Annotated in this window: 108 protein-coding genes and 2 pseudogenes (2 of these 110 only partly in view); 69 read left to right on the top strand and 41 right to left on the bottom strand. The window is 68.2% G+C overall.

All coding sequences use genetic code 11. The features are described 5' to 3' along the window. Window positions 1-367: the 3' portion of a metallophosphoesterase gene (locus VAR608DRAFT_RS00790; protein WP_088952332.1), read on the top strand. It extends 458 nt beyond the left edge of the window; the window shows 367 of its 825 coding nt (coding positions 459-825); the start codon falls outside the window, past its left edge; the stop codon is at window positions 365-367. Between the two features lie 7 nt (window positions 368-374). On the opposite strand, the gene norR is transcribed toward VAR608DRAFT_RS00790, so the two are convergent. Continuing rightward, window positions 375-1,973, bottom strand: coding sequence for a nitric oxide reductase transcriptional regulator NorR (gene norR / locus VAR608DRAFT_RS00785; RefSeq protein WP_088952331.1), 1,599 nt, complete (start codon window positions 1,971-1,973; stop codon window positions 375-377). Between the two features lie 159 nt (window positions 1,974-2,132). Between norR and hmpA the strand changes: the two genes are divergently transcribed. After that, window positions 2,133-3,320, top strand: coding sequence for an NO-inducible flavohemoprotein (hmpA, locus tag VAR608DRAFT_RS00780; protein WP_088952330.1), 1,188 nt, complete (start codon window positions 2,133-2,135; stop codon window positions 3,318-3,320). Between the two features lie 21 nt (window positions 3,321-3,341). Here hmpA and VAR608DRAFT_RS00775 read toward each other — a convergent pair whose 3' ends face one another. Beyond that, window positions 3,342-4,883, bottom strand: coding sequence for an alkaline phosphatase D family protein (locus tag VAR608DRAFT_RS00775; RefSeq protein ID WP_088952329.1), 1,542 nt, complete (start codon window positions 4,881-4,883; stop codon window positions 3,342-3,344). Window positions 4,884-4,921: 38 nt separating this feature from the next. Between VAR608DRAFT_RS00775 and VAR608DRAFT_RS00770 the strand changes: the two genes are divergently transcribed. The 4 genes from VAR608DRAFT_RS00770 to VAR608DRAFT_RS00755 all read left to right on the top strand — a co-directional run bounded on the left by VAR608DRAFT_RS00770 (window position 4,922) and on the right by VAR608DRAFT_RS00755 (window position 8,158). Next, window positions 4,922-6,151, top strand: coding sequence for a nucleoside recognition domain-containing protein (locus tag VAR608DRAFT_RS00770; protein ID WP_088958534.1), 1,230 nt, complete (start codon window positions 4,922-4,924; stop codon window positions 6,149-6,151). A gap of 126 nt (window positions 6,152-6,277) precedes the next feature. Continuing rightward, window positions 6,278-6,721, top strand: a complete 444-nt coding sequence (locus VAR608DRAFT_RS00765) for a flavin reductase family protein (protein ID WP_231973096.1) — start codon at window positions 6,278-6,280, stop codon at window positions 6,719-6,721. Between the two features lie 8 nt (window positions 6,722-6,729). Beyond that, entirely contained in the window at window positions 6,730-7,224 is a 495-nt protein-coding gene (locus VAR608DRAFT_RS00760) for a BON domain-containing protein (RefSeq protein ID WP_231973094.1), read from the top strand. Window positions 7,225-7,267: 43 nt separating this feature from the next. Then, window positions 7,268-8,158 (top strand): DMT family transporter, encoded by an 891-nt coding sequence (locus VAR608DRAFT_RS00755; protein WP_088952327.1) that lies wholly within the window; start codon window positions 7,268-7,270, stop codon window positions 8,156-8,158. Between the two features lie 24 nt (window positions 8,159-8,182). Here VAR608DRAFT_RS00755 and VAR608DRAFT_RS00750 read toward each other — a convergent pair whose 3' ends face one another. Continuing rightward, on the bottom strand, window positions 8,183-9,211 hold the full coding sequence (locus VAR608DRAFT_RS00750; protein WP_088952326.1) for a LacI family DNA-binding transcriptional regulator: 1,029 nt from the start codon (window positions 9,209-9,211) through the stop codon (window positions 8,183-8,185). Between the two features lie 135 nt (window positions 9,212-9,346). On the opposite strand from VAR608DRAFT_RS00750, the gene VAR608DRAFT_RS00745 reads away from it, so the two are divergent. The 5 genes from VAR608DRAFT_RS00745 to VAR608DRAFT_RS00725 all read left to right on the top strand — a co-directional run bounded on the left by VAR608DRAFT_RS00745 (window position 9,347) and on the right by VAR608DRAFT_RS00725 (window position 13,408). Then, window positions 9,347-10,213 carry a dioxygenase family protein gene (locus VAR608DRAFT_RS00745; RefSeq protein ID WP_088952325.1) on the top strand — a complete coding sequence of 289 codons (867 nt, stop codon included), beginning with the start codon at window positions 9,347-9,349 and terminating at the stop codon, window positions 10,211-10,213. A gap of 24 nt (window positions 10,214-10,237) precedes the next feature. After that, complete coding sequence (locus VAR608DRAFT_RS00740; RefSeq protein WP_088952324.1) at window positions 10,238-11,002, top strand: SDR family NAD(P)-dependent oxidoreductase; 765 nt, start codon at window positions 10,238-10,240, stop codon at window positions 11,000-11,002. Window positions 11,003-11,081: 79 nt separating this feature from the next. Then, window positions 11,082-11,969, top strand: coding sequence for a 3-keto-5-aminohexanoate cleavage protein (locus VAR608DRAFT_RS00735; protein ID WP_088952323.1), 888 nt, complete (start codon window positions 11,082-11,084; stop codon window positions 11,967-11,969). Window positions 11,970-12,042: 73 nt separating this feature from the next. Then, window positions 12,043-13,032 carry a quinone oxidoreductase family protein gene (locus tag VAR608DRAFT_RS00730; RefSeq protein WP_088958532.1) on the top strand — a complete coding sequence of 330 codons (990 nt, stop codon included), beginning with the start codon at window positions 12,043-12,045 and terminating at the stop codon, window positions 13,030-13,032. Window positions 13,033-13,051: 19 nt separating this feature from the next. Continuing rightward, a complete protein-coding gene (locus VAR608DRAFT_RS00725) occupies window positions 13,052-13,408 on the top strand; it encodes a cupin domain-containing protein (protein WP_088952322.1) in 357 nt (118 codons plus the stop codon). A gap of 105 nt (window positions 13,409-13,513) precedes the next feature. Here VAR608DRAFT_RS00725 and ltrA read toward each other — a convergent pair whose 3' ends face one another. Next, entirely contained in the window at window positions 13,514-15,022 is a 1,509-nt protein-coding gene (gene ltrA / locus VAR608DRAFT_RS00720; RefSeq protein ID WP_231973092.1) for a group II intron reverse transcriptase/maturase, read from the bottom strand. 403 nt (window positions 15,023-15,425) lie between these two features. Here ltrA and VAR608DRAFT_RS00715 point away from each other — a divergent pair, with 403 nt between their 5' ends. From VAR608DRAFT_RS00715 to VAR608DRAFT_RS00700, 4 genes are all read left to right on the top strand, one after another. Then, on the top strand, window positions 15,426-16,406 hold the full coding sequence (locus VAR608DRAFT_RS00715; protein WP_088952321.1) for a tripartite tricarboxylate transporter substrate binding protein: 981 nt from the start codon (window positions 15,426-15,428) through the stop codon (window positions 16,404-16,406). Between the two features lie 31 nt (window positions 16,407-16,437). Next, window positions 16,438-16,902 carry a CopD family protein gene (locus VAR608DRAFT_RS00710; protein ID WP_088952320.1) on the top strand — a complete coding sequence of 155 codons (465 nt, stop codon included), beginning with the start codon at window positions 16,438-16,440 and terminating at the stop codon, window positions 16,900-16,902. Between the two features lie 20 nt (window positions 16,903-16,922). Next, a complete protein-coding gene (locus tag VAR608DRAFT_RS00705; RefSeq protein WP_088952319.1) occupies window positions 16,923-17,516 on the top strand; it encodes a molybdopterin-dependent oxidoreductase in 594 nt (197 codons plus the stop codon). 100 nt (window positions 17,517-17,616) lie between these two features. Further along, on the top strand, window positions 17,617-17,850 hold the full coding sequence (locus VAR608DRAFT_RS00700; protein WP_088952318.1) for a DUF1127 domain-containing protein: 234 nt from the start codon (window positions 17,617-17,619) through the stop codon (window positions 17,848-17,850). 106 nt (window positions 17,851-17,956) lie between these two features. On the opposite strand, the gene VAR608DRAFT_RS00695 is transcribed toward VAR608DRAFT_RS00700, so the two are convergent. From VAR608DRAFT_RS00695 to VAR608DRAFT_RS00685, 4 genes and pseudogenes are all read right to left on the bottom strand, one after another. After that, window positions 17,957-18,271, bottom strand: coding sequence for a helix-turn-helix domain-containing protein (locus tag VAR608DRAFT_RS00695; RefSeq protein ID WP_088952317.1), 315 nt, complete (start codon window positions 18,269-18,271; stop codon window positions 17,957-17,959). Continuing rightward, a complete protein-coding gene (locus VAR608DRAFT_RS00690; protein WP_088952316.1) occupies window positions 18,249-18,605 on the bottom strand; it encodes a type II toxin-antitoxin system RelE/ParE family toxin in 357 nt (118 codons plus the stop codon). Before VAR608DRAFT_RS00690 ends, VAR608DRAFT_RS00695 begins: the two co-directional genes overlap by 23 nt. 50 nt (window positions 18,606-18,655) lie before the next feature. After that, window positions 18,656-18,793, bottom strand: a pseudogene (locus VAR608DRAFT_RS38415) (IS630 family transposase); the annotation flags it as partial. Further along, a complete protein-coding gene (locus VAR608DRAFT_RS00685) occupies window positions 18,762-19,661 on the bottom strand; it encodes a LysR family transcriptional regulator (RefSeq protein ID WP_088952315.1) in 900 nt (299 codons plus the stop codon). The gene VAR608DRAFT_RS00685 and the pseudogene VAR608DRAFT_RS38415, both read right to left, overlap by 32 nt. 88 nt (window positions 19,662-19,749) lie before the next feature. Here VAR608DRAFT_RS00685 and VAR608DRAFT_RS00680 point away from each other — a divergent pair, with 88 nt between their 5' ends. Further along, a complete protein-coding gene (locus VAR608DRAFT_RS00680) occupies window positions 19,750-19,983 on the top strand; it encodes a DUF1127 domain-containing protein (RefSeq protein ID WP_088952314.1) in 234 nt (77 codons plus the stop codon). On the opposite strand, the gene treF is transcribed toward VAR608DRAFT_RS00680, so the two are convergent. Genes treF through VAR608DRAFT_RS00665 form a run of 3 tightly spaced genes read right to left on the bottom strand, consistent with a single transcriptional unit; the run spans window position 19,901 to window position 24,017 of the window. Beyond that, window positions 19,901-21,571: an alpha,alpha-trehalase TreF gene (gene treF, locus VAR608DRAFT_RS00675; protein ID WP_088952313.1), complete on the bottom strand. Its 1,671-nt coding sequence runs from the start codon at window positions 21,569-21,571 to the stop codon at window positions 19,901-19,903. The genes VAR608DRAFT_RS00680 and treF overlap by 83 nt on opposite strands. Then, on the bottom strand, window positions 21,568-22,815 hold the full coding sequence (locus tag VAR608DRAFT_RS37720) for a CaiB/BaiF CoA transferase family protein (RefSeq protein WP_088952312.1): 1,248 nt from the start codon (window positions 22,813-22,815) through the stop codon (window positions 21,568-21,570). Before VAR608DRAFT_RS37720 ends, treF begins: the two co-directional genes overlap by 4 nt. After that, window positions 22,815-24,017 (bottom strand): acyl-CoA dehydrogenase, encoded by a 1,203-nt coding sequence (locus tag VAR608DRAFT_RS00665; RefSeq protein WP_088952311.1) that lies wholly within the window; start codon window positions 24,015-24,017, stop codon window positions 22,815-22,817. Before VAR608DRAFT_RS00665 ends, VAR608DRAFT_RS37720 begins: the two co-directional genes overlap by 1 nt. 186 nt (window positions 24,018-24,203) lie before the next feature. On the opposite strand from VAR608DRAFT_RS00665, the gene VAR608DRAFT_RS00660 reads away from it, so the two are divergent. Then, entirely contained in the window at window positions 24,204-25,166 is a 963-nt protein-coding gene (locus VAR608DRAFT_RS00660; RefSeq protein ID WP_088952310.1) for a LysR substrate-binding domain-containing protein, read from the top strand. Here VAR608DRAFT_RS00660 and VAR608DRAFT_RS00655 read toward each other — a convergent pair. Then, entirely contained in the window at window positions 25,060-25,788 is a 729-nt protein-coding gene (locus VAR608DRAFT_RS00655; RefSeq protein ID WP_088952309.1) for a TetR/AcrR family transcriptional regulator, read from the bottom strand. The two genes, VAR608DRAFT_RS00660 and VAR608DRAFT_RS00655, sit on opposite strands and share 107 nt — an antisense overlap. Window positions 25,789-25,893: 105 nt before the next feature. On the opposite strand from VAR608DRAFT_RS00655, the gene VAR608DRAFT_RS00650 reads away from it, so the two are divergent. Genes VAR608DRAFT_RS00650 through VAR608DRAFT_RS00630 form a run of 5 tightly spaced genes read left to right on the top strand, consistent with a single transcriptional unit; the run spans window position 25,894 to window position 32,583 of the window. After that, window positions 25,894-26,949, top strand: coding sequence for an HlyD family efflux transporter periplasmic adaptor subunit (locus VAR608DRAFT_RS00650; RefSeq protein ID WP_088952308.1), 1,056 nt, complete (start codon window positions 25,894-25,896; stop codon window positions 26,947-26,949). Then, window positions 26,949-28,742, top strand: coding sequence for an ATP-binding cassette domain-containing protein (locus tag VAR608DRAFT_RS00645; protein ID WP_088952307.1), 1,794 nt, complete (start codon window positions 26,949-26,951; stop codon window positions 28,740-28,742). The genes VAR608DRAFT_RS00650 and VAR608DRAFT_RS00645 overlap by 1 nt, the downstream gene beginning before the upstream one ends. Beyond that, entirely contained in the window at window positions 28,739-29,905 is a 1,167-nt protein-coding gene (locus VAR608DRAFT_RS00640; protein ID WP_088952306.1) for an ABC transporter permease, read from the top strand. Before VAR608DRAFT_RS00645 ends, VAR608DRAFT_RS00640 begins: the two co-directional genes overlap by 4 nt. 9 nt (window positions 29,906-29,914) lie before the next feature. Then, window positions 29,915-31,045 (top strand): ABC transporter permease, encoded by a 1,131-nt coding sequence (locus tag VAR608DRAFT_RS00635; RefSeq protein ID WP_088952305.1) that lies wholly within the window; start codon window positions 29,915-29,917, stop codon window positions 31,043-31,045. A 23-nt stretch (window positions 31,046-31,068) separates the two neighbouring features. Next, on the top strand, window positions 31,069-32,583 hold the full coding sequence (locus tag VAR608DRAFT_RS00630) for an efflux transporter outer membrane subunit (protein WP_088952304.1): 1,515 nt from the start codon (window positions 31,069-31,071) through the stop codon (window positions 32,581-32,583). 29 nt (window positions 32,584-32,612) lie between these two features. Here VAR608DRAFT_RS00630 and VAR608DRAFT_RS00625 read toward each other — a convergent pair whose 3' ends face one another. From VAR608DRAFT_RS00625 to gabT, 7 genes are read right to left on the bottom strand one after another with little or no spacing between them, the layout of a single operon-like run. Beyond that, window positions 32,613-34,091, bottom strand: coding sequence for an NAD-dependent succinate-semialdehyde dehydrogenase (locus VAR608DRAFT_RS00625; protein ID WP_088952303.1), 1,479 nt, complete (start codon window positions 34,089-34,091; stop codon window positions 32,613-32,615). Window positions 34,092-34,129: 38 nt separating this feature from the next. Continuing rightward, window positions 34,130-35,083, bottom strand: coding sequence for an agmatinase (gene speB, locus VAR608DRAFT_RS00620; RefSeq protein ID WP_088952302.1), 954 nt, complete (start codon window positions 35,081-35,083; stop codon window positions 34,130-34,132). Between the two features lie 21 nt (window positions 35,084-35,104). Next, window positions 35,105-35,923: an ABC transporter permease gene (locus VAR608DRAFT_RS00615; protein WP_088952301.1), complete on the bottom strand. Its 819-nt coding sequence runs from the start codon at window positions 35,921-35,923 to the stop codon at window positions 35,105-35,107. A 17-nt stretch (window positions 35,924-35,940) separates the two neighbouring features. Continuing rightward, window positions 35,941-37,197 (bottom strand): ABC transporter permease, encoded by a 1,257-nt coding sequence (locus tag VAR608DRAFT_RS00610; protein WP_088952300.1) that lies wholly within the window; start codon window positions 37,195-37,197, stop codon window positions 35,941-35,943. Between the two features lie 14 nt (window positions 37,198-37,211). Beyond that, window positions 37,212-38,240, bottom strand: coding sequence for a polyamine ABC transporter substrate-binding protein (locus VAR608DRAFT_RS00605; RefSeq protein ID WP_088952299.1), 1,029 nt, complete (start codon window positions 38,238-38,240; stop codon window positions 37,212-37,214). Window positions 38,241-38,289: 49 nt separating this feature from the next. Further along, window positions 38,290-39,384, bottom strand: a complete 1,095-nt coding sequence (locus tag VAR608DRAFT_RS00600) for an ABC transporter ATP-binding protein (protein ID WP_088952298.1) — start codon at window positions 39,382-39,384, stop codon at window positions 38,290-38,292. Between the two features lie 23 nt (window positions 39,385-39,407). Continuing rightward, entirely contained in the window at window positions 39,408-40,700 is a 1,293-nt protein-coding gene (gene gabT / locus VAR608DRAFT_RS00595) for a 4-aminobutyrate--2-oxoglutarate transaminase (RefSeq protein ID WP_088952297.1), read from the bottom strand. 162 nt (window positions 40,701-40,862) lie between these two features. Here gabT and VAR608DRAFT_RS00590 point away from each other — a divergent pair, with 162 nt between their 5' ends. The 3 genes from VAR608DRAFT_RS00590 (at window position 40,863) to VAR608DRAFT_RS00580 (ending at window position 43,442) form a co-directional block, all read left to right on the top strand. Next, window positions 40,863-42,281: an aminotransferase-like domain-containing protein gene (locus VAR608DRAFT_RS00590; protein ID WP_088952296.1), complete on the top strand. Its 1,419-nt coding sequence runs from the start codon at window positions 40,863-40,865 to the stop codon at window positions 42,279-42,281. A 188-nt stretch (window positions 42,282-42,469) separates the two neighbouring features. Then, the gene (locus VAR608DRAFT_RS00585) at window positions 42,470-42,769 is read left to right on the top strand and encodes a hypothetical protein (RefSeq protein WP_088952295.1); all 300 of its coding nucleotides are present in this window, start codon (window positions 42,470-42,472) and stop codon (window positions 42,767-42,769) included. Window positions 42,770-42,860: 91 nt separating this feature from the next. After that, on the top strand, window positions 42,861-43,442 hold the full coding sequence (locus VAR608DRAFT_RS00580; RefSeq protein ID WP_088952294.1) for a hypothetical protein: 582 nt from the start codon (window positions 42,861-42,863) through the stop codon (window positions 43,440-43,442). Window positions 43,443-43,454: 12 nt separating this feature from the next. Here VAR608DRAFT_RS00580 and VAR608DRAFT_RS00575 read toward each other — a convergent pair whose 3' ends face one another. After that, window positions 43,455-43,838, bottom strand: a complete 384-nt coding sequence (locus tag VAR608DRAFT_RS00575) for a hypothetical protein (RefSeq protein ID WP_088952293.1) — start codon at window positions 43,836-43,838, stop codon at window positions 43,455-43,457. A 124-nt stretch (window positions 43,839-43,962) separates the two neighbouring features. Between VAR608DRAFT_RS00575 and VAR608DRAFT_RS00570 the strand changes: the two genes are divergently transcribed. The 3 genes from VAR608DRAFT_RS00570 (at window position 43,963) to VAR608DRAFT_RS00560 (ending at window position 46,021) form a co-directional block, all read left to right on the top strand. Next, a complete protein-coding gene (locus tag VAR608DRAFT_RS00570; protein ID WP_157730533.1) occupies window positions 43,963-44,862 on the top strand; it encodes a hypothetical protein in 900 nt (299 codons plus the stop codon). 47 nt (window positions 44,863-44,909) lie between these two features. Then, window positions 44,910-45,224: a hypothetical protein gene (locus tag VAR608DRAFT_RS00565; RefSeq protein WP_088952291.1), complete on the top strand. Its 315-nt coding sequence runs from the start codon at window positions 44,910-44,912 to the stop codon at window positions 45,222-45,224. A gap of 191 nt (window positions 45,225-45,415) precedes the next feature. Next, complete coding sequence (locus tag VAR608DRAFT_RS00560) at window positions 45,416-46,021, top strand: hypothetical protein (RefSeq protein WP_157730532.1); 606 nt, start codon at window positions 45,416-45,418, stop codon at window positions 46,019-46,021. Between the two features lie 127 nt (window positions 46,022-46,148). Here VAR608DRAFT_RS00560 and VAR608DRAFT_RS00555 read toward each other — a convergent pair whose 3' ends face one another. Beyond that, window positions 46,149-46,787 carry a hypothetical protein gene (locus tag VAR608DRAFT_RS00555; protein WP_088952289.1) on the bottom strand — a complete coding sequence of 213 codons (639 nt, stop codon included), beginning with the start codon at window positions 46,785-46,787 and terminating at the stop codon, window positions 46,149-46,151. Window positions 46,788-46,945: 158 nt separating this feature from the next. On the opposite strand from VAR608DRAFT_RS00555, the gene VAR608DRAFT_RS00550 reads away from it, so the two are divergent. Next, window positions 46,946-47,254: a hypothetical protein gene (locus VAR608DRAFT_RS00550; protein ID WP_088952288.1), complete on the top strand. Its 309-nt coding sequence runs from the start codon at window positions 46,946-46,948 to the stop codon at window positions 47,252-47,254. Here the strand turns inward: VAR608DRAFT_RS00550 and VAR608DRAFT_RS00545 are convergent. Both VAR608DRAFT_RS00545 and VAR608DRAFT_RS00540 read right to left on the bottom strand, forming a co-directional pair. Then, entirely contained in the window at window positions 47,251-48,816 is a 1,566-nt protein-coding gene (locus VAR608DRAFT_RS00545) for an MFS transporter (RefSeq protein WP_088952287.1), read from the bottom strand. The genes VAR608DRAFT_RS00550 and VAR608DRAFT_RS00545 overlap by 4 nt on opposite strands. Continuing rightward, window positions 48,813-49,319, bottom strand: coding sequence for a MerR family transcriptional regulator (locus tag VAR608DRAFT_RS00540; RefSeq protein WP_088952286.1), 507 nt, complete (start codon window positions 49,317-49,319; stop codon window positions 48,813-48,815). Before VAR608DRAFT_RS00540 ends, VAR608DRAFT_RS00545 begins: the two co-directional genes overlap by 4 nt. 114 nt (window positions 49,320-49,433) lie before the next feature. On the opposite strand from VAR608DRAFT_RS00540, the gene VAR608DRAFT_RS00535 reads away from it, so the two are divergent. Beyond that, window positions 49,434-49,835 carry a phage holin family protein gene (locus VAR608DRAFT_RS00535; protein WP_088952285.1) on the top strand — a complete coding sequence of 134 codons (402 nt, stop codon included), beginning with the start codon at window positions 49,434-49,436 and terminating at the stop codon, window positions 49,833-49,835. Between the two features lie 11 nt (window positions 49,836-49,846). Here the strand turns inward: VAR608DRAFT_RS00535 and VAR608DRAFT_RS00530 are convergent, their stop codons facing one another. The 3 genes and pseudogenes from VAR608DRAFT_RS00530 to VAR608DRAFT_RS00525 form a co-directional block, all read right to left on the bottom strand. Further along, window positions 49,847-50,812, bottom strand: a complete 966-nt coding sequence (locus tag VAR608DRAFT_RS00530) for a D-2-hydroxyacid dehydrogenase (protein ID WP_088952284.1) — start codon at window positions 50,810-50,812, stop codon at window positions 49,847-49,849. 12 nt (window positions 50,813-50,824) lie between these two features. Beyond that, window positions 50,825-50,992 (bottom strand): annotated as a pseudogene (locus VAR608DRAFT_RS36590) (transketolase-like TK C-terminal-containing protein); the annotation flags it as partial. A gap of 74 nt (window positions 50,993-51,066) precedes the next feature. Further along, window positions 51,067-52,806 carry an IS1634 family transposase gene (locus VAR608DRAFT_RS00525; RefSeq protein ID WP_088952283.1) on the bottom strand — a complete coding sequence of 580 codons (1,740 nt, stop codon included), beginning with the start codon at window positions 52,804-52,806 and terminating at the stop codon, window positions 51,067-51,069. Between the two features lie 151 nt (window positions 52,807-52,957). Between VAR608DRAFT_RS00525 and VAR608DRAFT_RS00520 the strand changes: the two genes are divergently transcribed. Next, window positions 52,958-53,845 carry a LysR substrate-binding domain-containing protein gene (locus VAR608DRAFT_RS00520; protein WP_088952282.1) on the top strand — a complete coding sequence of 296 codons (888 nt, stop codon included), beginning with the start codon at window positions 52,958-52,960 and terminating at the stop codon, window positions 53,843-53,845. A 55-nt stretch (window positions 53,846-53,900) separates the two neighbouring features. Here the strand turns inward: VAR608DRAFT_RS00520 and VAR608DRAFT_RS00515 are convergent, their stop codons facing one another. After that, window positions 53,901-54,335, bottom strand: a complete 435-nt coding sequence (locus VAR608DRAFT_RS00515; protein ID WP_088952281.1) for a YbaY family lipoprotein — start codon at window positions 54,333-54,335, stop codon at window positions 53,901-53,903. Beyond that, window positions 54,332-56,356, bottom strand: a complete 2,025-nt coding sequence (locus VAR608DRAFT_RS00510; RefSeq protein ID WP_088958531.1) for an acetoacetate--CoA ligase — start codon at window positions 56,354-56,356, stop codon at window positions 54,332-54,334. Before VAR608DRAFT_RS00510 ends, VAR608DRAFT_RS00515 begins: the two co-directional genes overlap by 4 nt. Window positions 56,357-56,553: 197 nt before the next feature. Here VAR608DRAFT_RS00510 and VAR608DRAFT_RS00505 point away from each other — a divergent pair, with 197 nt between their 5' ends. Genes VAR608DRAFT_RS00505 through VAR608DRAFT_RS38200 form a run of 3 tightly spaced genes read left to right on the top strand, consistent with a single transcriptional unit; the run spans window position 56,554 to window position 58,432 of the window. After that, the gene (locus tag VAR608DRAFT_RS00505) at window positions 56,554-57,213 is read left to right on the top strand and encodes a peroxiredoxin (RefSeq protein WP_088952280.1); all 660 of its coding nucleotides are present in this window, start codon (window positions 56,554-56,556) and stop codon (window positions 57,211-57,213) included. After that, complete coding sequence (locus VAR608DRAFT_RS00500) at window positions 57,213-58,253, top strand: MBL fold metallo-hydrolase (protein ID WP_088952279.1); 1,041 nt, start codon at window positions 57,213-57,215, stop codon at window positions 58,251-58,253. Before VAR608DRAFT_RS00505 ends, VAR608DRAFT_RS00500 begins: the two co-directional genes overlap by 1 nt. Window positions 58,254-58,309: 56 nt before the next feature. Further along, entirely contained in the window at window positions 58,310-58,432 is a 123-nt protein-coding gene (locus tag VAR608DRAFT_RS38200; RefSeq protein WP_269458519.1) for a hypothetical protein, read from the top strand. Between the two features lie 35 nt (window positions 58,433-58,467). On the opposite strand, the gene VAR608DRAFT_RS00495 is transcribed toward VAR608DRAFT_RS38200, so the two are convergent. Then, complete coding sequence (locus VAR608DRAFT_RS00495) at window positions 58,468-58,881, bottom strand: DUF1801 domain-containing protein (protein ID WP_088952278.1); 414 nt, start codon at window positions 58,879-58,881, stop codon at window positions 58,468-58,470. Between the two features lie 106 nt (window positions 58,882-58,987). On the opposite strand from VAR608DRAFT_RS00495, the gene VAR608DRAFT_RS00490 reads away from it, so the two are divergent. Together VAR608DRAFT_RS00490 and VAR608DRAFT_RS00485 are read left to right on the top strand one after the other, a co-directional pair. After that, on the top strand, window positions 58,988-59,803 hold the full coding sequence (locus VAR608DRAFT_RS00490; RefSeq protein WP_088952277.1) for a class I SAM-dependent methyltransferase: 816 nt from the start codon (window positions 58,988-58,990) through the stop codon (window positions 59,801-59,803). Between the two features lie 24 nt (window positions 59,804-59,827). Beyond that, entirely contained in the window at window positions 59,828-60,259 is a 432-nt protein-coding gene (locus tag VAR608DRAFT_RS00485) for a MarR family winged helix-turn-helix transcriptional regulator (RefSeq protein ID WP_088952276.1), read from the top strand. A 7-nt stretch (window positions 60,260-60,266) separates the two neighbouring features. Here VAR608DRAFT_RS00485 and boxA read toward each other — a convergent pair whose 3' ends face one another. The 4 genes from boxA to VAR608DRAFT_RS00465 form a co-directional block, all read right to left on the bottom strand. Further along, complete coding sequence (boxA, locus tag VAR608DRAFT_RS00480) at window positions 60,267-61,547, bottom strand: benzoyl-CoA 2,3-epoxidase subunit BoxA (protein WP_088952275.1); 1,281 nt, start codon at window positions 61,545-61,547, stop codon at window positions 60,267-60,269. A 129-nt stretch (window positions 61,548-61,676) separates the two neighbouring features. After that, entirely contained in the window at window positions 61,677-63,104 is a 1,428-nt protein-coding gene (boxB, locus tag VAR608DRAFT_RS00475) for a benzoyl-CoA 2,3-epoxidase subunit BoxB (RefSeq protein WP_088952274.1), read from the bottom strand. A gap of 34 nt (window positions 63,105-63,138) precedes the next feature. Next, on the bottom strand, window positions 63,139-64,809 hold the full coding sequence (boxC, locus tag VAR608DRAFT_RS00470; RefSeq protein ID WP_088958530.1) for a 2,3-epoxybenzoyl-CoA dihydrolase: 1,671 nt from the start codon (window positions 64,807-64,809) through the stop codon (window positions 63,139-63,141). 148 nt (window positions 64,810-64,957) lie between these two features. Continuing rightward, a complete protein-coding gene (locus VAR608DRAFT_RS00465; RefSeq protein WP_088952273.1) occupies window positions 64,958-65,890 on the bottom strand; it encodes a helix-turn-helix transcriptional regulator in 933 nt (310 codons plus the stop codon). Between the two features lie 143 nt (window positions 65,891-66,033). On the opposite strand from VAR608DRAFT_RS00465, the gene VAR608DRAFT_RS00460 reads away from it, so the two are divergent. The 9 genes from VAR608DRAFT_RS00460 to VAR608DRAFT_RS00420 all read left to right on the top strand — a co-directional run bounded on the left by VAR608DRAFT_RS00460 (window position 66,034) and on the right by VAR608DRAFT_RS00420 (window position 75,202). Continuing rightward, window positions 66,034-66,498, top strand: a complete 465-nt coding sequence (locus VAR608DRAFT_RS00460; protein ID WP_088952272.1) for a 4-hydroxylaminobenzoate lyase — start codon at window positions 66,034-66,036, stop codon at window positions 66,496-66,498. 4 nt (window positions 66,499-66,502) lie between these two features. Then, complete coding sequence (locus tag VAR608DRAFT_RS00455; RefSeq protein WP_088952271.1) at window positions 66,503-68,062, top strand: 3,4-dehydroadipyl-CoA semialdehyde dehydrogenase; 1,560 nt, start codon at window positions 66,503-66,505, stop codon at window positions 68,060-68,062. Between the two features lie 40 nt (window positions 68,063-68,102). Further along, window positions 68,103-69,650 carry a benzoate-CoA ligase family protein gene (locus VAR608DRAFT_RS00450; protein ID WP_088952270.1) on the top strand — a complete coding sequence of 516 codons (1,548 nt, stop codon included), beginning with the start codon at window positions 68,103-68,105 and terminating at the stop codon, window positions 69,648-69,650. Beyond that, window positions 69,647-70,477: an alpha/beta fold hydrolase gene (locus tag VAR608DRAFT_RS00445; RefSeq protein ID WP_088952269.1), complete on the top strand. Its 831-nt coding sequence runs from the start codon at window positions 69,647-69,649 to the stop codon at window positions 70,475-70,477. The genes VAR608DRAFT_RS00450 and VAR608DRAFT_RS00445 overlap by 4 nt, the downstream gene beginning before the upstream one ends. A 97-nt stretch (window positions 70,478-70,574) precedes the next feature. After that, the gene (locus tag VAR608DRAFT_RS00440; protein ID WP_088952268.1) at window positions 70,575-71,741 is read left to right on the top strand and encodes an ABC transporter substrate-binding protein; all 1,167 of its coding nucleotides are present in this window, start codon (window positions 70,575-70,577) and stop codon (window positions 71,739-71,741) included. 24 nt (window positions 71,742-71,765) lie between these two features. Beyond that, window positions 71,766-72,638: a branched-chain amino acid ABC transporter permease gene (locus VAR608DRAFT_RS00435; RefSeq protein WP_088952267.1), complete on the top strand. Its 873-nt coding sequence runs from the start codon at window positions 71,766-71,768 to the stop codon at window positions 72,636-72,638. Between the two features lie 2 nt (window positions 72,639-72,640). Then, a complete protein-coding gene (locus VAR608DRAFT_RS00430) occupies window positions 72,641-73,591 on the top strand; it encodes a branched-chain amino acid ABC transporter permease (RefSeq protein WP_088952266.1) in 951 nt (316 codons plus the stop codon). After that, on the top strand, window positions 73,588-74,349 hold the full coding sequence (locus VAR608DRAFT_RS00425; RefSeq protein WP_088952265.1) for an ABC transporter ATP-binding protein: 762 nt from the start codon (window positions 73,588-73,590) through the stop codon (window positions 74,347-74,349). The genes VAR608DRAFT_RS00430 and VAR608DRAFT_RS00425 overlap by 4 nt, the downstream gene beginning before the upstream one ends. A gap of 151 nt (window positions 74,350-74,500) precedes the next feature. Continuing rightward, a complete protein-coding gene (locus tag VAR608DRAFT_RS00420) occupies window positions 74,501-75,202 on the top strand; it encodes an ABC transporter ATP-binding protein (RefSeq protein ID WP_088952264.1) in 702 nt (233 codons plus the stop codon). Between the two features lie 4 nt (window positions 75,203-75,206). Here the strand turns inward: VAR608DRAFT_RS00420 and VAR608DRAFT_RS00415 are convergent, their stop codons facing one another. The 3 genes from VAR608DRAFT_RS00415 to VAR608DRAFT_RS00405 are packed head-to-tail and all read right to left on the bottom strand — an operon-like array spanning window position 75,207 to window position 77,512. Then, complete coding sequence (locus VAR608DRAFT_RS00415) at window positions 75,207-75,542, bottom strand: hypothetical protein (RefSeq protein ID WP_088952263.1); 336 nt, start codon at window positions 75,540-75,542, stop codon at window positions 75,207-75,209. 12 nt (window positions 75,543-75,554) lie between these two features. After that, a complete protein-coding gene (locus VAR608DRAFT_RS00410) occupies window positions 75,555-77,087 on the bottom strand; it encodes a tripartite tricarboxylate transporter permease (protein ID WP_088958529.1) in 1,533 nt (510 codons plus the stop codon). Between the two features lie 5 nt (window positions 77,088-77,092). Next, window positions 77,093-77,512: a tripartite tricarboxylate transporter TctB family protein gene (locus VAR608DRAFT_RS00405; protein ID WP_331713015.1), complete on the bottom strand. Its 420-nt coding sequence runs from the start codon at window positions 77,510-77,512 to the stop codon at window positions 77,093-77,095. Between the two features lie 227 nt (window positions 77,513-77,739). Between VAR608DRAFT_RS00405 and VAR608DRAFT_RS00400 the strand changes: the two genes are divergently transcribed. Together VAR608DRAFT_RS00400 and VAR608DRAFT_RS00395 are read left to right on the top strand one after the other, a co-directional pair. Then, complete coding sequence (locus VAR608DRAFT_RS00400; protein ID WP_088952261.1) at window positions 77,740-79,554, top strand: hypothetical protein; 1,815 nt, start codon at window positions 77,740-77,742, stop codon at window positions 79,552-79,554. Window positions 79,555-79,567: 13 nt separating this feature from the next. Then, window positions 79,568-79,930 carry a hypothetical protein gene (locus VAR608DRAFT_RS00395; RefSeq protein WP_088952260.1) on the top strand — a complete coding sequence of 121 codons (363 nt, stop codon included), beginning with the start codon at window positions 79,568-79,570 and terminating at the stop codon, window positions 79,928-79,930. Between the two features lie 38 nt (window positions 79,931-79,968). On the opposite strand, the gene VAR608DRAFT_RS00390 is transcribed toward VAR608DRAFT_RS00395, so the two are convergent. Next, window positions 79,969-80,397 (bottom strand): hypothetical protein, encoded by a 429-nt coding sequence (locus VAR608DRAFT_RS00390; RefSeq protein WP_157730530.1) that lies wholly within the window; start codon window positions 80,395-80,397, stop codon window positions 79,969-79,971. 147 nt (window positions 80,398-80,544) lie between these two features. Between VAR608DRAFT_RS00390 and VAR608DRAFT_RS00385 the strand changes: the two genes are divergently transcribed. Genes VAR608DRAFT_RS00385 through VAR608DRAFT_RS00375 form a run of 3 tightly spaced genes read left to right on the top strand, consistent with a single transcriptional unit; the run spans window position 80,545 to window position 83,208 of the window. Beyond that, window positions 80,545-81,474 carry a DUF6502 family protein gene (locus VAR608DRAFT_RS00385; protein WP_231973090.1) on the top strand — a complete coding sequence of 310 codons (930 nt, stop codon included), beginning with the start codon at window positions 80,545-80,547 and terminating at the stop codon, window positions 81,472-81,474. After that, window positions 81,471-82,811 (top strand): DUF5666 domain-containing protein, encoded by a 1,341-nt coding sequence (locus tag VAR608DRAFT_RS00380; RefSeq protein ID WP_088952258.1) that lies wholly within the window; start codon window positions 81,471-81,473, stop codon window positions 82,809-82,811. Before VAR608DRAFT_RS00385 ends, VAR608DRAFT_RS00380 begins: the two co-directional genes overlap by 4 nt. 28 nt (window positions 82,812-82,839) lie before the next feature. Next, the gene (locus VAR608DRAFT_RS00375) at window positions 82,840-83,208 is read left to right on the top strand and encodes an SseB family protein (RefSeq protein ID WP_088952257.1); all 369 of its coding nucleotides are present in this window, start codon (window positions 82,840-82,842) and stop codon (window positions 83,206-83,208) included. 14 nt (window positions 83,209-83,222) lie between these two features. Here VAR608DRAFT_RS00375 and VAR608DRAFT_RS00370 read toward each other — a convergent pair whose 3' ends face one another. Beyond that, window positions 83,223-83,945 carry a Crp/Fnr family transcriptional regulator gene (locus tag VAR608DRAFT_RS00370; protein ID WP_088952256.1) on the bottom strand — a complete coding sequence of 241 codons (723 nt, stop codon included), beginning with the start codon at window positions 83,943-83,945 and terminating at the stop codon, window positions 83,223-83,225. Between the two features lie 106 nt (window positions 83,946-84,051). On the opposite strand from VAR608DRAFT_RS00370, the gene VAR608DRAFT_RS00365 reads away from it, so the two are divergent. From VAR608DRAFT_RS00365 to VAR608DRAFT_RS00350, 4 genes are all read left to right on the top strand, one after another. After that, on the top strand, window positions 84,052-84,972 hold the full coding sequence (locus VAR608DRAFT_RS00365) for a 3-keto-5-aminohexanoate cleavage protein (protein WP_088952255.1): 921 nt from the start codon (window positions 84,052-84,054) through the stop codon (window positions 84,970-84,972). A gap of 16 nt (window positions 84,973-84,988) precedes the next feature. After that, the gene (locus VAR608DRAFT_RS00360; RefSeq protein WP_088952254.1) at window positions 84,989-85,942 is read left to right on the top strand and encodes a 3-hydroxyacyl-CoA dehydrogenase NAD-binding domain-containing protein; all 954 of its coding nucleotides are present in this window, start codon (window positions 84,989-84,991) and stop codon (window positions 85,940-85,942) included. 31 nt (window positions 85,943-85,973) lie between these two features. Beyond that, the gene (locus VAR608DRAFT_RS00355; protein WP_088952253.1) at window positions 85,974-87,785 is read left to right on the top strand and encodes a feruloyl-CoA synthase; all 1,812 of its coding nucleotides are present in this window, start codon (window positions 85,974-85,976) and stop codon (window positions 87,783-87,785) included. 73 nt (window positions 87,786-87,858) lie between these two features. Then, complete coding sequence (locus tag VAR608DRAFT_RS00350) at window positions 87,859-88,323, top strand: surface-adhesin E family protein (protein ID WP_197700445.1); 465 nt, start codon at window positions 87,859-87,861, stop codon at window positions 88,321-88,323. A 13-nt stretch (window positions 88,324-88,336) separates the two neighbouring features. Here VAR608DRAFT_RS00350 and VAR608DRAFT_RS00345 read toward each other — a convergent pair whose 3' ends face one another. Continuing rightward, the gene (locus VAR608DRAFT_RS00345) at window positions 88,337-88,882 is read right to left on the bottom strand and encodes a DUF4136 domain-containing protein (RefSeq protein ID WP_088952252.1); all 546 of its coding nucleotides are present in this window, start codon (window positions 88,880-88,882) and stop codon (window positions 88,337-88,339) included. 134 nt (window positions 88,883-89,016) lie between these two features. On the opposite strand from VAR608DRAFT_RS00345, the gene VAR608DRAFT_RS00340 reads away from it, so the two are divergent. The 3 genes from VAR608DRAFT_RS00340 (at window position 89,017) to VAR608DRAFT_RS00330 (ending at window position 92,205) form a co-directional block, all read left to right on the top strand. Beyond that, on the top strand, window positions 89,017-89,472 hold the full coding sequence (locus VAR608DRAFT_RS00340) for an FHA domain-containing protein (protein WP_088952251.1): 456 nt from the start codon (window positions 89,017-89,019) through the stop codon (window positions 89,470-89,472). 166 nt (window positions 89,473-89,638) lie between these two features. Continuing rightward, the gene (locus VAR608DRAFT_RS00335; protein ID WP_088958527.1) at window positions 89,639-90,361 is read left to right on the top strand and encodes an OmpW/AlkL family protein; all 723 of its coding nucleotides are present in this window, start codon (window positions 89,639-89,641) and stop codon (window positions 90,359-90,361) included. Between the two features lie 158 nt (window positions 90,362-90,519). Next, window positions 90,520-92,205, top strand: a complete 1,686-nt coding sequence (locus VAR608DRAFT_RS00330) for a methyl-accepting chemotaxis protein (protein WP_088952250.1) — start codon at window positions 90,520-90,522, stop codon at window positions 92,203-92,205. On the opposite strand, the gene VAR608DRAFT_RS00325 is transcribed toward VAR608DRAFT_RS00330, so the two are convergent. Both VAR608DRAFT_RS00325 and VAR608DRAFT_RS00320 read right to left on the bottom strand, forming a co-directional pair. Continuing rightward, window positions 92,202-92,594, bottom strand: a complete 393-nt coding sequence (locus VAR608DRAFT_RS00325) for a hypothetical protein (RefSeq protein ID WP_088952249.1) — start codon at window positions 92,592-92,594, stop codon at window positions 92,202-92,204. The genes VAR608DRAFT_RS00330 and VAR608DRAFT_RS00325 overlap by 4 nt on opposite strands. Window positions 92,595-92,729: 135 nt before the next feature. Beyond that, window positions 92,730-94,064: an AsmA-like C-terminal region-containing protein gene (locus VAR608DRAFT_RS00320; protein WP_088952248.1), complete on the bottom strand. Its 1,335-nt coding sequence runs from the start codon at window positions 94,062-94,064 to the stop codon at window positions 92,730-92,732. A 166-nt stretch (window positions 94,065-94,230) separates the two neighbouring features. Between VAR608DRAFT_RS00320 and VAR608DRAFT_RS00315 the strand changes: the two genes are divergently transcribed. The 12 genes from VAR608DRAFT_RS00315 to narI all read left to right on the top strand — a co-directional run. After that, window positions 94,231-94,659 (top strand): hotdog fold thioesterase, encoded by a 429-nt coding sequence (locus VAR608DRAFT_RS00315; protein ID WP_088952247.1) that lies wholly within the window; start codon window positions 94,231-94,233, stop codon window positions 94,657-94,659. Between the two features lie 74 nt (window positions 94,660-94,733). Further along, window positions 94,734-96,098 carry a solute carrier family 23 protein gene (locus tag VAR608DRAFT_RS00310; RefSeq protein WP_088952246.1) on the top strand — a complete coding sequence of 455 codons (1,365 nt, stop codon included), beginning with the start codon at window positions 94,734-94,736 and terminating at the stop codon, window positions 96,096-96,098. A gap of 109 nt (window positions 96,099-96,207) precedes the next feature. After that, window positions 96,208-96,966 carry a septum site-determining protein MinC gene (gene minC / locus VAR608DRAFT_RS00305; protein WP_088952245.1) on the top strand — a complete coding sequence of 253 codons (759 nt, stop codon included), beginning with the start codon at window positions 96,208-96,210 and terminating at the stop codon, window positions 96,964-96,966. A gap of 49 nt (window positions 96,967-97,015) precedes the next feature. Beyond that, a complete protein-coding gene (minD, locus tag VAR608DRAFT_RS00300) occupies window positions 97,016-97,831 on the top strand; it encodes a septum site-determining protein MinD (RefSeq protein WP_088952244.1) in 816 nt (271 codons plus the stop codon). 4 nt (window positions 97,832-97,835) lie between these two features. Beyond that, the gene (minE, locus tag VAR608DRAFT_RS00295) at window positions 97,836-98,111 is read left to right on the top strand and encodes a cell division topological specificity factor MinE (protein ID WP_088952243.1); all 276 of its coding nucleotides are present in this window, start codon (window positions 97,836-97,838) and stop codon (window positions 98,109-98,111) included. A gap of 89 nt (window positions 98,112-98,200) precedes the next feature. Then, window positions 98,201-98,647 (top strand): bacteriohemerythrin, encoded by a 447-nt coding sequence (locus VAR608DRAFT_RS00290; protein WP_088952242.1) that lies wholly within the window; start codon window positions 98,201-98,203, stop codon window positions 98,645-98,647. Between the two features lie 259 nt (window positions 98,648-98,906). Beyond that, window positions 98,907-100,175 (top strand): MFS transporter, encoded by a 1,269-nt coding sequence (locus tag VAR608DRAFT_RS00285; protein ID WP_088952241.1) that lies wholly within the window; start codon window positions 98,907-98,909, stop codon window positions 100,173-100,175. After that, on the top strand, window positions 100,172-101,581 hold the full coding sequence (locus tag VAR608DRAFT_RS00280) for a NarK family nitrate/nitrite MFS transporter (RefSeq protein WP_088952240.1): 1,410 nt from the start codon (window positions 100,172-100,174) through the stop codon (window positions 101,579-101,581). Before VAR608DRAFT_RS00285 ends, VAR608DRAFT_RS00280 begins: the two co-directional genes overlap by 4 nt. 16 nt (window positions 101,582-101,597) lie before the next feature. Next, window positions 101,598-105,389, top strand: a complete 3,792-nt coding sequence (locus VAR608DRAFT_RS00275; protein ID WP_088952239.1) for a nitrate reductase subunit alpha — start codon at window positions 101,598-101,600, stop codon at window positions 105,387-105,389. Between the two features lie 115 nt (window positions 105,390-105,504). After that, complete coding sequence (gene narH, locus VAR608DRAFT_RS00270; RefSeq protein WP_088952238.1) at window positions 105,505-107,028, top strand: nitrate reductase subunit beta; 1,524 nt, start codon at window positions 105,505-105,507, stop codon at window positions 107,026-107,028. Between the two features lie 3 nt (window positions 107,029-107,031). Then, on the top strand, window positions 107,032-107,748 hold the full coding sequence (narJ, locus tag VAR608DRAFT_RS00265; protein WP_197700444.1) for a nitrate reductase molybdenum cofactor assembly chaperone: 717 nt from the start codon (window positions 107,032-107,034) through the stop codon (window positions 107,746-107,748). Then, window positions 107,745-108,170, top strand: partial view of a respiratory nitrate reductase subunit gamma gene (gene narI, locus VAR608DRAFT_RS00260; protein ID WP_088952237.1) — the 5' portion only. Its footprint extends 300 nt past the window's final position; 426 of the gene's 726 nt are visible here — the first part of the coding sequence; its start codon is at window positions 107,745-107,747; the stop codon falls past the right edge of the window. The genes narJ and narI overlap by 4 nt, the downstream gene beginning before the upstream one ends.

Raw genomic sequence — 108,170 nt, 5'->3', positions numbered from 1 at the left:
CGGCAAGATCTTCCTCGCCGAACCGCTAAGAGAGCACTCACTGACGTGCCAGGCCTGGCTGCGCGAGGCGCTGGCACAGGACTTCGACGGCACGACGGTCGCCATCACCCATTTCGCGCCGACGCTCGCAAGCGCCGATCCGCGCTTTGGCCTGACGCCGGGCACCGCCGGCTTCTGCAACAACCTCGATGAATTGCTGCCGCGCGCGGACCTCTGGCTGCACGGGCATCTGCACTGCCAGTTCGACTATGTGAAGGATGGCTGCCGCGTGGTCGCGAACCCGCTCGGCTACAGGTCGAAGGGCGAGCAGGAGAACTTCCGGCCGGACCTCGTCATCGAGGTGCCGCCCGCGCGCGCGAAAGGCTGAGGCTTCCTCACCCGCCCTTGTCGGGCGACAGGTCCAGCCGCCTGGCGAGGCGCGCGAGGTTGCCCCGGTCCATGCCGAGCGACCGGGCCGCGGCCGCCAGGTTGTGGTCGTGGCGGGCCAGGGCCGAGGCGATGAGCTTGCGCTTGAATTCGTCGACCGCATCGCTCATGCGCCCCATGGCCTGCGCCTCGGGCGGCTCGGGCGGCTCCGGCGACTTGGGCGACCCGCCCCCCCGCGCTTCGACGACCGCGGCCTGCTGCCGGACCTGCGGCAGGTCGAGATCCTCCGCCACCAGGCTCAGGATGCGCGGGCGACGCGGCTGCCGCCCCAGCGCCTTCAGCACGCTGCGGCCCAGCAGATGCTCCAGCTCGCGCACGTTGCCCGGCCAGTCGTAGCCGAGCAGCGCGGCCTGCGCAGTCGCTTCCAGCCGCAGGCCGCCGAGACCGAGGCGCGACCGGTTCTCCTCGAGGAAGAAGCCCGCCAGCAGCAGCACGTCGCGCCCGCGCTCGCGCAGCGGCGGCACCTGGAGCGGGTAGGCGCTGAGCCGGTGGTAGAAATCCGCGCGCAACCGCCCGGCGCGCACCTCTTCGGCGAGGTTGCGGTTCGTGGCCGCGATCAGCCGCACGTCCACCCGGTGCTCGCGATCCGAGCCCAGGCGCTGCAATTGCCCGCTCTGCAGCACCCGCAGCAGCTTGGCCTGCACCGGCAAGGCGAGCTCGCCGACCTCGTCGAGAAACAGCGTGCCGCCGTCGGCCAGCTCGAACTTGCCGGGCCGCTCTCCCACCGCGCCGGTGAAGGCGCCGCGCACATGGCCGAAGAGCTCGCTCTCGACCAGCGTGTCGGGCAGCGCCGCGCAGTTGAGGCTGACCATCGGCCGTCCGGCGCGCTTCGAAGCCGCGTGCAGCGCCTCGGCAACCAGTTCCTTGCCGACGCCGGTCTCGCCCTGGATCAGCACCGTCAGGTCGCTGCCGGCGACCAGGCCGATCTCGTTCTGCAGCTGCCGCATCGGCACGCTGCGGCCGAGCAGCGTGCGCGTGCGCGGCGCCGCCGCGAGGCGATAGCCTTCCGCACGAAGGCTCTCCTGGGCGACGCGGGATTCGAGGCGCTCGATATGCCCCGCCACGCTGACGGTCGCCGCCGCCAGACTGGCGAAGGACTGCAGGGCATCCAGCTCCACGGGCGAAAAACGCTCCGGCGACAGCGCATCGAGCGTCAGCAGCCCCCAGGGCACCTCGCCCTGACGGATCACGCAGCCCATGCAGTCGTGCACCGGCAGATGGCCCGCGTGGCCTTCCACCAGTCCGTCGTAGGGATCGGGCAAGGGACTGTCGGCCGGAAAGCGCAGCGGACCCGGCGCCTCGAGCAGCGCCGCGAAGCGCGGATGCTCGTCCACGCGGAAGCGCCGACCGAGCGTGTCGGCGCTCAAGCCGTCGACCGCGAGCGGCACCAGCCAGCCCTCGTCCAGGCGCAGCAGCGCCGCGGCGTCGCAGGGCATGAGGATACGCAGCGCCTCCAGCAGCCGGCGATAGCGCTCGGTGCCGGGCAGCTCGCGTGCGATGTCGGCGACCAGCGGGATGATGGCCTGGAGCAGCGGCTGGGAATTCATGTCAATCGGACACGCAGGATGTCAAAACGACAGCATCTTAGCGATGTCAAAAAGACATCATCGATGCGCAAGTCATTGATTCGCATGGCGCGCCCGGCTGGAACGGCACTTGCAATCTGACGTGCTTTCGCATCTCCCACTCCAAGGATTCTGGTCCCCATGCTCACGACCCAACAGAAAGCCATCATCACCGCCACGGTGCCCCTGCTCGAGACCGGCGGCGAAGCCCTGACGACCCATTTCTACAAGATCATGCTGGGCGAATACCCGGAGGTGCGCCCGCTCTTCAACCAGGCGCACCAGAGCAGCGGCGATCAGCCGCGCGCGCTGGCCAACGGCGTGCTCATGTACGCGCGCAACATCGACCGGCTCGAAGCACTGGGCGACCTCGCGGGGCAGATCGTCAACAAGCACGTCGCGCTGCAAGTGCTGCCGGAGCACTACCCGATCGTCGGCACCTGCCTGCTGCGCGCGATCCGCGAAGTGCTCGGCGCCGAGATCGCGACCGACGAGGTCATCGCCGCCTGGGCCGCCGCCTACCAGCAACTGGCGGACATCCTGATCGGCGCGGAGCAGGCCGCCTACGACACCAATGCGAGCGCACCGGGCGGCTGGCGCGGCGCACGCGACTTCAAGGTCGTCCGCCGCGAAGCCGAAAGCGACGAGATCACCTCGTTCTACCTCGCCCCGGTCGACGGCCGGCCGGTGGTGGACTTCCAGCCCGGCCAGTACATCGGCCTGCGCCTCGTGGTGAACGGCCAGGAGGTGCGCCGCAACTACTCGCTGTCGGCCGCGCCGAACGGCAAGACCTACCGCATCAGCGTGAAGCGCGAGGCGGGCGGCGTGGTGTCGAACCATCTGCACGACCACGTGCAGGAAGGCGCCGTGATCGAGCTGTTCCCGCCGGCCGGCGCGTTCACCCTCACGCAAAGCGACCGCCCGCTGGTGCTGATCAGCGGCGGCGTCGGCATCACGCCGACGCTCGCGATGCTCGAAGAGGCGCTGAAGACCTCGCGCCCGGTGCACTTCATCCACTGCGCGCGCACGCGCGGCGTGCATGCCTTCCGCCGCACCATCGATGCGCTGGCGCACAAGCACCCGCAGCTCAAGCGCTTCTACTGCTACGAGGAAGCCCCGAGCGACAAGGCCGAGGCGCCGCACGCCGTGGGCCGCATCGACGCCGAGAAGCTCGCCGAGTGGCTGCCGGGCGACAAGCGCTCGGTCGAGGCCTACTTCCTCGGGCCGAAGCCTTTCATGCAGCAGGTCAAGCGCGCGCTGCGCGCGATCGGCGTGCCGGACCAGCAGGCACGCTACGAGTTCTTCGGCCCGGCTTCGGCGCTGGAGTAAGCCCCGCGCGCAGCAGGCCGTTCACGCGGCCTGCACGCCCGCGCGGCCGGCCTCCACGACGTAGGCGGCCTGCGTCGTGAAGCTCGCGCGCTCCTGCACCGGATGCTGGGTGGCGCGCAACTCGCAGTGCATGCGCCCCGGCGTGAGCTCGAAGAGCGCATGCCCGCGCTCGTCGCCGCGCGCATGCTTCACGTCGGGGTTGTCGCGGCGCATGCGGTCCATCGAGGCCCGGCTCGCGCCCCGTGAGGTGACCGAGCCGCCGACGAATTCGCTCGCGACCACCGGCGAGCTTCGATCGTTGGCCCGCACCCGCAGGTCCGCCGCGACATGCCGGTGCACGTCGCCGCCGAGCACCACGAGATCGCGCGCCCCGGCGCTCGCCGCGCCTTGCAGAAAGCGGCGCCGCGCCTCGGGGTAGCCGTCCCAGCCGTCGGTCCAGACCTTGCGGCCCTCGGGCGTATCGAAGCCGGCCGCGCTCATCTGCGTCGATTGGCCGATGAGCTTCCATTGCCGTGTCGAAGCGGCGAGGCCCTGGCCGATCCAGCGCTCCTGATCCGCGCCGAGCATCGTGCGCTTCGGATCGTTAAGCTCCGCGCATTCCACCAGCGTCCGGCCGTTGTCGCGCTCCGGATCGGGGCAGGCATGGTGACTGCGGAACTGCCGGCAATCGAGCGTCCACAGCTCGGCGAGGCGGCCCCAGGCAAAGCGGTCGTGGATGCGCATCGCGGCGCCCTCAGGCGGCAAGGCGAGCGGCATGTGTTCGAAGTAGGCCTGGTAGGCCGCCGCGCGGCGGCGCAGGAAGCGCACGGGATCGGTGTAGGCCGGATCGCGGTCGTCCGCGTAGTCGTTGACGACCTCGTGGTCGTCCCAGGTCAGGATCCAGGGATGCGCGGCGTGCGCGGCCTGCAGGTCGGCATCGCCCTTGTAGAGCGCATGGCGGTCGCGGTAGTCCTCCAACGAGTGCGGGGTCCGCGTGCCGTGCTGGCGGATCGCGTAACTCGGGTTGCTGCCTTCGTAGATGTAGTCGCCGACGAACAGCATGAAATCGAGATCGCGCCCGGCGATCTCGCGGTGCGCGCCGAAGTAGCCCTGTTCGTAGTGCTGGCACGAGGCCAGCGCGAACCGCAGGCGCCGCACGTTGGCGTCCGCGGCCGGCGCGGTGCGCGTGTGGCCGACCGCGCTCACCGCGTTGCCGCAGCTGAAGCGATACCAGTAGTCGCGCTCAGGCGCCAGGCCCTGCGCGACCACGTGCACGCTGTGCGCGCGCGATGCGTCGGTCACGGTCTCGCCGCGCGCGACCGGGCGGCGCAGTTCCGCGTCGGCGAAGATCTCGTGCTGCACCGTGAGCGCGGCATTGCCGAGTGCATCGTCCGCTTGCGAAGGCACGAGCCGCGTCCACAGCACCACGCTCTGCGGCCGCGGCTGCCCGCTCGCCACGCCGAGCACGAACGGGTTCGACGTCCAGCGCGGCGCGCCCTGCGCTCGCGCGCGCAGCGGCGCGGCCATGCCTGCGAGCGCCAGCCAGATCGCGGCGCCATGAAGCGCCCTTCGCGTGATGTTCATGGCCGCGATTGTCGGGCCCGCGCCCCTATGATCGGCGCGTGCTCAACGGCTTGTGGCTCGGATTTTTCCTGACGGCGGCGCTGGCCGCGCTCGGCCGCTGGCTGGTCGGCGGCGACGCCACCGTCTTCGCGACACTCGTCGAGAGCCTGTTCGCCATGGCCCGGCTGTCGGTCGAGGTGATGGTGCTGCTCTTCGGCACGCTCACGCTGTGGCTGGGCTTCCTGCGCATCGCCGAAGCGGCCGGCATCGTCGACCTGCTCGCGCGGCTGCTCGGTCCGCTCTTTCGCCGGCTGATGCCCGAAGTGCCGGCGGGCCATCCGGCGCTCGGGCTCATCACGCTGAACTTCGCGGCGAATGCGCTCGGCCTCGACAACGCGGCGACGCCGATCGGCCTCAAGGCGATGCGTGAGCTGCAGACGCTGAACCCGAGCACGACGACCGCGAGCAATGCGCAGATCCTGTTCCTGGTGCTCAACGCCTCGTCGCTCACGCTGCTGCCGGTCACGATCTTCATGTACCGCGCGCAGCAGGGTGCGGCCGACCCGACGCTGGTCTTCCTGCCGATCCTGCTGGCGACCAGCGCGTCGACATTGGTGGGCCTCGTCTCGGTTGCCTTCATGCAGCGGCTCAGGCTGTGGGACCCGGTGGTGCTTGCCTACCTTCTTCCGGGCGCGCTGCTGCTCGGCGGCTTCATGGCGATGCTCGCCACGCTGTCATCGGCCGCGCTCGCTTCGCTCTCGTCGCTGCTCGGCAACCTCACGCTGTTCGGGCTGATCGTCGTCTTCCTCTTGGCCGGCGCGCTGCGGCGCGTGAAGGTGTACGAGTGCTTCATCGAGGGTGCGAAGGAAGGCTTCGACGTCGCGAAGAACCTGCTGCCCTACCTGGTCGCGATGCTGTGCGCGATCGGCGCGCTGCGCGCATCGGGCGCGCTCGACATGGCGCTTGAAGGCATCCGCTGGGGGGTCGCACGCACCGGGTGGGACACGCGCTTCGTCGATTCGCTGCCGACCGCGCTGGTCAAACCCTTCTCGGGCAGCGCCGCGCGCGCGATGCTGCTCGAGACCATGAAGACGCATGGCGTCGACAGCTTCGCCGGGCGCGTCGCCGCGATCATCCAGGGCAGCACCGAGACCACCTTCTACGTGCTCGCGGTGTACTTCGGCGCTGTCGGCATCCAGCGCGCGCGGCACGCGGTGGGCTGCGCGCTGCTGGCCGAGCTCGCGGGCGTGATCGCTGCGATCGCTGTCGGCTACTGGTTCTTCGGCTGAGCGTTCCCGGCGCGTTTGTTCTGGATCAGCCAGAATAGCCCTCCACTCTCCCGCTGCTCCGTGACCGCTCCCGCCCAGGCGAAACCGCCGACCTTTTCGACCGACGAATTCCGCGCATCGCTTGGCATGTTCGCCACCGGTGTGACCATCGTCACCGCGCGTTCCGCCAGCGGCGCGCTCATCGGGCTCACCGCGAACTCGTTCAACTCGGTGTCGCTCGATCCGCCGCTGGTGCTGTGGAGCCTGGCGCGCAGCGCGGCCTCGATGGCCGCGTTCAGCGCGGGGTCGCACTACGCGATCAACATCCTCTCGGCCAGCCAGAAGGAGCTGGCGGAGCGCTTCGCCTCGAAGAACGTGGACCGCTGGGCGCAGGTCGCCTACACCGAGGGCGTCGGCGGCGCGCCGGTGCTGGAGGGCGCGGCCGCCTGCTTCGAGTGCTTCAACCGCAGCCGCTACGACGAAGGCGACCACGTGATCTTCGTCGGCGAGGTCGAGCGCTGCACCCACACCCCCGGCGCTTCGCCATTGCTGTTCCACGGCGGACGCTTCTACACCGAGCATCCGCTTTGAAGCCCCGCGTGCGCGCCCGATGCCTGATCGCGGCGATGGCTGCGAGCGCGAGCTTTCAGGGCGCATACGGCGCGGACGAGGCGCGTACCAACTTCTTCGACGACCCCTTCTTCCAGATGTCGTCCGGCCTCGCGGGTTGCCCGGCGCCGCTCGGGCCGCTCTACACGCAGGCCGAGGTCCGATCGCAAATGCATGCCCGCCTCGAACGCGGCACGAGTTGCTGGCTCGAAGGACGCTGCAAGGACAGCAATGCCTACCGTTACGACAAGACCATCGCGCCGCAGGTGCGCAAGGCGCTCGAGGGCGTGCCGGGACTGCGGCGCGGCAGCGTCTGGGTGATGGTGCAGCGCCGCTGGATCTACCTGCAGGGCTGCGTGCCGGACAAGCCCATGCGCGAGCGGCTCGAGAACGCCGCGCGCGCGGTGCCCGATGTGGAGAACGTGGTCAACGACCTCATGGTCGGCACGCAGGACAAGCCCGGTTATCCGCTCGCCGGCCCCTGAGCCTCGCCAGCCCTCACAACGAACAACAAGAGACAAGCACCGAATGATCGACCGCAAGGACCACCTCGACGCCCGCGCCACCGCCCTCCTCCTCGCCTGCTGCGCCTTCTGGGGATTGCAGCAGATCCTCATAAAGACCACCGTTGCCGAAGTGCCGCCGCTGTGGCAGGCCGCCATCCGCATGAGCGGCGCGGTCGTGCTGCTGTGGCTGTGGTGCCGCTGGCGCGGTGTTCCGCTGTTCGAGCGCGACGGCACCTTGATGGGCGGCCTGCTCGCGGGTGCGCTGTTCGCGGGCGAATTCACCTGCATCTACCTCGGGCTGCAGCGCACCAGCGCGTCGCGGCTCACAGTGTTTCTCTACAGCTCGCCCTTCGTGGTCGCGCTGCTGCTGCCGCGCTTCGTGCGCGCGGAGCGGCTGCGCGGCATCCAGTGGATCGGCCTCGCGATCGCCTTCTGCGGCGTGGTGCTGGCCTTCAGCGAAAGCTTCGGCCGCAGCGCATCGGGCCAGCTCCACGGCGATGCGCTCGCGCTCCTGGCCGGCATGCTCTGGGGCCTGACGACGCTCGCGATCCGCACCACGCGGCTGGCGACGGCCAGCGCCGAGAAGGCGCTCTTCTATCAGATCGCGGTCACCGCGGCGGTCCTGCCGGTGCTGTCGCTCGCGCTGGGCGAAGCGTGGGGCTTCGCGTATTCCGGCTATGCATGGTTCTCGATCGCGCTGCAGACCGCGATCGGCGCCTTCGCGAGCTACCTCGCCTGGATGTGGATGCTGCGGCACTACCCGGCCACGCGCGTCTCCTCGTTCACCTTTCTCACGCCGCTGTTCGCGCTGGTGTTCGGCGTGCTGCTGCTCGCGGAGCCGCTGACGCTGCAACTGGTGCTCGCGCTGGCCGGCGTGGCGATGGGCATCGTGCTTGTCAACCGGCGCGCGTGAGCCGCAGAAAAAGCGGCAGCGCGATCAGCTTCCGGAAGCCTTTCGCGTCGATTCACGCACGATGAGCTCGGGCCGCAGCACCACCGTCGAGGCCGACAGCGCCTTGCCGTCGATCTCGTCGAACAGCATTTCCGCGGCACGCCAGCCGAGCTCGCGGTGCGGCAGGCGGATGGTGGTGAGCGGCGGATCCACCATGTCGACCAGCGGCATGTCGTTGTGGCCGGTGATCGAGATATCGCGCGGCACCTTGATGCGAAGCTCGCGCAGCACGTCGTAGGCGCCGAGCGCGACGAGGTCGTTGCAGCACACCACCGCTTCGGGCCGTTCGTTCTCGGCGAGCAGCCTGCGCATCGCCGCGCGGCCGGCTTCGCGCGTGTAGCCCTCGCATTCGGCGACGCAGGCCATCTCCAGCCCGCGGTCGCGCAGCGCCTGCTCCACGCCCTGCCTTCGGGCGACGCCGGTCGGCACGCCCTGCGGACCGGCGAGATGCGCGATGCGGCGATGGCCGGTAGCGACGAGGTGGTCGACCGCGAGCTTCATCGCGAGCCGGTCGTCGCTCACCACCGCGGGCAGGCGGCCGCTCTCGTCGGCGCGGTTCACGAGCACCGCATGCATGCCGGCCCGGACGATGAAATCCACCAGCGGATCGTCGCGCGTGGCGATGGCCATCACGAGCCCGTCCACGCGCTGCGCGAGCATGCGCTCGACGATCGGCTGCGCCAGCACATGGTCCGCGACGTTGGCGACGAAGACGAAGAAACCGCGCGCCGCCGCACTGGCCTCGATGCCCTCCAGGATCGGCGGGAACACCGGGTTGGTGATGTCGGGCAGCAGCACGCCGATGGTCTGCGTGCGCCCGGTGCGCAGCGCCGACGCCGCGCGGTTGGGCCGGTAGCCGAGCCGCTGCGCCGCTTCCTCCACCACCCGCAGCACCTCGGCGCTGATGAGGCCGCGCTTGTCGGGATTGAGCGCGCGCGACACCGTCGACACATGGACGCCCGCCGCCTGGGCGACATCGCGGATGGTGACGGCGGAGGACTGGTTCGGGTTCATCGATGCAAACGTTTGGTAGCGCAGAGACCCCCATATGACCCTCATTTCAAAGGGGTCGATGGAATTCCCGAATTTTACCCGTCCGTCATTCGGTCGAATAATCTGCAAACGTTTGCAGCCACCTTCAGGCCCTCCATGAACATCGTCACCACCCCCGATTCCGTGCTCGAAATGGCGACCCGGGCCATGGCCCGCACGCCCGATCCGCGCCTCTGCACCGTCATGCAATCGCTCACGCGCCACCTGCATGCCTTCGTGCAGGAAGTGAAGCTGACCGAGGAGGAGTTCGAGCGCGCGCTCGGCTTCATCGTCGCGATCGGACAGGCCAGCGGCGAGAAGAAGAACGAGGTCGTGCTCGCCGCCGACCTGCTCGGCGTCTCGACCTTGGTCGCGCTGCTCAACAACCAGGACCCGCAGGGCGAATCGCCCGCTGCGCTGCTCGGGCCGTTCTGGCGCGCGAACGCGCCGGTGTGCGATGCGGGCGAGAGCATCGCGCGCTCGGAAACGCCCGGCACGCCGCTGGAGGTGACGGGCACGGTGCGCAACGGCGCGGGCCAGCCGATCGCGGGCGCGACGGTCGATGTGTGGCAGGCCTCGCCGGTCGGGCTCTACGAGAACCAGGACGAGTCGCAGGACGACATGAACCTGCGCGGCCGCTTCAAGACCGACGATGAAGGCCGCTTCCGCCTCCGGACCGTGCGGCCGGCCGGCTATCCGGTGCCCACCGACGGCCCCTGCGGCGAGCTGCTGCGCGCGCAGCAGCGGCATCCCAACCGGCCCGCGCACCTGCACTTCATGGTGAGCAAGCCGGGGCACAAGGTGCTGATCACGCAGGTCTTCGCGGACGACGACGAGAACCTCGAAAGCGATCCGGTGTTCGGCGTCACGCGCCGGCTGATCGGCCGCTTCGAGCCGCACGAGAGCACGGGCCAGGCGACGCTGCGGCACGACTTCGTGCTGGAACCCGGCGAGATGAAGTTCCCCCATCCTCCGATCCCCTGATCACATTCCCAACCAGAACTTTTCATGAGCTTCGAACCCACATCCCGACTCGACGGCAAGGTCGCGGTCATCACCGGCGGCCTCGGCGCGATCGGCTATGCGACGGCACGCCGGCTCGCGGCGCTCGGCGCGACCTGCGTGCTGCTGCACCGCCGCGGCGATGACGGCGCCGCGCGCGCCGCCGCCTTGCCGGGCGGCAGCGCGCAGCGCCACTTCGCGATCCGCGCCGACATCGTCGACACATCGAGCCTGCGCAAGGCGGCCTCCCTGGTGCAGTCCAGCTACGGGCGCTGCGACATCCTCGTGAACAGCGCCGGCCACACGCAGCCGGTGGCCGCCGCCGACCTCGAAGCATTGACCGACGAGCTCATCGACGACCTGATGCGCGCCAACTTCCGCGGCGTGTTCGCGACCATCCGCGAGTTCGCGCCGCTGCTCAAGCAGAGCGGCGACGCCCTGGTGGCCAACGTGTCGTCCATCGCGGGCTTTACCGGCGTGGGCAGCAATCTCGCCTACGTCGCGGCGAAGGCCGGCCTCGACGTGGTGGGCGATGCGCTCGCCAAGGTGCTCGCGCCCGCGGTGCGCGTGGTGTCGGTGTCGCCCGGCGCGGTCGAGTCGACCTTCGTGCCCGGACGCGGCGAGGACTTCAAGGCCAAGGTGGCCGCCACCACGCCGCTCGGCCGCATCGGATCGCCCGAAGACGTGGCGTGTGCGATCGAGGCGCTGGCGACCACGATGCGCTTCGTGACCGGCACGCGCATCGTCGTGGACGGGGGGCGGCACCTATGAGCGCCGCATGGCCGCCCAAAGGCGCGAAGGCCCCCTCGGGGGGCAGCGCAGCACGCGAAGCGGCAAGCGTGGGGGCCCGATGAACACGAAGACGCTGATCACCTGCGCGGTCACGGGCAACCTCGTGAAGCCCGAGCAGACACCGCACCTGCCGATCACGCCCACACAAATCGCCGACGAATGCCTCGCGGCCGCCGAAGCCGGTGCGGGCCAGGTGCACATCCATGTGCGCGACCCGAAGACCGGGCGGCCCTCGATGGAAGTCGATCTCTACCGCGAGGTGGTCGACCGCATCCGCCGCGGCAACCGCGACCTGATCATCAACCTCACGACCGGGCCGGGCGGCCGCTTCATCCCGAGCGAGGACGACCCGAAGGTCGCCGCGCCCGGCAGCACGCTGCTGCCGCCGGAAAAGCGCGTGGAGCACATCGCGCTCATCCGGCCCGACGTCTGCTCGCTCGACCTCAACACGATGAATTCGGGCCCCGACGTGGTCATCAACACGCCGAAGAACGTGCGCCGCATGGCGAAGGTGATGCGCGAAGCCGGCGTGAAGCCCGAACTGGAGATCTTCGATTCGGGCGACATCCACATGGCGCTCGACCTCATCGCCGACGGCACGCTCGACGGCCCCGGCATGTGGACCTTCGTCCTCGGCGTGAAGTACGGCTTCATGCCCACGCCGCAGACCGTGCTGTATGCGCGCGACATGCTGCCGCGCGGCGCCTTCTGGAGCGCCTTCGGCATCGGCCGCATGGAGTTCCCGATCGTCGCCCAGGCCTGGCTGCTGGGCGGCCATGTGCGCGTGGGCATGGAAGACAACATCTATCTCGAAAAGGGCGTGCTCGCGCAAAGCAATGCGCAGCTCGTCGCGAAGGCGCGCGACATCATCCAGAGCCTGGGCGGCGAAATCGCCACGGCACGCGAGGCGCGCACGATGCTTGGACTCGGGGAGGCACGCACATGAGCCCCCGTCCGGCCGTTCCGAAGGGGGCTCGCACCGCAGTGCGAAGCACGGAGGCTTTCCAATGAGCGCGGTGATGGTTGAAAACGATCGGGCGCTCGCGCTGCGCGTGCGCCAGAAGGCCGCGAATCTCGACGAGCTGCGGCTCGAAGCCGCGCCGCAATCGCAGCCGGCGGCGAAGCCGGGCTTCGCGGTGGTCCAGGTGTGCGCCGCCGCAGTGAACCCCAGCGACGTGAAAGCGACGCTGGGCATCATGCCGCAGGCCGTGTGGCCTCGCACGCCGGGCCGCGACTTCGCGGGCATCGTGGTCGATGGCCCGGGCGAGTGGGTCGGACGCGAGGTCTACGGTTCGGGCGGCGACGTGGGCATCACGCGCGACGGCTCGCATGCACGCTTCCTCGTGCTGCCGGTGGACGCGCTGCGCGACAAGCCGCGCGGCATCTCGATGGACGAGGCCGGCGCGGTCGGCGTGCCGTTCGTGACCGCCTACGAAGGCTTCCGCCGCAGCGGCATGCCGCGTGCCGGGCAGACGGTGCTGGTGCTCGGCGCGAACGGCAAGGTCGGCCAGGCGGCGGTGCAGCTCGCCGCCCAGGGCGGCGCGCGCGTGATCGCGGTGCAGCGGCGCCCGGGGCCGTTCGAAGGCTTCGCCTGCGCGCCGGTCGACCTGATCGATGCGCGCGAGGGCGAAGTCGCCGCCCGCGTGCGCGAGCTCACCCACGGGCGCGGGGTGGACATTGCCTACAACACCGTCGGCAGCGCCTACTTCGACGCCGCCAACAAGTCGATGGCCAAGGGCGCGACGCAGATCTTCATCTCCACGCACGAGCGCGCGGTGTCCTTCGACATCTTCGCGTTCTACCGCGGCACGCACACCTACGTGGGGATCGATTCGCTCGCGATGGACTGCATCGCATCCACCGTGCAGCTCGACGCGATGCGCGAGGGCTTCGAGCGCGGCACGCTCAAGCCCTTCCCGGTGGCGCGCGCGTTCGCGCTCGACGAGGCGATCGACGCCTACCGGCTGGTGCTTTCCGGCAGCACCGACCGCGTCGTGCTGCGCCCCTGATCCGCACGGAGGACCAGCCATGCACGTGACCCGCTTCGACGATGCGCCCGCCTACGAGGCGCCCAACCACTTCGACATGCGCTGCCTGCGCCTGCAGGGCAAGGAGGCCGGCCCCTCGACGCAGATGTGGATGGGCATGAGCCAGCTCATGCCCGGCGGCCACACCACGCTCGACGGCTCGCCGATCGAGAAGCTCTATCTCGTGCTCGAAGGCCGGCTGACCGTGGTCGGCGAAATCGACGGGCACCGCCAGGAGCAGGAACTCGGCCCTTACGACAGCTGCCGCTTCGCGCCCGGCGAGAAGCGGCAACTCGTCAACCGCACCAACCGGCCCGCGCTGGTGGCGTTGGTGATGGCCAACGCGTCGCCGGACTGAGCGGCGCGCCGTCGATTCGTCGCCTTTCGAAACCACAACGATTCCAACGTCAGAGTAGGAATGCCAGTCACCCAGCACCCCCTCCACAGATCCGTACGTGCGGCACTACCGCATACGGCTCCTGCCTTGGGTCATGACGATCAGACGCTGGTTCGGGTAAGGGTGGCAGATGTGGGGATCAGGAAGCCAATGCGCGATCAATCGATACATTCGACGCCAGGTCAGGCCACGGCTCTGACTGCGGCGGCACAGCGTGCGATGCCACAGCCTAGCGACCTGGAAGCGGAATGTCCTCAGCCGCGCGCCGTTGTCAGGCACGCCAAAGTACCGGCCATGCCCAACCACCACCGCCTGCAGGTACTGGCCCTGCTCGGGGATCGGGTGGTGCATGCGCCGTCTGAGTTCGATCTTGACCGCCTGCAGTTTGGCTCGCAGGCGTTTGGCACTGGTCAGCCGCAAGACCATGAAGTGACCCTTCCTCGTCTTCCCGCAGCAATGCGTGAAGCCCAGGAAGTCGAAGGTCTGCGGTTTGCCTTGTCCCTTGCGGCGTCGGTTCTCCTGGGCGAAGCGCCCGAACTCGATCAGCCGCGTCTTCTCGGGGTGCAGCTTCAGCCCGAACTGGCCCAGCCGCTCGGCCACCGCGCGCTGGAAGCGCTCGGCGTCGTCACGGAACTGGAACCCGGCCACCCAATCGTCGGCATAGCGCACGACGATCACGTCGCCTCGGGCGTAGCGCCCCCTCCACTGCTTCACCCACAGGTCGAACGCATAGTGCAGGTAGATGTTGGCCAGCAGCGGACTGACGCTGCCGCCTTGCACCGTACCCAATTCACTTTGCATGAGCCTGCCGTCCTCCAGCACGCCCGCGTGCAGCCATTTCTTGATCAGCCGCACCACGCGCGCGTCAGCCACGCGATGTTCGATGAACTTCACCAGCCAGTCCCTCTCGATCGTGTCGAAGAACTTGCTGATGTCCGCATCGAGTATCCAGTTCACCTTCCTTGCGCTCACACCCACCGCCACGGCGTCCAGCGCGTTGTGCGCGCTGCGCCTGGGCCTGAAGCCGTAGCTGAACCCGAGGAAGTCCTGCTCGTAGATGGCGTTCAACACCTCGACCGTGGCGCGCTGGACGAGTTTGTCCTCCAGCGCCGGCACGCCCAGGGGGCGCTTGCTGCCGTCGGCCTTGTCGATGTACACCCTCTTCACAGGCTGGGGCCGGTAGCCCCCTCGGGCCAACCGCTCGGACAGCTCCAGGAGGTTGCCCTCCAGGTCCTGCCCGTACGACTGCCAGGTCTGGCCGTCCACCCCGGCGGCCGCATCGCGCTTGAGCGCGAGGTAGGCCGCCCGCAGGCGTTCGACCGCGTAGATGTGGTGCAGCAGTCCCGTGAACCTCGCACCACGACGGCCCTTTGCCGTCTGTCGTATGCCATCGAGCGCAGTTCCCATGTCATAGACCCGCACCGATCTGCGGGACATGCGCGCCGCGATGGCATTTCCCTTGGCTCGCCGCCTTCCCTCCACCGCCTCCGCCGCCGCAGGGATTTCACCCGCGGCCTTGTTCGGCAGCTTCTGCGGTACTACGCAGCGATCCGACTTCCCGCCTCTGTTGCTCATCGTCGTACGCCCTTGGGCTTCACGATGCGCTCTGCGCCGAGCGCTTCCCAGCGCTGCGCAGAAGATCGCGGGATCTCCCGGTTCCCATGCAAAGTGTTTCCGCGCGTGCGCGGGGTCTCTGACCGCGCGGGGTCCGGCGCTGCCTCGCCAATGCGGCAGCCCCGGTGTGGCCTTCGGCATGTCTCCACGGCCTCGGCACCCCGGACCACCCGTGGCTCTCGCCTCGGGGCATGTATTACGCGGCTCAATACCCGGCCCGCGCGTACCCCTGTCAACGCTTCGCCCAACACCCTCACGAATGTGCACGCATGACTCGGGGCCGCCGTAGCTGGCTAAGCCTTCAACGTATGACTCTTTCATTCACAACACTTTGCCGGTTTTGACCGGCGCACGGAGACAAGACATGACGACATCCCTCCCCGGCCGGCGCAGCCTGATCGCGGCCTCGCTCGCCCTGCTCGCGCTCGGCGGCGCCCATGCCGAGGGCGACTGGCCGCGCGGGCAGACGATCCGGCTGATCGTGCCCTTCACCGCAGGCAGCGGCACCGACATCGTGGCCCGGCTCGTGGCCGAGAAGCTCGGACCCGCGCTCGGCACCAGCGTGATCATCGACAACAAGCCCGGCGCGGGCGGCACGCTCGGCGCGACGCAGGTGGCGAAGGCGCCGGCGGACGGCTACACGCTGCTGATCCACTCCGCCGGGCACCTGGTCAATCCGGCGATCTATCCGAACCTGCCCTACGACACGCTCAAGGACTTCGCCGGCATCACGCCGCTCGCGAGCCTGCCGAACGTGCTGGTGACTTCGCCCGGTCGCTTCGCCGACGAGAAGGACCTCGTCGCCCAGGTCAAGGCCAGGCCGGGCGGCTTCAACTACGCGTCGGCCGGCAACGGCTCGGCCACGCACATGAATGCGGAGGTGTTCCGGCTCGCGGCGGGGCTGCAGGCGCAGCACGTGCCCTTCCGCGGCACGCCCGAGGCGATGACCGAAGTGATGGGCGGGCGCATCGACTGGTTCTTCGCGCCGATGGTCTCGGCGCTGCCGCTCGTCAAGGACGGCCGGCTCAAGGCGCTCGCGGTCGGCACCGGCAAGCGCTCCGCGGTGATGCCGGAGATCCCGACCACCGTCGAGGCCGGCGTGCCGGGTTCCGAGTACCTGTTCTGGGTCGGCCTCTTTGCGCCCGCGAAGACACCCAGGCCCGTGGTCGACCGCGTGCAGGCCGAAGTCAGCAAGATCATGGAATCGCCCGACCTGAAGGCCCGCCTCGACAAGCTCGGCGCCGAGCCTTTCACCATGCCTTCGGCGCAGTTCGACAAGTTCCTCGCCGACGAGACGGCGAAGGCGCAACAGGTGGTCAAGGCCGCGGGCATCAAGGTGGATTGACCGCCCGCGGGGCGGCGTTCTACGCTCGGCCATGCCCGCGCCCTACGCCGTCCTCCTCTTCGTCCACATCCTCGCCGCCGCCTTCTGGGTCGGCGGCATGGCGCTGATGCACCTCGCGGTGCGGCCGGCCGCGGTGGCCACGCTCGAGCCGCCGCAGCGATTGCCGTTCCTCGCCGCAACGCTCGAGCGTTTCTTCGTCGGCGTATCGACCTCGATCGTGCTGCTGCTCGCCACCGGGTTCGGCATGGTCTGGCTGGCCGGCAGCTTTGCGAACGTTCGGTGGAACGTGCACGCGATGCTCGCGCTCGGGCTCGTGATGATGGCGATCTACCTGCACATCCGTTTCGCGCCCTTTCCGCGATTGCGAGATGCGGTCGTTGCTCGCGCATGGCCCGTGGCGGCGTCCAATCTCGACACCATCCGCAAGCTGGTCGGGCTGAACCTGCTGCTCGGCGTGATCGTGTTCGCGCTCGCGGTGATCGGCCGCGCGATCTGAGGCCGCGCCACAATGGCGCGATGAACAAACGCGACTTCCTCGGCAAGGCGGCACTGGCCGGCCTGCTCCCTGCCGCCACCTCCGCTTCCGCACTCGCTGCGTCTTCGGCCTTGAAAGGCCCCGGCCTGCTCACCATCAGCGGCGCCGTCGGCAGGTCCAACCGCGGTGCGGTCGATCCGGCCCTCGACCAGATGTTCGTCAAGCACGGCATCCAGTTCGAGAAGGCCCATGTGTTCGACGCCGAAGCATTGCGCCGGCTGCCGGTGGTGCAGATCCGGCCGACGCTCGAATACGACGCGAAGCAGCACACGCTTGCCGGCCCGCTGCTGACCACGGTGCTCGAAGCGGCCGGCGTGACCGGCGGCAAGGAGACCCAGCTCTTCCTGCACGCGGTCGACGGCTACGTGGTGCCGCTCAACCTCGCCGATGCGCGCGGCTTCCGCATGATCGTCGCGACCGAGATCGACGGCACGCCGCTGGCGCTCGGCGGACTCGGCCCGCAGTGGGCGGTGTACGAAGCCGACACCCTGGCCGCGTTCAAGGACAAGCCGCTCAAGGAGCGCTTCGCGCTCTGCCCCTGGGGGCTGTATAGCATCGACGTGCGCAAGGGCTGAAGCGGCACCGATTTCGATCCCGCATCGCGCATTCAGATCAGTCTGATTGGCCAGGCGCGCCTTGGCTCGCACGATGGCTCCTCCTCCAGGGAGCCCTTTGATGCACTCACGCACAAGCACGCTGCTCGCTCGTCTTCTGAAGTGGCTTCGCGAACTGCACTCCGTGCGACAGGACCATCGCCTGCCGCGCGCGCTCAGCGACCACGAGTTGCGTGATCTGGGTCTGAACCGCACCGAGATTCCCGGATTGCTCAGCGATACGGAGGCGCCGTGGAGCGTGCCGTACAGCCGCGCGCAGCGCGGTGCGAATGCGCGGCCAGCGAGGCGACGGTAACGCCGTTGGTCTGGGCAAGTTGGGCGCGCCTCGGCGCTGCTGATCGTGTACGAGGCCGGGCCCTGTGCCTCCGCGCAGGTGCGCGAGCTGCGAGCTGGCGCGGCGGCTACACGGCCGCCAGTCGGTCAACGGTGTCAGGGTATCGGTCAACAAGGCGGATGAGGGCGGCAGCTTGCGCGTTCGGCTTGGCTCGGCCTTGCTCCCAATTTTCCAGAGTGCGGGGATTGGTCCGCAGAACCCGTGCGAACACGGGGCGCGACAGGTGCAGGCGCTCCCGCAGCTCGACAATCTTGACCGGCGTGACGCTGGGAGCTGGTTGCGCCTCGACGGTGTGCGTGCGCAAGGTGCGCTTGCCCGCGCGTTCGTCGGCCAGGGCCTCAAAGCCGCCGGTGATTTCTTCAAACAGATTTCGCTTTGCCATTTCGGGCCTCCAATTCCTTGGTGAGCATCTTCTTCAACGCAGCCTTTTGCTTGTCGTTGAGATCGGACATTTCATCCTTGTTGTAGAGAGTGAAAAGCCAAAATTGCGAACCGCCATCCCACCAAAAGTGGATGACGCGTAGGCCGCCGCGTTTGCCTTTGCCGCGCGCTGGATCGGCGAATCGCAGCTTTCGCAGGCCGCCTGTTCCCTTGATGATGTCGCCCGCTTCCGGGTTCTTCATCATTTCGTTTTGTAGCGCGCTGAACTCCTCTTCGCTCAGGTACTCATCGCGGTACTGAGCGAAGACGGGCAATTCGACGAAGACGGCTTTCACGCCGAGAAGTATACGCAACTTGCGTACATTTGCAAGCCGACTCGACAGGAGTATGCCGCGAACCAGAAAGCGCCTTTTGCGCTGACGGCGGACGCAGCGCTGATGCTTTGACGCTGCCCGGGTCGATCAATGACGGAGGTCTGTCCCTTCTTGGCTCTAGCTCGTCTGGCGCTGCCCGAAGGCCGAAAGAACCTTCAGCACCGTCGCGGTCGCGCCATCGAGCGCCGGCTTCGGCCGGTGCGCGATGCCGAGGTGGCGCGTGAGCTTCGGGCTGAGCGGCAGCACCTGCAGCCGATCGTTGAACTCCGCGCCCACCGGCTGGTGCACCGGCAGCACCGCCGCGCCATAGCCCGCGGCGACCAGGCTGCGCATCGCCGCATCGAAGTTGAGTTCGATGCGCGGGCGCGGCGATTCGCCCGCTTGCGCGAACCACTCCATGGCGAGGCGGTACATGTGCGTGGTGGCGTCGTTGAAGATCAGCGGCCGCTCGGCCAGCCAGCGCGGCGTGACGCGCCTGGGCGCTTCCCACTTCTTCGGGACGAAGGCCATCACCGGCTGGCTGCGCCATCGCGTGACCACCAGGTCGCGCACCGGCGGCTGCGGGACCGCGACGAGGCCCACGTCCAGCGTGCCCAGCGCGAGGCGCGACATGGTCTCGGTCGAACCGAGGATGCTGACTTCGATGTCGATGCCCGGATGGTCCTGTTCCAGTGCCTCGAGCACTTGCGGCAGAAGTTCGACCACCACGCCGGTCGAGGTACCCAGCCGGACGCGCCCCACGCGACCTTCGGCCTGGCGGCGCACCACGTCGATCGCATCGTCGGCATCGCGCAGCAGCCTGCGCGCCCGCTCGACCAGCGCGGCGCCGGCGGCGGTGGGCGTGATGCGGCGCGCGCCGCGCACCAGCAGCCGGGCATCCAGGCGCGATTCGAGTTCGCTCACGTGCAAGCTGACCGTGGGCTGCGCGAGATGCAGCGCCTTGGCGGCGGCGGAGAAGGTGCCGAGGTCGGCAATGGACACCAGCGTGCGAAGCTGGTCGAGGTTGAGGTGTCTCATCAGGAAAGCTGATCGATGCTCGCAGAATTCTCAACTTCCACAATAGCACGCCGGCTTGCAAGATGGCGCTCCATCCGAGGAGCCTTTCATGCAACCGCCCAAGCCCGCTTTCTTCACCATCGTCCTGGCGACGATCCGCAACGCGCGCCGCGCGCGGCACGACCATCGCCTGCTGCGCGCGATGAGCGAGCACGAGCTGCGCGACCTGGGCGTGGGCCGCAGCGAGATCCCGGCGCTCTTCAGCGATGCAGCGGCGCAGTCGAGTGCGCCGTGCAGCTGCACGCGGTGTGCTGCGGATGCTCGGCCAGCAAGGCCGCGGTGACGCCGTTGGTCCAGCCGAAGCCGTCCTGCAGCGGGTATTCGCCGCCGTGGCCGCCGCGGGTGTCATCGTGTTCCACGCGGCGCAGCGCGTACTTCTCGACCAGCTTGCCTTCGCGCTCGTAGAGCGCGGCCACGGTCGCGAGCCAGCGATGCGAGATGGTCCGCGAAAGGTCGTGGCAGCCATGGTCGGCGAATCCGCGCACCGCCATCCATTGCAGCGCGGCCCAGCCGTTGGGCCGGTCCCACTGCTGGTCGCTCCCGCACTCGGTGGTCGAGAGCCCGCCTGGCGCCAGCATCCGGTTCGCCACGGTTGCCGCGAGCGCCTGCGCATGCGCCGGCTCCGCCGCACCGACGAACAATGGCGTCACGCAGGCCGCCGTGAGGCAATCGCGCCGTTGGCCGAAGCGCCAGTCGTAGTCGAAATAGGCGCCGTGCGCGTCATCCCAGAAGAGCGCCGTCATGGCCGCCTTGCGCGCCTGGGCCCTTTCGGTGAAGTCCGCGGCGGTGGCCGTGTCGCCCGACTGCTTCGACAGCGCGGCGATCTTCGTTTCGAGCTTGTAGATGAGGGCGTTGAGGTCCACCGGCAGAATGTCCGTGGTGCAGATGCTCGCCAGCGACGGCGCGGTGCCGGCCCGCACGTGCTCCCGGCTGCGCTGCTCGGTGCGGATCGGCGGCGAGCGCAGCCAGCGGGTGCTGAAGTCCCAGCCCGATTCGCAAGCCGCGCGGATGTCGCGATAGACCTCGGCGGGATCACGCCCGCAGGACTGCGCAGTCGTCACGTCCTCGATCCATGACTCCTCGCGCGGCGTGTCGCGCTCGTCCCAGTAGCGGTTCAGCAGCGCGCCGCCCGGCAGCCGCACCACGCGGCGGCTGGCCTGCCCGGCGGCCAGGCCGTCGGCACCGGCCATCCAGAACGCATGTTCCTTGCGAAGCTGCGGCAGGCAGCCGGCCTCGTCGAGCACGCCGCGCTGCCCTGCCAGCTCGACCATGAGCGCGAAGACCGGCGGCTGGGAACGGCTCAGGTAGTAGCTGCGATTGCCGTTCGGCACATGGCCGTAGGTGTCGATGAGGTAGGCGAAGTTCTCCACCTGGTCGCGGATCAGCGGGGCCTGGTGCGCCGCGATCAGGCCCAGCATGCTGAAGTACGAATCCCAGTAGTAGATCTCGCGGAAGCGCCCGCCCGGCACGAGGTAAGCGCGCGGCAGTTGCAGCAGCGACGAGCGCGGCGGATGCGACGCCGGGTGCCGCGTGAGCACCTGCCAGAGATCATCGATGTGCGCGGCGATCGGCTGGCCGGGCACCGACACGTAGTCGCTACGGGGCTGCTCGATCACGTCGAAATGCCGGCGCACGAAGGCTGCGAGATCGAAGCCGGCCTGACCCGATTGCGCGCGATAGGCGGCGAGGATGTCCGCGGGCTCCGCGCGCGGCGCGCAGTCGACGAAGGTCTTGCTGTCGCCGAAGACGTGGTTGGTCTGGACCGCGGTGAAGAGCTCCTCGTAGCGGTCCGCCGGCGTGAGCGTGTCGGGTGCGGGCGCGGCGGCGGCGCGCGTGGAGCGCTGCGCGCCGGCCGTGCCCGCTTGCGTCACACCACGCCCGCGTCGCGCAAGGCGGCGCGCCGTTGCGGGTCGATGCCGAGCTCGGCCAGCACTTCGTCGGTGTGCTGCCCGAGCGCCGGCGGCGCGTTGCGCAGCACCGGCGGCGTGGACTGGAGCCGCAGGGGGCTCGCCACGCCGGTGATGCTCTCGATGCCGTCGCCCGCGTTGCGCGGCAAGGTCACGGCGAGGCCGCGTGCCTTGACCTGCTCGTCGTCGAAGGCCTGGCCGATGTCGTTGATCGGGCCGCAGGGCACGGCCTTGTCCTCGAGCAGCGCGATCCAGTCGGCGGTGGTGCGGGTGCGCGTGATTTCCTCCATCTGCGGGATCAGCACTTCGCGGTGCCGCACCCGCAGCGGGTTGGTCGCGAAGCGCGGATCGGCCGCCCACTCGGGATGGCCCGCCGCCTCGCAGAAGCGCGCGAATTGGCCGTTGTTGCCGATGGCCAGCAGCATCGAACCGTCCTTCGTGTGGAAGTCCTGGTAGGGCGCGAGGCTCGGGTGCGTGTTGCCCTGCCGCCGGGGCGCGACGCCGGTGTTGAGGAAGGCGCTCGCCTGGTTCGCGAGGATCGCCATGCCGACGTCGAGCAGCGCCATGTCGATGTGCTGGCCTTCGCCCGTGCGATGGCGCACTTCGAGGGCGGCGAGGATCGCGGTGCTCGCGTACACGCCGGTGAAGAGGTCGGTCAGCGCCACGCCCACGCGCAGCGGCCCGCCGCCGGGCACGTCGTCGGGGCGGCCGGTGATGCTCATCATGCCGGTGGTGGCCTGGATCATCAGGTCGTAGCCGGCGCGGTTTGCGTGCGGGCCGTCGTGGCCGAAACCGGTCACGCTGCAGTAGATGAGGCGCGGGTTGAGCTCGCGCAGGCTCTCGTGGTCGAGCCCGTACTGCTTGAGCCCGCCGGTCTTGAAGTTCTCGACCACGATGTCGCTCTCTGCCGCCATCTGCCTGAGCAGCGCCTGCCCGTCGGGGGTGGCCATGTCGATGGTGACCGAACGCTTGTTGCGGTTGCAGGCGGTGAAGTAGACCGCCTGGTTCGTGTCGTTCCCCTCGGCGTCCTTCAGGAAGGGCGGGCCCCAGGTGCGCGTGTCGTCGCCCACGCCGGGGCGCTCGATCTTGACCACGTCGGCGCCCAGGTCCGCGAGGATCTGGGTGCACCACGGCCCCGCGAGCACGCGGGACAGATCGAGAACCTTGATGCCCGCGAGGGCGCCCTGCGTTGCGGCCTGTGCGCTCATCAGTTGGCGAAGGCAGCGATGCCCGTTTGTGCGCGGCCGAGGATCAGCGCGTGGATGTCGTGCGTGCCCTCGTAGGTGTTGACCACCTCGAGGTTGACCAGATGGCGCGCCACGCCGAACTCGTCGCTGATGCCGTTGCCGCCCATCATGTCGCGGGCCAGGCGCGCGATGTCCAGCGCCTTGCCGCACGAGTTGCGCTTGAGCAGCGAAGTGACTTCGACCGAGGCGGTGCCTTCGTCCTTCATGCGGCCGAGGCGCAGGCACCCTTGCAGGCCCAGCGTGATCTCGGTCTGCATGTCGGCGAGCTTCTTCTGGATGAGCTGGTTGGCCGCCAGCGGGCGGCCGAACTGCTTGCGCTCCATCGTGTAGGTGCGGGCACGGTGCCAGCAGTCTTCCGCCGCGCCGAGCGCGCCCCACGAGATGCCGTAGCGCGCGCTGTTGAGGCAGGTGAACGGGCCCTTGAGGCCGCGCACTTCGGGGAAGGCGTTCTCTTCGGGGCAGAACACGTTGTCCATGACGATCTCGCCGGTGATCGAGGCGCGCAGGCCGACCTTGCCGTGGATCGCCGGCGCGCTCAGGCCCTTCATGCCCTTTTCGAGCACGAAGCCGCGGATCGGGCCGACGGTGCCGCCTTCGGTGACTTCCTTGGCCCAGACCACGAACACGTCGGCGATCGGGCTGTTGCTGATCCACATCTTGTTGCCGGTGAGCGCGTAGCCGCCCGGCACCTTCTTCGCGCGGGTGACCATGCTGCCGGGGTCGGAGCCGTGGTCGGGCTCGGTGAGGCCGAAGCAGCCGATCCATTCGCCGGTGGCGAGCTTGGGCAGGTACTTCTGCTTCTGCGCCTCGGTGCCGAATTCGTTGATCGGCACCATCACCAGCGAGCTCTGCACGCTGGCCATCGAACGGAAGCCCGAATCGACGCGCTCGACCTCGCGCGCGATGAGGCCATAGCAGACGTAGTTGAGGCCGGGGCCGCCGTATTGCTCGGGAATCGTCGGGCCCAGGAGGCCGAGGGCGCCCATCTCGCGGAAGACGGCCGGGTCGGTCTCACCCTTGCGGAAACCTTCGAGCACGCGCGGCGCGAGGCGCTCCTGGCAGTAGGCATTGGCGGCGTCGCGCACCATGCGCTCTTCGTCGGTGAGCTGCTGATCGAGCAGGAGGGCGTCGTCCCATTGGAAAGGGGCGTTCTTGATGGCCATTTGAGAGTCTCCGGGGGGAAAGTGAGTGCAGAAGGACTGAATCGGCTGTCATCGTAAGCGCGCCGCGGGGCGAGCGCAAACGATGATTCGACACCCAGTTATGCGTTCTGCGCACGTCAGAGCACAATGCGACCGAGGCGTTCCATTGGCCCAGCCCGCCGTTCAACTATGTAGCCTTCGCATACCATGCGCCGCAAGATCCCTTCCACCCAGTCGCTCGTCTGCTTCGAGGCCGCCGCGCGCCACGAGAGCTACACGCGCGCGGCGCAGGAACTCGCGCTCACGCAGAGCGCGGTGTCGCGCCAGATCACCGCGCTGGAGGACTTCCTCGGCATCGCCCTCTTCCGCCGCACCCGGCACGGTGTCGCGCTGACGCCGGCCGGCGCCGACTATGCGCGCCAGATCGCGCGCCAGCTCGACACCATGGAGCGCGATACGCTCGACGCGATGGCGCGGCAGGGCCAGGGCGGCTCGCTGCAGCTCGCGGCGGTGCCCACCTTCGCGACGCGCTGGCTCATTCCGCGCCTGCCGGATTTCGCGGCGAAGCATCCGGACATCACGGTGCACATCGAGACGCGCACGCGGCCCTTCCTCTTCAACGACACGCCATTCGATGCCGCGATCTACGCCGGCACCGCCGCGCAGACCGCCAACTGGGCCGGCACGAAATCGACCGTGCTCATCGAGGAAGACGTGATCCCGGTGTGCAGCCCGGCGCTGCTGGCCGGCCGCAAGGCGCTCTCGCCGGCCGCGATCGCGCGCATGCCGCTCTTGCAGCAGAGCACCCGGCCCGAGGGCTGGCGGCAGTGGTTCGACGCCCAGGGCGTCGATGCGCCGCGCGCCCACAGCGGGCCGCGCTACGAGCTGTTCTCGATGATCGCCATCGCCGCCGCGCACGGGCTCGGGGTGGCGCTGATGCCGACGCTGGCCATCCGGAACGAGATCGCGCGCGGCGAGCTCGTCATCGCCTGCGACCGCCCCCTGCGCGGCGAACGCAGCTACTACCTCGTGACGCCCGCCGTCGACGACGAGCGCCCGGCGCTCACGCTTTTTCGCGTCTGGCTGCTCGCGCAGGCGAGCGCGCCGGTTTCGCAGCCGGCTTCTGCGCGCTCGCCATCGCGGCCAGTCCCGCCATCACGTAGCGCATGAGTTCCTCGGCGAGGCCCTCGCTGTCCTTGCCGAGCGCCGGCAGCAGCCTGGCCGGGACTTCCCTCGGGATGATCATGATCGCGAGGCATGGCAGCAGCGCGAAGACCACGCCGCGCTGGGCGCTCGGGTGCTCGGGCGGCAGCCCCATCACCTCGCTCACCAGAGCGCGCATGAACTGGGACTTGGGCCGCACCGCCTTCTCGATCAGTGCAGGCATCGCGGCGGAGGGATTCATGATCTCGCGCAGCACGACACGAAAGCCCCAGGGCGGATTCGCGTTCGTAGCGAAGCGCACGAAGTGCGTCAACACCGTGCGCAGCCGGGTCTCGGGATCCTCGGTGCCCTGGACCAGCGCCACCAGCTCCTCGAGGCCGATCAACTGCTGGTGCGCCGCGATCAGCACCGCTTCGTAGAGACCGTCGCGGCTGCCGAAGTGATAGTTGACCGACGCGAGCGGCACGCCCGCGCGTTCGCAGATCTCCTTGCTCGTGGCCTCGGCCAGGCCGCGTTCGGCGAAGACCTGCCCGGCCGTCTCGATGAGGTGCAGGCGCGTCGCATCGCCATCCGGCCGTTGCGCCCGGCGGGCAGGCGTGGGAGATTTCCTTCTTGCTGTGACTGCCATCGGTCATCCTTGGACACAAATTCTTAATTTGAATTTGAATTCAAATTCGATATCATCAGTCTACTTCATCGACATCGCCGCGTCATCCGTGCAGAGAGAGAGACCATGAACAAGAAGCCGATCATCCTCGGGGCCATCGTTCTCGTGGCAGCAGCCGCGCTCGCGGCATGGTTCTTCAACCGCCAGCCCGCCAACCCGCACGAGCTGGTGCTCTACGGCAATGTCGATCTGCGCCAGGTGTCGCTCGCCTTCAACGGCGCGGAGCGCATCGGCAGGCTCAACGTGCAGGAAGGCGATCGCGTCAGCGCCGGCCAGGTGCTCGGCGAGCTCGACACGCGCACGCTGGAACTGCAGATCGCCCAGTCCGAGGCGCAGATCGCGGTGCAGGAGCAGGTGCTGCAGAAGCTCAAGACCGGCAGCCGCCCAGAAGAGATCGCGCAGTCGCGTGCGCAGGTTGCGGCGGCGCAGGCCGATGCCGAGCTCGCACGGCAGCAGCTCGAGCGGCTTCAATCGATCCGCCAGACCACCGCCGGGCGCGCGGTGAGCCAGCAGGACCTCGATGCCGCGCAGGCGCGCCACAAGATGGCGCTGGCGCAACTGGAGAACGCGCGCAAGGCGCAGCAGCTCGTCGTCACCGGCCCGCGCAAGGAAGACATCGCGCAGGCCCAGGCGCAGCTCGACGTGGCGGTCGCATCGCTCGCGGTTCTCAAGCACCAGTTGGACCAGGCGCAGCTGCGGGCGCCGATCAACGCGGTGGTGCGCGCACGGCTGATGGAGCCCGGCGACATGGCCTCGCCGCAGCGGCCGGTGTTCACGCTCGCGATCACCGATCCCAAATGGGTGCGCGCCTACGTGACCGAAGCGGACCTCGGGCGCGTGAGGCCCGGCATGGCGGCCACGCTGCACACCGACAGCCATCCGAGCCAGCCGCTCACCGGCCGGGTCGGCTACATCTCGTCGGTCGCGGAATTCACCCCCAAGACCGTGCAGACCGAGGAATTGCGCAGCAGCCTGGTCTACGAGATCCGCGTGCTCGCCGACGACCCCGAGGACCGGCTGCGGCTCGGCATGCCGGTGACGGTGCGCATCGCGCTCGATGGCAACGCCGCAGGCGCCGCCAGCAACACCCCCAACGCGGCGATCGCCGGGAGCAAGCCCTGATGTCCGCCGCCGCGCCGGCGCTCGCGGGCCGCGGCCTGCACAAGCGCTTCCAGATCAAGGGCGTCGCCGAGCCGACCCGCGCGCTCGACGACGTGACGCTCGAAGTGCCGGCCGGCAGGCTCACCGCGCTGGTCGGGCCCGACGGCGCGGGCAAGACCACGCTGCTGCGCCTCACCGCCGGCTTGATGAGCGCGGACGAAGGCTCGCTCAGCGTGCTCGGCATCGATGTCGCGAAAGACCCGCAATCGGTGCAGGACCGCATCAGCTACATGCCGCAGCGCTTCGGTCTCTACGAAGACCTGAGCGTGCAGGAAAACCTCGACCTCTATGCCGACCTGCACGGCGTGGGCAAGTCGGCGCGCCGCGATCGCTACGCGCGGCTGATGGAGATGACCGACCTCGGGCGCTTCACCGACCGCCCCGCGGGCAAGCTCTCCGGCGGCATGAAGCAGAAGCTCGGCCTCGCCTGCACGCTGGTGCGCTCGCCGGCGTTGCTGCTGCTCGACGAGCCCACGGTCGGCGTCGATCCGCTCTCGCGGCGCGAGCTGTGGGAGATCGTGCAGCAGCTCGTCGATGAGGAACATCTCTCGGTGATCGTGAGCACCGCCTACCTCGACGAGGCCGAGCGCTGCGCGCAGGTGTTCGTGCTGCAGGGCGGCAAGCTCATCGCACAGGGTGCGCCGGCCGAGATCCGCGACAACGCGAGGGACCTCTGCTTCATCGCCACGCCGCCGAAGGGCACGGCCCCGCGCACCTTGCAGGCGAAGCTGCTCGATGCGCCGGCTTCGATCATCGATGCGGTGCCGCAGGGCGGCGAGGTGCGCTTCGTCCGCCGGCCCGATGCGAATGCGGATGCGGTCGATGCCTTGCTCGAAGGCGCGCCGGTCGAATCCGTTCCGGCGCGCCTCGAGGACGGTTTCATGGTGCTGCTGCGCGCGCAGCGGGCCAAGGCAAAGGCCGCGGCGCCGCAAGCTGCGGCCACGACACCCGGCACGCCCAACGGCGACGCGAAGCACGACGTCGTCATCGAGGTCAAGGACCTGGTGCGCAAGTTCGGCGACTTCACCGCCGTCGCGAGCACCAGCTTCGATGTGCGGCGCGGCGAGATCTTCGGCCTGCTCGGGCCCAACGGTGCGGGCAAGACGACCACCTTCCGCATGCTCTGCGGACTGCTGCCCGCGAGCAGCGGCTTCCTGCAGGTGGCCGGCGTGAACCTGCGCACCGCGCGCGCCCACGCGCGCAGCAAGATCGGCTACGTCTCGCAGAAGTTCGCGCTGTACGGCAACCTCACCGTCGCGGAGAACCTGAACTTCTTCGGCGGCGCCTACGGCCTGCGCGGCGACCGGCTGCACGAGCGCATGCAAACGGTGCTGCATCAGTTCGACCTCGTCGGCCAGGAACACGCCACCAGCGGCCAGCTCCCCGGCGGCTTCAAGCAGCGTCTCGCGATGGCGACCGGCCTGCTGCACGAGCCGGAGATCCTGTTCCTCGACGAGCCCACCAGCGGCACCGATCCGCTCGCGCGGCGCGAGTTCTGGCGGCGCATCACCGCGCTCGCCGAAGCGGGCGTGACCGTCATCATCACCACGCACTTCATGGAAGAGGCCGAGTACTGCGACCGCATCGTGATCCAGGACGCAGGCAAGCTCCTCGCCATCGGCACGCCGCACCAGGTGCGCGTGCAGGCCGGCAGCGCAGCGGACAGCCGGCTCAGCATGGAACAGGCCTTCATCGACATCGTGATGCAGGCGCGCGAAGCCAATCACGCGCCGGCGCCGGGAGCGACCGCATGACCGATCCCGTGCCGCAAGGGCAAGCCGCCAGGTACCGCCGCTTCTGGCAACGGCTGGTCGCGCTCACGCGCAAGGAAACGCGCCAGCTCGTCCGCGACCCGAGCAGCATCGCGATCGGCATCCTGCTGCCGATCATCCTGATCCTGATCTTCGGCTACGGCCTTTCGCTCGACGTGAAGAACGCGCCGATGGCGGTGGTGCTCGAGGACACCTCGCCCACCGCGGTGCAGGCCGTCTCGGGCCTGCAGCTCACGCCGTACATCTCGCCGGTGATGCTGGCTTCGATGCGCGACGCCGAAGCGCTGATGCACCAGCGCAAGGTGGACGGCATCGTGCGCGTGCCGGGCGATTTCTCGCGCCGGCTCGCGGCGGGCGACGCGAGCATCCAGGTGATCGTGCACGGCGCGGATGCGAACAAGGCCAACATCGTGCTGCGCTACGCGACCGGCGCGCTCGCGCAGAACGCGCAGCGCATCGTCGACCGCGCGGGCGGTGCGCCGCAGGGCACCGGCATCGGCGCGATCACCATCGAGCAGCGGCTGTGGTTCAACAGCGCCAACACCAGCACCTGGTACCTGGTGCCGGGACTGATCGTGCTCATCATGACCTTGGTCGGCGCCTTCCTCACCGCGCTGGTGATGGCGCGCGAATGGGAGCGCGGCACGCTCGAATCGCTGTTCGTGACGCCGGTGCGGCCGGTGGAGATCCTGCTTGCCAAGGTCATCCCCTACTTCGGCATCGGCATGATCGGGCTGCTGTTGTGCCTGCTGGCCGCGCGCTTCCTCTTCGAAGTGCCGATGTACGGATCGCTCGCCGTCATGGTGGTGGCCGCCATGCTCTACCTGCTGGTCGCGGTGGGCGTCGGCCTGCTCATCTCCTCCGCGACACGCAACCAGTTCCTCGCGAGCCAGGTCGCGCTGATATCGAGCTTCCTGCCCTCGCTGATGCTGTCGGGCTTTCTCTTCGACCTGCGCAACGTGCCGACGGTCGTGCGCATCGTCGGGCATGCGCTGCCCGCGACCTACTTCATGGAACTCATCCGCACGCTGTTCCTCGCGGGCAATGTGTGGTCGCTGATCGTGCGCAACTGCCTCATCCTGCTCGTGTACGCGGTGGTGCTCCTCGGCATCGCGCGCTTCGTCACGCGCAAGAAGCTGGACTGAAGGAAAGCCATGAACGGTTCATTCATCGACTTCCTGCGGCGCGTCGCCCACCTGTGCCGCAAGGAGCTGCTCGCGATCCTCAAGGACCCGTCGAGCCGCGTGATCCTCCTCGTGCCGGCGCTGATGCAGAGCCTGCTCTTCGGCTACGCCGCCACCTACGACCTGACGCATGTCGACTACGCGCTGCTCGACCAGAGCCGCAGCGGCGCATCCAGCGCGCTCATCGCCAGGCTCGACGGCACCGGCGTCTTCAAGCGCCACGCCACGCTCAGCTCGCCCGAGCAGATCGGGCCGCTGGTCAGCCGGCAGGACGCGCTCGTGGTCATCCAGATCGGGCCCGAGTTCGAACGCCAGCTCAACGCGGGCGAGGACGCGCCCATCCAGGTCGTGATCGACGCGCGCAACTCCAACACCGCGGGCTCGGCTTCAGGCTTCGTCGCCTCGGTGGTCAACACGTTCAACGACGAATGGCGGCGGCAGCACGGCGGCCTGCAGGCGCCGGTGCGCATCGAGTCGCGCGCCTGGTTCAACCCCAACCTGGAGACGCGCTGGAACTTCATGCCCGGCATGATCGCCGCGCTCAGCATGATCCAGACGCTGCTGCTCACCGCGCTCTCGGTGGCGCGCGAGCGCGAGCAAGGCACCTTCGACCAGTTGCTGGTCACGCCGCTCTCGCCCACCGAGATCATGATCGGCAAGGCGCTGCCGCCGGTCTTCATCGGGCTGGTGCAGTCCACCATCGTGCTGCTCATCACGCTGCTGTGGTTCAGGGTGCCGATGGCCGGCTCGCTCGTCACGCTCTACGTCGGGCTCTCGGCCTTCACCATCGCGAGCGTGGGCATCGGCCTGTCGATCTCGGCGGTGTCGGCCAACATGCAGCAGGCGATGCTCTACACCTTCGTTATCATCATGCCGATGATGCTGCTGTCGGGCCTCACCACGCCGGTGAGCAACATGCCCGAAGTGCTGCAGATCGCCACGCTCGCGAACCCGCTGCGCTTTGCGATCGACCTCGTGCAGCGCGTGTACCTCGAAGGCGTCGGGCTGCTGACCGTCTGGCACAACCTCATTCCGCTTTTCATCATCGCGGCCATCACGCTGCCGCTGGCCGCCTGGCTGTTCCGCCATCGGCTGGTCTGAACCCGCACATCGAAGGGCACGACATGAAGACCTCCGCACGCTTGCACACCACCGCCATCGCCGCTGTTGCCGCGCTCATCGCGGCCGCGATGCTCACCGGCTGCGCGGTCGGCCCCCATTTCAAGCCGCAGACCAGCGAAGCCCCGGCCGACTTCGCGGCATGGCACGGCGGATCGCCCGAACTCGCCGACGCCGAGCGCACCGCACCTGCCGCGAGCGCCGCGCCGCAGGACTGGAGCATGTTCAACGACCCGGTGCTCGATGCGCTGCAAGCCCGTGCGCTGGAGGCCAACCACGACCTGCGGACCGCCGCGCTGCACTTCGCGCAAAGCCGCGCGCAACGCGGCATCGTCGAATCGCAGAAGGGCATCCAGGTCAACGCCAGCGCGGGCGTCTCGCGGCTGCGGCTGAGCGAGAGTGGCGAGACCTCGCGCCTGATCGGCGCCATCAATCCGGCCAACAGCGCCCAGCTGCTCCAGATCCTGAGCGAGCCGCACAACTTCTACCAGGCCGGTTTCGACGCCTCGTGGGAGCTCGACCTGTGGGGCCGCGTGAGCCGTTCCATCGAATCCGCCGACGCCGGCATGGCCGCATCGCAAGCCATGCTCGCGCAGGTGCAGCTCAGCGTGCAGGCCGAGGTTGCGCGCCACTACTTCGAGCTGCGCTCGGTGCAACGCCAGATCAGGCTCGCGCGCGAGGACATCGCGGCGGCCGAGGAAACGCTGGGCCTCGTCAAGGCCCGCGCCGATGGCGGACTCACCACCGACCTCGACGTCGAGCGCCAGAACGCGCAAGCTGCCGACCTGCGCGCGCGCCTGCCGCAACTGCTCGCGCAGGAAGCGCAGGCCTCCAACCAGATCACCCTGCTGCTCGGCGAACGGCCCGGCGCACTGCAATCGCAACTCGCGCCGCTGCAAGGCAACGCGGCGGCAGTGGCGACGCTGCCCGACCTCTCGCTCGGCGTGCCGTCGGACATGGCGCTGCGCCGGCCCGACATCCAGATGGCGCAAGCCCAGCTGCATGCCGCCACCGCCAACGTCGGCGTCGCCGTGGCCGACCTCTACCCGCGCGTCACCATCGGCGCGAAGTTCGGCCTCGAAGCCGTCAACGGCGACAGCTTCAGCGACTGGGGCAGCCGCACCTGGTCGATCGGGCCGAGCCTGCAACTGCCCATCTTCGACAACGGCCGCCGGCGCGCCACCGTGGAACTGCGCGAACTGCAGCAGCAGGAAGCTGCCGTGGCCTACCAGCAGACCGTGCTGAAGGCATGGCACGAGATCGACGATGCGCTGAGCGCCTACACCGCCGAGCGCCGCCGCAATGCGCAACTGGCCGTGAGGGAACGCAGCAGCCGCGACGCGCTGCAACTCGCGCGCGTGCGCTACGAGCATGGGTTGACGGACTTTCTGGTGCAGCTCGACGCGGAGCGCACGTGGCTGCAGGCGCAGAGGGATTACACGGAGAGTTCGAGTCGCCTGGCGTTGGGGTTGGTGGCGGTTTCGAAGGCCTTGGGCGGGGCGAGGGATGTGGGCGGCTGAGACCGGATCGCATCTCTATCGCTTCTCTTTCACTTCTGGATATCGCCCAGGCAAAGGTATTTGATCTCCACGTAGTCGTCCATGCCGTAGTGCGAGCCCTCGCGCCCCAGGCCCGACTGCTTCACGCCGCCGAAAGGCACATGCTCGGTGGCGATCACGCCGGCGTTGATGCCGACCATGCCGTATTCCAGCGCCTCGGCAACGCGGAAGACACGGCCCATGTCGCGGGTGTAGAAGTAGCTCGCCAGGCCGAACTCCGTGTTGTTCGCTGCGTCGATGGCCTCCTGCTCGGTCTTGAAGCGAAAGACCGGTGCGAACGGCCCGAAGGTTTCCTCCCGCGCGCACAGCATGTCGGGCGTGGCCTCGGCGATCACCGTGGGCTCGAAGAACTGGCGCTCGATCCTGCGGCCGCCGGCCAGCACCTTGCCGCCCTTGGCAACGGCATCGTCGACGTGGCGCTGCACCTTGTCGATCGCCGCATCCTCGATCAGCGGGCCCTGCACCACGCCGTCCTCGAAGCCGTTGCCGACCTTGAGCGCGCTGACCTTCGCCGCGAACTTGCGGACAAAGCTGTCGTAGATGCCGTCCTGCACATAGAGCCGGTTCGCGCACACGCAGGTCTGGCCGGCGTTGCGGTACTTGCTGGCCATGGCGCCTTCGACGGCCGAATCCACATCCGCATCGTCGAACACCAGGAAAGGCGCGTTGCCGCCGAGCTCGAGCGACAGCTTCTTGACCGTCGGCGCGCACTGGCTCATCAGGATGCGGCCGACCTCGGTGGAACCGGTGAAGCTCAGGTGGCGCACGACGTCGCTCTCGCACAGTTCCTTGCCGATCGCGATGCTGTTCCGGCTGTCGGCCGTGACGACGTTGAGCACACCCGCCGGAATGCCCGCGCGGACTGCAAGCTCGGCCGCGGCCAGCGCGGTCAGCGGCGTGAGTTCGGCCGGCTTGATGACCACCGTGCAGCCGGCGGCGAGTGCCGGCGCCACCTTGCGCGTGATCATGGCCAACGGAAAGTTCCACGGCGTGATCGCCGCGCACACGCCGATGGCCTGCTTCATCACCAGCAGGCGGCGGTTGTTGTCGAACTGGGGCAGCACCTCGCCGTTGACGCGCTTGGCTTCTTCCGCGAACCACTCGATGAAGCTCGCGCCATAGGCGACCTCGCCCTTGGCCTCGGCGAAGGGCTTGCCCTGCTCGGCGGTCATCAGGCGGCCCAGGTCCTCGGTGTTGGCGATCAGCAGGTCGAACCACTTGCGCAGCACGATGCTGCGCTCCTTGCCGGTCTTGCCGCGCCAGGCAGCGAGCGCCCTGTCGGCGGCGGCAATGGCGGCAGCGGCGTCCGCGCGCGTGAGGTTGGCCACGTCGGCCAGCTTCCGGCCGGTGGCCGGGTCGTTCACATCGAAGCGACTGCTGCCGCCAACCCATTCGCCATCGATGAGGGCATCGGTCCTGAAAAGGGCGGGATCGTTGAGAAGCGCGAGGGGAGATGTCTTCGTGTCCATGTGTTTGTTTTCCTTGTCTTGAAGCCGCGGCCGGGTCGTCAATCGCGCCGCGGCACGCCGGGCATCACGCACAGCAGCTCGAAGGCGAGGTTGGCCGCAAGCAGCGCGGTGGTGCCACAGGGGTCGTAGGGCGGAGAGACCTCCACCACGTCGGCCCCCACGAGGTCCAGGCCCCAGGCGCCGCGAATCAGCTCCAGCGTCTGCGGCACGGTCAGGCCGGCGATCTCCGGGGTCCCGGTCCCGGGCGCGAACGCCGGGTCGATGCCGTCGATGTCGAGCGTGAAATAGACCGGACCACCGCCGACGCGTTCGCGCAGCTCCGCCGCCAGCGGCGCGAGCGAGCGGCCCCAGCATTCCTCGACCTGCACGACGCGAAAGCCCTGATCGCGACACCAGTCGAAATCCTCGGCCGTGTAGCCGGTGCCGCGCAGGCCGATCTGCGCCACGCGCAGAGGATCGATCAGGCCCTCCTCGAGCGCGCGGCGAAATGTCGTGCCATGCGCGATCTTCTCGCCGAACATCGTGTCGTTGACGTCGGCATGCGCGTCGATGTGAATCAGGCCGATCCGGCCATGCCGCCTGTGCAGCGCACGCAGGATCGGCAGCGTGATCGTGTGATCGCCGCCGAGCGTGATCGGCTTGCATTGCGCAGCCACGATCGCATCGAAGGCGCTTTCGATCCGAAGGACGGAATCGGCAAGGTTGTAGGGATTGATGGCCACGTCGCCGAGATCGGCCACTCGCAGCGCGTCGAAGGGGGCCGCCCGCGTCGCCATGTTGTAGGGCCGCAGCAGCACCGATTCGCAGCGGATCTGGCGCGGGCCGAAGCGGGTTCCGGAGCGATTCGAGGTGCCCTGGTCGAGCGGCACGCCCACGAAGCCCACGTCCAGCGAGGCTGGATCGGCCACCGTCGGCAGCCGCATCATCGTCGCGATGCCGCCGAAGCGGGGCATTTCGTTGCCGCCCAGGGGCTGATGGGTGTTACTGGTCATGGCCGGGTGCCTGTCTGCAGCTCAGCGCCGCCTGCCGCGCAGCCATTCGAGCGCAAGCAGCAGGCTGGTGGTGAAGATGATCAGAAGCGTCGCGACGGCCGCGATGGTGGGCGAGATGTTCTCGCGGATGCCGGTGAACATCTGGCGCGGCAGCGTGACCTGGCCCGGTCCGGCGAGGAACAGCGTGACCACCACCTCGTCGAACGAGGTGGCGAACGCGAACAGCGCACCCGAGATGACGCCCGGCGCAATCACCGGCAGCGTGACGCGCATGAAGGTCCGAAACGGTGTCTCGCCCAGGCTCAGCGATGCGCGCACCAGGTTGTGATTGAAGCCGGCCAGGGTAGCGAGCACGGTCGTCAGCACGAAGGGTGCCCCCAGTGCGGCATGCACCACGATCAGCCCGATGTAGGTGTCGGCCAGCCCGATGGGCGCGAAGTAGAGATAGGTGGCCACGCCCACCACCACGATCGGCACCACCATCGGCGAGATCAGCACGCTCATGAGCAGGCCCTTGAAGGCGAAGCTCGTGCGCGACAGGCCCACCGCCGCCAGCGTGCCGAGGACGGTGGCGATGACCGTGGCGGCAGGCGCCACGATGAAGCTGTTGCGCGCCGCGCGCCCCCATTCCGGCGATTCGACGAGGTTGCGATACCAGCGCAGCGACCAGCCCGGGATCGGGTAGGTCAGAAAGGAGCTGTCGGAGAAGGACAGCGGAATCACCACCAGGATCGGCGCCAGCAGGAAGGCCAGCACCGCGACGCAGCCTGCGCGCACCAGCCACCAGCCGAGCTTGTCGGCAAAAGTGGCGTAGGCCGGAAATTGGGGGAGCTTCAACATGCAGGTCTTTCGTGCTTTCAGCCAAGGCTCAGTTCGGCCTTGCCGATGCGGCGGTACACGGCATAGAGCAGCAGCGTGGCGGTCAGCAGCACGGCACCGAGCGCGCAGGCCATGCCCCAGTTGATCTCCACGTTGGTGTAGCGCGCGATGTAGTAGCTCAGCATCTGGTCGTCGGCGCCGCCGAGCAGCGCCGGCGTCACGTAGTAGCCGATCGCCAGGATGAAGACCAGCAGCGCGCCGGCGCCGATGCCCGGATAGGTCTGCGGCACGTAGACGCGGAAGAAGGCCGCCAGCGGCGGGCTGCCCAGCGAGACGGCCGCGCGCAGATAGGTGGGCGGCACGCTCTTCATGACGCTGTAGAGCGGCAGGATCATGAAGGGCAGCAGGATGTGCACCATCGCGATGATCACGCCGGTGCGGTTGAACAGCAGTGCCAGCGGCTGGTCGATCAGGCCGATGCCCATGAGCCCGCGGTTGACCAGGCCCTCGGACTGCAGCAGCACGATCCACGCCGCCACGCGCACCAGGATGGAAGTCCAGAAAGGCACCAGCACCAGGATCATCAGCACGTTGGCCTTGCGCGCCGGCAAGGTCGACAGCCACCAGGCCAGCGGATAGGCCAGCAACAGGCAGAAGACGGTGACCACGGCACTGATTTCGAAGGTGCGCAGCAGGATGCCGGCGAAGGCGCGCTGATCGGCGGGCATGCGCTCCACCTCGCCCGCGACGTCGCGCCGCAGGTCGACCGAGGCGAGCAGGTAGTCGGGTGTCCAGCGCGAGCCGTTCTTGGCGATCGCCTGCCAGTACGGCGCCTCGCCCCAGCGCGGGTCGATCTCCAGCATGCGCGCCTTGATTTCTTCCGGCGTGCCCGCGACCGGCAGCGCGCGGAACGTGCCCATCACGAGCGAGCGGGCGCCCGCGATCTCGGTATTGAGGCGGCGCGCCAGGGCGCCGGCGTCGGAACTATCGGGCAACTGGCCGAGGTCGGCCACGAAGGCTGCATAGGCTGCCGGCGCGGGCGCCTCCTTGCGGCTCCATCCGTCGAGCGCGCGCACGGTGCGCGGCAGCGCGTTGGCCACCTCCGGGTTCTCGACCGCGCGCTGCAGCAGCGCCACGATCGGCACCAGCAGCGTCAAGAGCAGGAATACCAGAAGCGGCACCGTGAGCGCGAAGGCTCGCCACTTGCGGCGCGCCTCGGCCCGCGCAAGCGCGCGTCGCAGCGCGCCGGGGGAAGGCTGCGCCGGCACTTGGGGATCGAGCGTTGCCGCGTGCATGGCCTCTGGTCCGCTTACTGGGTGGCCCAGGCGGCGAAGCGCTTTTCGAGCGCCTCACCCTGGTCGGCCCAGAAGGCAACACTGAATTGCAGCGCCTCCTTGGCATTGCCCGCCGAGGTCGGCAGGTCGGCCAGCACCTTGCTGTCGAGCGACTCCAGCGCCTTGGTGTTGGTGGGACCGTAGGCGATGCTCTGGGCATAGACCGCCTGGTTCGCCGGCTGCATCGCGAACTGGATGAACTTCAGCGAGGCCTCCTTGTTCGGCGCGCCCTTCGGGATCACCCAGTAGTCGAGGTCGTAGATGCCGCCGGGCCAGAAGATCTTGAGGTTGCGGCCTTCGCGGTTGGCCGCGTCGATGCGGCCGTTGTACACGGTGCTCAGCACCACGTCGCCGGCCACCAGGAACTGCGGCGGCTGCGCGCCGGCCTCCCACCACTGGATGTTGGGCTTGAGTTCGGTCAGCTTCTTGAAGGCGCGGTCGGCACCTTCCTTGGTGGCCAGCACCTTGTAGACATCGGCCGGCTTCACGCCGTCGGCCATGAGCGCGAACTCGAGGTTGTAGCGCGCGCCCTTGCGCATGCCGCGCTTGCCCGGGATCTTCTTGACGTCCCAGAAATCGGCCCAGCTGGCGGGCGCGGTCTTGAGCTTGTCGCCGTTGTAGGCCATCACGGTCGACCACACGAACAGGCCGATGCCGCAATCGGTCACCGCAGCCGGCAGGAAGTCGGCCTTGTTGCCGATCTTCGAGTAGTCGAGCTTCTCGAACAGGCCCTCGTCGCAGCCGCGCACCGCGTCGGGCGATTCGACCTCGACCACGTCCCAGGTGACCTTCTTGGTTTCGACCATGGCCTTGATCTTGGCCTGCTCGCCGTTGTATTCGACCGGGATGATCTTGGTGCCGGTCTTCTCGTACGGGTCGTAGTAGGCCTTCTTTTGCGCATTGGCGTTGGCGCCACCGAAGTTGACCACGGTGAGCTGCTGCTGGGCGAATGCCGGCAGCGCGAGGCTGGCGGCGACGGTGCAGGCGAGGAGTGTCTTTTTCATGGCAGTTGCAGTCCTGGTTGGTGAACGGGAGCGGGGAAACGTGTCGGCTTCAGAGCGCATAGATGCGCGCATGCGCCGTTGGAAATTCGAGCAGCACTGCTTCGCCGGCCTGCGGCGTCGGGCTGCCGTCGAGGCTGGCCAGCGGCAGCTTCACGGTCGCCTCGGCCTGGCCGCCGCCGAGACCGCAGAGCAGCCGCATGTGGTCGCCGAAATAGATCACGCGCGCCACCTCGGCGGCCAGCATGTTGGGCCCCGGCGCACCGGACCGGCGATGCAGCACCACGCGCTCGGGGCGGATGCAGGCCTCGACGGCCGCGCCCGCGGAAGCACCGTTGACGTTGAGCCCGGCCAGCACGCGGCCGTCGGGCAGCGCCATCTCGGCCTGCTCGCCGCCGCGGCTCAGCTGGCCCTTGAGCACGGTGTTGTCGCCGACGAAGCCGGCCACGAAACGGTTGGCGGGCGCTTCGTACAGGCGCTCCACCTCATCGAGTTGCTGGATGAAGCCTTCGTTGAATACCGCCACGCGGTCGCTCATGGTCAGGGCCTCGCCCTGGTCGTGCGTGACGTAGACGAAGGTCACGCCGAGCTGGCGGTGCAGGTCCTTGAGCTCGATCTGCATGTGCTCGCGCAGCTGCTTGTCGAGCGCGCCGAGCGGCTCGTCCATCAGCACCAGCTGGGGCTCGAACACCAGCGCGCGTGCCAATGCCACGCGCTGCTGCTGGCCGCCCGAGAGCTGGCCGGGCAGCCGGTCGGTCATGCCGCGCAGCTGCACCATGTCGAGCGCGCGCTGCACGCGGCGCTGCTGCTCGTCCTTCGACACCTTGCGCACGGTGAGCGGATAGGCGACGTTCTGGCCCACGCTCATGTGCGGGAACAGCGCGTAGTTCTGGAACACCATGCCGAAATGCCGCTTGTGCGGCGGCGTGCCGTTGATCTGCCTGCCGTCGAGCAGGATCTCGCCGGAGGTCGGCGACTCGAAGCCGGCCAGCATCATGAGCGTGGTGGTCTTGCCCGAGCCCGAAGGCCCGAGCAGGCTCAGGAACTCGCCTCGATGAATGTCGAGGTCGAGCTGGCGCACCACCAGGTGCTCGCCGTCGTAGGTTTTCTGGACGCGCCGGAAGCGCACCAGCGGTTCTGCTGTCATAGGGGCGTTCAAGAAAGGGCCATTCAGCTGAGCGCGGCGAAGCTTTCCGCGAGAAGTGCCAGGCCTTCGTCGACAAGCAAATCGGATGCCGTCAATGGCACCAGCACGCGAATTACATTGCCATAGGTGCCGCATGACAGCAGGATTAACCCGCGTCGCGCCGCCTCCGCGACCACCTGGCGGGTCAGCGCGGCATCGGGCCGGGCCGTGTCGCCCTCTTCGAACAGTTCGATCGCCATCATGGCGCCGAGGCCCCGCACATCGCCGATGGCGGGCACATCGGCCGCGATGCGGGCCAGGCCTGCGGTGAGCCGCTCGCCCAGCGCCCGGCTGCGCGCCAGCAGCTGCTGGTCGTCGAACACCTTCAACACCGCGAGTGCCGCGGCGCAGCCGATGGGACTGCCGGCATAGGTGCCGCCCAGGCCGCCGGGCGCGGGCGCGTCCATCACCTCGGCGCGGCCCACCACGCCGGAGATCGGGAAGCCGCCCGCCATCGACTTGGCGGTGGTGATCAGGTCGGGCGCCACGGGCCATTGCTCGCTCGCGAACCAGGTGCCGGTGCGGCCGGCGCCGGTCTGCACCTCGTCGGCAATGATCAGGATGCCGTGGCGGTCCGCGATCGCGCGCAGGCCTTCGATGAAATCATTCGGCGCTACATAGAAACCACCCTCGCCCTGCACCGGCTCCAGGATGAAGGCTGCCACGCGCTCGGCCTCGATATCGTTCTTCAACAGCAGCTCGACCGAGTGCAAGGCATCGTCCACGCTCACGCCGTGCAGCGCATTCGGGTACAGCGCATGGAACACCTCGCCGGGGAACGGGCCGAAGCCGAGCTTGTACGGGGCGACCTTGCCGGTCAGGCCCAGCGTCATCACCGTGCGTCCGTGGTAGCCGCCGTTGAAGGCAATGATGCCCGGGCGCCGGGTGTAGGCGCGGGCGATCTTGACGGCGTTCTCGACCGCCTCGGCGCCGGTGCTGAGGAAGATCGACTTCTTCGCGAAGCGGCCCGGCGCCAGCGCGTTGAGGCGCTCGGCCAGTTCCACATAGGGCTCGTAGGCCAGCACCTGGAAGCAGGTGTGCGAGTAGAGGTCGACCTGCGCCTTGACGGCCGCGCTGATCTCCGGCTGGCAATGGCCGGTGTTGAGCACCGCGATGCCGCCTGCGAAGTCGATGTAGCGGCGCCCTTCGACGTCCCAGAGCTCGGCGTTCGCGGCGCGGCTGACGAAGATTTCATGGGCCTGACCGACGCCGCGGGCGACCGCTGCATTGCGGCGGGCCATGAGGACGGCATTGCTGGTTTGGGATTCGCGCTGCATGGGGACAACCTGTGCCTGGAAGTAGGAGTGGCGGCACTTTAGGTCTCGCCGATCGCGGCGGCCATGTACACCGGAAGCGGTGGCCCGGCGGACTGTACTGGTCTTGTATCCTGTACATACTTTCCTCCATATGGTGCAGAACGGTCTGCCGAGGCCCCATCGATGCTCATCCTTCGCCCCGAACTGCCGACCCCCCTGGTAAGCCAGATCGTGGAAGGACTGCGTGGCCTGATCAGCACCCAGAAGCTCAAGGCCGACACCAAGCTCCCGTCGATCCGCGCCTTCGCGGCGGCCCATGGCGTCAGCGTCTTCACCGTGGTCGAGGCCTACGACCGGCTGGTGGCCCAGGGCCTGCTGGTCTCGCGCGCCAATGCGGGCTTCTTCGTCAAGCGGCGCAGCGAAGAAGGCGCGGCCGGTGCGGCCGGTGCGGCCAGTGCGCCGCGCGCGGACCCCCGCTTCGACGCCCGCTGGTACCTGCAGCAGATCTTCGAGAACCGGAACCTGCCGCTCAAGGCCGGCTGCGGCTGGCTGCCGCACGACTGGCTGTTCGAAGACGGCATGCGCCGCAGCCTGCGGCACCTGGCCTCCGAAGGCGCCGACATCGGCGGCTACGGCCTGCCGTTCGGCCACCTGGCGCTGCGCATGGCGACGGCCGAAGCGCTTTCGGAGCAGCAGATCGTGGTCGATGCCACCCAGGTCCTGCTGACCCAGGGCTCCAGCCAGGCGCTGGACCTCATCGCGCGCCGCCTGCTCAAGCCGGGCGACTCGGTGCTGGTGGACGACCCCGGCTATCCGAACCTGATGTTCATGCTGCGCTTCCTGGGTGTGAACCTGATCGGCGTGCCGCGCATCCCGTCGGGCTACGACATGCCCGCGCTGGAGGCGCTGCTCGCGCTGCATCGCCCCAAGGCCTTCTTCACGCAGCCCCGGCTGCAGAGCCCCACCTGCTCCACCGCCACGCTGCCGCAGCTGGTGCAGCTGCTCCAGCTGGCCCAGGCGCACGACTTCACGCTGGTGGAGAACGACATCTACGCCGAGCTGGACGCTTCGATGCGTCCTTCGCTCGCAAGCCTCGCGCAGTTGCGCCAGGTCGTCTACGTGAGCAGCTTCTCGAAAACCATCTCGCCGAACCTGCGCGTCGGCTACGTGGTGGCGCAGCCGGAACTGCTCGAAGAACTCGCGCAGCTCAAGATGATCTCGGGCCTGACCTCGTCCGACATCACCGAGCGGCTGGTTTTCGGCACCGTGACCGACGGCCGCTGGCGAAAGCACCTCAAGGCGCTTCGCGAGCGACTGGCACACGCGCATGGCAGCGTGGCACGACGGCTGAGCGCGCTGGGCTTCGAGCTGTTCCACGAAGCCGCGGCCGGCATGTACCTGTGGGCTCGTCACCCGGACATTGCCGACAGCGCCGAGCTGTCCCGGCGCGCGGCCCTGGAGGGCATCATGCTCGGCCCGGGGCAGCTGTTCCTGGTCAACCCCCATCCCACCGGCTGGCTTCGCTTCAACGTCTCCTTCAGCGACGACGAGCGGCTGTGGCGCTTCCTGGAGCGCAGCATCGCTCATCAAGGCGGTGAATGACGTCGGCAGCAGCCGATCGGCACCGAGCCGCCACCGCCGGGTGTCACACCCGTGAGCCGGGCGCCGACCGGCTCGCCGACTGCCAATCAGGCTTTCCCCAAGACCTCCTGCGCGCGCAAGGCGCAGAGTGCCTCCCGGCACATCCCGTGCCGGAGTCCGCCGCTCCCTTCGGCGGAAGGAGATACCAGATGATTGCCTTCTTCCGCACCGCCGGCATCGCGCCCGGCAAGAACGCGAGCATGCTCGCCTTCTCGAAAGAAATCTGTGCCCACATCAAGGACACCTACGGGTTCGATGTCGAGGTGCTGCTGCCGGTGGGCGGCAATCCCCAGCGCATCGGCTGGACTTCGCGGCACAAGGACCTCGCGACCTATGACGAGCTCAGCCAGCGCCTCTTCGCCGACCAGAAGTTCTGGGAGATCGCCAACAAGTACACCGACTGCTTCGTGCCCGGGTCGGTCCGCGACGAGATCTGGCGCACGCTCTGACCTCCGTCGTACAGCCGTGGGGCGGAGTGACAGCCGCCCATCCCCGCATGAGAATCCTTCGTCGCCCATCGGCATCGAGGAAGGGTCCCTCATGGCTGACGAAGAGAAGTCCAAGTCCTGGTGGCAGACCTTGCCGGGGCTCATCGCCAGCCTGACGGCGGCCACCACGGCTTTCGCGGGACTGCTGGTGGCGCTCAAGCAGGTGGGCTGGATCGGGTCGCCGCAGCCGCCTGCGGCGCCGGCGCCTCAACAGCAGCAGTCATCGTCGACGCCCTCGCCGGCTCCGGCCGCGCCGGTGGCGGCGGCTGCGCCGGCGAGCCATCCGGTGACCTTGCCCGAATTGCGCGAGTACAAGCTCGACACGGCGACGTTCACGCTGCTGTCGGCCACGCTGTCGCCGCAGACGGCAGAGAAGGATGCGCTGCGGATCCAGATCCGGATGATGAACAACAACAGCTACGACGCGAATTTCTGGGATCGCTCGTTCCGCCTGATGCTGGATGGCGTGCCGGTCGCGCCAGAGAGCGATCTCAACGAGCTGGTGCCGGCCCGTTCGGCCAAGGAGGGCGCGGTGCTGTTCGCGCTTCCGCGCGCCACGGCGAACGTGAAACTGGAAATCAGCTACGGCAACGAGCAGACGCTGATTCCGCTGGCGCTCGGTGCGCCGCGATAGTTCGCCAGAGGGCTACAGGCGGCGCCATTCGTCGAGGCAGTGCGCGGCCAGCGCCGTGACCCAGAACGGCTCGGTCGGGTCGAAGGCGATGCCGAACCGGGGCGAGACGAGGAAGCCGGCTCTTTCGAAGCAGCTCTCGTCCTCGGCACGGATGAAGAACGAGAGCGCATCGAAGCCGATCGACCGGCGGCCGATGATGACGACGGCCGCCTGCAGGGTGACCTCTTCGAGCCGGCCGCAGTCCTGGAAGCGGTAGATGACCGATCCGTAGTCGAGCTCGTTCAGGCCGACGCTGTTGCGGCCGGTCTTGAGGGGCGTGCCGTGCAGGCGCTGCACGTCCTCTTTCGAGGCGGTGAACGGCAGGTCGTTGACGCGGGTGAAGGGGTCGAGGTGCATGGCGCAGCAGCGTGTCCGGGCATTCTCGGACAGGCATCGCGAGTCCGCGGCACTGCAGGTTTCTGCGGACGACTCAGCCGTGGGTTTGCTTCCAGAATGGCGGCCGAAGCGAACGGAGACCCCCATGAACGAATCTCCCGTCGGTGCGGCCCCTCTGCCGCAGAACGAGCGTCGCGAATTGCTGCAGCGCATTTGCGCGCTGGTCGCGGCCGGCATGGCATCCGGCGGTGCCACGATCGCGGGCTGCGGCGGAGGGAGCAGCAGCGGCGGGGTTGCGTTCGTCGCCTCCTCGGGGGGGCCCGTGCCTTCGCCAGCGCCCTCTCCGCCTTCATCCGGTTCCCCACCGCCGCCTCCTCCGCCAACGTCGCCCGGTTTGGCGGCGCCGGCACTCGGCGCGCATGGGCTCGGCTTCAACCGCCTGAACACGTCGGCCGCGGCGCTGTCGGTTTCGGGCCTCGCCACGGGCGCGAGCGGAAGCAGCCTGCTGGTCTGCATCGGACGTGGCAATCAGGCGGCTGCAGCGACGCCGACGGACAACGCGGGCAATGTCTTCGTCCAGCTCGATTCGACGCACACCTACACGCTCTATCCCAGCTCGGGGACGGCGCTGTTCGCCTGCGAGAAGGCGCGCGGGCTGGCCAGTCACACGGTCGCGGCGGCAAAGCCGGATCCGCTCGACGAGGTGACGCTGACGGTGGTCGAGGTCACCGGCGGCGGGCGGGTGCGCGACCTGAAGTGGCGCGAGGTGCTGTCCGGGCAGCCGCTGACGAGCGCCAGCGTGACCACCACGGGCGCCGCGCTGCTGGTGGCGTGGTGGTGGGGCGATGCAGGCGTCGATGGGGACAAGACGGCGCTGCCCGACAGCGGGTTCACGGTGATCGATTCGGTGCTGGCGGCCGGTGCGCTGGTGCAATGCGCGGTGGCGGTGAAGCAGGTCGCGGCGGCCGGCACCTACAACCTGACGTGGACCTCGACGCCGCAGCAGGGAGCGCAGCTCTGGCTCGCCGCGGTGCAGGCGGGGTGAGCCGGCAGCCGCTCCGGCTCGACTCCGACTTGCGCTAGCTTCGCCGCATGACCCTGAACTATCTCGACTTCGATTACAGCGAGGACACCGAAGGCATCGGCGTGTTCGATGCCATGGCGACCGTCCGCCCGGAGCGGCTCGCCGCGGTGCATGCGGAAGTGGCGCAGGTGCTCGACTGGGCACATGCGGCCTTCGCCGGCCGGCGCGGCGCGGTGGAGGAAGGCGGCGAGTGGGACTACGACCTGCAGGACGTGCAGGACCTTGAGGAGGCGAATGCGCAGCGGCGCACGGTGACGCTGTCGATCAGCGGCTCGCCGGCGTTCTGCGCGGCCTTCCGCGAAGCCTTCGATCTGCCGGCCTGAGCCGGCTTCACGCCCAGAGGCGTGGCGAGAGCGCATGGCACCGTAGCGGGAAGGTCCGCGCGGCGCGCTCGGGCGCCGAAGTAGCCGCGCACACAGGCGGGAAAACACCGCTCTGTTCGACCGATCGAAACGGGCGCCCCCACCGGAGAATGGACCCTCATGGCAACCATAACCATCAGGCCGCGGTGACGATGGACTTCAACGCGTTGCGCTGCTCGGGGCGGGACGGCACGCCGTGCGCGCCGGGAGAGCCGATCTGCGTCCATTTCGGCGAGCTCCATGCGGCCACGGTGGACCCGGTACCGCTCGGCCTCGGCGGCACGCGCATCCACCTGGAGCACTACACGCCCTCGGCGGACGAGGCATCGCGCCGGCTGCACAAGCTGAACTTCGGCCGCGTATCGCTGCTCGGGGTCTCGGTGCACATCGCGGAGCACTACGCGGACGTGACCACGATCAGCTTCGTGCTGAACCGCGACATCGAGGGCTGCGGCGGCCGCATGCGGCTGGCGGGCTCGCGCACGGCGCTGTTGCAGAGCATCGGCGCGGAGAACATCGTGATCACGCCACGGCCCGAACCCGAGCATGCGGGCCAGTTCGTGGTGGCGGCGACGTGGCAGTACAACCAGGAGAACCTGGCCGCGCTCAATGCCGCGCTGGTGGCGGAATGGGAGATCTTCAGCAGCCGCATGGCGCATGCCGACGCCAGCGCCGGCCGCACGCCGCGCGCCAACGCGTGGCTGCGGCGCTTCCTGCCGCGGCGCGGACGACCGGGCGGCGGGCGCAAGACAGAATGAGCGGGCGGCTCATTGGACTACCCTCGCGCAGCGGCGCTTCGGGATTCGCCTACGGGCGGCCGGGCGGCTCACTGGACTACCCTCGCGCAGCGGCGCTTCGGGATTCGCCTACGGGCGGCCCGGCGGCTCAGGCCGCCTCCAGTTCCCTGAAGCATGCGAGGACGGCGGTGGTGCCGGACGCCTCGATCGCGCCGCAGCGCCAGTCGGGCGCCTCGTGATCCATGTGGGCGCAGATGTCGTCCCACGACTGCGCGAGCGCGGCCCATTCGGCCACGCCGGGTTCGGACACGCGCTCGGCCAGCACCGCGAGCGCCTGCCGCAGCGAAGGCACCTGTTCGATCAACAGACGGCAGCGCCGGAATGCGCCGCCATCGCGCGGAAAGTCGCGCGGCGTGCCGCGGTAGCGGTGCGGACGCACGCCGGTCAGCAGCAGGAAGAGCGCGAGGCAGGCCGGTCCGTGCTCGCCCGCGGCCAGCCAGCGCAGCGCGTCGGGGTCGAGCCGCAGCGCGGCGCGGCCGAGCCGGGCGCGCACGCGCTCTACGGCCGCCGGGGTTTCGCGCCGGCGCAGGCGCGCGAGCGCGCCCGGCAGTCCGATGACGGCGGTCGCCTCCAGCATGCGGGCGGTGTCGGCGTGGAGCACTTCATGGTCGCTTGCCTGCTGCACCAGCGCGAGGAACTCCGGCAGCGGCATGTGGCCGTAGACGACCCTGCACCCTTCGCGCATGAGGATCCGGTAGCTGGCGTCGCTGGCGGCAGTCGTGGTCACTCCGCTCTATCGGCAGGAACGAAGCCGGAAAACAGGGTGTCCGGCGAAGTTCTTCAGCAAGAGATCACGGTTTTCGGTGATGGCGCGGCGCGGCGAGTGTTTGTATCTTTGCGAGTTGCCCTGAAGGGCCCCCAAAGAAGAAGCCACCTGGAAGTGACATGCAGCCCGAAGTCGAGATCAGCAAACGCGGAGAGAAGAACTTTGTCGCCTACGTCGGGATCGGCGACGGAACGCAGCGCTACGCGCGCGAGGGCCTGCAGTCGATCGCCCATTGCCTGCGCGATGCGGCGGCGGCGCTGGGCACCGAGTTCCGCTTCGCGACCGTGAGCTACGAGCGCACCCGGCTCGGCAGCTATCCGGTCGCGGTGATGGCTCATCGCGCGCACGACGTGGAGGAGGAGCTGGTGCTGAAGCTGGCGAAACTGCGCGCTCCGGCCCGGACCGGTTCTGGGGTGAACGCGCCCTAGTCGAGCACCTTCTGCGACGCCGCATAGATCGCCGCGACGATGGCGATCACCGCCATCACCTGGAACCCGTCGAGCGAGGCCATGAAGGTGGCCTGCTGTTCGAGCATGCGCGCGAGCGACGCCAGCGCCATCGCATGCGCCTCGCTCGCCGCATGGCCGGCGGCCTGGAAACCGCGCGTGAGCATGTCGAGCGACTGCATGAAGGCGGCGTTGCCGAGGTTGGCCGATTCGCCAAGGCGCGTCTCGTGCAGCGCGGTGCGGTGCTGCTGCAACGCGATGACGCTCGCGGTCGCGAAGGAGATCGCGAGCTGCCGCAGCAGGTTCTTGAGGCGGTAGCTGTGCGCGAAGTCCTCCCCCTTGAAGGCGCGGAAGGTGACGCCGGCCACCGGCAGCATCACGAAGAGCATCATCAGCCCGCGCAGCAGCAGCGGCCCGACCAGTTGCGCGCGGCCGGCCTGCGGCGACATGCGGGCCAGCCAGAAGCCCGCCACGGCGGCGATGACGAAGCCCGGCACCACGAGCCAGCGCTTGCGCGTCACGCGCGACGAGAACTTCATGTAGACGAACATCATGAGTCCGCCCGCGAGCGACATCAGGCCGGTGAAGTAGCCGGTGTCGCCGACGGTGAACCCGAGCCCACCTTCCATCATGCGCGGCAGCAGGTAGCTGAAGCCGGTGGAGAGGTAGTAGTAGACGACGTAGAGCGCGAGCCCGACCTGGAAGCTCGCCACCCGCAGCCCCTGCAGCCGCACCAGCGGCGCGGGATGCTGCCACTGGTGGTACCCGAACCAGCCGAGCCCCCCGAGCCCCGCGACTGCGAGGCCGATGAGCGCGGGCGAGCCCGAGAAGAGCTCGAAATGGGCGCGCGTGAGCACGACCTGCAACGCTGCCTGCGCCAGCGCGAAGACGATGTAGGCGAGGTAGTGCGGTTCGGTGCGCTCGTGCGGTGCGACGTCGCCGATGTCGGGCAGCGTCCACAACGCCAGCGCGCCCGTGGCGACCGCGAGCGGCGCGGTGCAAAGGAAGAGCGAGCGCCATTCGAAATGCGTGACCAGCCAGGCGCCGATGATCGGCGCCAGCGCGCCGCTGAAGATGATGAGCGCCATGAAGGCCTTGAGCGACTTCGCGCGCCGCTGCAGCGGGATGCCGATCTGCACCAGGATGCGGCACGCGCCGAGCATCGGCCCGACGAAGTAGCCCTGGAGTCCGCGCGCCCGCATGAGCTGCACCGAGGTGTCGCAAAGCGCCGCGAAGATGCCGCCGGCCGCGAAGGCGAACATGCAGACCGCGAGATAGCGCCGGTAGCCGAAGCGCTCCACCCACGCGTGCTGCTGCAGGATGCCGAGCACCGCGCCGAGCGCATACGCGCTGGAGGCCCAGACCAGCTCGTCGGCCGAGGCGCTCACGCCGCCCGCGATGTAGCTCGCGAAGAAGGCGAACAGCGCGTTGTCGAAATAGTCGATGCCCGTGACGACGGCGATGACCCAGGGCGCCAGCGCCACGGCGGCGACACCGCGCCGCGGCAGGGCTGCGATCGGGCTGGCCGCCGGCGCCGCGCTCATGACGGCATGGCCTTGCGCAGCGCGGCCTTGCGCTCGGGCAGTTCGCGCCGGCGCTCTTCGAGGATCGCTTCGAGCGACTCGCCGCCCAGGCGGCGCTCGACGTAGTCGATGTCGCGCCGCAGCTGCGCCTGCATCGCGGCGGCTTCCTTGAGCTCGCGCCGCACTTGCTCGACGCGCCTGTCCAGCGTCTCGAGCTGGGTGGTCAGCGTGGCCTTCAGCGCCTTGAGCGAGCTGTTGGACAGACGCGGCCGCCCGCCCTCCACCGGCGCCTCGAAGGGCTGCTGGAGCATCGCGGTGATGGCCGTGAGCGAGAAGCCGAGCGAGCGCATGCGCAGCACGCGGGCGAGCTTGTCGAGGTCGGCGGCCTCGTAGAGGCGGTAGCGGCCCTCGCTGCGCGCGGGAACGACCAGGCCGAGCTCCTCGTAGTACTTGAGGGTGCGCGGCGTCACGCCGAGCCGGTCGGCAGCTTCGCGGACGGTGATGGAACCCCTGGCATCGGTCATGCCGCCATTCTACCAGAACGTGTACGTGCACGTACATGTTTGGGCGGAACACCGTCTTCCGGCGGCCGCGCCGATATGATCGGCCGGTCATTCCCAACGCCGAGAAGAACCGCCATGCCCGACTACCTCCCCTCGTTCGTCATCACCTGGGCAATCACTGCCCTGTCCCTGTGGGTGGCCAGCTATCTCTTCAAGGGGATCCAGTTCGAGGGCGCGGGATCGATCATCATCGCGGCGCTGCTGCTGGGCTTCGCGAACGCGATCGTGCGGCCGCTCCTGATCCTCCTCACGCTGCCGCTGACCTTGCTGACCTTCGGGCTCTTCCTGCTGGTGATCAACGCGCTGATGATCCTGCTGGTCTCCGCGCTGGTGCGCGGCTTCAAGGTCTCGGGCTTCTGGACCGCGCTGTTCGCGAGCATCTTCATCTCGATCCTGAGCTTCGTGATCAGCGCGACGATCGACGGCGGCTCGCCGGAAACGCGCATCCAGATGCCTTCGGAAGGCAAGTGGCTGTAGGCCTGACCAGGTCAATAGGCGCCGAGGACCACGTTCGTCGGCCTGCCGGCGACGAAGTTCTGGATGTTGTCCATCAACTGATCCGTCAGCGCTTGCTGTGCCTCATCGGACGCCCATGCCACATGCGGCGTGAGTATCACGTTGTGACGCGAAGCTGCGCGCATCAGCGGGTTGTCGGACGCTGGCGGCTCACCGTCGACGACGTCGAATCCGGCGCCGCTGATGAGCCCCGCGTCGAGCGCCCGCACCAGATCGGCTTCGTCGACAAGTCCGCCCCGCGCGGTGTTGACGATCAGCGGGCGGCGCTGCATGGCTTCGAACTCGGGCATCGCGATCATGCCGCGCGTGTCCTTCGTCAGCGGCGAATGCAGCGTGATGACGTCGCAGGTTGCAAGCACCTCTTGCCAAGGCGTGTATAGCGGACCCAGCCCGCTCTTGCCCTTGTGGGCAGCGAAGAGCGGCTTCATGCCGAAGGCGCGGGCCAGTTCGGCGACGCGCTGGCCAAGCACGCCTTCGCCGATGATGCCCAACCTCGCTCCCGCGAGGTCGCGGATCGGGTGGTCGAAGAAGCAGAACTGCCCGGATTCCTGCCAGCGGCCGCGGAGCACCGATTCGCGGTAGGCGACCAGGTTGCGCCGCAGCGCGAGGATCAGCGCAAAGGTGTGCTCGGGCACCGTGTTGACGGCATATTCGCGGATGTTGACGACCACGACGCCGCGCGCCTGGCAGGCGGCCTTGTCGACGCAGTCGGTGCCGGTGGCCGCCACCGCGACGAGGCGCAGTGCAGGCAGGCGTTCCAGCGTGGCCGCGGTGATCGGCACCTTGTTGGTGATGGCGATGCTCGCGCCCTCCAGCCGCAGGGCGACCTGGTCGGGCGCGGTGAACGCATGTTCCACGTACTGGTGCTCGAAGTCCGGTCGGCGCAACCGGATCTGGGGTGCGATGGTCGCGCGGTCCAGGAAGACGATTCTTTCCATGTCGGTGTCTCTTCAGTTTCCAGATTGCAGCAAGCGCATCGCCTCGGCGGCCACCGCCGCGGGCACGATGCCGAAGTGCTCGTACAGCTCGTCGGCGGGCCCGGACGCGCCGAAGCCGGTCATGCCGATGAAGCCACCGCGCTCGCCGAGGTAGCGGTCCCATCCGAAGCGCACGGCGGCTAGGCCGAACTTTGAGCTGCGAATGAGCGCAACCCCTTGATCCTGCTGAGTTTGTTCAGCGAGGCTGGGTGGGCTTACTGGGTACAGGCGGGATTGACGGCGAGCAGCTTGAAGGCCTTGTCCTGCAGCGGCGTGGGCCGCGTGGTGATGACGATCTTGGCGTTCGGATTCAGGCTCGTGTGGGTGATGTTGTAGGCGAGCGTGGCCAGGTCCTGCAGCAGCGTGCGCAGGCTGTGCAGCGGCAATCCGTCGCTGGCGTGCTTCGATGTGTCCTTGTCGCGGGCGTGCTCGGAGCGCACCGCCTTGGCGACCGGAGAAGCCCGCTGGCCTTGGGCCTGCTCGAGGAACTCATCGTCGAACAGCATGGGCTTCAAACGCTCGCGCAGGTGCCATTCGACGTAGTAGGCGAGCATGCACAGGAAGACATGCGCGCGAACACGCTCGGTGTTGTAGTGGAAGACCGGCCGCACATGCAGATCCACCGTCTTCATCGAGCGGAACGCGCGCTCCACCTGGGCCAGGCTCTTGTAGGCGGCCACCGCCGAGGTGGCATCAAGCTGCTGGGCGCTCAAGCTGGTGCGGATCACGTACAGCCCGTCCAGCGCGGTCTCGCTGGCAATCGAATCGACCTTGCGCCGAAACGCGAACGTCGTCTCGGTGATCGTGAGCTCGAAGTGCTTGGCCACGTTGAAGCGGTCGATGAGGCGCCCCACGCGCAACGCGATGGCCTGCTCGCCGCGCAGCGGCTGGCGCGCACGCTGCGTGGCCGCGGCGATCTTGCCCAGATCGGCCTCGGTGGCCGCCAGCAACTCGCCGCGCTTGCGTGAGCGCTCGGCCGCCAGAAGTGGGTTGCGGCACACCACGAGCCGCTCGCCGGGAAAGTGCTCGCTGCTGACTTCGATGAGATTGCGCTCATCGAACAGCGACGGCTGGAAGGGCCCGAGCTCGGCGGCCAGCTGCGCGATCTGCGGCGCGCGCAGACTGCTGATCCAGTCCATGCCCTGCGGCTTGAGCACCTGCTCGATGCGTGCCGAGGTCAGCATCCCGCGATCGCCCACCCAGGTGATGCGTTCGATGCCAAAGCGCTGCTTGAGCTTGGCGACCTGCTCGGCCACCGTGGCCGGGTCGCCCGTGTTGCCGGCGAACACTTCGACGGCGATCGGGCAACCATCGGCGGCGCAGACCAGCCCGAACACGATCTGTGGATCGTCGCGCTTGCCGTCGCGCGAGTGGCCGCGCGCGGCCAGCTCGCAGCAACGCCCCGTCAGCCAGGTCGAGGTGAGGTCGTACAGCACCAACGTGCTGCCGGCCAGATGCTTGCGCGCCAGTCGTCGCTCGATCGCCGGCTGCGCGCCGTGCAGCCAGTCCAGCGCACGGTACAGATCATCGGCGCTGCACTGGCCCACGCCCAGCACGCGGCCCAGCGAGTGGGTGGCGGTGTCGTCGTGCAACATGCGATGCGTCGCGAGCTTGGAGCCGGGCGTGAGCACGCGCGCCACGAGCATGGCCAGCAACAGTGCGCGCAGGTCCTCGGGCGCGCTGGCAAACCAGGCCGGCGCGTCGCATTGGCGCGCGGCCGCCAGCACGGCGGCCACATGGCCGTGGGGCAGGCTGCGCTCGATGCTGAAGACCTCCTGCGCGTCGGGCACGGCCACGCCCCCGCGCAGCAACACCTTCAAGCCCTCTATGACCTCCGCACTCAGGCTCGACAGATTGGCCAGCGTGCGCTTGCGCACCTTGCCGTCTTCGCGATAGGACTCGCGCAACAGGATCGCGGGGGGTGAGTCGCGGTTGGGGACGGCCTCGATGTACATGGCTTCATGTATGGATCACGAATCGAGGAAATTCAAGTACAAAAATATCAATTTACATGGCTACATATTTGCACACAAAAATAGCCGAAACCCGCGCCACGCTTGGGCTCCGGCTACTTCATGTGCTCAAAGTTCGGGCTAGGGTTCCCCCATGGCTTCCATCCCTCCCTTCGTGAACCTCCAGGCCTTCGAGGCCGTGGCCCGCCGCCGCAGCTTTGCGCTGGCCGCCGCCGAGCTGCATCTCACGGCGTCCGCGATCAGCCACCAAGTGGCGCGGCTCGAGGCGCACCTGGGCGTGCGCCTGTTCGAACGCAGCGCGCACGGGGTGCGCCTGAGTGCCGCGGGCGAGCAGTACCTCACGCGCGTCAGCGGCGCGCTGCAGGCCATCGGCGCGGCGAGCGACGACCTGCGCCAGGGCGTGCGCAACAGCCTCTATGTGCACTCCACGCCCAGCTTCGCGAGCTTGTGGCTGCTCCCGCGCCTGGCCGCCTTTGCGCAGGCCTATCCCGACATCTCGCTCAACCTGTCGGCCGCGCACACCCACAGCGACTTCAGGCTCGGGCAGGCGGACATCGACATCCGCTATGGCGTGCCGCAGTGGCCCGACCTCGTGATCGAGCCGCTGTTCGAGGAGAAGATCGTGCCGCTGGCGAGTCCCGCCTTCATTCGCCAGCACCGCCTGAAGCGTCCGGAGCAGTTGCTGGATGTTCCGCTGATCCAGAGCAACGTCAGCGTGGTGCAGTGGTCAGACTGGTTCAAGGCCCACACCAACCAGCGCGCGCCGGAGCGATTCGTCCTTCGCTTCGACCGCGCGATGATGTCGCTCGACGCCGCCGCGCTGGGCCTGGGCGTGGCGCTGGAGAGCTACACCATTGCCGGACGGCACATGGCAGAGGGAAAGCTCAAGCCGATCCTGAGCCTGGACAAGGCGGTCCCCATCAAGGCGCACTTTGTCGTGTACCCGGCACGCCATGGGAAGCGCGCACCGGTCGAGGCGTTCCTGTCATGGCTCCATGGCGAGGCGGCAAGGAATGGCTGAGGGCGAGGGCTGAATGACCGCACATGCACCCGGACACCCACGCCGGGCAACTGCGTCAGCGTTCCACCCGCGTGAGCATCAGGCTCGCGGTGTTGCCTTCGCGGTAGGTGAGCACCGGGTACGCCCGGTCGGTGATGAAGAGCAGCTGCCCGTCCTTGTCGAGGATGCGCGCGGCGACGTTGTAGCGCATGCGCGGATCGATGCGCGCAGGGTCCACGCCGAGCTCGAAGGCGATGGGCACCTGCCTGCCTTCGGCGCGGATGCGCTGTTCGGCGAGCACGGTGGCGGCCGCGTCCATGCGCGAGACGTCGAGCAGCTGCACCACGATCTCGGCGGACGGATCGAGCGCGATGCGCTCGCGGTAGGCGACGGTGCCGCTCACGCGCAGCGGCTCGGGCTTCGGCGGCGGCGGGTTCGCCGTACAGGCCGCGAGCAGCGGCAAAGCGACGACGGCGGCGGCGATGGACTGGAGTGCGGCGCGTCTTTTCATGCGCCCTGATTCTGCACGCGCGTTTTGGCGTATTGCGCCGCGAAGGCGACGTACCAGTCGAGGCAGCCCGGGTTCGCCATCGCCTCGCGGTTGACCACCTTCTCGATCGGCTGGCCGAGCAGCAGCTTCTTGATCGGCAGCTCCTGCTTCTTGCCCGACAGCGTGCGCGGGATCTCGGCGACCTGGATGATCTCGTTGGGCACGAAGCGGGGCGACAGCGAGGTCTTGATCGCGTTCCCGATCTTCGCCCGCATCGCGGCGTCGAGCGCCACGCCTTCGCGCAGCACCACGAAGAGCGGCATGTAGCTCTCGCGGCCGAGGTATTCGAGGTCGACCACCATCGAATCGAGCACTTCGGGCAGCCCTTCGACCGCGCTGTAGATTTCGCTGGTGCCCATGCGCAGGCCCTGGCGGTTGATGGTGGCGTCGCTGCGGCCGTAGATGATGCAGCCGCCGTCCTCGCCGATCCGGATCCAGTCGCCGTGGCGCCAGACGCCGGGGTAGGTGTCGAAGTAGCTCGACAGCAAGCGTGCATTGCCTGCGTCGCCCCAGAAGTACAGCGGCATCGACGGGATGGGCTTGGTGCAGACCAGTTCGCCGACCTCGCCGATCACGGGCTCGCCGTTCTCGTTCCAGGCCTCGACTGCGGCGCCGAGGAAGCGGCATTGCATCTGGCCGGGCACTTCGGGCAGCTCGCGGTTGCCGCCGACGAAGGCGCCGCAGAAGTCGGTGCCGCCCGAAATGTTGTACCACCAGACCGCCGGCGAGCCGGCCGCGAGCACCTGTGCCGTGCCCCAGCGCTGCACCTCTGCAGGCAGCGGCGAGCCGGTGCTGCCGAGCGCGCGCACGCGGGAGAGATCGCCGCAATCCTTGGCGACGAGGCCGGCCTTCATGCAGTTCGCGAAGTAGGCCGCGCCGGCACCGAAGAAGGTCACCTCGTGGCGCGCGACGAAGCGCCACAGCACGCCCCAGTCGGGCTTCTCGCGGCTGCCCGCGGGATTGCCGTCGTAGATGCAGATGGTCGCGCCGAAGGCGAGGCCCGAGAGCTGCGAGTTCCACATGACCCAGCCGGTGGAGCTGTACCAGTGATAGCGCTCGCCGTAGTTGTTGGCGCTGTAGCTCGGGCCGAGGTCGTGGTGCAGGCCGCAGGCGTACATGTTGACGAGGATGCCGCCCTGCCCGTGCACGATGGGCTTGGGCAGGCCGGTGGTGCCGCTCGAATAGACGATCCAGATCGGATGGTCGAAGGGCAGCCAATCGGGCTCGAAGGCGGCGGCTTCGGCATCGGCGCGCGAGACGGCGTCCTGCCATTCGGCGTCGGCCTCGACGCGCGCGGCGGCGAAGGGCGTGCGCACCAGCAGCAGCTTCTGCACGCTGGGCAGCGCGGCGCGCAGGTCCTCGACCACCGCGCCGCGGTCCTGCGGCTTGCCGCCGTAGTGGATGCCATCGACCGCGATCAGCACCTTGGGTTCGATCTGGCGGAAGCGGTCGACCACGGCCGCCGTGCCCATGTCGGGCGCGCACACGCTCCACACCGCGCCGAGGCTCGAGCAGGCGAGGAAGGCGACCAGGGTCTCGGGCACGTTGGGCATGTAGGCCGCGACGCGGTCGCCGCGCTGCACGCCGAGTTCGCGCAGCCTGAGCGCGACGGAGGCCACCTGCCGCCGCAGTTCGGGCCACGAGATCTCGCGCAGCTCGCCGAGTTCGTTGTCGGCGACGACCGCGAGCATGCCGGCCGCGTGCGCCGCATCGGCGTGGCGGAAGACTTCGCGCGCGTAGTTGACCTGCGCGCCCGGGAACCACTCGGTGCCGGGCATGTGCGTGTCGCCGAGGACCCGGCTGTGCGGCGTGGGCGACTGCACGCCGAAGAAGTCCCAGATGCTCTGCCAGAACGCGGGCAGGTCGGTGGTCGACCAGCGCCACAGCGCATCGTACGAATCGAAGGACAGGCCGCGCTGGTCGCGCAGCCAGTCCTGGTAAAGGCGGATCCGGGGGATGAAGGGGGCGGGTGTCGGGGCGATCTTGTTCACTTTTCGAGCCTAGCGCGCGAACGGGCCCTCCTTCAATGCGGGAAAGCGCAAAGGATATGCGCACGGCAGGGGTTGGATGCCTTGCCTGCGTCATCGGAAAGTGGTGTACTTTTGCATTCCTCCGTGCCGCTGCCGACGGCCGGTCGCGGCGGGGTGCCAGCATTCACCATCAACTTGAAGGAGCGGATATGTCACTGCGCATCAACGATGTCGCGCCCGATTTCACGGCCAACACCACCCAGGGTCCGATCAAGTTCCACGACTGGATCGGCGACAAGTGGGCGATCCTGTTCTCGCATCCCAAGGATTTCACCCCGGTCTGCACCACCGAGCTGGGTTACATGGCGAAGATCGAGCCCGAGTTCACCAAGCGCAACGCGAAGCTGATCGGCCTGAGCATCGACCCGACCGACGCGCACGACCGCTGGTCGAAGGACATCGAGGAAACGCAGGGCTACCTGCCCACGTACCCGATGATCGGCGACACCGACCTCGCCGTCGCCAAGCTCTACAACATGCTGCCGGCCGAAGAGCCGGGCACCTCCGAAGGCCGCACGGCCGCCACCAACGCCACGGTGCGCTCGGTCTTCATCATCGGCCCGGACAAGAGGATCAAGCTGATGCTCACCTACCCGATGACCACCGGCCGCAACTTCGACGAGATCATCCGCGTGCTCGACTCGATGCAGCTCACCGCCGCCCACAAGGTCGCGACGCCGGTCAACTGGAAGCAGGGCGAGGACGTGATCATCGCGGGCTCGGTCTCCGACGACGACGCGAAGAAGCTCTTCCCCGACGGCTGGAAGGCGCCGAAGCCCTACCTGCGCGTGGTGAAGCAGCCCGGCTGATGGTCTTCGAGCAGATCGCCACCGGCGGCTGCCAGTCGTACCTCGTCGGGTGCGACCAGACCTGCGTGGCCGCGCTGATCGATCCGGAGCTGAGCCAGATCGACCACTACATCGCGCTCACCGCGCACGACGGGGTCCGCATCCGCTACCTGATCGACACGCACACGCATGCCGATCACTTCTCGGCCACGCGCGAACTCGCGCGCCGGCTGGGCGTGCCGGTGGTGATGCACCGCGCGAGCCCCGCGCCCTTCGTCGACATGCGCATCGGCGACGGCGAGATGGTGGTGCTCGGCAAGCTGCGGCTGCAGGCGCTGCACACGCCGGGGCACACCGCCGATTCGATGTGCCTGCTGGTGGAGGACAAGATCTTCACCGGCGACACCCTGCTCATCGGCGCGACCGGCCGCACCGACCTGCCGAGCGGCGATCCGGAACAGCTCTACGACAGCCTCTTCAACAAGGTGCTCAAGCTCGACCCCGCGCTCAAGGTCTATCCGGCGCACGACTACAAGGGACGCAGCCATTCGACCATCGGCGACGAGATCGCGACCAATCCGCGCCTGCAGAAGCGCGACCGCGCCGAGTTCGTGGAGATGATGCGCAACCTCAACCTCACGATGCCCACGCACATCACCGAGGCGCTGCGCACGAACATGAGCGGCGGCAAGACGGTGGCCAGCCTGCTGGCCGAGGCGACGGCGGCGGTGCCGTTCATGTCGCTCGCCGAGCTGAAATCGCGCGTCGAAGCGCAGGAGGACGACCTCATCGTGCTCGACGTGCGCGAGCGCGATGCCTATGAAGGGGGCCACATCCCCGGCGCCCGGCTGCTGCCGCGCGGGCAGCTCGAACTGCGCGTGAACCAGGACCTGCCGGACCCGACGCGCCGCATCCTCGCCTGCTGCGAGCTGGGCTACATCTCCACCCTGGCGGCCGCGACGCTGCGCTCGATGGGCTTCGCGCGCGCGGTGGCGCTGGACGGCGGTATGAAGGCGTGGCGCGAGTCGGGCTACCCGCTGAAATCCGGCAAGGAACCCTGAGCCGCGCCAGAATCAAGGCGTTCGGGTCTCATCGCCACGACCCCAAGGAGGACGCCATGAACCGAGCCCTCGCGCTGCTTCTCGCCTGCGCGGCACTGGCCTCGTTGGCGGCCTGCGAGCCCAAGCCGCAGGCGCCCAAGGCCGCAGCGGCAGACGTCGCGCAATCCAGCCGCGCATGACGGTTCGCGGGAGAGCCGCCCTGCGGCCTGGCCGCCTATCTGGCCCGCTTCGGCCGGGCCTTCGCAGCGCTGTTGAGCGCGATCGCTGCCTGGATGAGCGCCTTGAACGCGCCCGCGTCCACCGTCTCGCCCTCATGGATGTCGATCGCGCGCCGCACCTTGCCGTCCAGGCTCGAATTGAAGAGCCCGGCCGGGTCGTCCAGCGACGCACCCTTGGCGAAGGTGAGCTTGACGACCGACTTGTAGGTCTCGCCCGTGCAGAGGATTCCGTCGTGCTCCCAGACGGGCGTGCCCATCCACTTCCATTCCTCGACGACGCCCGGGTCCGCCTCCTTGATGAGCTTGCGCATGCGGGCGAGCGTCGCGCCGCGCCAGTCGCCGAGCCCGGCGATTCTTTCGTCGATCAGCTGGGACGGCGGCGGACCCTCGGTCGATTCCGGCTTCGTCATGCGCGACTCCTGTCGATGCAAAGCGGGCTACTTTATCCGGAGGAGCCGCTCGATTGACACTGCCTTTGTGGCCGCGCACCATCGTGCGACCGTACGGAGGTGACCCATGAGCGATGCCTTCCGCGATTTCGAGCACGCCGGCTGGGCGGACCCGGCGGTGTGCGCGAGCTACGACGACCTCCTCTCGGGCTTGACGACGCAATCGATCGCGCCGCTGCTCGACGCCGCGCAGATGGCCACGGGCAGCATCGTGCTCGACGCGGCCTGCGGCGCCGGCTATGCGGCCGGTGCGGCGCTCGCGCGCGGGGCCGAGGTCGTCGGGATCGATTTCTCCGCCGAGCAGGTGCGGCTCGCCGCGCGGCGCTATCCGGCTGCGAGCTTCGTCGAGGCCGACGCCGGCAGCCTGCCGTTCGAAGCCGAGCACTTCGACGCGATCGTGTCGAACTACGGGGTGCTGCACTTTCCCGATCCGCCGCAGTTCTTCCGCGAAGCCTTGCGCGTGCTCAAGCGCGGCGGACGGCTCGCGTTCACGGTGTGGGAGGTGCCGCAGCAGGCGCGGCTCTTCGGCGCGGTGCTGGAGGCGATCGCCTCGCTCGGCTCGCTGGAGGTCGGCCTGCCGGTCGGGCCGGCCATGTTCCAGTTCGCGGACGCAACGACGAGCGAGAAGGCGCTGGCCGAGGCGGGCTTCGCCGATGGCGTGGTGACGCGCCTGCCGCAGAGCTGGCGCGCGGCCTCGGGCGAGCAGATCCTGCTGGCGGTCAAGACCGGCACGGTGCGCACGCGCGGCACGCTGCAGCGGCAGCGCGCCGAGGTGCTCGACGCGATCGACGATGCGATCCTCGACGCGCTGGAGCCCTACAGGACGGAAGGCGGCTACGAAGTGCCGATGCCCGCGGTGCTGGTGGCGGCGCGCAAGCCCTGAGGCCGCGGGCGCTACATTCAGCGCATGCCAGAACCGAGGGTCCGCCTTCTTCACAACCTGCCGCACCTGCTGCGCCGCGCGCACTTCGAGTGCGAGGCCGTGTTCTCGGAGGTCTATGGCGATGCCGTGACGCCGCGCCAGCTCGCGCTGCTGGTGGCGGTGCAGCAGCGGCCCGGCGCTTCGCAGCGGCAGATCGCAGAGGACATCGGGCTCGACCTCAACACCTGCAGCGACCTCGTGGTGCGCACGGTCGGCAAGGGGCTCCTGCACCGCGACCGGTCGCCGCTGGACGCGCGCAGCTTCTGCCTGTGTCTGAGCGACGCAGGCCGCCGGATGCTGCAGGAGAACGCCGCGAAGTCCGCGATCTATGTCGACGCCGTGGCCGCACGGCTGAGCGAGGCCGAGCGCGAGCAGCTCACCGGGCTGCTGCGCAAGCTGCTGGGGTTCGAGGCTTGAGCCGCCGTCAGTAAGTCTCGAGGTGCAGGCGCCCTTCGCGCTTGAGGGCGGCGCCGATGGTGTCCCAGTCGAGGCCGGCTTCGGTCGCGATGTCGCGCAGCGCGAGCACCACGCCCTCTTCCATGCTCTTGAGGCCGCACACGTAGAAGTGGCTCTGGCCGTCCTTCAGCAGTTCGGCGAGGTCGGCCTTGCGCTCGCGCATCGCATCCTGCACGTAGCGCTTGGGCTGCGCCGGCGTGCGCGAGAACGCGAAGTTGATGTCGATGAAGTCCTTGGGCAGCGTCTGCAGCGGGCCGAAGTACGGCAGCTCCTGCTGCGTGCGTGCGCCGAAGAACAGCATCAGCTTGCCGCCTTCGAACTTGCCGCTCTTGCGCAGGCGCCGGCGCCACTCGGTCATGGCGCGCATCGGTGCGCTGCCGGTGCCGGTGCAGATCATCACGATGTGCGACTTCGGGTGGTTCGGCATCAGGAAGGAATTGCCGAAGGGCCCGATGACCTGCACCTTGTCGCCGACCTTGAGGTCGCACACATAGTTGCTGCACACGCCGCGCACCGGCTTGCCCTGGTGGTCCTGCAGCACGCGCTTCACCGTCAGCGAGACGTTGTTGTAGCCGGGCCGCTCGCCGTTGCGCGGGCTGGCGATCGAGTACTGGCGCGCGAAATGCGGCTTGCCGTTGGCATCGACGCCCGGCGGGATGATCGCGATCGACTGGCCTTCGAGCACCGGGAAGGGCATGCCGCCGAAGTCGAGCACGATGTGGTGCGTCTGGTTCTCGTAGCCCGCCTCGGTGCAATTGAAGTTGCCGACGACGGTCGCGGTGGTCGGCGCCTTCGGCGGGTAGAGGTTGGTGTACGCATGCGCGGCCGACCATGGCGGCACGGTGGCGCCGTACTGGGCGGAGTTGAACGCCACTTCGCCCGGTGCGGATGCCGGCTGCGGCACCGCGGGGGCGGCGGCTTGCAGCTGCACTTCATCGGCCGCGCCCAGGCCTTCGGCTTCGAGCTGCTCCGGCGTGAGTTCGGCCGGCAGTTCGTCCCAGGTGAACTGCTCCTCGATCGAATAGGCGCGCGCGGCGGGCATGGTGCGCCAGTTGTCGATCGAGCCGGTCGGGCACGGCGAGATGCAGGCCATGCAGCTGTTGCAGACGTCGGCACGAACCACGTAGTTGCGATCGTCGTGCGTGATCGCGTTGACAGGACAGGTCGCCTCGCAGGTATTGCAACGGATGCAGATTTCGGGGTCGATCAGGTGCTGCCTGATCACCTTCACTTCAACGGCCATGTCCATCGTGATTCTCCTTGCTCGCCCCCAGGCTGCGCGCACTTCGTGTCGCTTCGCCAACCCCCTACCGGGGGCAACACCAGCGGCCCGGCAAAGCCGGTTCCGCGGTGTTCCTGGTGGGCCTTTGTCAATTGTTCAGCCAAACCTTACATATTCGAAATCGACCGGCTGGCGGTTGATGCCCATGACCGGCGGCGCAATCCAGTTCGCGAACTTGCCCGGTTCGACCACGCGGCCCATCAACGATGCCACGAAAGCGAAGTCTTCGGGCGTCGGCAGCCATTCGCCCTTCTTGGCGTTCCATTCGGCCTCGCTCACCACCCGGCCTTCGGGCGACATCTTGATGCCGGCGAGCGCGCCGATCTGGCGGTTGAAGGCCTTGTGCGGCACCGTGAGGCGGGTCGGGATGCCGGCCTTCTCGAGCACCTTGTTCCAGCGGGCGACGCCGGCCATCGAGTCCTTGATGAAGTCGTCGCGCAGCACTTCGTTGAGCGCGTTGAGCATCGGCACTTCCTTCTCGACGAGCTGGCCGTTCTGCACTTCGAGCACCTTGTAGGTCTGGCCCTTGAGCACGTGGTCGTCGGTGCGCTTGCCTTCTTCGTAGCGGCCCTTGAGGCCGGAGCTGTAGAAGATCGCGGCATTGCTCGACTGGTCGGCGCCGAAGAGGTCGATGGTGACGCTGTAGTGGAAGTTCAGGTAGCGCTGGATGGTGCCGAGGTCGATCGCGCCGGCCTCGCGCACCTTCTTCGGATCGTCCGTCTTGAGCTCGTTCATGACCTGCGCGGTGCGCTGCAGCACGCGCGAGACGCCGCTCTCGCCGACGAACATGTGGTGCGCTTCCTCGGTCAGCATGAACTTGGTCGTGCGCGACAGCGGATCGAACGCGCTTTCGGCCAGCGCCGAGAGCTGGAACTTGCCGTCACGGTCCGTGAAGTAGGTGAACATGAAGAACGCCAGCCAGTCGGGCGTCTTCTCGTTGAAGGCGCCGAGGATGCGCGGGTGGTCCTGGTCGCCGGACTGGCGCTGCAGCAGGGCCTCGGCCTCTTCGCGGCCGTCGCGGCCGAAGTACTTGTGCAGCAGGTAGACCATGGCCCACAGGTGGCGGCCTTCCTCGACGTTGACCTGGAACAGGTTGCGCAGGTCATACTGGCTCGGGCAGGTGAGGCCCAGGTGGCGCTGCTGCTCGACCGACGCCGGCTCGGTGTCGCCCTGCGTGACGATGATGCGGCGCAGGTTGGCGCGATGCTCGCCGGGCACGTCCTGCCAGGCCTTCTCGCCCTTGTGGTCGCCGAAGTGGATCTCGCGGCTGGCGTCGCCCGGATTCAGGAAGATGCCCCAGCGGTAGTCGCGCATCTTCACGTGGCCGAACTGGGCCCAGCCGTTCGGATCGACGCTCACCGCGGTGCGCAGGTAGACGTCGAAGTTGGTCGAGCCCTCGGGCCCGACGTCGTCCCACCAGTTGATGAAGTTCGGCTGCCAGCTCTCGAGCGCCCGCTGCAGGGTGCGGTCTTCGCTCAGGTTGACGTTGTTCGGAATCTTCTCGCTGTAGTTGATCGTGCTCATGACTTGTTTCCTTCCGTGTTCGTGGGACGAATGATCAGACGCGGTTCATGTCGAAGCCAGCCTTCTGGCCGGTGCCGTACACCTTGAGGGCGCCCTTCTCGCCGACGGCGTTCGGGCGGTTGAAGATCCAGTTCTGCCAGGCCGAGAGCCGGCCGAAGACTCGCGTGATCATGTTTTCCTTGCTCGCGAAGCGCAGGTTGGCTTCGAGGCCGGTCAAGGCATCGGGCGACATGGCGACGCGCTCTTCGATCGCGATGCGGATCTCGTCGTCCCAGTCGATGTCGTCGGGCGCCATGGTCACGAGGCCGAGCTTGAGCGCCTCGTCGGCGTCGAGTGCCTTGCCGGCGGCGGCGCGGGCGGCTTCCAGCGGCGCGGACTCTTCATAGAAGCGGCGCTGCAGGCGCGACTGGTCGTTCACCAGCGGGAAGAAGCCGAAGTTGAATTCGTTCAGCTGGAGCTTCGGCGCCTTGTCGGCGTCGTCGGGCAGCGCGAGCATGTAGGCGCGGTCGGCCGCGAAGGCCAGCTCGGCCAGCGTGCCGGCGAAGCACGAGCCCGATTCGATCAGCGCGAACAGGCTGCGCGACGACACGTCGAGGCGCGCCAGCGTGCGGCGCAAGAGGCCGATGGTTTCGCGCACCAGCCAGTGGTCCTTGTTGGCGAGCACGGTGGCGTCGCTGGCCAGCACTGCCTTCGCATCGCCTTCGGTCTTGAGCAGCCAGGTGCCGACGTCGAGTTCGTTGGTGCGCATCGAGAGGATGGCGTCGTCGAGCTGGCGCGCCATCGCGAGCGGCCACCACGCGGTGCCCGCGGCCTCGATGCCGGCGATGTCGGTGGGTTGCGCGGTCTTCGGCGCCTTGACGGTGAAGGTCGCGGTGCGACGGGCGCGGTCGATCTCCACGGTCACGTATTCATAACGCAGGCTGTCGGGACCGTCCTCGCGCTCGACGCGGGTGAGCTGCACGCCCTTGCCACCCGCAGGGCGGTGGCTGCCTTCGCCGAGCTTGGCGGCGCGTTCCTGCACCGCGGCGCCGAACTGCGCCGGCTTGGCGATCGCATCGACGAGGCGCCAGTCGACCGCGCGCTGGCCGCGCACGCCTTCGACGCTGGTGCAGAAGATGTCGGCGAGGTCGTGGCGCACGTGGCGCTTGTCGGTCACGCGGGTCAGGCCGCCGGTGCCGGGCAGCACGCCGAGCAGCGGCACTTCGGGAAGCGAGACGGAAGAAGAGCGGTCGTCGACCAGGATGATTTCGTCACAGGCCAGCGCGAGTTCGTAGCCGCCGCCGGCGCAGGCGCCGTTGACCGCGGCGACGAACTTCAGGCCCGAGTGCTTCGACGAATCCTCGATGCCGTTGCGGGTCTCGTTGGTGAACTTGCAGAAGTTCACCTTCCAGGCATGGCTCGACACGCCGAGCATGAAGATGTTGGCGCCCGAGCAGAAGATCCGGTCCTTGCCGCTGGTGACGATGACCGAGCGCACTTCCGGGTGCTCGAAGCGCACGCGGTTCAGCGCGTCATGCAGCTCGATGTCCACGCCCAGGTCGTAGCTGTTGAGCTTGAGCTTGTAGCCGGGGCGGATGCCGCCGTCTTCCGCGATGTCGAGCGACAGGCGGGCGACCGAGCCTTCGACGCTCAGCTTCCAGTGACGGTACTGCGTGGGGTCGGTGCGGTAGTCCACGCGGGCGGGGTGAGCGGCGGTTTCGGCCATGTCGGTCTCCTTGGGTTCGGGGGCATCGAGGAACAATAGTGCATTCGCCTATCGCATGGACATGCATCATGCTGCATGTTTTGAGGCGCGTCAACCCTGGAATGAATTTTTTACAGGAAGTGGGGCGGTGGGGCCAGCCGGAGGCCGGTCAGCCTTCGTGGGGCATGGTTTCGCGCACGGCGCTGCGCAGCAGCTGGAAGCTCTCGGCGAGGCCGTGCCCGCTGGTGTCGACGGTCAGGTCGGCCTTCGAATAGAAGGCGGCGCGGCCGGCGAGGATGCGGCGCAGGTCGTCCATGGCCTCCTTGCTCGCGGCCATCGGCCGGGTGTCGCCCTGCGCGGCGACGCGGCCCATGTGCTCCTCGGGCGCGGCCTGCAGCCAGACGGTGGTGCAGTGCGCGAGCAGCTCGTTGAAGGTGGCCGGGTCGGAGACGATGCCGCCCGGCGTGGCAATCACCACCTCGCTGTAGATCTGGATGGTTTCCTCCAGCGCGCGGCGCTCGTAGCGGCGGTAGGCGTTGGTGCCGTAGAGGTCGTGGATCTCGCGCACGCTGCAGCCGGCGAACTTCTCGATCTCGCGGCTCAGCTCGATGAAAGGCACGTCGAGGTCGTCCGCCAGCATCTGGCCGAGCGTGGACTTGCCCGCGCCGCGCAGCCCCACCAGGGCGACGCGGCGGCGCCGCGCCGGGTCGCCCGCGGCGGTGCCGAGCAGCTCGCCGAGCGCGATGCGGGCGCGGCGCAGATCGGCTTCATTGCGGTGCTCCAGCAGCTCGCGGATCAGCAGCCATTCGGGCGAGCTGGTGGTGACGTCGCCGACCAGCTCGGCCAGCGAGCAGTGCAGCGCGCCCGAGACCTGCTGCAGCACCAGGATCGAGGCGTTGCCGATGCCGTATTCGAGATTGGCCAGATGGCGCTCCGACACGTTGGCCGCCTGCGCCACCGCCTTGCGCGTGAGCCCCCGGCGCGCGCGCAGGTTGCGAACGCGATCGCCGAGCGCCACCAGCAGCGGGTTCTTGGCCTCTTCGACCGGCGGGGACGCTTCGGTGTCGGCGGTCAGGACCGCTTCGTCGGCTCGCTCATTCATGACGTTCTCTCAGGGTTATCACCCATTCATGCACTATATTGCTTGACACCCGGATGGTGGGTGCTTATCTTTCGGACACAGGCAAGATACTGCACGCCGGCAATTGCCGCAAGCCAGTTTGTCAAACGAACCACGAGGCGCCCATGTCCAAGCAAGCCTTTCATCAACTCGTCGCCGATGTGGCGACCCGGATTGCCGGCCGGCCGCTCGATGGCGACCTCGACCGCTGGCTCAACGCCCACCACGGCGCCGGCAGCCCCACTTTTGAAGCGCTGAAGCAGGCCTGCATCGGCGGCGTCGCCGAAGGCTGGCTGTGCGAGCGCGAAGGGGGCGGCATCCGCTACGGGCGCGTCTTCAAGGCCCAGGACGCGCTCAGCCGCTTCTCGGTCGACGTGGTCGACATGCGCGACATCGCCGGGCCGCACCACACGCATCCGGGCGGCGAGATCGATTTGATCATGCCGCTCGAAGGCGACGCGACCTTCGACGGCCGGCCGGCCGGCTGGTGCGTCTATCCGCCGGGCAGCGCGCACTTCCCGACCGTGGCGCAAGGCCGCGCCCTGGTTCTCTACCTGCTGCCCGAGGGGCAAATCCAGTTCACCAAGTAAAGAGATGACCGAGCTTCTTTCCAATTACGTCGCCGGCCGCTGGCAGGCCGGTTGCGGCGCCGGAACGCCGCTCATCGATCCGGTGCTCGGCACCGAGCTGGTCCGCGTCGACGCGACCGGGCTCGATTTGCCCGGGGCCTTCCGCTTTGCGCGTGAGACCGGCGGCGCGGCCCTGCGCGCACTGACCTACCGCGAGCGCGCGGGCCTGCTGGCCGCGATCGTCAAGGTGCTGCAGGCGAGGCGCGACAGCTATTACGAGATCGCCACCGCGAATTCCGGCACCGTGAAGAACGATTCGGCGGTCGACATCGACGGTGCGATCTTCACCCTCGGCCAGTACGCCAAGTGGGGCGATGCGCTCGGCGACGTGCGCGCGCTGCGCGACGGCGACGCGGTGAAGCTCGGCAAGGAGCCGGTCTTCCAGTCGCAGCACCTGCAGGTGCCGACGCGCGGCGTGGCGCTGTTCATCAATGCCTTCAACTTCCCGTCGTGGGGCCTGTGGGAGAAGGCGGCGCCTGCCCTGCTCTCCGGCGTGCCGGTGATCGTCAAGCCCGCCACGGCAACCGCCTGGCTCACGCAGCGCATGGTGCAGGACGTGGTCGAGGCCGGCGTGCTGCCCGCGGGCGCCCTGTCGGTGATCTGCGGCAGCTCCGCCGGACTGATGGACCCGCTCGAAAGCTTCGACGTGGTGTCGTTCACCGGCTCGGCCGACACCGGCGCGGTGATCCGCTCGCATCCCGCGGCCCTGCAGCGCTCGGTGCGCGTGAACATCGAGGCCGACAGCCTGAACTCCGCGCTGCTGCTGCCGGATGCCGCGGCCGGCTCCGACGCCTTCAACCTGCTGGTGCGCGAAGTGGTGCGCGAGATGACGGTCAAGTCGGGCCAGAAATGCACCGCGATCCGCCGCATCCTCGTGCCGGCCTCGCTCTACGACGCCGCGGCCGAAGCGATCGGCGCCAAGCTCGCCGGCGTCACCGTCGGCAATCCGCGCAACGAGACGGTGCGCATGGGCGCGCTGGTGAGCCGCGCACAACTGAATGCGGTGCGCGAAGGGCTCGATGCGCTCAAGACGCAGGCCGGCGTGCTGCATGACGGCAGCGCAAGGGCGCTGGTCGATGCCGATCCCGCGGTCGCAGCGTGCATCGGCCCGGTGCTGCTCGGCGCGCGCGATGCCGATGCGGCGCAGCGCGTGCACGACGTCGAGGTGTTCGGCCCGGTCGCGACGCTGCTGCCCTATCGCGATCTCGATCATGCGATCGCGCTCGCGCATCGCGGCCAGGGTTCGCTCGTCACATCGCTCTACGGCGCCGACGAAGCGGCGCTCGGCGAGGCTGCGGTGCAGCTGGCGGCGAGCCATGGCCGCGTGCACGTCGTCACGCCCGATGTCGCCCAGGCCCATACCGGCCACGGCAACGTGATGCCGATGTCGCTGCACGGCGGCCCCGGCCGCGCGGGCGGCGGTGCCGAGCTCGGCGGCCTGCGCGCGCTGGCCTTCTATCACCGCCAAAGCGCGGTGCAGGCCAGCCCCGGGGTGCTCGCGCAGCTCGGACTGCCCCAGACCTAGCGCGCCCCTCGCGGCCCGAACGAATCCAAGGAGACACACGATGAGCCTGCCTGACACCTTCAATTTCGCCGAGCATCTGTTCGCGCTCAATCGCGGCCGCGCGCAGAAGACGGCCTATGTCGACGACCGTGGCGCGCTGGGCTACGGCCAGCTCGAAGACCGCGCCCGCCGCTTCGCCGCCGCCCTGCTCGCCGACGGCGTGCAACGCGCCGACCGCGTGCTGCTCCTGATGCTCGACACCAGCGACTGGCCGGTGTGCTTTCTCGGCAGCCTCTATGCGGGCGTGGTGCCGGTCGCGGTGAACACGCTGCTCACGGCGGACGACTACGCCTACATGCTCGAGCACAGCGGCGCGACGGCGGCGCTGGTCTCGGGCGCGCTGCTGCCGGTGCTGCAGGAGGCGATGGCGAAAGGCTCGAACCAGGTGCGCAGGCTGTTCGTCTCGCAGCCCACGGCGGCGCTGCCGGAGAACGCGCGCAATCTCGATTCGGCGATCGCCGCGCAGCAGCCGCTCGCGGCGCCCGCCGCCACCACGCCAAAGGACCATGCCTTCTGGCTCTATTCGTCGGGCTCCACCGGCAGGCCCAAGGGCACGGTGCACACGCACGCGAATCCGTGGTGGACCGCCGAGCTCTATGGCAAGCCGGTGCTGGGCCTGACGGAGGACGACATCTGCTTCTCGGCCGCCAAGATGTACTTCGCGTACGGGCTCGGCAATGCGCTGACCTTCCCGCTGTCGGTCGGTGCAACGGTGCTGCTGATGGCCGAGCGGCCCACGCCCGACGCCACCTTCAAGCGCTGGACCGGCGCGCACAAGCCCACGGTGTTCTTCGGCGCGCCGACCGGCTTCGCGGGCATGCTCGCATCGCCCCATCTGCCGGCGCGCGAGGCGGTGGCGCTGCGCATGTGCTCGTCGGCCGGCGAGGCGCTGCCGGGCGAGATCGCGCAGCGCTTCAAGCACCACTTCGGCTGCGAGATCGTGGACGGCATCGGCTCGACCGAGATGCTGCACATCTTCCTCTCGAACCGCCCCGGCGACATCCGCTACGGCACCACCGGCCGGCCGGTGGAAGGCTATGAGATCGAGCTGCGCGGCGAAGACGGCAAGCCGGTGGCGGTCGGCGAAGTCGGCGACCTCTACATCAAGGGCCCGAGCACCGCCGCCATGTACTGGGGCAACCCCGAGAAGACCGCCGACACCTTCCGCGAAGGCTGGACCAAGAGCGGCGACAAGTACTCGCGCGACGCCGAGGGCTACTACACCTACGCGGGGCGCAGCGACGACATGCTCAAGGTCAGCGGCATCTACGTCTCGCCCTTCGAGGTCGAGGCCACGCTGATGCAGCACCCCGCGGTGCTCGAAGCCGCGGTGATCGGCAAGCAGGATGCCGACGGCCTCACGAAAACCAAGGCCTTCGTGGTGCGCAAGGAGGGCCAGTCGGTGAGCGAAGACGAACTGAAGGCCTTCGTCAAGGAACGCCTCGCGCCCTACAAGTACCCGCGCTTCATCGAGTTCGTCGACGAGCTGCCGAAAACCGCGACCGGCAAGATCCAGCGCTTCCGCCTGCGGGAACGGGAAAAGCAGTGACAAGCGAAAGCCGATTCGCCGCCATCCAATGGCGGGGCCGCGATGTGCGCGTCGAATACGTGCAGATCGCTCCGGAGCGCACCGATGCACCATTGCTCGTCTTCCTGCACGAGGGCCTGGGCTCGATCGCGATGTGGAAGGACTTCCCCGAGAAGCTCTGCGAGGCCGGCGGCTTTCGCGGGCTGGTGTTCTCGCGGCCCGCATATGGACGCTCGACGCCGCGCGACGCGGATGAAGTCTGGGATGTCGACTTCATGCATCGCCAGGCGCATGAAGTGCTGCCCGCCTTCTTCGAAGCGCTGGGCCTCGAAGGCAAGCCCTGGCTCTTCGGCCACAGCGACGGGGGTTCGATCTCGCTGCTCTATGCAGCGCGTTTTCCGGATCGCGTGGCGGGGCTGGTGGTGCTCGCGCCGCACATCTTCGTCGAGGACGTGACGGTGGCGAACATCGAGCTCGCGCGCCAGGCCTACCTCGAGACCGACATGCAAAAGAAGCTCGGCCGCTACCACGACGACGTCTACTCCGCCTTCTGGGGCTGGAACCGCATCTGGCTGCACCCGCCGTTCAGGCAATGGAACATCGAGGACGAGCTCGGCACGATCCGTTGCCCGGTTCTTGCCATGCAAGGCATCGATGACGAATACGGGACCCTGCGCCAGATCCGCGACATCGCCTTGCACGTGCCGCAGACGCAGTTGCTGGAGATCCCGGACTGCGGGCATTCCCCGCATCGCGATCAGCCCGAAACGGCGATAGTTGCGACCGTTTCATTCGTGGGGAGCCACTCGCAGAATCTCAGGGAAAACGCTCAATTGAGAGCTAAATAATTTACCAGTAAAGTATTACGCCGTCGCAATCTGCGGGTGTCCCTGGATCTCGCAAAGGCCCCCCGGTCGCCAACTTTAATCAACGAAGGAGTCTTTCATGAGCACCCGCATCGCACGCACCACGCTGACAGCCCTCGCGCTGGCCTGTATGGCCACGCTGGGGCACGCCCAGACGGGCAAGCTGAAGGTGGGCCTGATGCTTCCCTTCAGCGGCACGTATGCGGCGCTCGGCGTCGCGATCGAGAACGGCTTCAAGCTCCGGGTCGAGGAACAGGGCGGCAAGCTCGGCGGCCGCGAGATCGAGTACGTGAAGGTCGACGACGAGTCCGATCCGGCCAAGGCCACGGACAACGTCAACAAGCTGATCAAGCGCGACAACGTCGACGTGATCATCGGCACCGTGCACTCCGGCGTCGCGATGGCGATGGCCAAGGCCGCCAAGGAAAGCGGCACCGTGCTGATCGTGCCCAATGCCGGCGCCGACGCGGTGACCGGCCCGATGTGCGCGCAGAACATCTTCCGCAGCTCGTTCTCGAACTGGCAGCCCGCCTACGCGATGGGCGAAGTCGCCGGCAAGCAGGGCAAGAAGAAGGCGATGACGATCACCTGGAAGTACGCGGCCGGCGACGAGTCGGTGGCAGGCTTCAAGGAAGGCTTCGAGAAGGCCGGCGGCAAGGTCGACAAGCAGCTCACGGTGCCGTTCCCGAACGTGGAATTCCAGGCGCTCCTGACCGAGATCGCCGCGGCCAAGCCCGATGTGGTGTACGCCTTCTTCGCGGGTGGCGGCGCGGTCAAGTTCGTCAAGGACTACGCGGCGGCGGGCCTCCACAAGACCATCCCGCTCGTCGGCCCCGGCTTCCTGACCGACGGCACGCTCGAAGCGCAGGGCGACACCGCACAGGGCATGCTGACCACGCTGCACTATGCCGACGGCCTGAACACGCCGCGCGACACCAGCTTCCGCACGGCGTACGCCAAGAGCTTCAAGCTGCAGCCCGACGTCTACGCGGTGCAGGGCTACGACGCGGCGCAGATGCTCGGCATCGGCCTTGCGGCGGTGAAGGGCGACATCTCGAAGAAGGCCGAGTTCGCCGGCGCGATCGAGAAGGCCAGGATCGACAGCCCGCGCGGCGCCTTCACGATGAACAAGGCGCACAACCCGGTGCAGGACATCTACCTGCGCAAGGTGGAAGGCAACGAGAACAAGCTGGTGAACGTGGCCGTGAAGAACCTCGCCGACCCGGCCCGCGGCTGCAAGCTCTGATCAACCCCTGGGACGAGCCGCTGCATGGATTTCGGTACCTTTCTCGTTCAATGCCTGAACTCCGTGCAGTACGGCCTGCTGCTGTTCCTGGTGGCGTCGGGGCTGACGCTGATCTTCGGGATCATGGGCGTGATCAATCTCGCCCACGGCAGCTTCTACATGATCGGCGCCTACATGGCGTTCGCGCTCGCGCCGCTGTTCGGTGACCAGTTCATCGTCATGCTGGTCGCGGGCGTGGCGCTTGCGGCGATCTTCGGCTACCTGCTGGAGTGGGCCTTCTTCAGCTATCTCTACCAGCGCGATCACCTGCAGCAGGTGCTGATGACCTACGGGCTGATCCTCGTCTTCGAGGAGCTTCGCTCGCTGCTGGTGGGCAACGACGTGCACGGCGTGAAGGTGCCCGCCTGGCTCGACGGCAGCTTCGCGCTCGGCGATCTCATGAGCTATCCGTGGTATCGCCTCTTCGCTTCGGCGGCCTGCGTGCTGCTCGCGGTGGCGCTCTACTACGTGGTCAATCGCACGCGGCTCGGGATGATGATCCGCGCCGGTGCGAGCAACCGCGACATGGTCCGCGGGCTGGGCATCGACATCCGGCGACTCTTTCGCATCGTGTTCGCGGCCGGCGTGGCGCTCGCGGCCCTGGCCGGGATGATCGCGGCGCCGATGTCCTCGGTGTACCCGAACATGGGTGCGGGCGTGCTGATCATCTGCTTCGTGGTGGTGGTGATCGGCGGCATCGGCTCGATCACCGGCGCGCTGGTCGCATCGCTGCTCGTGGGCTTCGTCGACACCTTCGGCAAGGTGTTCTTCGCCGAGCTGAGCGGCATGGGGGTGTATGTGCTGATGGCGATCGTGCTCATCTGGCGTCCCGAAGGACTCATGGGAAAAAGGCTCTGAGCATGCAGCGCGCTTCGTTCTTCATTCCGCTGGCCTGCGCCTTGCTGCTGGCCCTGCTCGGCCCGACGCTGAGCCCCTACCTCTCCGACCTCGTGGTCAAGGTGATGATCCTCTCGATCTTCGCGCTGAGCCTCGAACTGCTGGTGGGCATGACCGGGCTCGTGAGCCTGGGCCATGCCGCGTTCTACGGCATCGGCGCGTACGCCACGGTGCTCGGCTCGGGCAAGGAAGGCGGCTCGATCGCCCTCTTGCTGCCGCTCGCCATGGGCTGCGCGGCGGCCTATGCGCTGGTCGTCGGCGCACTGAGCCTGCGCACGCGCGGCGTGTACTTCATCATGGTCACGCTGGCCTTTGCGCAGATGGCCTTCTTCGTCTTCCACGACACCGCGATCGGCGGCGGCAGCGATGGCATCTACATGTACATCCGCCCCACCCTCGGCGCCCTCGACCTCGAAAGCAGCCGCGTGCAGTTCTACTTCGTGCTGGCTTCGCTGGTGTTCACCTATGCGCTGCTGGCGCTCATTCGCCGCTCGCGCTTCGGCGCCGCGCTCGCGGGCATCCGCGTGAACGAGCAGCGCATGCGCGCGGCGGGCTTTCCGGTCTACGGCTACAAGCTGGCGGCCTTCGTGATCGCGGGCGCTTTGGCCGGACTCGCGGGTTTTCTGCTGGCTTCGCGTGACGGCGTGGTCAACCCCGAGCTGCTCGCATGGCACAACTCGGGCGAGGTGCTGCTGATGATCATCCTCGGCGGTCTCGGTCATCTGCGCGGCGCGGTGATCGGCGCGGTGGCCTTCACCTTGCTCAAGGAGCTGCTCTCGACACACGCCATCGTCGGCCCGCTCGCGGACCACTGGCAGCTCACGCTGGGCCTGGCGATCATCGCCTTCGTGGCGCTGCTGCCGAAGGGCATCATCGGCATGGCCGCTCGTATCTCACCGAGGGGTGCGGCATGACGAGCGTGGGGGCTGAAGCCCTGCTTGCGGTCGAATCCCTCACGCGCCGCTTCGGCGGGCTGGTCGCGGTCAACGCGGTCACGCTCGATCTTCGCCGCGGCGAAGTGCATGCGGTCATCGGCACCAACGGCGCCGGCAAGTCCACCTTGATCAATATGCTCTCGGGCGAGATCGGCGCCTCCGAAGGGCGCATCTCGCTCGACGGCGAGGACATCACCGGCCGCGCGCAGTTCCGCCGCGCGCTCGCCGGGGTGGGCCGCAGCTACCAGCGCACGACGATCTTTCCGGAATTCACCGTGCTCGAGAACTGCCGCCTCGCCGCGCAGGCCGCGACGCCGAAGCCCTGGGCGATCTGGCAATCGTCCAGGCGCTGCGCCCTGAGCAATGCCTCGGCGCGCGAAGCGCTCGCCGCCGCCGGCCTCGACGCCGTGGCCGATCGCATCGCGGGCACGCTGAGCCACGGCGCCAAGCGCCAGCTCGAAGTCGCGATGTGCCTGGCGACCAAGCCGCGCGTGCTCCTGCTCGACGAGCCCCTCGCCGGCATGGGCGCGGAAGAGACCGAGCGCATGCTCGGCCTGCTCGACCGCCTCAAGCAGTCGCACGCGATCCTGCTGGTGGAGCACGACATGGATGCGGTGTTCCGCATCGCCGACCGCATCACGGTGATGGTGAACGGCACGGTGATCGCCACCGGCGACCCGGCCTCGATCCGCCAGAACCCCGAAGTCCGCATTGCCTACCTGGGCGAGGCCCACTGAATGATTGAGTTCTCCCCCAGCCTTACCCACTTCGTGTGGTTCGGGCACCCCCTCTCCGGGGGCAACCCCAGCGGCCCGGCGAAGCCGGTTCCGCGGGGTTCCTGGCGAAAGCCTGGCGAGCGTTGCGCCTTCAGGCTGCGGAGGGACTGAGATGCTTCAAGTCAAAAGTCTGAACACCTACTACGGCGACAGCCACATCCTGCGCGGCGCCGACGTCGACATCCCCACAGCCACCTCGGTCGGCCTGCTCGGCCGCAACGGCATGGGCAAGACCACGCTGATCCGCTCGGTGATGGGCTATGTGCGCCCCGCGTCCGGGCAGGTGCTGCTCGACGGCCAGAACGTCACCGGCTGGACGCCCGAGAAGATGGCGCGCCGCGGCATCGGCTACGTGCCCGAAGGGCGCGGCATCTTCCCGAACCTATCGGTGCGCGAGAACCTCGTGATGACCGCGCGCGCCGGCATCGACGGCCGGCGCGACTGGACCTTCGAGCGCGTGATGGCGACCTTCCCGCGCCTCACCGAGCGGCTCTCTCACGGCGGGCAGCAGTTGTCGGGCGGCGAGCAGCAGATGCTCTCGATCGGCCGCGCGCTGATGACCAACCCGCGCCTGATGATCCTCGACGAAGCCACCGAAGGCCTCGCGCCGCTGATCGTCGCGGAGATCTGGCGCGTGATCGGCGACATCCGCGCCACCGGCATCGCCACGCTGATCGTGGACCGCGACTGGCGCAAGGTGCTGGCGCACACCGATCAGGCGGTGGTGATGGAGAAGGGCCGCATCGTGCGGCAAGGGGCGTCGGCCGATCTGCTGGCCTCGCCAGCGGTGCTCGAGGAAGTGCTCGGCGTCTGAAGCCTCAGGGCGCCGCGCCGGACTTCAGTTTCGGCGCGTCCTGGCGATCGCCCGGAAGGCCGGCCGGCACGCGGGAGCGGCGCACCCCCACGCGCAGGTGCGCGAGCATGGCGTCCAGCTCGGCATCGGAATGGCCTTCGCCCTGGCCTTCCAGGTCCCAGGCCCAGATGGCCTGGATGTCCGGCACGAACATGTTCTCGAAGACCTCAGCGGCGACCCACGCCAGGTTGGTCCGCTGCAGGTGGAAGCGTTGCGCGAGTCGCCGCAGGGCTGCCGACGGCGGCCCTTGCACCAACTCCGCCCTCGCCACACTGCGGACCTCGTCGCTGACTTCAAACATGAACGCCTTCGCTTATTCCTGCGGTTCCAGCGCGTGGGTCGACTCCGGAACGACGCCTCCCTTGCCCTTCTTGCGCTGCTGCAGGACGAACACCGTCACCTGCCAGATGATGAAGGCAGAGATCAGCGCCATCAGCGTGCCGCTGATCGGGCGCTGCACGAACACGCCGAAGCTGCCGCGGCTCAGGAGCATCGCGCGGCGGAAGTTCTCTTCGAGCATCGGGCCGAGGATGAAGCCGAGCATCAGCGGCGCGGCATCGAGCTCGAGCCGCATGAAGAGGTAGCCCATCAGGCCGAAGGCGGCGGTGATGAACACGTCTTCCAGGTTGTTGTTCACGCTGTAGGTGCCGATGCAGCAGAAGAACAAAATGCAGGGGAACAGCACGTTGTACGGGATCTTGAAGACCGACAGCCAGTAGCGAACCAGCGGCACGTTCAGCACCAGCAGGAACACGTTGCCGACCCACATGCTCGCCACCAGGCCCCAGAAGAGCTCGGGGTGGCTCGCGATCATGTTCGGGCCCGGCTGGATGCCCTTGATGATGAAGGCGGCCAGCATCAGCGCCATCACCGCGTTCTCGGGGATGCCGATGCTCATCAGCGGGATGAAGCTGGTGCGCGCTGCGGCTTCGTCGGCCGCGGCCTGACCGGCCACGCCTTCGATGCAGCCGGTGCCGATCTCGTCCTTGTACTTGCTGACCTTCTTGTCGATCGCATACGCCGCGAACTGCGCGATGGTCGGGCCGCCGCCGGGCAGGATGCCGAGGAAGGAGCCGATGGCGCTGCCGCGCAGGGCACTCGGCCAGATCCGCTTGAACTCTTCCCAGGTCGGGATGAGGTTGATCTTGCCGTTGAAGGGCGAGCGCTCTTCGCGGGCGTCGAGGTTCTTCGTGATTTCGGCAATACCGAAGCAGCCGAGCGCGATGCTCACGACGCCCACGCCGTCCACGAGGAAGGGCAGGTCCATGGTGAAGCGCTGGGCGCCGCTGTTCACGTCGGTGCCGATGCAGCCGAGCAGCACGCCGATCATGCACATCGCCAGGCCGTTGAGCAGGCTGCCGGTGGTCACGAAGCTCACGCAGACGAAGCCGACCAGCATCATCGCGACGTAGTCGGCCGGGCCGAAGAGGAAGGCCACCTCGCCCAGCACCGGTGCCAGGAAGGTCAGCACGATGATCGCCACCGTGCCGCCGATGAAGCTGGAGAAGCCCGCGGTGAACAGCGCCACCCCGGTCTTGCCCTTGAGCGTCATCTGGTAGCCGTCGATACAGGCCACGATACTGCTCGCGTGCGGGATCTTCATCGTGATCGCGCTGACGCTGTCGCCGTACTGCGCGCCGTAGTAGATGCCCGCGAGCATGATCAGCGCGCCGGTGGTCGGGATCGAGTACGTGAGCGGCAGCAGCAGGCTGATGGTCGCCAGCGGCCCGAGGCCCGGCAGCAGGCCGACCAGCGTGCCGACGGTGCACCCGATGGCGCAGTACATCAGGTTGTGGAGCGTGAGGGCGTGCGAGAAGCCGAACGCCAGGTTGTTGAGTGCTTCCATCATGATCAGAACAGCGGCAGGTTCAGGCCGAGCAGGTATTGAAGGGCCAGAGCCATCGCGATCAGGCCGGCGGAAATCTTGACGTTGCGCCACCACGAGTAGGACGTGCCGGCCAAGGTCGAGCAGAACACCAGGAAGACGATGCCCGCGATCATGTTCACGAACATCGACACCACCGCGAAGCCGCAGAGGCTCGCCATGATGATCACGATGTTGCGGAAGTAGAGGGGCAGGTGCACCTTCTCGACGAAGAACGAGCGCACCACCGTCGCCACGCCGACCACCAGCAGCATGCCGCTGACCATCGCGGGGAAGAAGCCGGGCCCCGCATGACTGAGTTCTCCGATGGGGTAGCGAAGCGCTGTCAGGCCGAAGGCCAGTGCGATCGCCATGAGGAACAAGCCTCTGACTAGATTTCTATTCATGTAAGCACGATCAGGTTGGGGTCATCGAATCCCGCGGCGACGGCTGCGGCCGGTGCGGAACTTGTCTCCATCCGGCAGGGATCTCCGGATGCTTCGATGTTCTGGCCGCTTAACTGATCGGAATCTGACGGCGCCTGTTCGTGAAACTACGTACAGGCGATTGCGGCGCCCCCCGCCGAGTGCCAGAATTTGCGGGCGAATCGGTCCCCGATCCGAGGAGGAATGTCATGCCGCTGCATCGATCTCTCCTCGCCACGCGCGGCAGCGCGTGTGCGGCCTCCACCTGCATCTTCGCAGCCATCAGCTTGCTGCTGCCTGACGGCGCGAGCGCCGGCAAGCCGGGCGACGGCTTCGATCCGCTGCTCACGCCGCCGGGCGATGTCTGCGGGCCCGGCGCGACCGGGCAGCCCGCCTTGCTGAAGGCCCTGGTGCGCGTCGCGGCGACGCAGACCGCGAACGCGCCGCCGGACCGGCCGGCGTCCGCCGAGGTGCCGCTCTACAAGGACCTCGGCTCGCTCGCGTTCAGGATCAGCACGAAGAACCCCGGGGCGCAGGCCTATTTCAACCAGGGATTGCGGCTGGCCTTCGGCTTCAACCATGCGGAGGCGCAGCGCGCCTTCCAGGCCGCGCAGAAGCTCGATCCGCAATGCGCGATGTGCTTCTGGGGCGAGGCGCTGGTGCTCGGCACCAACATCAACGTGCCGATGATGCCGGACGCCAATGCGCCGGCGATGGCGGCGCTGACCCGTGCGGTTGCGCTCAAGGCCAACGCGAGCGCCAAGGAGCAGGCGCTGATCGGCGCGCTGGAAAAGCGCTACGCCGCCAACCCGCCGCCGAACCGCGCGCCGCTCGATGCGGCCTATGCGGATGCGATGAAGACGGTGGCAGAAAGCTACCCGGCCGACGACACCATCCAGACCCTCTACGCCGAGGCCGCGATGGATACGCAGCCCTGGGACTACTGGGAGCGCGGCGGCGCCACGCCGAAAGGCCGCGGCGCGGAGATCGTCAAGTCGCTCGAGACCGTGCTCAGGCGCACTCCCACGCATCCCGGCGCGATCCATCTCTACATCCACGCGATGGAGGCGTCGACCCGGCCCGAGAAGGCGCTGCCCTACGCCAACCGCCTCGCGGCGCTGATGCCCGGCGCGGGCCACATCGTGCACATGCCGGCGCACATCTACTACCGCGTGGGCATGTACCGCGATTCGATGACGCTCAACCAGAAGGCGGCGAAGGTGGACGAGGGCTACTTCAAGACCTCGGCCTCGGACCCGATCTACAAGAACGCCTACTACCCGCACAACGTGCACTTCGTGCTGGTCTCGGCAGAAATGGGCGGCGACGGCAAGACCGCCGTCGAATCGGCGACGAAGCTCGATGCCGCGGTGCCGATGGAGCTGGTGAAGATGTTCCCCCTCCTGCAGCCGATCAAGTCCGCGCCCTATGCGGCACACGCGCGCTTCAGCGATCCGGACACCATCCTCAAGCTGCCGCCGCCGGCCGAGGAGGCGGCGGTCGTGCAGACGATGTACCACTACGCGCGCGCCATCGCCTACGCGCACCAGAAGGACAAGGCCAATGCGCAGAAGGAGATCGACGCGATCCAGAAGATCGAAAGCAGCGCCGACTACAAGCCCTTCGAGGCCTGGCAGTTGCCCGCGCGCGAAATCATCCGCACCGCGGGCCTCGTTGCCTCCGGACGGCTGGCCGATGCGAACGGCGATCTCGATGCGGCGGCGAAGTTCTATGCCGACGCGATCGCGATCGAGGACACCATCCCCTACACCGAGCCGCCCTACTGGTACTACCCGGTGCGGCAGTCGCTCGGCTCGGTGAAGCTCAGGCAGGGCAAGCTCGACGAGGCGCAGCAGGCGTTCAGGGATTCGCTGGTGCGGGTGCGCAACAACGGCTGGGCACTCGCGGGCCTCGTCGAGGTCGAGCACAAGAAGGGCGATGCGCAAGCCGAGAAGGCGGCGCGCAGGGCGTACGAGCGCGCATGGTTCGGGCCGCGCGGCGGGCCGGACCTCGCGGCGCTCTGAGCGGGAGCACATCATGACGACAGCAGTTGCGAAACAGGTCTGCCTGCAGCTCGACGGCCGGTTGACCGCGGCCGAGGCCGCGCTGGCGGCCGACGCCGAAGCCTCCCCGGTGCTGGTGGCGGTCGTTGCGGAGTTCCGGCGCAAGTTTGCGAAAACGCGGCCCGCGGTGGAAGGCGACCCGGCCTCCGCCCAGCGCGAGGCCGTCTTCGAGCTCGAGCAGGCGGCCGACAGCGCCAAATGGGCGGCTTTGGCCGACCCGGATGCGTCCAGGCAAACCAAGCTGGCGGTCATCTCGGCGCACGACTCGATCTGCTGGTTCAAGGCGACCGGCGGCCTGCTCGACCGGGCGTACGCCGAACAGGACCCGCTTGCCTAGCGCCGCGGGCCGCTGGTGCGAACCGTCGCGGTCGAAGCTCACCGCACCGGAATGAAGGCCGTGATCAACACCAGCGAACTCAGCACCACCCACACCGCCGCGAGATCCCAGGCCAGGGTGCGGTTGCCCGCCCGTTCGCGCCGATGCCTGAGCACCATGGGCGCGCGTGCGTTGGCATTGGTGTAGTACGCCGGCAGCTTGTGCTCGCAGCCTTTGCAGTAGCGGGCGCCCGCGCGGTTGAGCGTCTTGCATTCCTCGCAGATCTCGCCCCTTTCCTCGGCGGTTGTCGATCGAACCAGATCGATGAAGCCGGCGAACGCGACCGGGGACGACAGGGGCGGGTCGGACGGCTCCGTGAGCCATGCGGGTGTCACAGCGGCGTGACTGAATTCGACGAAGGCGTGGTGCGCGATGAACAACGGGTGCCCGTTTGTACGACCAGGGATGACAGCGTTGATTGAAGACATAGGGCTTTCCTCGCTTTCGTTGATGTGAAAAAATCACATTTCGAGTTCTCCGACGAATGTCAACGTGTTCCTGTCGGACGGGAACTGAACTTCGTGTACGTGCCGCAAATGCCGCGAGAACGACGTGCCGCAACATGGGTGGGCTGCATGACGAAGGAAGCCGTTAGAGCGACCGGTGCCTCAAGAGGCCACGCAAGAGCTCTGCCGTCCGCGAAGCTCGCGCAGCTCGCGGAAGGCCAGCTCGGTTGGGTGCTCGCGGCCTGCGCGCGCGTGATGCGCCCGCTGGTGCGCCTCGCGGTGCGCGTGGGCGTCAAGCATGCCCAGCTCGACGAGCTGCTGCGCAGCCTGCTGATCGAGGAAGCGCAGCGCACCTGGCGCGACAAGGGCACCGAGCCGAACCTGAGCCAGATCTCGCTGACCACGGGCCTCAACCGCAAGGTCGTGACCTCCCTCGTGCGCGACACGGTCGAGCGCCTTCCCTATTCCGAGATGTCCGCGCCCGCGAAGACGGTGACGCTGTGGCTGCGCCTGTGCACGGACGATCCTTCGCGGCGGAAGCTGCCCATCAATGCGATCGCGCGCGGACCGTCGTTCGAGGCGGTCGCGTACAAGGCGAGCCACGGCAACGTGCACCACCGCGCGGTGCTCGACGAGCTGCTGCGGCTCGGCATGGTCACGGAGAGCGGCGACGGCTTCGTCGAGCTCGATGCCGACGGTTTCGTGCCGGCGCAGGACATGCGCAGCATGCTGGCCTTTCTGGGTGACAACACGCGCGATCACCTGCTCGCCGCGGTGTCGAACACGCTGGGCGGCCAGCCGGCGTTCCTGGAGCGCTCGGTGTTCGCCAAGGGCATCGCGCCACAGGACTGCGAGCGCATCCATCAGATCGCGCGCACGCGATGGAATGCGCTGCATCACGAACTGGCGCAAGCGTTGGCGGATGCTTTCGCGCAAGCGCCCGAGGCTGCTTCGGCGCGCATGCGCATCGGCATCTATGCCTACTTCGAGAAGGGTCCCGCGCCGGCTTCCAAGGCTGCTGCGGATGAATCTCCTCCGTCCAAGGAAGAACGACCATGACGAAGACCGGTTTACAGGGCGCCTGCCTGGCGCTGGCCATGGCGGTGCTGGTTTCCTGCGGCGGTGGGGGTGGCGGCGGGGGCCTGCCGATCGTCGCCGGAGGCGCTGCCGCGGGCCCCGCGGGAAACACATCGCAACAGTCGCTGCTGGATCGGACGGTGCCGCCGACGGGCGGGGGCAGCGGGCCGGGCGCGGCAGGCCCCGGCAGCGCCGGCGCGGGCACTGCCGTGGCCGGGGGCGACGACGGATCCGGAGTCGGCTCCGGCGGCACGGGAGTCACCACGGCGGATGCGAGCGGCATCGGCTCGGTGGATGGCGCGGGCAGCATCCTGGTCAACGGCGTGCGCTACAACACCGACGGCGCGGTGGTGGCGCTCGACGATGTGCCGGGCCTGCAGCTCGGCATGACGGCGAAGGTCATCGGGCCGTTCGACAGCGATCTCACCACCGGCAGCGCGAAGCGCGTCGAATCGGCCATCGATCTGCGCGGGCCGGTGAGTGCGGTCTATGCGCAGCAGGCCAGCTTCACGATCCTCGGGACGACAGTGACGACCGACAGCGCCACGGTTTGGGCCGACGCGTCCGGCGTCGCGGACGTCGCACCGGGCGCCACGCTGCAGGTGTGGGGCCTTCCCTCCGGGCCGGGCAGCCTGCGCGCGACGCGGGTGGAAGTGCACGCGAGCGGCACGCCGATCGTGAGCGGCGTGGTGCAGAACCTCGATCCCCTGGCAAGGCGCTTCACCATCGGCGGCTATGCGATCGACTACGGGCAGGCCACCGTCAGGAGCGCAAGCGGCGCGCTGCCGTTCGCCAACGGCGTGCTGGTGCGGGTGCGCGCGAATGCGCTCGGGGCGGGCCTGCTGGTGGCGAGCGCGGTGCAGCTGTGGTATCCCGCGCCGACCGCCGACGGCACGCCGCTGCAAATGGAGGGCCTGGTGACCGATTTCGCCGGGCTCGGTTCGCTGCGCGTTCTGGACGTGCCGATCGATGCATCAGCGGCCAAGGTGTCGGGCGGGCCGGCAAGTTCGGCGGGCAACGGCGTCAAGGTGATCGTGGGCGGCGTGCTCTCGAACGGGGTGCTGCAGGCGAGCACGCTCAAGATCCAGCTCGTGCCGGGCACGGGCGGCCAGCCTTCGTTCAGCCTGAGCGGGCAGATCTCCACCTTCAACTCGATCGCCGACTTCCGCATCAAGGGGCAGCCGATCGACGCCAGCGGCCCGGGGGTGAGCTTCGTCAACGGCAGCGCCGCGAACCTCGGAGCGCAGGTGCGCGTGATGGTCGAAGGCAGCCGCGTCGCAGGCGGCGTGCTGATCGCCGATCGCGTCACCTTCCAATGAGGCCACGGGCCGTCGTGGGAGCACAGACATGGAGCTCAACAACTCGCTGGAACTGGTGCTGTCGCACGCACGGTGCGGGTCGCTGACGATGGAAGACCTGCTGAAGGAGTTCGCCGATTCGGACCTGATCGTGGCCAGCAGGACGCAGCTGATCGAAGGCGGAACGCCGTTCCGCCCGCTGCTGCTCTTCAAGGAGCAGAACACCATGATGGCCTGCTTCACCGACAGGTGCCGCATCGGCGACTTCGCCTCGGTCGCGCCCCATTCGATCGTGATGAGGGGGATCGACGTGCTGCGCGCGCTGCCGCCGGGGATGGGGCTGGTGATCAACCCGGGCACGACGCTGAACCTGGAGCTCTTTCCCGAAGGGGCGTGTCCGGCGTACGTCTGCCTTTGACCGCTCTTCGACCGCTAGACGCGATCGCCGAACTGGCGCAGGCCCTCGACGTCGATGACGGTGATGCCGCCGTACGCGATGCGCAGCAGCCCCGCATCGGCGAGGCGCTTGAGCGCCGCGTTGCAGCGCTGCCGCGAGAGGCCCGAGAGATTCGCGATCTCTTCCTGCGAGGTTTCCAGATGTGTCTGTCCCAGCGGATGCAACCAGGGGTGGAAGAGCCCGGCGAGCGCACGCGCCACCTGGCTGTCGGCATCGAGCAGGCGATGCGCCGCGTAGTTGCCCATGAACCAGTGCAGACGCTCGTTGATCTGCGCCAGCAGGAAATGGTTGAAGCTCATCTGCGTGCGGTACAGCCACTCGAAGGTGTCCTGCGGCATCACGGCCACGCGGCTGTCGCGCAGCGCGATGATGTCGGCGCCGCGCGGCACGGCGCGCAACAGGGTGCCTTCACCGAACCAGCTGCCGACCGTGAGACCGCCGAAGGTCACCGAGCGGCCGTCGTCCGAGGTGACCGACCACTTGAGCAGACCCTCCAGCGTGCCGTACCAGTGCAGCGGCACCTCGCCGCGCCGGCAGAGCGCGGCGCCGGCGGCGACGGGCTCCTCGCGCATCTCGCCCAGCACGCGCGCCTGCGCCTCACCGTCGAGTTGCGGGAACCAGCCGGAAAGCGCCAGCAGGCGCGGGATGGTCAGGGAAAGGCTTGCCGCTTGTCTCTCGGCCGCGGACTTGTTGCGCATGGGGGGCTCCTGCGCCTCGTAATCCCTGATCCGAAATGTCATCGCGATGACTGTCAGGGCGAAGGCTGCCAAAAATAATACCGCGCTGTCCCACAGGAGATAGCCCATGGCCAAGCGCAAAGTGATCGTGACCATTGCCCCGACCGGCGGCATGGCGCACAAGTCCCAGAACCCCCACCTGCCGACGCAGCCCGCCGAGATCGCGGAGGACGTGATCCGCTGCTGGAAGGCCGGCGCCAGCGTGGCCGCGATCCACGCACGCCGGCCCGACGACGGCGCAACCTGCGATGCCGCGGTCTACCGCGAGATCAACACCCGCATCCGCGAGGCGGGCTGCGACATCGTGATCAACAACTCGACCGGCGGCGGCGTGCACGGCGACATGGTGAAGCCGCTGGCCGGCAACCGCTGGGAGATCGCCTGGGAGGAACGCATCAAGGGCATGGACGCCGGCGCCGAGATGTGCACGCTGGACGCGACCACGCTCAACCTCTCGTTCGAGGGGCGCGAGATCCTGATGGACACGCCGCTCAGCAAGGGCCGCGAACTGGCCGCGGGCATGAAGGCGCGCGGCATCAAGCCCGAGTGGGAGGTGTTCAGCCCGACGCACATCCTGCAGGACACCACGACGCTGATCAACGAAGGGCTGGACGAGGAGCCGTACTTCATCAACCTCGTGATGAACGTGCACCGCAACTTCCAGAACGCGATGCCCTTCTCGCCGCGCCATCTGCAGATGATGGTGGACACGCTGCCCAAGGGCGCGATCTTCTGCGTGAGCGGCATCGGCCCTTCGCAGCTCGAGGCGAACATCAGCGCGCTGCTGCTCGGCGGCCACGCGCGCGTCGGGCTCGAGGACAACCTCTACTTCCGCCAGGGCGAATTGGCGACGAACCTGCAGCTCACCGAGCGCATCGTCCGCATCATCCGCGAGATGGACATGGAACCCGCGACGCCCGCGGAAGCGCGCGAGATGATGGGCCTGCCGCGCATCGGTCTGCCGCGCCCCGAGTTCGCACCGCGTTGACCACAGGAGCCCGAGCATGACCACCCCCAACACCAATGATGTGAAGCGCGTGGCGGTCGTCGCCACGGGCGTGATCGGCGCGAGCTGGGCCGCGTACTTCCTCGCGCGCGGGCTCGACGTGGATGCAACGGACCCGTCGCCGGGCGCCGAGGAGCGGCTGCGCGGCGCGGTGGCGCAGCACTGGCCGACGCTCGCGCGCTTCGGTCTGGCCGAGGGCGCATCGGTCGACCGGCTGCGCTTTCATGCGCGGCTCGAAGACGCGGTAGCAGAGGCCGACTTCGTGCAGGAGAACGGCCCCGAGCGCCTGGACGTCAAGGCCGAGCTGTTCCGGCGCATGGATGCGGCGGCGCGTCCGCATGTGATCCTGGCGTCCAGTTCATCCGGCCTCGCGATCAGCGGCGTGCAGGCGCAATGCGCGCACCCCGAGCGCGTGGTGCTGGGCCACCCGTTCAATCCGCCGCACCTGATCCCGCTGGTGGAAGTGGTCGGCGGCGAGCGCACTTCGGCGGACGCCATCGCGCGCACGATGGCGTTCTATGCGGCGATCGGCAAGCGGCCGATCCACGTCAGGCGCGAGGTCAAGGGGCACATCGCGAACCGGCTCCAGGCCGCCCTGTGGCGCGAAGCCTTCCACCTGGTGGACCAGGGCGTGGCCTCGGTGGCGGACATCGACACCGCGATCGCGCACGGTCCGGGCCTGCGCTGGGCGGTGATGGGGCCGTTCATGAACCTGCACCTCTCGGGTGGCGCCGGCGGCATCGCGCATGTGCTCGACCATCTCGGCGGGCCGATCGAGGAATGGTGGCATGACCTGGGGGCGCCGTCGATGACGACCGAGCTCAAGAAGCGCGTCGCGGCGGGGGTCGCCGACGAACTCGGCGAACGCCGCACGGCCGATCTCGAAGCCGCCCGCGACATCCTGCTGATGAACCTGATTCAGGCCAAGGCTTCCACCGGCACACTCGAATAACAAGCGGCAGCGACCGCCGAGGAGACATGACATGACCACCCCCGCCTTCTTCGAAGACGAGAGCCAGCTCGCCCCGCCGCGCACGGTGCGCATCGACCTGGACGACGGCTCCTTCATCCTGCGCTCGCCGGTGGCGCTCAAGCCCTACGCGCGCTGCATCGGCGAATGGCTGGAGCGCTGGGCGCGCGAGACGCCCGATGCGCTCGCCCTGGCCGAGCGCGACGAGAGCGGCGAAGGCTGGCGCCGGCTGAGCTACCGCGAGCTGCGCCGCGCGGTGGGCTCGGTCGCGCAGGGGCTGATGCACCTGGGCGTGCCGAAGGACCGGCCGGTGGTGATCCTGTCGGACAACGCGATCGACCATGCGGTGCTGATACTCGCGACGATGCACATCGGGCGCACGGCCTGCTCGCTGTCGAGCGCGTACTCGCGCCTGGCGAAGGACCACGCGCGGCTGCACGGCATGCTGCGCGCGCTGGGCCCCGCGGTGATCTACGCATCCGACGCCAAGCTGTACGGGCCGTCGCTCGCGGGCAGCGGCATGGAGGCGATGACGGTCTTCAGCCGCAACGCCGACGCGCATCCGGGCGCGATGCCCTTCGAGCGGCTTGTGCAGACGGAGGAAACGCCGGCGGTGATGCAGGCCTTCGACGCGATCCTGCCGGACGACCATGCCAAGTACCTGCTGACCTCGGGCTCGACCGGCAAGCCGAAGGTGGTGATCAACACGCACCGCATGCTGTGCGCGAACCAGCAGATGATGGCGCAGACCTGGCGCTTCCTCGACCGCGAGAAGCCGGTGCTGGTCGACTGGCTGCCGTGGAGCCACACCTTCGGCGCGAACCACAACTTCAACATGGTGCTCTGCCATGGCGGCGCGCTCTACATCGACGAAGGCCGGCCGGCGCCGGGCCTGATCGAGAAGACGCTGCGCAACCTGCGCGAGGTGCGGCCCACGCTGATGTTCAACGTGCCGCGCGGCTACGACATGCTGCTGCCCTTCCTCGAGGCCGACGAAGCGCTGGCGTCCGAAGTGCTCTCGCGCCTGCGGCTGGTCTTCTACGCGGCGGCGGCGCTGGCGCCCTCGACCTGGCGGCGGCTGGAGGCGGTGGCGCAGCGCGCCCGGCCGACACGGCCGCTGTGGCTCACGACCTCGTGGGGCGCGACGGAAACCTCGCCCGCGATCACGACCGCGCACTGGCGGCTCGATGGCGCGGGCTGCATCGGCGCCCCGCTGCCGGGGCTGGAGCTCAAGCTGGTGCGGAGCGGCGACAAGCTGGAGATGCGGGTGAAGGGCGTCTCGGTGTTTCCCGGCTATCGCAACGGGCCGCGCGAAAGCTCCGAGGCCTTCGACGATGAGGGCTACTACCGCATCGGCGACGCGGGCTACCTGGTGGATGCGAAACGGCCCGACCGCGGCGTGATGTTCGACGGCCGCGTGGCCGAGGACTTCAAGCTGTCCAGCGGCACCTGGGTGTCGGTCGGCACGCTGCGGGTGGACCTGGTGTCGCGCCTCGCGCCGCTGGCGCAGGACATCGTGATCACCGGGCACGACCGGGCGGAGATCGGCATGCTGGTGTTCCCGAGCCCGCAGGCGGCAGCGCGGCCGCGCGAGGAACTCCACGCGGCCCTGCAGCGCGTGATGCGCGAGCTGCGCGACACCGGCGCGGGTTCGTCGCAGTGCCCGGTGCGCGCGCTCGTGCTCGGCGCACCGCCGGACATCGATGCGGGCGAAATCACCGACAAGGGCTACATCAACCAGCGTGCGGTGCTTGCGCGGCGGGCTGACGACGTGGCGCGGCTGCATGCCGAAGCGCCCGATGCGGGCGTGGTCCTCGTCGATTGATTCGTTCGCGCGCCGTCGCCTGGAGAGCGGTGGCTAGAATCGATCGCTTCTTGGGACAGCAAAGGAATTCGGTTTGAGACGGAGGCTCGTGGTGCTCAGCATCGTGGCTTGCAATGCACAGGCACAGCCGCAAGAACAATCCCAGCCGCAGCTTCCGCTCCAGCCTCCGGCGCCCACGCGCTGGTTCACCGTGACGGGCAATCCCGCGGATGCATCGGTGGACACGGTGCAGGTCGATCCCGTCGCCACCAAGGTCGAGGGCCAGTTCAAGACCATGAGCGTGCGGGTGAGCCGCGCGCGGCAGCGCCTCAACTGGGAGAACGTACCCTACCGCTCCTACGAGTCGACGGTGGTCTTCGACTGTCGCGCGCGCAAGGCGGGCTATGCGTTCGCGACCTTCTATCCGCAGCCGCTCTGGCAGGGTGCGCCGAGCAAGTCGACGGACTACTCGGACCGCCCGCAGCCGATGCTGTTCCGCGAGATCGAGCCCAACCCCACGCAGCGCATCATCCGCGCGGCCTGCCAGGCCAGCGGCTGACGCCGCTGGTGCATCAGCGCGTGCGCGCCAACGCGCCAGCGGGCGGGAAGCCCGCGAACAGCTTGTCGAGCGCGGCCTGCACGCTCGCATTCACGCGCGAGGGATCGTCGGGCAGCACGCCGCTCGCGCTGCCGCGCCAGATCGCGCGCTGGGTGCCGGCATCGAACATGTCGACCAGCAGCGTGCCTTTCTCGTAGTCGTCGGTCGACATCGTCACGTAGCCCGGCCAGTTGCTGCCGATGCCGAGCCAGTTGAGGTCGTGGCCGAGGCCGGTGTAGAAGTTGTTGAAGGTCTGGCCCTTCACGCGGGTGACGTGGGCAGAGACATGGATCTGGCCGTTCTCGGGCACCCGCTTCCAGCCCCGGGCCGAAAGGCGCGAATCGATGCCCGAGACGATGACCTCGGGCACCAGTGCGCCGCCATCGTCGCCCGAGATCCAGTTGTAGGTGCGATCGTTGCCGAAGCGCGCATTCGGGTCGAAGTCGGTCTTGACGGCCGCGGGGCTGGCGCAAGCGCCGAGCACGAGGGCCAGGGCCAAGGCAAGGAATCTTCCGATCATGTTCGCTCCTGTTGCCGGCGCATGTTAGCGGCGCGAATTGCGAAAAGTTGCCGCAGTCCCGCGCCTGGACGCTTCAAAACCGGCTGAACGCGCCGAAAAGCACTACACGTTCAACCACTTACAGCGAGAAGCACATGTCCAGACTCATCGTCCTGACGCGGCACGGCAGCGTGCGGCAAGTCAATCTCAAGGGGCCGATCACGACGATCGGCCGCGACCCCAGCTGCGGAGTGCACATCGACAGCCTCGGCGTGAGCCGCCACCACGCAGCGATCCGCTGGATGGGCGACCGCTACGTCGTGCTCGACATGGCCAGCCGCAACGGCACCTTCGTGAACAGGTCGCGCATCCGCGAAAGCACGCTGCGCAACGGCGATGCGATCGGCGTGGGCGACTGCCAGATCCGCTTCCTCCAGACGATGAGCGCGCTGGCCGACGAGGACGCGCTGAAGCTGGTCACCGTGGCCGGCGATCCGGTCGAGGTCGAAGCCGCGCGCCAGCGCAGCGACTGGGCGACCTTCTTCCGCCAGGGCCGGGCGGCGCGACCGGCCGAAGCCCGCCATGGCGCCGACGTGGCGTGGCGCGTCTGAATCGCCGGCCCGAAAGATCGCGAAAATCCAACGAAACTTCGCATTGAGAGTGTGTGCTTACAGAAAGGCCAGGCCTTTGCTGTAGCCTATGAGACGGGTGCGCCGAAGCAATTAAACGCATACGTATCATATGAGACTCCCCTTTCCCTCAACTCACTCTCTCATGATGAAGACAAAACTGTTTGCGTTGGCCGCTGTTGCCGCCCTCGGTACCGGCAGCGCCCTGGCGCAAAAGGCCGGTGACTGGCAAGTGGGCGCCGGCTGGCTCCATTTCGCGCCGCAGGATTCGAGCAAGCCCCTGACCTTCACCTCGCCGGTCGCGGCCGTGGTGCCGGGCTCCGGCGCGGACGCCGGCAACTCCGACACGCTGGGCCTCAACGCCATCTACTTCATCGACAGCCACTGGGCGGTCGAGGGCGTGATCGGCATTCCGCCCAAGTTCAAGCTCTACGGCACCGGCACGCTGGGCCCGATCGGCGAACTCGGCGAAGCGCGCCAGTGGAGCCCCACGTTGCTGGCCAAGTACTACTTCAATGACGGCGAGGCCAAGCTGCGCCCCTTCGTGGGCCTCGGCGCGACCTACGTCTGGTACAGCGACGTGAAGCTCACCCCGGGCCTGCAGGGCGCGCTGGCCAGCCGCCTCGGCATCCCGGCCGCGGCTTCGTCGACGACGGCGAAGATCGACAGCTCGTTCGCACCGGTGTTCAACCTGGGCGCGGCCTACCAGTTCGATGCGCACTGGGGCATGTCCTTCTCGGTGTCGTACATCCGCCTGAGCACCACGGCCAAGCTGACCACGACCGCCGCGGGCGTGCCGGTGGCGACGAGCGAATCGAGCCTCAAGCTCAACCCGATCGTTCCGTACCTGGCGGTGACCTACAAGTTCTAAGCCCCCGAGCCCCAAAGCCCGGCTTCCCGGGCCGGAGGGCGCGCCATGCGCACTCCGTTCATCGCCCTCACTCCCCTTCCCTCAAGTTCGGCGGCTTCCGGCCGATATGCGAATGCGCAGCCTGCGCGCATTCCCTCGCATCCTCCGGAATCACGACCATGTCCTTGAGCAACATCTCGATCGGCCGGCGCCTCGCCCTCGTGCTCGGCGCCATCCTTGCCCTCTTCCTCGCCAGCAGCGTGTTCGCGGTGCTGAAGCTGCACCGGCTGGGCGAGGAGATCGACCGCATGGCCAGCGACAACGTGAAGACCGAGCGCGCCGGCGCCGACTGGCTGCGCCATACGACCTCGGGCGTGCAGCGCGCCGCGGCCATCGCCAAGAGCAGCGACGCGAGCCTGATCGCCTACTTCGCCCCGGCGACCGCGGCGTCGATCAAGGATACGAACGAACTGCAGAAGTTCATCGAGGGCCAGATGGTCAAGCCGGAAGAGCGGGCGCTGTTCGCGAAGGTCGGCGAGCTGCGCCGCGACTACCTCGCCGCGCGCGAGGAGGTCAGCAAGCTCAAGCTCGCGGGCGACCTCGAAGGCGCGAACCGGGTGTTCACGACGCGCTTCGAGCCGACCTCGGTCAACTACCTGGCCGGCGTGCAGAAGATGGTGGACCTGCAGCGCGCCGGACTCGACGCGGCCGCCGAACGCGGCCAGGCCCTGCGCGCGCAGACCAGCACGCTGCTGATGATCTGCACCGCCCTCTCGCTGGCGCTGGGCGGCGCGATGGCGTGGTTCCTCGCGCGCAGCATCACGCGCCCGCTGCGCCGTGCCGAATCGATGGCCCAGGCCATCGCCGACATGGACCTGACCGGCACGCCACAGACGAGCTATTCAGGCGACGAAACCGGCAAGCTGCTGCGCGCCCTCGACCAGATGCGCACCGCGCTGCACACCTCGTTGCATCAGGTCCAGGACGTGGTGGTGAATGTGTCGACGGCCAGCTCGCAGATCGCCTCGGGCAACCAGGATCTCTCTTCGCGCACCGAGGAACAGGCGAGTTCGCTCGAAGAGACCGCTGCCTCGATGGAAGAACTCACCAGCACCGTGAAGCAGAACGCGGACAACGCGCGCCAGGCGAACCAGCTCGCGGTGTCGGCATCGGAAGTGGCGGTGCGTGGCGGCGGAGTGGTGAATCAGGTCGTGGACACGATGGGCTCGATCAATGCGTCGTCGCGCAAGATCGTGGACATCATCGGCGTCATCGACGGCATCGCCTTCCAGACCAACATCCTGGCGCTGAACGCGGCCGTGGAAGCCGCTCGCGCCGGCGAACAAGGCCGTGGTTTCGCGGTGGTCGCCTCCGAAGTGCGCAACCTCGCGCAGCGTTCGGCAGCCGCAGCGAAGGAGATCAAGGGCCTGATCGGCGACTCGGTCGAGAAGGTCGAGGAAGGCAGCAGGCAGGTCGCCGAAGCCGGCCGCACCATGGATGAGATCGTCGGCAGCGTGAAGCGCGTGACCGACATCATGGGCGAGATCACGGCCGCGAGCCAGGAACAGACCTCGGGCATCGAGCAGATCAACCAGGCGATCACGCAGATGGACCAGGTCACGCAGCAGAACGCCGCGCTGGTCGAAGAGGCCGCTGCCGCAGCCGCATCGCTGCAAGAGCAGGCCGGCAGCCTCTCGCAAACGGTGAGCGTCTTCAAGCTGGATGGGCAGGGCCATCGCCCGGTGGCCGTCGCACGGCGCGCAGTCGCGCCCAAGGCCGCGCCGGTCGCGATGCAGCCCGCGGCACCTGTGAAGAAGCCGGCGCCTGCAGCCGTGGCGTCCGGCGGCGACTGGGAGTCGTTCTAACGCTCCGAATCGGCCGCCGCGCCCGCGTGTTCTTCGTTGAAGCGCTTTTCCGCGGCGGCCAGATGGGTGGTCAGGACGTGCGAGATCACGTTGATGCCGAGGCCCGCGAACAGCGCGGGCAGGAGGTAGAGCGCCACCCGCACTTCCGAAACGAAGAACACGTCGTCCGACAGTGACGGCGTCGCGTTCGCGAGGCTCGCCAGCCGCTGCAGGAAGAAGACATCGATCCCCGCGATCGCGACCAGCGTGAACCCGAGCACCAGCACCGTGAAACGCGAGATCGCGCGCTTGGCGATCAGCACGCCGTAGATGGAGAACGGCAGCACGACCGAGACGGCCACCATGACCCAGAAGCGCACTTCCGTGAAGACCGAATAGCTGACGTGCATGGCGTGGACACCTCGGGCGGCTGGGGCAGGGAAAGACGAAAGACGAAAGACGGCGAGCTTGGCATGCGCAGCGCCCCGGCATTGTCTAGCGCACGTAAAGAAACCCGGCTGGGCAATCACAGCCGTAACCGCCACTCAGCGCTTCGGCGGGGCCTTGCCGGTGGCCGGCGCCTTCGGGGCCGGCTTCGCCCGTTCGTCGGGGCCGAGGAGCTTGTCCATCGCCTGCCCCACGCGCGCGCCGATCGCGGTGCCCACACCGGGCAGCACCGCCGTGCCCACCGCGGCGCCCGCAAGCGCTGCGCCGGTCAGCGACAGCACCGGCGCGTCGAGCGTGCCGCCGATCTTGAGGGGCACGCCGACGACGCCGTCGACGATGTCGACCGCCGCCTCGCCGTCGAGCTTCCGGTTCAACACGGTGGCGGTGCCGCTCGCGGTGAGCACGCCGGACCTCGCCTTGAGCTGGCTGTAGCGCAGCAGGATGCCGTCCTCGGTGGACTGGGTGTCGAGCGTGCCGGTCAAGGCCTCGAGCCGCGTCTGGCCGCCGCGCGCGACATCGGGCGCGGTCACGGCACGGGCGAGATCAAAGCCGGTGATCGTCGCCGGTGCGATGGTGAAGCGGGTGCGCGTGTGCAGCCGGCGAATCAGCTCGCCGACGTTCGCGCCCACGCTGTCCACCTCGGTCGGTCCGGTGAGCTTGCCCTCGATCGCGCTGTGACGGCCGAAGCTGCGAACGAATGCCGTCAGGTCCACGTTCTTCGCTTCCAGCGCCGCCGTGAGGCGCAAGTGGCCGTCGTCGCCGCTCTCGAGCCGCATGCTGCCGTTCCACGTGCCATCGCCGAGCTCGATCGTGGTTCGCCAGCGGTCCTCGTTGCCTTCGCGCTCGACGCGCAGCCGGGCGGGCGGCGAGACGCCCGGGCGGCGGATCTCGCCTTCGCGCGGGCGCCAGTGGGGGTCGAAGTGCAGGTCGACGTCGTAGGCGAGCGCGATCTCGCGGCGGTCGATCCACGAGACATCGCGCAGGCGCACCCTTTCGATGGGCACCTCGGTGAGCGTCCAGCCCCCGGCCAGGGCGATGGCCGTATCGGCGCCTTCCCAGCGCCCGCGGAACGCCCGCACGGAAGCGCGCGGCAGCACCGCCGCGCTCACTTCGACCTCGTCGATGGCCACCTTGCGGCGCCAGAGCGAAGCCAGCCGCGGCCGCACCACGATGCGGTGCACGGTGATCGGCCTCGGTTGAGCGGTCGCGACATCCTCGACCACGATGACGGGCGAAGGCCGCAGCGCCCAGTGCGCCGCGCCGATGCGCAGGCCGATGCCCGAGGCCTTCTCGAAGCGCGCCGCCAGTGCCGATGCGACCTGCTCGTCCGACGGCAGCCGCCCGCGGACCCAGAAGCCCAGCCCGGCCATCAACACCACCGATGCCACCAGCAAGGCGGCGGAGGCGGCAATCCAGCGTCGCGTGCGGCTCATTGGGTAACCTCCGCGCAGCAGCGCTGCGGTATTCGCCTTGGGGCGGCCCGGCGGCTCATGGCCGTAGCTTGCGCACATCGGGCGGGGCCCGCTGTCAGCGATAGGCGCGTCGTTTTCGGCGCCAATCGCTATAGTCTGCGCAGCCCGAATCTGGAGAAAGTTCCGAATGCGCATCTGGAAGAAAGAAATCTCGGTCGAGGAATTGACCCGGAACCACATCGACACGGCGGTCGCCCACCTCGGGATCGAGTTTCTGGAGATCGGGGACGACTTCATCCGGGCGCGCGTGCCGGTCGACAAGCGCACCGTGCAGCCCTACGGCATCCTGCACGGCGGCATGTCGGTGGTGCTGGCCGAAACACTGGGCTCCTGCGGCGCGCACTACTCGGCGCCCGAGGGCCACCGCGCGGTCGGGCTGGACATCAATGCGAACCACCTCAAGTCCGCGACCACGGGCTGGGTCACCGGCACCGCGCGGCCGGTGCACCGGGGCCGGACCACGCAGGTCTGGCAGATCGATCTGACCAACGACGCCGGCGAGCTGACCTGCGTCTCGCGCATCACGATGGCCGTGCTCGCGCCGCGCGGGGACTGAGCGCCTCGGCGGGTCCGCACACCCACCACCCGCTTCCTGGCAACAACAACAAACGAACCGACGAGGAGAAAACCATGAGCGAGTCCTACCTTCCCCGCTGGCAGAAAGTGTCGGCCACCGCGGGCGCCGTCGTCACGCCCGACCAGCGCCTGCCCTGGCCGCAGACCGCCGCGATGGGCGTGCAGCACGTGATCGCGATGTTCGGCGCCACGGTGCTGGCGCCGATCCTGATGGGGTTCAACCCCAACGTGGCGATCCTCATGAGCGGAATCGGCACATTGCTGTTCTTCTTCATCACCGGCGGGCGGGTGCCGAGCTACCTGGGGTCGAGCTTCGCCTTCATCGGCGTGGTGATCGCGGCGACGGGCTATGCGGGCTCGGGGCCGAACACCAACCTCGGCGTGGCGCTCGGCGGCATCGTGGTGTGCGGGCTGGTCTACGTGCTGATCGGCGTGCTGGTGGCGCTCACCAACGAGCGGCGCACCAAGCGCGCGCCGGTCAAGGGCCTCGAGGGCATGGAGGTCGAGGAAGTCGAGAGCGACGTCGCGGTGCACTGGATCGAGCGGCTGATGCCGCCGGTGGTCACCGGCGCGGTGGTGGCGGTGATCGGGCTCAATCTCGCGAGCGTGCCGATCAAGAACATGGCGCCGACCGGCTTCGACACCTGGATGCAGCTGGTGACCTTCCTGAGCGTGGGCCTGATCGCGGTCTACACGCGCGGAATGATCCAGCGGCTCCTGATCCTCATGGGGCTGATCGCGGCGAGCATCATCTACGCGCTCCTGACCAACGGCCTCGGCATGGGCAAGCCGATCGACCTCACGCCGCTCGCGGCGGCGCCGTGGTTCGGCATGCCGACCTTCTCGTCGCCGGTGTTCGACGTCAACGCGATGCTGCTGATCGCGCCGGTGGCGGTCATCCTGGTGGCGGAGAACCTGGGCCACATCAAGGCTGTGAGCGCGATGACCGGGCGCGACCTCAACCCGTACCTCGGCCGCGCCTTCATCGGCGACGGCGTGGCGACCATGGTGAGCGGCGCCTTCGGCGGCACCGGCGTCACCACCTACGCCGAGAACATCGGCGTGATGGCGGCCACGAAGATCTATTCGACCGCGATCTTCGTCGTCGCCGCGCTGATCGCGCTGGTGCTGGGCTTCAGCCCCAAGTTCGGTGCGCTGGTGCAGGCGATTCCGCTGTCGGTGATGGGCGGCGTCAGCATCGTGGTGTTCGGCCTGATCGCGGTCGCCGGCGCCAAGATCTGGGTCGACAACCGGGTCGACTTCTCGAGGAACAAGAACCTCATCACGGCGGCGATCACGCTGATCCTCGGCACGGGCGACTTCACGCTCAGGTTCGGGCAGTTCGCACTCGGCGGCATCGGCACGGCCACCTTCGGCGCGATCCTGCTCTACGCGCTGCTCAATCGCTCGGACGCCTGAAATGAAACCTGGTGCAAGAGGTGTTGTGTCAGGTGATAGCGACGCGCCAGTTTCACGGCACGGAAGCCACTCCCGTTAGACTCCAAGGCTTTTCGCACCTACGTTTTCCATGGCCGATGCATCCGCCGCGCGCAGCAAGACGGTATTCGAGTTCAAGAGCGCCACGCTGCCGCTGATCGCGGTCATTCTCCGCACCGCCGATCTCGACGTGCTCGCTGAGGCGCTCGACGCCCAACTCGCCGATTCGCCCGACTTCTTCGAACAGGAGCCGGTCGTCATCGACCTTTCGCAGCTGCAGGACGAGGACGCGGAAGCCGACATCGACTTCACCCGGCTGCGCGACATGCTCGCACGGCACCAGACGCAACCCGTCGCGGTGCGCGGCGGCACCGATGCGCAGAACCTCGCGGCGCGCGGCGCCGGGCTGTCGGTCACGGCGATGCCCGCCGCACCCGCCCCCAAGCCGCCCGCCCCGCCCGCCGAACCGCCGAGCGAAGCGCCGCAGATCGTGCGCGAAGTGCCGGTGCCGGCCAGCGGCACGCTGGTCATCGACAAGCCGCTGCGCTCGGGCCAGCAGGTGTATGCGCGCGGCGGCGACGTGATCGTGACGGCCGTCGTGAGCTTCGGCGCCGAAGTGATCGCCGACGGCAACGTCCATGTGTACGCGCCGCTGCGCGGCAAGGCGATCGCCGGTGCGCGCGGCAACACCGAGGCGCGCATCTTCACGACCTGCCTGGAGGCGCAGCTCGTGGCCATCGCGGGCATCTACCGCACCTCCGAAGTCGCGCTGCCGGACGAGGTGGCGGGCAAGGCGGCACAGATCTCGCTGCAGGACGGCAAGAAGATCGTGATCGACCCGATCCAATGAGATTGCGCATCAACCGAACAACTGAAACGAACGAAAGAGGAATGTGGCAATGGCCAAAATTGTGGTGGTGACCTCGGGCAAGGGCGGCGTCGGCAAGACGACCACGAGCGCGAGCTTCGCGTCCGGCCTCGCGCTGGCAGGCAAGAAGACGGCGGTGATCGATTTCGACGTCGGCCTGCGCAACCTCGACCTCATCATGGGCTGCGAGCGCCGCGTGGTGTTCGACCTGATCAACGTGATCCAGGGCGAAGCCAACCTGAGCCAGGCGCTCATCAAGGACAAGCACTGCGAGAACCTCTGGGTGCTGGCCGCCTCGCAGACGCGCGACAAGGACGCGCTCACGCAGGACGGCGTCGAGAAGATCCTCAAGGAACTGGCCGACCAGGGCTTCGACTACATCGTGTGCGACTCGCCCGCCGGCATCGAGGTCGGCGCGCTGATGGCGATGCACTTCGCCGACGAGGCGCTGATCGTCACCAACCCCGAGGTGTCCTCGGTGCGCGACTCCGACCGCATCCTGGGCATGCTGAGCTCCAAGACCAAGCGCGCCAAGGAAGGCGGCGAGCCGATCAAGGAGCACCTGCTGATCACCCGCTACAACCCCAACCGCGTGGCGGGCGGGCAGATGCTGTCGCTGGAAGACATCCAGGACATCCTGCGCATCAAGCTCATCGGCGTGATCCCCGAGTCCGAGAGCGTGCTGCAGGCTTCCAACCAGGGCGTGCCGGCGATCCACGACAAGGAAACCGACGTGGCGCAGGCCTACAGCGACGTGGTGGCACGCTTCCTCGGCGAGGAGCGGCCGATGCGCTTCGTCGATGCCGAGAAACCCGGCTTCTTCAAACGAATCTTCGGCGCGAGGTAGTCCGATGTCCCTCCTCTCCTTTCTGCTGGGCGAAAAGAAGAAGACGGCCAGCGTCGCCAAGGAACGGCTGCAGATCATCCTCGCCCACGAGCGCAGCAGCCTCGGCAACAAGCGGCCAGACTACCTGCCGGAACTGCAGCGCGAGCTGATCGCGGTGATCTCCAAGTACGTGTCGATCAAGGCCGAGGACATCAAGGTCCACCTCGAGAAGCACGACGACCTCGAAGTGCTCGAGGTCAAGATCGAGCTGCCCGACGGCACTGCGGTCGCGGCCCGCTGAGGCGCAGCACGCGCGCGATCATTGCGCCCGGTCAATAACCGGGGCGCCGGTCGTCGCTAGGCTGGGGTCTTTCCATCAAGGAGGCCCCGATGACCGATCCGGTTCGCTTCGACCCGCTCTCTCTCGACTTGCCGTTCATGGACGAGGCGCATGAGCAGTTCATGCAGCTGCTGGCGATCGTCGACGAAGCCGACGACCTGCACCTCGCCGCCGCATGGCGCGACCTGGTCGAGTACACCGCCCAGGGCTTCGCATGCGAAGACCGGTGGATGAACGACACCGGCTATGCCGCGCGCAGGGACCACCAGATCCAGCACCGCGTGGTGCTCGAAGTGATGCGCGACGGCATCACGCAGGCCGCGGAAGGCCGTCTGCTGCACGTGCGACAGATGGCCTGGCAATTGCGCGACTGGTACCACAAGCACGTCCAGACCATGGACGCCGCGCTGGCGCTGCATCTGCGCGGCAAGCGCTTCGATCCGGCGAATGGCGGCTCGGGGCCCCGCCGCAGCAGCGTCGCTGCGGCCCGCGCCTGAAGCGCCCCCCGCCCCCACGCATCCACCGCTCGACACGCACCGCCCGGCCGCTCGCATCGGCCGGGCTGCCTGCGTTCGCCCGGCGCGATGCATGCGCCGGGCCGGTGGCCGCGCGGGCCGCGGCCCGCATCGTTCTTCGGAACTATGCGGCGCCGAGAACCCATCGTTCTTCTGCCGCGATGGAACTGTGCTGCGGATGGATGTTCAGGCCGGCGCCCCTCGGGAACAGTGGAGTGGTCACACACGAGAGCACTCCCCCATGTCCCAATCCCCCATCGCACCCAAGGCCTGGTCGGTCCTGATCGTCAGCACGCTGGCGTTCACGACCTGCTTCATGGTCTGGATGATGTTCGGCGTCATCGGCATTCCGATCAAGAAGGCACTCGGACTCAACGCCACCGAGTTCGGCCTGCTCACGGCCATGCCCGTCCTCTCCGGCTCGCTGATCCGCGTGCCGCTCGGCATCTGGACCGACCGGTACGGCGGCCGCATCGTGATGGCCGCGCTGCTCGCGATCGCGGTGCCCGCGATCTGGCTGCTGGCCTATGCCACGGCGTTCTGGCACTTCCTCGTCATCGGGCTCGTGCTCGGTCTCGCGGGCGGCACTTTCTCGGTCGGCACGCCTTACGTCGCGCGCTGGTTCCCCAAGGAGCGTCAGGGCATGGCGATGGGCGTGTTCGGAGCCGGCAACTCGGGCGCGGCGGTCAACAAGTTCGTCGCACCCGCGCTGATGGTGGCCTTCGGCTGGACCGTCGTGCCCGAGGTCTACGCGGCCATCATGCTCGGCACGCTGATCGTGTTCTGGCTCGGCAGCGCGAGCGACCCGAGGCACGTCGTGCCCTCGAACACGAAGTTCGCAGACCAGTTGCGCGCGCTCAAGGATCCGCGCGTGCTCAAGTACTGCCAGTACTACAGCATCGTGTTCGGCGGCTACGTGGCGCTGAGCCTCTGGATGGTGCAGTACTACGTCGGCGAATACGGCCTCGACATCCGCGTGGCCGCGCTGCTCGCGGCCTGCTTCTCGCTGCCGGGCGGCGTGCTGCGCGCGATCGGCGGCATGCTGTCGGACAGGCATGGCGCCCACAAGGTCACCTGGTGGGTCATGTGGCTGAGCTGGGTGTGCCTCTTCCTGCTGAGCTACCCGCAGACCGATTTCACGGTGCTCACGGTGGATGGCCCGAAGAGCTTCCACATCGGGCTCGGCGTCTATGGCTTCACCGCGCTGCTGTTCCTGCTCGGCATCGCCTTCGCATTCGGCAAGGCCAGCGTCTTCAAGTACATCAGCGACGACTACCCGCACAACATCGGCGCCATCAGCGGCATCGTCGGGCTCGCGGGCGGGCTCGGAGGCTTCGTGCTGCCGATCCTGTTCGGCGCGCTGATGGACCTCACCGGCGTGCGATCCAGCGCCTTCATGCTGATGTACGGCGTGGTCTGGGTCTCGCTCGTCTGGATGTACTGGACCGAAGTGCGCAAGACCGATCTGTTGGGCACCGCGCCCCTGAACCCCAAGGAGCTACCCGTATGACCACTCAAACCATGGGCGCGCGGCGCGGCCGCCTGCTCGAAATCTGGAAGCCGGAAGACAAGGCTTTCTGGGAACGCGAAGGCGAGGCCATCGCCAAGATCAACCTCTGGATCTCGGTCCCGGCACTGTTCCTGGCCTTCGCGATCTGGCAGGTCTGGAGCGTGGTGGCGGTGAGCCTGCCCGGGCTCGGCTTCAACTACTCGACCAACCAGCTCTTCTGGCTCGCCGCCGCGCCGGCGCTGAGCGGCGCGACCCTGCGCATCTTCTATTCGTTCATGGTGCCGCTGGTGGGCGGCCGGCGCTGGACCGCGATCTCGACCGCCTCGCTCTTGATCCCGGCACTCGGCATCGGCTTCGCGGTGCAGGACAACACGACCAGCTACCCGACCATGCTGATCCTCGCGCTGCTGTGCGGCCTGGGCGGCGGCAACTTCAGCTCCAGCATGGCCAACATCAGCTTCTTCTTCCCGAAGGAGCGCAAGGGTTCGGCGCTGGGCATCAACGCGGGCCTCGGCAACCTCGGCGTCTCGGTGGTGCAGTTCCTGAGCCCGCTGGTCGTCACGGCCGGCATCTTCGGCATCTTCGGCGGCGACGCTCAGACCATCACCCGGAACAACCAGACGGTGCAGGTGTGGACGCAGAACGCGGCCTTCATCTGGGTGCCGTGGATCGCGCTCGCATCGCTGGCCGCATGGTTCGGCATGAACGACCTCGCGGATGCGAAGGCCTCGTTCGCCGAGCAGGCCGTGATCTTCCGCCGCAAGCACAACTGGCTGATGTGCATCCTGTACCTCGGCACCTTCGGTTCCTTCCTCGGCTATGCGGCGGGCTTCCCGCTGCTCATCAAGAGCCAGTTCCCGGGCATCAACCCGCTCGCCTACGCATGGCTCGGCCCGCTGACCGGTGCGGCGGTGCGGCCCTTCGGCGGCTGGCTCGCCGACAAGCTCGGCGGCGCCAAGGTCACGTTCTGGAACTTCATCGTGATGACGATCGCGGTCGGCGGCGTGCTGGTCTTCCTGCCGCACGGACCGCTGGGCGGCAGCTTCGCGGGCTTCTTCCTGAGCTTCCTCGTGCTGTTCCTCACGACCGGGATCGGCAACGGCTCGACCTTCCGCATGATCCCGGTGATCTTCCAGACGCAGAAGCTGCGCGAGGTGGACGCGGGCGACCGCGAGGCCGTCGCGCGCGCCACCAAGGAGGCCAACACCGAGGCCGCCGCCACGCTCGGCTTCACCGCGGCCTTCGCGGCCTACGGCGGCTTCTTCATCCCGAAGAGCTACGGCAGCTCGATCGCGCTGACCGGCGGCCCCGACGCGGCGCTCTATGTCTTCATCGTCTTCTACCTGCTGTGCATCGGCGTGACGTGGTGGCACTACGCGCGCCGCAATGCACCGATGCCCTGCTGATTCCGAAAGCCAAGCCATGAGCCATTTCCTCGATCGCCTCACCCACTTCAGCCTCCCCAAGGAAAGCTTCGCCGACGGCCACGGCGTGACCACCGGCGAAGACCGGACCTGGGAAGACGCCTACCGCAACCGATGGGCGCACGACAAGGTCGTGCGCAGCACGCACGGCGTGAACTGCACGGGCTCCTGCTCGTGGAAGATCTACGTCAAGGGCGGCATCGTCACCTGGGAAACCCAGCAGACCGACTATCCGCGCACGCGCTGGGACATGCCCAACCACGAGCCGCGCGGCTGTGCGCGCGGCGCCTCGTACTCGTGGTACCTCTACAGCGCCAACCGCGTGAAATACCCGATGGTGCGCGGCCGCCTGCTCGAACGCTGGCGCGCCGCGCTCGCGGTGAGCAAGGACCCGGTCTCGGCCTGGGCCTCGATCGCCGAGAACCCCGAGGCGCGCCGCGACTACCAGCAGGTGCGCGGCATGGGCGGCTTCGTGCGCAGCACCTGGGACGAGGTCAACCGGCTGGTCGCCGCCGCCAACGTCTACACGATCAAGCAGCACGGGCCGGACCGCATCATCGGCTTCTCGCCGATCCCGGCGATGAGCATGGTCAGCTACGCGGCCGGCAGCCGCTACCTGAGCCTGATCGGCGGCGTCTGCATGAGCTTCTACGACTGGTACTGCGACCTGCCGCCGGCCAGCCCGCAGATCTGGGGCGAGCAGACCGACGTGCCCGAATCGGCCGACTGGTACAACTCCACCTACATCATCGCCTGGGGCAGCAACGTGCCGCAGACGCGCACGCCCGATGCGCACTTCTTCACCGAGGTGCGCTACAAGGGCGCGAAGACCGTGGCGGTCACGCCCGACTACAGCGAGGTCGCCAAGCTCGCCGACCTCTGGATGCACCCCAAGCAGGGCACCGATGCCGCGCTCGCGATGGCGATGGGCCATGTCGCGCTCAACGAGTTCTACTTCAAGCGGCGCAGCGCCTACTTCGACGACTACGCGCGCCGCTACACCGATCTGCCGATGCTGGTGATGCTCAAGGAAAAGCAGCATGCCGACGGCCGCACCACCCTCGTGCCCGACCGCTACCTGCGCGCGAGCGACTTCAACGGCAAGCTGGGCCAGGGCAACAACCCGGACTGGAAGACCGTCGCCTTCGACACCGACGGACGCGCGGTGCTGCCCAACGGCTCGATCGGCTTCCGCTGGGGCGCCGAAGGGCGCGAGGACGCCGGCAAGTGGAACCTGGAAAGCAAGGAAGCGCGCCACGACGCCGACGTGCGCCTGAAGCTCTCGGTGCTCGAGGACGGCGCGCAGGCGCATGAAGTGCAGGACGTGAGCTTCCCGTACTTCGGCGGTGTCGAGACGCCCCACTTCATCGCCAACACGCAGAAGGGCGACGTGATCGACGCCCGCGTGCCGGTCGTGCGCCTGCGCCTGGGCAAGGAAGGCGAATACCGCGAGGCCTTCGTGGCGACCGTGTTCGATCTGCAGGCGGCGCAGTACGGCATCGACCGCGGCCTCGGCAGCGGCGCTGCGAGCTACGACGACAACGCGCCCTACACGCCCGCCTGGGCCGAATCCATCACCGGGGTGCCGCGCGATCAGATCGCCACCGTCGCGCGCCAGTTCGCCGACAACGCGGACCGGACGCAGGGCAAGTCGATGGTCATCATCGGCGCGGCGATGAACCACTGGTACCACGCCGACATGAACTACCGCGGCGTCATCAACCTCTTGATGATGTGCGGCTGCATCGGCCAGAGCGGCGGCGGCTGGGCGCACTACGTGGGCCAGGAGAAGCTGCGCCCGCAGACCGGCTGGACCGCCCTCGCCTTCGCGCTCGACTGGATCCGCCCGCCGCGCCAGATGAACAGCACCAGCTTCTTCTACGCCCACACCGACCAGTGGCGCTACGAGAAGCTCGGCATGGAAGAGATCGTCTCGCCGCTGGCCGACAAGTCGCTCTACGGCGGCAGCATGATCGACTACAACGTGCGCGCCGAGCGCATGGGCTGGCTGCCGAGCGCGCCGCAGCTCAAGACCAATCCGCTGCAGGTGGTGAAGGATGCGGGCAAGGCCGGGATGGAGCCGCGCGACTACGTCGTGCAGGGCTTGCGTGACGGCACCTTGCAGATGAGCTGCGAAGACCCGGACGCGCCGCAGAACTGGCCGCGCAACATGTTCGTCTGGCGCAGCAACCTGCTGGGCTCCAGCGGCAAGGGCCACGAGTACTTCCTCAAGCACCTGCTCGGCACCTCGAACGGCGTGCAGGGCAAGGATCTCGGCGCCGATGACGCCAAGCCGGCCGAGGTCGAATGGCATGCCCAGGCGCCCGAAGGCAAGCTCGACCTGCTCGTGACGCTCGACTTCCGCATGAGCACCACCTGCCTGTATTCGGACATCGTGCTGCCCACCGCGAGCTGGTACGAGAAGAACGACCTCAACACCAGCGACATGCACCCCTTCATCCACCCGCTCTCGGCGGCGGTGGACCCGGTGTGGCAGTCGCGCAGCGACTGGGAGATCTACAAGGGCTTCGCCAAGGCCTTCAGCGAGGTGTGCGTCGGCCATCTCGGCGTCGAGCGCGAAGTGGTGCTCACGCCGCTGATGCACGACACGCCCGCCGAACTCGCGCAGCCCTTCGAGGTCAAGGATTGGAAGAAGGGCGAGTGCGAGCTGGTGCCCGGCAAGACCGCGCCGCAGATCGCGGTGGTCGAGCGCGACTACCCGAACCTCTACAAGCGCTTCACCGCGCTCGGCCCGCTGATGGACAAGCTCGGCAACGGCGGCAAGGGCATCGCGTGGAAGACCGAGACCGAGGTCACGCAGCTCGGCCAGCTCAACGGCTTCACGCAAGCCGAGGGCGCGACGAAGGGCCGGCCGAGGATCGTCACCGACATCGACGCCTGCGAAGTCATCCTGCAGCTCGCGCCCGAGACCAACGGCCACGTGGCGGTGAAGGCGTGGGAAGCACTGTCCAAGGCCACCGGCCGCGACCACAAGCACCTCGCGCTCTACCGCGAGGATGAGAAGATCCGCTACCGCGACGTGCAGGCGCAGCCGCGCAAGATCATCAGCAGCCCGACCTGGAGCGGCATCGAGAGCGAGACGGTGAGCTACAACGCCGGCTACACCAACGTCCACGAGCTGATCCCATGGCGCACGCTGACGGGCCGCCAGCAGTTCTACCAGGACCACCCGTGGATGATCGCCTTCGGCGAAGGCTTCTCGAGCTACCGCCCGCCGGTGGACATGAAGGCCACCAACGGCATGCACGGCATCAAGCCCAACGGCAATGCCGAGATCCTCTTGAACTTCATCACGCCGCACCAGAAGTGGGGCATCCACAGCACCTACAGCGACAACCTGCTGATGCTGACGCTCAACCGCGGCGGACCGGTGGTGTGGCTCAGCGAGGACGACGCGAAGAAGGCCGGCATCGAGGACAACGACTGGGTGGAGCTGTTCAACGTGAACGGCGCGATCGCGGCGCGCGCGGTGGTGAGCCAGCGCGTCCACCCCGGCATGGTGCTCATGTACCACGCGCAGGAGAAGATCATCAACACCCCGGGGTCGGAGATCACCGGCACGCGCGGCGGCATCCACAACTCGGTGACCCGCATCGTGCTCAAGCCCACGCACATGATCGGCGGCTACGCGCAGCTGAGCTACGGCTTCAACTACTACGGAACCATCGGCACCAACCGCGACGAGTTCGTGGTGGTGCGCAAGATGAACAAGGTCGACTGGCTCGATCAACCGCAAAACACCCCACTCGACAAGGTCCACAACGTATGAAACCGGCACAACACAACCCAGGGCACCCGCGGAACCGGCTTTGCCGGGCCGCTGGGTGCGCCCCCTCGAGGGGGGAGGCGGCTACACGAAGTGAGCAAGCAACGGGGGTGAGATCATGAAAGTGCGCGCACAGATCGGCATGGTGCTGAACCTCGACAAGTGCATCGGCTGCCACACGTGCAGCGTGACCTGCAAGAACGTCTGGACCAGCCGGCCCGGCGTCGAGTACGCCTGGTTCAACAACGTCGAGACCAAGCCCGGCATCGGCTACCCCAAGGACTGGGAAGACCAGGACAAGTGGAACGGCGGCTGGTCCCGCCACGCGGACGGCTCGATCACGCCGCGCCAGGGCGGCAAGTGGAAGCTGCTGATGCGCATCTTCGCCAATCCGAACCTGCCGCAGATCGACGACTACTACGAGCCCTTCACCTTCGACTACGAGCACCTGCACACCGCGCCCGAGATGAAGGCCGCGCCCACCGCACGGCCGCGCAGCCTCATCACCGGGCAGCGCATGGAGAAGATCGTCTGGGGCCCGAACTGGGAAGAGATCCTGGGCGGTGAATTCGCCAAGCGCAGCAAGGATCGCAACTTCGACGACATCCAGAAGGACATCTACGGCCAGTTCGAGAACACCTTCATGATGTACTTGCCGCGCCTGTGCGAGCACTGCCTGAACCCGGCGTGCGTGGCCTCGTGCCCCTCGGGCTCGATCTACAAGCGCGAGGAAGACGGCATCGTGCTGATCGACCAGGACAAGTGCCGCGGCTGGCGCATGTGCGTCTCGGGCTGCCCGTACAAGAAGATCTACTACAACTGGAAGAGCGGCAAGGCCGAGAAGTGCATCTTCTGCTACCCGCGCATCGAGGCCGGCCAGCCCACCGTCTGCAGCGAGACTTGCGTGGGCCGCATCCGCTACCTCGGCGTGATGCTCTACGACGCCGATCGCATCGAGCAGGCCGCGAGCGTGGAGCGCGACAAGGACCTGTACCAGGCGCAGCTCGACGTCTTCCTCGACCCCCACGATCCCGAAGTCATCGCGCAGGCGCGTCGCGACGGCATCCCCGAGAACTGGCTCGAGGCCGCGCGCTCGAGCCCGGTCTACAAGATGGCGATGGACTGGAAGGTCGCGCTGCCGCTGCATCCGGAATACCGCACCCTGCCGATGGTCTGGTACGTGCCGCCGCTGTCGCCGATCACCGGCGCGGCGCAGGCCGGCCACATCGGCAGCAATGGCGAGATCCCGGACGTGAACCAGCTGCGCATCCCGGTGAAGTACCTCGCCAACCTGCTCACGGCCGGCGACACCGCGCCCGTGGTCCGCGCGCTCGAACGCATGCTGGCGATGCGCGCCTGGCAGCGCGGCAAGCACGTCGAGGGCGAAGGCAATGCCGCGGCCCTGCAACAGGTCGGCCTCGACGCCGAGACGGTCGAGGAGATGTACCGCGTGATGGCGATCGCCAACTACGAGGACCGCTTCGTCATCCCGAGCACGCACCGCGAGTACGCCGAGAACGCCTTCGACCTGCGCGGCGGCTGCGGCTTCAGCTTCGGCAACGGCTGCTCCGACGGCGAGACCGACACCAGCCTGTTCGGCGGCCAGAAGAAGCGGACCATTCCGATCCGCGTGGAGTCCTGAGCCATGGCCCTCTTCAACAAGCCCACCGCCGCGCCGATGGCCCACACGCTGCGCGTGCTGGCCCGGCTGCTGGCCTACCCCGACGCCGAACTCCGCGCGCACCTCGATGCGATGCAGGGCGCGCTGCATGCCGAAGCCGCGCTCGATGCGGCCAGGCTCGCCGAAATCGACGCGCTGATCGCGCACCTCGCAGTCAGCCCGCCGCTCGACATCGAAGCCGGGTACGTCGACCTCTTCGACCGCGGCCGCGCCACCGCGCTGCACCTGTTCGAGCATGTGCACGGCGATTCGCGCGATCGCGGCCCCGCGATGGTCGACCTCACGCAGACCTACGCGCAGGCCGGCCTGCGGCTGCGCCCCGGCGAGCTGCCGGACCACCTGACGGTGGTGCTCGAATACGCATCGACGCAGCCGCCCGCGCAGGCCGCCGCCTTCCTGGCGGAATTCGCGCACATCACGCGCAGCATCTTCAGCGCGCTGCTGGAGCGCCGCAGCCCCTATGCCTGCGTGCTCGCCGCGGTGCTCGAACTCGCCGGTGAAAAGGCGCAGCCCGTGCCGATCGCGCCCGAACCCGCGCTCGACGAGGCCTGGGAGGAGCCGCTCGCCTTCGGCGGCTGCTCCACCGAAGGACAGGCCGCGCCCGGCACGCCGCAGCCCGTGCGCATCGTGCGGCGGGCCGCCACCCCCTCCAACCCACACGCCCAAGGAGCCTCGGCATGACACGCGCGGTCCATGACTTCCTGTTCACGGTCTATCCCTACATCTGCCTCGCGGTGTTCCTGCTCGGCAGCCTGGCGCGCTTCGACCGCGACCAGTACACGTGGAAGAGCGACTCGTCGCAGCTGCTGCGAAGCGGCCAGCTTCGCTGGGGCAGCAACCTGTTCCACATCGGCATCCTGTTCCTGCTGTTCGGCCACACGGTCGGGCTCTTGACGCCGCACTGGCTCTACGAGCCCTTCATCAGCGCCGGCCAGAAGCAGATGCTGGCCGTGGTCTCGGGCGGCACGGCCGGCCTGCTGTGCTTCATCGGGCTCACGCTGCTGCTGCAGCGGCGGCTCTCGGACCCGCGCATCCGCGCCACCAGCCAGCCCACCGACATCGCGATCCTCGTCGTGCTGTGGGCGCAGCTCGTGCTCGGCCTC

Origin of the sequence: Variovorax sp. HW608 (assembly GCF_900090195.1) — a bacterium.
In the GTDB taxonomy this organism is placed as follows: Bacteria; Pseudomonadota; Gammaproteobacteria; order Burkholderiales; family Burkholderiaceae_C; genus Variovorax.
The sequence above is the reverse complement of the archived record's forward strand: the minus strand, read 5'-3'. Positions and strand labels throughout refer to the sequence as shown.

Excerpts from the sequence above, each read along its gene's own strand:
- VAR608DRAFT_RS00430 (WP_088952266.1), top strand. The coding sequence starts at position 72,641 with ATGCAGCGCGCTTCGTTCTTCATTCCGCTGGCCTGCGCCTTGCTGCTG.
- VAR608DRAFT_RS00730 (WP_088958532.1), top strand. The coding sequence starts at position 12,043 with ATGGTTGAAAACGATCGGGCGCTCGCGCTGCGCGTGCGCCAGAAGGCC.
- boxA (WP_088952275.1), bottom strand. The coding sequence starts at position 61,547 with ATGGACATGGCCGTTGAAGTGAAGGTGATCAGGCAGCACCTGATCGAC.
- VAR608DRAFT_RS00495 (WP_088952278.1), bottom strand. The coding sequence starts at position 58,881 with ATGACGAAGCCGGAATCGACCGAGGGTCCGCCGCCGTCCCAGCTGATC.
- VAR608DRAFT_RS00775 (WP_088952329.1), bottom strand. The coding sequence starts at position 4,883 with ATGAACATCACGCGAAGGGCGCTTCATGGCGCCGCGATCTGGCTGGCG.
- VAR608DRAFT_RS00725 (WP_088952322.1), top strand. The coding sequence starts at position 13,052 with ATGCACGTGACCCGCTTCGACGATGCGCCCGCCTACGAGGCGCCCAAC.
- VAR608DRAFT_RS00410 (WP_088958529.1), bottom strand. The coding sequence starts at position 77,087 with ATGGAAGCACTCAACAACCTGGCGTTCGGCTTCTCGCACGCCCTCACG.
- narH (WP_088952238.1), top strand. The coding sequence starts at position 105,505 with ATGAAAGTGCGCGCACAGATCGGCATGGTGCTGAACCTCGACAAGTGC.
- VAR608DRAFT_RS00645 (WP_088952307.1), top strand. The coding sequence starts at position 26,949 with ATGTCCGCCGCCGCGCCGGCGCTCGCGGGCCGCGGCCTGCACAAGCGC.
- VAR608DRAFT_RS38200 (WP_269458519.1), top strand. The coding sequence starts at position 58,310 with ATGAACCGAGCCCTCGCGCTGCTTCTCGCCTGCGCGGCACTGGCCTCG.
- VAR608DRAFT_RS00665 (WP_088952311.1), bottom strand. The coding sequence starts at position 24,017 with ATGGCCATCAAGAACGCCCCTTTCCAATGGGACGACGCCCTCCTGCTC.
- VAR608DRAFT_RS00450 (WP_088952270.1), top strand. The coding sequence starts at position 68,103 with ATGAGCCTGCCTGACACCTTCAATTTCGCCGAGCATCTGTTCGCGCTC.
- speB (WP_088952302.1), bottom strand. The coding sequence starts at position 35,083 with ATGACCAGTAACACCCATCAGCCCCTGGGCGGCAACGAAATGCCCCGC.
- VAR608DRAFT_RS00485 (WP_088952276.1), top strand. The coding sequence starts at position 59,828 with ATGCCAGAACCGAGGGTCCGCCTTCTTCACAACCTGCCGCACCTGCTG.
- VAR608DRAFT_RS00655 (WP_088952309.1), bottom strand. The coding sequence starts at position 25,788 with ATGGCAGTCACAGCAAGAAGGAAATCTCCCACGCCTGCCCGCCGGGCG.
- VAR608DRAFT_RS00310 (WP_088952246.1), top strand. The coding sequence starts at position 94,734 with ATGAGCGAGTCCTACCTTCCCCGCTGGCAGAAAGTGTCGGCCACCGCG.
- VAR608DRAFT_RS37720 (WP_088952312.1), bottom strand. The coding sequence starts at position 22,815 with ATGAGCGCACAGGCCGCAACGCAGGGCGCCCTCGCGGGCATCAAGGTT.
- VAR608DRAFT_RS00320 (WP_088952248.1), bottom strand. The coding sequence starts at position 94,064 with ATGAGCCGCACGCGACGCTGGATTGCCGCCTCCGCCGCCTTGCTGGTG.
- minC (WP_088952245.1), top strand. The coding sequence starts at position 96,208 with ATGGCCGATGCATCCGCCGCGCGCAGCAAGACGGTATTCGAGTTCAAG.
- VAR608DRAFT_RS00490 (WP_088952277.1), top strand. The coding sequence starts at position 58,988 with ATGAGCGATGCCTTCCGCGATTTCGAGCACGCCGGCTGGGCGGACCCG.
- VAR608DRAFT_RS00335 (WP_088958527.1), top strand. The coding sequence starts at position 89,639 with ATGAAGACAAAACTGTTTGCGTTGGCCGCTGTTGCCGCCCTCGGTACC.
- VAR608DRAFT_RS00580 (WP_088952294.1), top strand. The coding sequence starts at position 42,861 with ATGGCTGACGAAGAGAAGTCCAAGTCCTGGTGGCAGACCTTGCCGGGG.
- VAR608DRAFT_RS00275 (WP_088952239.1), top strand. The coding sequence starts at position 101,598 with ATGAGCCATTTCCTCGATCGCCTCACCCACTTCAGCCTCCCCAAGGAA.
- boxB (WP_088952274.1), bottom strand. The coding sequence starts at position 63,104 with ATGAGCACGATCAACTACAGCGAGAAGATTCCGAACAACGTCAACCTG.
- VAR608DRAFT_RS00545 (WP_088952287.1), bottom strand. The coding sequence starts at position 48,816 with ATGAGCGCGGCGCCGGCGGCCAGCCCGATCGCAGCCCTGCCGCGGCGC.
- VAR608DRAFT_RS00635 (WP_088952305.1), top strand. The coding sequence starts at position 29,915 with ATGAACGGTTCATTCATCGACTTCCTGCGGCGCGTCGCCCACCTGTGC.
- VAR608DRAFT_RS00460 (WP_088952272.1), top strand. The coding sequence starts at position 66,034 with ATGTCCAAGCAAGCCTTTCATCAACTCGTCGCCGATGTGGCGACCCGG.
- VAR608DRAFT_RS00375 (WP_088952257.1), top strand. The coding sequence starts at position 82,840 with ATGGAGCTCAACAACTCGCTGGAACTGGTGCTGTCGCACGCACGGTGC.
- VAR608DRAFT_RS00625 (WP_088952303.1), bottom strand. The coding sequence starts at position 34,091 with ATGGACACGAAGACATCTCCCCTCGCGCTTCTCAACGATCCCGCCCTT.
- VAR608DRAFT_RS00280 (WP_088952240.1), top strand. The coding sequence starts at position 100,172 with ATGACCACTCAAACCATGGGCGCGCGGCGCGGCCGCCTGCTCGAAATC.
- VAR608DRAFT_RS00315 (WP_088952247.1), top strand. The coding sequence starts at position 94,231 with ATGCGCATCTGGAAGAAAGAAATCTCGGTCGAGGAATTGACCCGGAAC.
- VAR608DRAFT_RS00735 (WP_088952323.1), top strand. The coding sequence starts at position 11,082 with ATGAACACGAAGACGCTGATCACCTGCGCGGTCACGGGCAACCTCGTG.
- VAR608DRAFT_RS00630 (WP_088952304.1), top strand. The coding sequence starts at position 31,069 with ATGAAGACCTCCGCACGCTTGCACACCACCGCCATCGCCGCTGTTGCC.
- VAR608DRAFT_RS00425 (WP_088952265.1), top strand. The coding sequence starts at position 73,588 with ATGACGAGCGTGGGGGCTGAAGCCCTGCTTGCGGTCGAATCCCTCACG.
- VAR608DRAFT_RS00285 (WP_088952241.1), top strand. The coding sequence starts at position 98,907 with ATGTCCCAATCCCCCATCGCACCCAAGGCCTGGTCGGTCCTGATCGTC.
- minE (WP_088952243.1), top strand. The coding sequence starts at position 97,836 with ATGTCCCTCCTCTCCTTTCTGCTGGGCGAAAAGAAGAAGACGGCCAGC.
- VAR608DRAFT_RS00585 (WP_088952295.1), top strand. The coding sequence starts at position 42,470 with ATGATTGCCTTCTTCCGCACCGCCGGCATCGCGCCCGGCAAGAACGCG.
- VAR608DRAFT_RS00380 (WP_088952258.1), top strand. The coding sequence starts at position 81,471 with ATGACGAAGACCGGTTTACAGGGCGCCTGCCTGGCGCTGGCCATGGCG.
- VAR608DRAFT_RS00600 (WP_088952298.1), bottom strand. The coding sequence starts at position 39,384 with ATGACAGCAGAACCGCTGGTGCGCTTCCGGCGCGTCCAGAAAACCTAC.
- narJ (WP_197700444.1), top strand. The coding sequence starts at position 107,032 with ATGGCCCTCTTCAACAAGCCCACCGCCGCGCCGATGGCCCACACGCTG.
- VAR608DRAFT_RS00400 (WP_088952261.1), top strand. The coding sequence starts at position 77,740 with ATGCCGCTGCATCGATCTCTCCTCGCCACGCGCGGCAGCGCGTGTGCG.
- VAR608DRAFT_RS00615 (WP_088952301.1), bottom strand. The coding sequence starts at position 35,923 with ATGTTGAAGCTCCCCCAATTTCCGGCCTACGCCACTTTTGCCGACAAG.
- VAR608DRAFT_RS00610 (WP_088952300.1), bottom strand. The coding sequence starts at position 37,197 with ATGCACGCGGCAACGCTCGATCCCCAAGTGCCGGCGCAGCCTTCCCCC.
- boxC (WP_088958530.1), bottom strand. The coding sequence starts at position 64,809 with ATGGCCGAAACCGCCGCTCACCCCGCCCGCGTGGACTACCGCACCGAC.
- VAR608DRAFT_RS00435 (WP_088952267.1), top strand. The coding sequence starts at position 71,766 with ATGGATTTCGGTACCTTTCTCGTTCAATGCCTGAACTCCGTGCAGTAC.
- VAR608DRAFT_RS00370 (WP_088952256.1), bottom strand. The coding sequence starts at position 83,945 with ATGCGCAACAAGTCCGCGGCCGAGAGACAAGCGGCAAGCCTTTCCCTG.
- VAR608DRAFT_RS00525 (WP_088952283.1), bottom strand. The coding sequence starts at position 52,806 with ATGTACATCGAGGCCGTCCCCAACCGCGACTCACCCCCCGCGATCCTG.
- VAR608DRAFT_RS00710 (WP_088952320.1), top strand. The coding sequence starts at position 16,438 with ATGCCCGCGCCCTACGCCGTCCTCCTCTTCGTCCACATCCTCGCCGCC.
- VAR608DRAFT_RS00565 (WP_088952291.1), top strand. The coding sequence starts at position 44,910 with ATGACCCTGAACTATCTCGACTTCGATTACAGCGAGGACACCGAAGGC.
- hmpA (WP_088952330.1), top strand. The coding sequence starts at position 2,133 with ATGCTCACGACCCAACAGAAAGCCATCATCACCGCCACGGTGCCCCTG.
- VAR608DRAFT_RS00385 (WP_231973090.1), top strand. The coding sequence starts at position 80,545 with ATGACGAAGGAAGCCGTTAGAGCGACCGGTGCCTCAAGAGGCCACGCA.
- VAR608DRAFT_RS00330 (WP_088952250.1), top strand. The coding sequence starts at position 90,520 with ATGTCCTTGAGCAACATCTCGATCGGCCGGCGCCTCGCCCTCGTGCTC.
- VAR608DRAFT_RS00345 (WP_088952252.1), bottom strand. The coding sequence starts at position 88,882 with ATGATCGGAAGATTCCTTGCCTTGGCCCTGGCCCTCGTGCTCGGCGCT.
- VAR608DRAFT_RS00540 (WP_088952286.1), bottom strand. The coding sequence starts at position 49,319 with ATGACCGATGCCAGGGGTTCCATCACCGTCCGCGAAGCTGCCGACCGG.
- VAR608DRAFT_RS00570 (WP_157730533.1), top strand. The coding sequence starts at position 43,963 with ATGAACGAATCTCCCGTCGGTGCGGCCCCTCTGCCGCAGAACGAGCGT.
- VAR608DRAFT_RS00765 (WP_231973096.1), top strand. The coding sequence starts at position 6,278 with ATGTTCGCCACCGGTGTGACCATCGTCACCGCGCGTTCCGCCAGCGGC.
- VAR608DRAFT_RS00590 (WP_088952296.1), top strand. The coding sequence starts at position 40,863 with ATGCTCATCCTTCGCCCCGAACTGCCGACCCCCCTGGTAAGCCAGATC.
- VAR608DRAFT_RS00680 (WP_088952314.1), top strand. The coding sequence starts at position 19,750 with ATGCAACCGCCCAAGCCCGCTTTCTTCACCATCGTCCTGGCGACGATC.
- norR (WP_088952331.1), bottom strand. The coding sequence starts at position 1,973 with ATGAATTCCCAGCCGCTGCTCCAGGCCATCATCCCGCTGGTCGCCGAC.
- VAR608DRAFT_RS00355 (WP_088952253.1), top strand. The coding sequence starts at position 85,974 with ATGACCACCCCCGCCTTCTTCGAAGACGAGAGCCAGCTCGCCCCGCCG.
- VAR608DRAFT_RS00520 (WP_088952282.1), top strand. The coding sequence starts at position 52,958 with ATGGCTTCCATCCCTCCCTTCGTGAACCTCCAGGCCTTCGAGGCCGTG.
- VAR608DRAFT_RS00640 (WP_088952306.1), top strand. The coding sequence starts at position 28,739 with ATGACCGATCCCGTGCCGCAAGGGCAAGCCGCCAGGTACCGCCGCTTC.
- VAR608DRAFT_RS00745 (WP_088952325.1), top strand. The coding sequence starts at position 9,347 with ATGAACATCGTCACCACCCCCGATTCCGTGCTCGAAATGGCGACCCGG.
- VAR608DRAFT_RS00740 (WP_088952324.1), top strand. The coding sequence starts at position 10,238 with ATGAGCTTCGAACCCACATCCCGACTCGACGGCAAGGTCGCGGTCATC.
- VAR608DRAFT_RS00695 (WP_088952317.1), bottom strand. The coding sequence starts at position 18,271 with ATGGCAAAGCGAAATCTGTTTGAAGAAATCACCGGCGGCTTTGAGGCC.
- ltrA (WP_231973092.1), bottom strand. The coding sequence starts at position 15,022 with ATGAGCAACAGAGGCGGGAAGTCGGATCGCTGCGTAGTACCGCAGAAG.
- minD (WP_088952244.1), top strand. The coding sequence starts at position 97,016 with ATGGCCAAAATTGTGGTGGTGACCTCGGGCAAGGGCGGCGTCGGCAAG.
- VAR608DRAFT_RS00360 (WP_088952254.1), top strand. The coding sequence starts at position 84,989 with ATGACCACCCCCAACACCAATGATGTGAAGCGCGTGGCGGTCGTCGCC.
- VAR608DRAFT_RS00750 (WP_088952326.1), bottom strand. The coding sequence starts at position 9,211 with ATGAACCCGAACCAGTCCTCCGCCGTCACCATCCGCGATGTCGCCCAG.
- VAR608DRAFT_RS00605 (WP_088952299.1), bottom strand. The coding sequence starts at position 38,240 with ATGAAAAAGACACTCCTCGCCTGCACCGTCGCCGCCAGCCTCGCGCTG.
- VAR608DRAFT_RS00575 (WP_088952293.1), bottom strand. The coding sequence starts at position 43,838 with ATGCACCTCGACCCCTTCACCCGCGTCAACGACCTGCCGTTCACCGCC.
- VAR608DRAFT_RS00420 (WP_088952264.1), top strand. The coding sequence starts at position 74,501 with ATGCTTCAAGTCAAAAGTCTGAACACCTACTACGGCGACAGCCACATC.
- VAR608DRAFT_RS00530 (WP_088952284.1), bottom strand. The coding sequence starts at position 50,812 with ATGGAAAGAATCGTCTTCCTGGACCGCGCGACCATCGCACCCCAGATC.
- VAR608DRAFT_RS00390 (WP_157730530.1), bottom strand. The coding sequence starts at position 80,397 with ATGTCTTCAATCAACGCTGTCATCCCTGGTCGTACAAACGGGCACCCG.
- gabT (WP_088952297.1), bottom strand. The coding sequence starts at position 40,700 with ATGCAGCGCGAATCCCAAACCAGCAATGCCGTCCTCATGGCCCGCCGC.
- VAR608DRAFT_RS00515 (WP_088952281.1), bottom strand. The coding sequence starts at position 54,335 with ATGAAAAGACGCGCCGCACTCCAGTCCATCGCCGCCGCCGTCGTCGCT.
- VAR608DRAFT_RS00440 (WP_088952268.1), top strand. The coding sequence starts at position 70,575 with ATGAGCACCCGCATCGCACGCACCACGCTGACAGCCCTCGCGCTGGCC.
- VAR608DRAFT_RS00685 (WP_088952315.1), bottom strand. The coding sequence starts at position 19,661 with ATGAGACACCTCAACCTCGACCAGCTTCGCACGCTGGTGTCCATTGCC.
- VAR608DRAFT_RS00705 (WP_088952319.1), top strand. The coding sequence starts at position 16,923 with ATGAACAAACGCGACTTCCTCGGCAAGGCGGCACTGGCCGGCCTGCTC.
- VAR608DRAFT_RS00660 (WP_088952310.1), top strand. The coding sequence starts at position 24,204 with ATGCGCCGCAAGATCCCTTCCACCCAGTCGCTCGTCTGCTTCGAGGCC.
- VAR608DRAFT_RS00715 (WP_088952321.1), top strand. The coding sequence starts at position 15,426 with ATGACGACATCCCTCCCCGGCCGGCGCAGCCTGATCGCGGCCTCGCTC.
- VAR608DRAFT_RS00535 (WP_088952285.1), top strand. The coding sequence starts at position 49,434 with ATGCCCGACTACCTCCCCTCGTTCGTCATCACCTGGGCAATCACTGCC.
- VAR608DRAFT_RS00395 (WP_088952260.1), top strand. The coding sequence starts at position 79,568 with ATGACGACAGCAGTTGCGAAACAGGTCTGCCTGCAGCTCGACGGCCGG.
- VAR608DRAFT_RS00755 (WP_088952327.1), top strand. The coding sequence starts at position 7,268 with ATGATCGACCGCAAGGACCACCTCGACGCCCGCGCCACCGCCCTCCTC.
- VAR608DRAFT_RS00325 (WP_088952249.1), bottom strand. The coding sequence starts at position 92,594 with ATGCACGTCAGCTATTCGGTCTTCACGGAAGTGCGCTTCTGGGTCATG.
- VAR608DRAFT_RS00500 (WP_088952279.1), top strand. The coding sequence starts at position 57,213 with ATGGTCTTCGAGCAGATCGCCACCGGCGGCTGCCAGTCGTACCTCGTC.
- VAR608DRAFT_RS00405 (WP_331713015.1), bottom strand. The coding sequence starts at position 77,512 with ATGAATAGAAATCTAGTCAGAGGCTTGTTCCTCATGGCGATCGCACTG.
- VAR608DRAFT_RS00290 (WP_088952242.1), top strand. The coding sequence starts at position 98,201 with ATGACCGATCCGGTTCGCTTCGACCCGCTCTCTCTCGACTTGCCGTTC.
- VAR608DRAFT_RS00560 (WP_157730532.1), top strand. The coding sequence starts at position 45,416 with ATGGACTTCAACGCGTTGCGCTGCTCGGGGCGGGACGGCACGCCGTGC.
- VAR608DRAFT_RS00455 (WP_088952271.1), top strand. The coding sequence starts at position 66,503 with ATGACCGAGCTTCTTTCCAATTACGTCGCCGGCCGCTGGCAGGCCGGT.
- VAR608DRAFT_RS00505 (WP_088952280.1), top strand. The coding sequence starts at position 56,554 with ATGTCACTGCGCATCAACGATGTCGCGCCCGATTTCACGGCCAACACC.
- VAR608DRAFT_RS00650 (WP_088952308.1), top strand. The coding sequence starts at position 25,894 with ATGAACAAGAAGCCGATCATCCTCGGGGCCATCGTTCTCGTGGCAGCA.
- VAR608DRAFT_RS00340 (WP_088952251.1), top strand. The coding sequence starts at position 89,017 with ATGTCCAGACTCATCGTCCTGACGCGGCACGGCAGCGTGCGGCAAGTC.
- VAR608DRAFT_RS00700 (WP_088952318.1), top strand. The coding sequence starts at position 17,617 with ATGCACTCACGCACAAGCACGCTGCTCGCTCGTCTTCTGAAGTGGCTT.
- VAR608DRAFT_RS00365 (WP_088952255.1), top strand. The coding sequence starts at position 84,052 with ATGGCCAAGCGCAAAGTGATCGTGACCATTGCCCCGACCGGCGGCATG.
- VAR608DRAFT_RS00415 (WP_088952263.1), bottom strand. The coding sequence starts at position 75,542 with ATGTTTGAAGTCAGCGACGAGGTCCGCAGTGTGGCGAGGGCGGAGTTG.
- VAR608DRAFT_RS00465 (WP_088952273.1), bottom strand. The coding sequence starts at position 65,890 with ATGAATGAGCGAGCCGACGAAGCGGTCCTGACCGCCGACACCGAAGCG.
- VAR608DRAFT_RS00550 (WP_088952288.1), top strand. The coding sequence starts at position 46,946 with ATGCAGCCCGAAGTCGAGATCAGCAAACGCGGAGAGAAGAACTTTGTC.